This is a genomic window from Actinokineospora sp. NPDC004072 (assembly GCF_053604195.1).
In genome coordinates this window covers 87,821-199,734 of sequence record NZ_JBSGHB010000014.1, presented here as the reverse complement: position 1 = coordinate 199,734, position 111,914 = coordinate 87,821, and the positions used below count along the sequence as shown (strand labels likewise).

114 protein-coding genes, 4 tRNA genes and 2 pseudogenes are annotated in these 111,914 nt (G+C 71.2%); 51 read left to right on the top strand and 69 right to left on the bottom strand.

Annotated elements, in window-relative coordinates; translation table 11 throughout:
- Nucleotides 1-71 precede the first annotated feature (71 nt).
- From ACWEPX_RS22725 to ACWEPX_RS22645, 17 genes are all read right to left on the bottom strand, one after another.
- Nucleotides 72-413: a hypothetical protein gene (locus tag ACWEPX_RS22725; RefSeq protein ID WP_451899220.1), complete on the bottom strand. Its 342-nt coding sequence runs from the start codon at nt 411-413 to the stop codon at nt 72-74.
- Between the two features lie 284 nt (nt 414-697).
- A complete protein-coding gene (locus tag ACWEPX_RS22720) occupies nt 698-850 on the bottom strand; it encodes a hypothetical protein (protein ID WP_451899219.1) in 153 nt (50 codons plus the stop codon).
- A 68-nt stretch (nt 851-918) separates the two neighbouring features.
- A complete protein-coding gene (locus ACWEPX_RS22715) occupies nt 919-2,667 on the bottom strand; it encodes a hypothetical protein (protein ID WP_451899218.1) in 1,749 nt (582 codons plus the stop codon).
- A 57-nt stretch (nt 2,668-2,724) separates the two neighbouring features.
- Entirely contained in the window at nt 2,725-3,906 is a 1,182-nt protein-coding gene (locus ACWEPX_RS22710; RefSeq protein WP_451899217.1) for an AAA family ATPase, read from the bottom strand.
- Nucleotides 3,903-4,154 carry a hypothetical protein gene (locus ACWEPX_RS22705; protein ID WP_451899216.1) on the bottom strand — a complete coding sequence of 84 codons (252 nt, stop codon included), beginning with the start codon at nt 4,152-4,154 and terminating at the stop codon, nt 3,903-3,905. Before ACWEPX_RS22705 ends, ACWEPX_RS22710 begins: the two co-directional genes overlap by 4 nt.
- A gap of 29 nt (nt 4,155-4,183) precedes the next feature.
- Nucleotides 4,184-4,408, bottom strand: a complete 225-nt coding sequence (locus tag ACWEPX_RS22700) for a hypothetical protein (protein ID WP_451899215.1) — start codon at nt 4,406-4,408, stop codon at nt 4,184-4,186.
- 783 nt (nt 4,409-5,191) lie between these two features.
- Entirely contained in the window at nt 5,192-8,068 is a 2,877-nt protein-coding gene (locus ACWEPX_RS22695) for a BTAD domain-containing putative transcriptional regulator (protein ID WP_451899214.1), read from the bottom strand.
- A 155-nt stretch (nt 8,069-8,223) separates the two neighbouring features.
- Nucleotides 8,224-8,640, bottom strand: coding sequence for a hypothetical protein (locus ACWEPX_RS22690; RefSeq protein WP_451899213.1), 417 nt, complete (start codon nt 8,638-8,640; stop codon nt 8,224-8,226).
- A 44-nt stretch (nt 8,641-8,684) separates the two neighbouring features.
- Nucleotides 8,685-9,074, bottom strand: coding sequence for a pilus assembly protein TadG-related protein (locus tag ACWEPX_RS22685; RefSeq protein WP_451899212.1), 390 nt, complete (start codon nt 9,072-9,074; stop codon nt 8,685-8,687).
- 83 nt (nt 9,075-9,157) lie between these two features.
- Complete coding sequence (locus ACWEPX_RS22680) at nt 9,158-9,565, bottom strand: pilus assembly protein TadE (RefSeq protein ID WP_451899211.1); 408 nt, start codon at nt 9,563-9,565, stop codon at nt 9,158-9,160.
- Nucleotides 9,566-9,703: 138 nt separating this feature from the next.
- Complete coding sequence (locus tag ACWEPX_RS22675; RefSeq protein ID WP_451899244.1) at nt 9,704-10,087, bottom strand: TadE/TadG family type IV pilus assembly protein; 384 nt, start codon at nt 10,085-10,087, stop codon at nt 9,704-9,706.
- A 71-nt stretch (nt 10,088-10,158) separates the two neighbouring features.
- A complete protein-coding gene (locus ACWEPX_RS22670) occupies nt 10,159-10,347 on the bottom strand; it encodes a hypothetical protein (RefSeq protein WP_451899210.1) in 189 nt (62 codons plus the stop codon).
- A 41-nt stretch (nt 10,348-10,388) separates the two neighbouring features.
- Nucleotides 10,389-11,282 (bottom strand): type II secretion system F family protein, encoded by an 894-nt coding sequence (locus ACWEPX_RS22665; RefSeq protein ID WP_451899209.1) that lies wholly within the window; start codon nt 11,280-11,282, stop codon nt 10,389-10,391.
- On the bottom strand, nt 11,279-12,022 hold the full coding sequence (locus ACWEPX_RS22660) for a type II secretion system F family protein (RefSeq protein WP_451899208.1): 744 nt from the start codon (nt 12,020-12,022) through the stop codon (nt 11,279-11,281). Before ACWEPX_RS22660 ends, ACWEPX_RS22665 begins: the two co-directional genes overlap by 4 nt.
- A 176-nt stretch (nt 12,023-12,198) precedes the next feature.
- The gene (locus ACWEPX_RS22655) at nt 12,199-13,656 is read right to left on the bottom strand and encodes a CpaF family protein (protein ID WP_451899243.1); all 1,458 of its coding nucleotides are present in this window, start codon (nt 13,654-13,656) and stop codon (nt 12,199-12,201) included.
- Nucleotides 13,653-14,546 (bottom strand): chromosome partitioning protein, encoded by an 894-nt coding sequence (locus ACWEPX_RS22650; protein WP_451899207.1) that lies wholly within the window; start codon nt 14,544-14,546, stop codon nt 13,653-13,655. Before ACWEPX_RS22650 ends, ACWEPX_RS22655 begins: the two co-directional genes overlap by 4 nt.
- The gene (locus ACWEPX_RS22645) at nt 14,546-15,247 is read right to left on the bottom strand and encodes an SAF domain-containing protein (protein ID WP_451899206.1); all 702 of its coding nucleotides are present in this window, start codon (nt 15,245-15,247) and stop codon (nt 14,546-14,548) included. Before ACWEPX_RS22645 ends, ACWEPX_RS22650 begins: the two co-directional genes overlap by 1 nt.
- A gap of 314 nt (nt 15,248-15,561) precedes the next feature.
- On the opposite strand from ACWEPX_RS22645, the gene ACWEPX_RS22640 reads away from it, so the two are divergent.
- On the top strand, nt 15,562-15,726 hold the full coding sequence (locus ACWEPX_RS22640) for a hypothetical protein (RefSeq protein ID WP_451899205.1): 165 nt from the start codon (nt 15,562-15,564) through the stop codon (nt 15,724-15,726).
- 418 nt (nt 15,727-16,144) lie between these two features.
- On the opposite strand, the gene ACWEPX_RS22635 is transcribed toward ACWEPX_RS22640, so the two are convergent.
- Complete coding sequence (locus ACWEPX_RS22635; RefSeq protein ID WP_451899204.1) at nt 16,145-16,609, bottom strand: hypothetical protein; 465 nt, start codon at nt 16,607-16,609, stop codon at nt 16,145-16,147.
- A gap of 541 nt (nt 16,610-17,150) precedes the next feature.
- Between ACWEPX_RS22635 and ACWEPX_RS22630 the strand changes: the two genes are divergently transcribed.
- Both ACWEPX_RS22630 and ACWEPX_RS22625 read left to right on the top strand, forming a co-directional pair.
- Entirely contained in the window at nt 17,151-17,657 is a 507-nt protein-coding gene (locus ACWEPX_RS22630; RefSeq protein WP_451899203.1) for a prepilin peptidase, read from the top strand.
- 90 nt (nt 17,658-17,747) lie between these two features.
- The gene (locus ACWEPX_RS22625) at nt 17,748-20,063 is read left to right on the top strand and encodes an ATP-binding protein (protein ID WP_451899202.1); all 2,316 of its coding nucleotides are present in this window, start codon (nt 17,748-17,750) and stop codon (nt 20,061-20,063) included.
- On the opposite strand, the gene ACWEPX_RS22620 is transcribed toward ACWEPX_RS22625, so the two are convergent.
- Nucleotides 20,045-21,016, bottom strand: coding sequence for a nucleoside hydrolase (locus tag ACWEPX_RS22620; protein WP_451899201.1), 972 nt, complete (start codon nt 21,014-21,016; stop codon nt 20,045-20,047). The genes ACWEPX_RS22625 and ACWEPX_RS22620 overlap by 19 nt on opposite strands.
- 219 nt (nt 21,017-21,235) lie before the next feature.
- Between ACWEPX_RS22620 and ACWEPX_RS22615 the strand changes: the two genes are divergently transcribed.
- The gene (locus tag ACWEPX_RS22615; RefSeq protein ID WP_451899200.1) at nt 21,236-21,664 is read left to right on the top strand and encodes a winged helix-turn-helix transcriptional regulator; all 429 of its coding nucleotides are present in this window, start codon (nt 21,236-21,238) and stop codon (nt 21,662-21,664) included.
- A gap of 72 nt (nt 21,665-21,736) precedes the next feature.
- On the opposite strand, the gene ACWEPX_RS22610 is transcribed toward ACWEPX_RS22615, so the two are convergent.
- Both ACWEPX_RS22610 and ACWEPX_RS22605 read right to left on the bottom strand, forming a co-directional pair.
- On the bottom strand, nt 21,737-21,925 hold the full coding sequence (locus tag ACWEPX_RS22610; RefSeq protein WP_451899199.1) for a DUF397 domain-containing protein: 189 nt from the start codon (nt 21,923-21,925) through the stop codon (nt 21,737-21,739).
- 24 nt (nt 21,926-21,949) lie between these two features.
- A complete protein-coding gene (locus ACWEPX_RS22605; protein ID WP_451899198.1) occupies nt 21,950-22,804 on the bottom strand; it encodes a helix-turn-helix domain-containing protein in 855 nt (284 codons plus the stop codon).
- Nucleotides 22,805-23,445: 641 nt separating this feature from the next.
- On the opposite strand from ACWEPX_RS22605, the gene ACWEPX_RS22600 reads away from it, so the two are divergent.
- From ACWEPX_RS22600 to ACWEPX_RS22590, 3 genes are read left to right on the top strand one after another with little or no spacing between them, the layout of a single operon-like run.
- Nucleotides 23,446-23,742 (top strand): hypothetical protein, encoded by a 297-nt coding sequence (locus ACWEPX_RS22600; RefSeq protein ID WP_451899197.1) that lies wholly within the window; start codon nt 23,446-23,448, stop codon nt 23,740-23,742.
- Nucleotides 23,717-24,169 (top strand): hypothetical protein, encoded by a 453-nt coding sequence (locus tag ACWEPX_RS22595; RefSeq protein WP_451899196.1) that lies wholly within the window; start codon nt 23,717-23,719, stop codon nt 24,167-24,169. The genes ACWEPX_RS22600 and ACWEPX_RS22595 overlap by 26 nt, the downstream gene beginning before the upstream one ends.
- Nucleotides 24,166-24,507, top strand: coding sequence for a hypothetical protein (locus ACWEPX_RS22590; RefSeq protein ID WP_451899195.1), 342 nt, complete (start codon nt 24,166-24,168; stop codon nt 24,505-24,507). Before ACWEPX_RS22595 ends, ACWEPX_RS22590 begins: the two co-directional genes overlap by 4 nt.
- A gap of 236 nt (nt 24,508-24,743) precedes the next feature.
- On the opposite strand, the gene ACWEPX_RS22585 is transcribed toward ACWEPX_RS22590, so the two are convergent.
- Entirely contained in the window at nt 24,744-25,607 is an 864-nt protein-coding gene (locus tag ACWEPX_RS22585) for a helix-turn-helix domain-containing protein (protein WP_451899194.1), read from the bottom strand.
- A 157-nt stretch (nt 25,608-25,764) separates the two neighbouring features.
- Between ACWEPX_RS22585 and ACWEPX_RS22580 the strand changes: the two genes are divergently transcribed.
- Nucleotides 25,765-26,598 (top strand): helix-turn-helix domain-containing protein, encoded by an 834-nt coding sequence (locus ACWEPX_RS22580; RefSeq protein ID WP_451899193.1) that lies wholly within the window; start codon nt 25,765-25,767, stop codon nt 26,596-26,598.
- Nucleotides 26,599-26,734: 136 nt separating this feature from the next.
- Here ACWEPX_RS22580 and ACWEPX_RS22575 read toward each other — a convergent pair whose 3' ends face one another.
- Genes ACWEPX_RS22575 through ACWEPX_RS22565 form a run of 3 tightly spaced genes read right to left on the bottom strand, consistent with a single transcriptional unit; the run spans nt 26,735 to nt 29,791 of the window.
- A complete protein-coding gene (locus ACWEPX_RS22575; protein WP_451899192.1) occupies nt 26,735-27,193 on the bottom strand; it encodes a PPC domain-containing DNA-binding protein in 459 nt (152 codons plus the stop codon).
- A gap of 2 nt (nt 27,194-27,195) precedes the next feature.
- On the bottom strand, nt 27,196-28,257 hold the full coding sequence (locus tag ACWEPX_RS22570; RefSeq protein WP_451899191.1) for an asparaginase: 1,062 nt from the start codon (nt 28,255-28,257) through the stop codon (nt 27,196-27,198).
- A gap of 40 nt (nt 28,258-28,297) precedes the next feature.
- On the bottom strand, nt 28,298-29,791 hold the full coding sequence (locus ACWEPX_RS22565; protein ID WP_451899190.1) for a helix-turn-helix transcriptional regulator: 1,494 nt from the start codon (nt 29,789-29,791) through the stop codon (nt 28,298-28,300).
- Between the two features lie 140 nt (nt 29,792-29,931).
- Between ACWEPX_RS22565 and ACWEPX_RS22560 the strand changes: the two genes are divergently transcribed.
- The 5 genes from ACWEPX_RS22560 to ACWEPX_RS22540 all read left to right on the top strand — a co-directional run bounded on the left by ACWEPX_RS22560 (nt 29,932) and on the right by ACWEPX_RS22540 (nt 34,597).
- Complete coding sequence (locus ACWEPX_RS22560; protein WP_451899189.1) at nt 29,932-31,128, top strand: radical SAM protein; 1,197 nt, start codon at nt 29,932-29,934, stop codon at nt 31,126-31,128.
- The gene (locus ACWEPX_RS22555) at nt 31,125-31,757 is read left to right on the top strand and encodes a 3'-5' exonuclease (RefSeq protein ID WP_451899188.1); all 633 of its coding nucleotides are present in this window, start codon (nt 31,125-31,127) and stop codon (nt 31,755-31,757) included. Before ACWEPX_RS22560 ends, ACWEPX_RS22555 begins: the two co-directional genes overlap by 4 nt.
- Nucleotides 31,754-32,362 carry an AAA family ATPase gene (locus ACWEPX_RS22550; RefSeq protein ID WP_451899187.1) on the top strand — a complete coding sequence of 203 codons (609 nt, stop codon included), beginning with the start codon at nt 31,754-31,756 and terminating at the stop codon, nt 32,360-32,362. The genes ACWEPX_RS22555 and ACWEPX_RS22550 overlap by 4 nt, the downstream gene beginning before the upstream one ends.
- Before the next feature lie 982 nt (nt 32,363-33,344).
- Nucleotides 33,345-34,172: a RipA family octameric membrane protein gene (locus ACWEPX_RS22545; RefSeq protein WP_451899186.1), complete on the top strand. Its 828-nt coding sequence runs from the start codon at nt 33,345-33,347 to the stop codon at nt 34,170-34,172.
- Nucleotides 34,173-34,183: 11 nt separating this feature from the next.
- A complete protein-coding gene (locus ACWEPX_RS22540; RefSeq protein ID WP_451899185.1) occupies nt 34,184-34,597 on the top strand; it encodes a hypothetical protein in 414 nt (137 codons plus the stop codon).
- A gap of 137 nt (nt 34,598-34,734) precedes the next feature.
- On the opposite strand, the gene ACWEPX_RS22535 is transcribed toward ACWEPX_RS22540, so the two are convergent.
- The gene (locus ACWEPX_RS22535) at nt 34,735-34,989 is read right to left on the bottom strand and encodes a type I restriction enzyme subunit R domain-containing protein (protein ID WP_451899242.1); all 255 of its coding nucleotides are present in this window, start codon (nt 34,987-34,989) and stop codon (nt 34,735-34,737) included.
- A gap of 455 nt (nt 34,990-35,444) precedes the next feature.
- Between ACWEPX_RS22535 and ACWEPX_RS22530 the strand changes: the two genes are divergently transcribed.
- The 4 genes and pseudogenes from ACWEPX_RS22530 to ACWEPX_RS22515 all read left to right on the top strand — a co-directional run bounded on the left by ACWEPX_RS22530 (nt 35,445) and on the right by ACWEPX_RS22515 (nt 37,072).
- The gene (locus ACWEPX_RS22530; RefSeq protein ID WP_451899184.1) at nt 35,445-35,822 is read left to right on the top strand and encodes a hypothetical protein; all 378 of its coding nucleotides are present in this window, start codon (nt 35,445-35,447) and stop codon (nt 35,820-35,822) included.
- A 77-nt stretch (nt 35,823-35,899) separates the two neighbouring features.
- Nucleotides 35,900-36,124 (top strand): hypothetical protein, encoded by a 225-nt coding sequence (locus ACWEPX_RS22525; RefSeq protein ID WP_451899183.1) that lies wholly within the window; start codon nt 35,900-35,902, stop codon nt 36,122-36,124.
- A pseudogene (locus tag ACWEPX_RS22520) lies at nt 36,121-36,486 on the top strand (site-specific integrase); the annotation flags it as partial. The gene ACWEPX_RS22525 and the pseudogene ACWEPX_RS22520, both read left to right, overlap by 4 nt.
- A gap of 214 nt (nt 36,487-36,700) precedes the next feature.
- The gene (locus tag ACWEPX_RS22515) at nt 36,701-37,072 is read left to right on the top strand and encodes a tyrosine-type recombinase/integrase (protein ID WP_451899241.1); all 372 of its coding nucleotides are present in this window, start codon (nt 36,701-36,703) and stop codon (nt 37,070-37,072) included.
- Nucleotides 37,073-37,602: 530 nt separating this feature from the next.
- Here ACWEPX_RS22515 and ACWEPX_RS22510 read toward each other — a convergent pair.
- The 3 genes from ACWEPX_RS22510 to ACWEPX_RS22500 form a co-directional block, all read right to left on the bottom strand.
- The gene (locus tag ACWEPX_RS22510; RefSeq protein ID WP_451899182.1) at nt 37,603-37,899 is read right to left on the bottom strand and encodes a hypothetical protein; all 297 of its coding nucleotides are present in this window, start codon (nt 37,897-37,899) and stop codon (nt 37,603-37,605) included.
- Nucleotides 37,900-38,608: 709 nt separating this feature from the next.
- Nucleotides 38,609-39,427 carry a hypothetical protein gene (locus ACWEPX_RS22505; RefSeq protein WP_451899181.1) on the bottom strand — a complete coding sequence of 273 codons (819 nt, stop codon included), beginning with the start codon at nt 39,425-39,427 and terminating at the stop codon, nt 38,609-38,611.
- The gene (locus tag ACWEPX_RS22500) at nt 39,424-39,705 is read right to left on the bottom strand and encodes a hypothetical protein (RefSeq protein ID WP_451899180.1); all 282 of its coding nucleotides are present in this window, start codon (nt 39,703-39,705) and stop codon (nt 39,424-39,426) included. The genes ACWEPX_RS22505 and ACWEPX_RS22500 overlap by 4 nt, the downstream gene beginning before the upstream one ends.
- Nucleotides 39,706-40,632: 927 nt before the next feature.
- On the opposite strand from ACWEPX_RS22500, the gene ACWEPX_RS22495 reads away from it, so the two are divergent.
- A complete protein-coding gene (locus ACWEPX_RS22495) occupies nt 40,633-42,384 on the top strand; it encodes a hypothetical protein (protein ID WP_451899179.1) in 1,752 nt (583 codons plus the stop codon).
- A 39-nt stretch (nt 42,385-42,423) separates the two neighbouring features.
- Here ACWEPX_RS22495 and ACWEPX_RS22490 read toward each other — a convergent pair whose 3' ends face one another.
- From ACWEPX_RS22490 to ACWEPX_RS22480, 3 genes are all read right to left on the bottom strand, one after another.
- On the bottom strand, nt 42,424-42,945 hold the full coding sequence (locus ACWEPX_RS22490; protein ID WP_451899178.1) for a DUF4407 domain-containing protein: 522 nt from the start codon (nt 42,943-42,945) through the stop codon (nt 42,424-42,426).
- Nucleotides 42,946-43,501: 556 nt separating this feature from the next.
- Nucleotides 43,502-44,548 (bottom strand): tetratricopeptide repeat protein, encoded by a 1,047-nt coding sequence (locus ACWEPX_RS22485; protein WP_451899177.1) that lies wholly within the window; start codon nt 44,546-44,548, stop codon nt 43,502-43,504.
- Nucleotides 44,549-44,912: 364 nt separating this feature from the next.
- Complete coding sequence (locus tag ACWEPX_RS22480) at nt 44,913-45,233, bottom strand: hypothetical protein (RefSeq protein WP_451899176.1); 321 nt, start codon at nt 45,231-45,233, stop codon at nt 44,913-44,915.
- 421 nt (nt 45,234-45,654) lie between these two features.
- Between ACWEPX_RS22480 and ACWEPX_RS22475 the strand changes: the two genes are divergently transcribed.
- Entirely contained in the window at nt 45,655-46,725 is a 1,071-nt protein-coding gene (locus ACWEPX_RS22475) for a tyrosine-type recombinase/integrase (RefSeq protein WP_451899175.1), read from the top strand.
- A gap of 117 nt (nt 46,726-46,842) precedes the next feature.
- Here the strand turns inward: ACWEPX_RS22475 and ACWEPX_RS22470 are convergent.
- Nucleotides 46,843-46,914: transfer RNA gene (locus ACWEPX_RS22470), tRNA-Val, on the bottom strand.
- 53 nt (nt 46,915-46,967) lie between these two features.
- A complete protein-coding gene (locus tag ACWEPX_RS22465; RefSeq protein WP_451899174.1) occupies nt 46,968-47,474 on the bottom strand; it encodes a TIGR02611 family protein in 507 nt (168 codons plus the stop codon).
- 292 nt (nt 47,475-47,766) lie between these two features.
- Between ACWEPX_RS22465 and ACWEPX_RS22460 the strand changes: the two genes are divergently transcribed.
- The 4 genes from ACWEPX_RS22460 (at nt 47,767) to ACWEPX_RS22445 (ending at nt 48,568) form a co-directional block, all read left to right on the top strand.
- The gene (locus tag ACWEPX_RS22460) at nt 47,767-48,192 is read left to right on the top strand and encodes an SsgA family sporulation/cell division regulator (RefSeq protein WP_189213027.1); all 426 of its coding nucleotides are present in this window, start codon (nt 47,767-47,769) and stop codon (nt 48,190-48,192) included.
- 103 nt (nt 48,193-48,295) lie between these two features.
- Nucleotides 48,296-48,368, top strand: a tRNA-Gly gene (locus ACWEPX_RS22455).
- A 52-nt stretch (nt 48,369-48,420) separates the two neighbouring features.
- A tRNA-Cys gene (locus ACWEPX_RS22450) sits at nt 48,421-48,492 on the top strand.
- 1 nt (nt 48,493) lies between these two features.
- Nucleotides 48,494-48,568 (top strand) — tRNA-Val (locus tag ACWEPX_RS22445).
- Nucleotides 48,569-48,658: 90 nt separating this feature from the next.
- On the opposite strand, the gene ACWEPX_RS22440 is transcribed toward ACWEPX_RS22445, so the two are convergent.
- The 3 genes from ACWEPX_RS22440 to ACWEPX_RS22430 are packed head-to-tail and all read right to left on the bottom strand — an operon-like array spanning nt 48,659 to nt 50,308.
- A complete protein-coding gene (locus ACWEPX_RS22440; protein ID WP_451899173.1) occupies nt 48,659-49,504 on the bottom strand; it encodes an SDR family NAD(P)-dependent oxidoreductase in 846 nt (281 codons plus the stop codon).
- Between the two features lie 14 nt (nt 49,505-49,518).
- Complete coding sequence (locus ACWEPX_RS22435; protein ID WP_451899172.1) at nt 49,519-49,905, bottom strand: hypothetical protein; 387 nt, start codon at nt 49,903-49,905, stop codon at nt 49,519-49,521.
- Between the two features lie 31 nt (nt 49,906-49,936).
- Nucleotides 49,937-50,308 carry a helix-turn-helix domain-containing protein gene (locus ACWEPX_RS22430; protein ID WP_451899171.1) on the bottom strand — a complete coding sequence of 124 codons (372 nt, stop codon included), beginning with the start codon at nt 50,306-50,308 and terminating at the stop codon, nt 49,937-49,939.
- 322 nt (nt 50,309-50,630) lie between these two features.
- Here ACWEPX_RS22430 and ACWEPX_RS22425 point away from each other — a divergent pair, with 322 nt between their 5' ends.
- Together ACWEPX_RS22425 and ACWEPX_RS22420 are read left to right on the top strand one after the other, a co-directional pair.
- Entirely contained in the window at nt 50,631-50,909 is a 279-nt protein-coding gene (locus tag ACWEPX_RS22425) for a GlsB/YeaQ/YmgE family stress response membrane protein (RefSeq protein WP_451899170.1), read from the top strand.
- Between the two features lie 73 nt (nt 50,910-50,982).
- Nucleotides 50,983-52,092, top strand: a complete 1,110-nt coding sequence (locus ACWEPX_RS22420; protein ID WP_451899169.1) for a carboxylate-amine ligase — start codon at nt 50,983-50,985, stop codon at nt 52,090-52,092.
- A gap of 61 nt (nt 52,093-52,153) precedes the next feature.
- Here the strand turns inward: ACWEPX_RS22420 and ACWEPX_RS22415 are convergent, their stop codons facing one another.
- Complete coding sequence (locus ACWEPX_RS22415; RefSeq protein ID WP_451899168.1) at nt 52,154-52,720, bottom strand: hypothetical protein; 567 nt, start codon at nt 52,718-52,720, stop codon at nt 52,154-52,156.
- A gap of 425 nt (nt 52,721-53,145) precedes the next feature.
- Here ACWEPX_RS22415 and ACWEPX_RS22410 point away from each other — a divergent pair, with 425 nt between their 5' ends.
- From ACWEPX_RS22410 to ACWEPX_RS22400, 3 genes are all read left to right on the top strand, one after another.
- A complete protein-coding gene (locus ACWEPX_RS22410; RefSeq protein ID WP_451899167.1) occupies nt 53,146-54,480 on the top strand; it encodes a carbohydrate-binding protein in 1,335 nt (444 codons plus the stop codon).
- 379 nt (nt 54,481-54,859) lie between these two features.
- Complete coding sequence (locus tag ACWEPX_RS22405) at nt 54,860-55,567, top strand: S1 family peptidase (RefSeq protein WP_451899166.1); 708 nt, start codon at nt 54,860-54,862, stop codon at nt 55,565-55,567.
- 190 nt (nt 55,568-55,757) lie between these two features.
- Nucleotides 55,758-58,214 (top strand): collagenase, encoded by a 2,457-nt coding sequence (locus ACWEPX_RS22400; protein ID WP_451899165.1) that lies wholly within the window; start codon nt 55,758-55,760, stop codon nt 58,212-58,214.
- Nucleotides 58,215-58,259: 45 nt separating this feature from the next.
- Here ACWEPX_RS22400 and ACWEPX_RS22395 read toward each other — a convergent pair whose 3' ends face one another.
- Nucleotides 58,260-59,201, bottom strand: a complete 942-nt coding sequence (locus tag ACWEPX_RS22395; RefSeq protein WP_451899164.1) for a LysR family transcriptional regulator — start codon at nt 59,199-59,201, stop codon at nt 58,260-58,262.
- A 191-nt stretch (nt 59,202-59,392) separates the two neighbouring features.
- Here ACWEPX_RS22395 and ACWEPX_RS22390 point away from each other — a divergent pair, with 191 nt between their 5' ends.
- Nucleotides 59,393-60,796 carry an aminopeptidase P family protein gene (locus tag ACWEPX_RS22390; RefSeq protein ID WP_451899163.1) on the top strand — a complete coding sequence of 468 codons (1,404 nt, stop codon included), beginning with the start codon at nt 59,393-59,395 and terminating at the stop codon, nt 60,794-60,796.
- A gap of 6 nt (nt 60,797-60,802) precedes the next feature.
- Here ACWEPX_RS22390 and ACWEPX_RS22385 read toward each other — a convergent pair whose 3' ends face one another.
- The 3 genes from ACWEPX_RS22385 to ACWEPX_RS22375 all read right to left on the bottom strand — a co-directional run bounded on the left by ACWEPX_RS22385 (nt 60,803) and on the right by ACWEPX_RS22375 (nt 63,215).
- Nucleotides 60,803-61,639 (bottom strand): FG-GAP repeat domain-containing protein, encoded by an 837-nt coding sequence (locus ACWEPX_RS22385; RefSeq protein WP_451899162.1) that lies wholly within the window; start codon nt 61,637-61,639, stop codon nt 60,803-60,805.
- Between the two features lie 157 nt (nt 61,640-61,796).
- Nucleotides 61,797-62,471 carry a DNA alkylation repair protein gene (locus tag ACWEPX_RS22380; protein ID WP_451899161.1) on the bottom strand — a complete coding sequence of 225 codons (675 nt, stop codon included), beginning with the start codon at nt 62,469-62,471 and terminating at the stop codon, nt 61,797-61,799.
- 60 nt (nt 62,472-62,531) lie between these two features.
- A complete protein-coding gene (locus ACWEPX_RS22375; protein ID WP_451899160.1) occupies nt 62,532-63,215 on the bottom strand; it encodes a hypothetical protein in 684 nt (227 codons plus the stop codon).
- 314 nt (nt 63,216-63,529) lie between these two features.
- Between ACWEPX_RS22375 and ACWEPX_RS22370 the strand changes: the two genes are divergently transcribed.
- The 3 genes from ACWEPX_RS22370 (at nt 63,530) to ACWEPX_RS22360 (ending at nt 66,223) form a co-directional block, all read left to right on the top strand.
- The gene (locus ACWEPX_RS22370) at nt 63,530-63,739 is read left to right on the top strand and encodes a hypothetical protein (RefSeq protein WP_451899159.1); all 210 of its coding nucleotides are present in this window, start codon (nt 63,530-63,532) and stop codon (nt 63,737-63,739) included.
- Between the two features lie 313 nt (nt 63,740-64,052).
- A complete protein-coding gene (locus tag ACWEPX_RS22365; RefSeq protein WP_451899158.1) occupies nt 64,053-64,979 on the top strand; it encodes an alpha/beta hydrolase in 927 nt (308 codons plus the stop codon).
- On the top strand, nt 64,976-66,223 hold the full coding sequence (locus ACWEPX_RS22360) for an aminotransferase-like domain-containing protein (protein ID WP_451899157.1): 1,248 nt from the start codon (nt 64,976-64,978) through the stop codon (nt 66,221-66,223). Before ACWEPX_RS22365 ends, ACWEPX_RS22360 begins: the two co-directional genes overlap by 4 nt.
- On the opposite strand, the gene ACWEPX_RS22355 is transcribed toward ACWEPX_RS22360, so the two are convergent.
- Nucleotides 66,204-67,274: an alpha-hydroxy acid oxidase gene (locus ACWEPX_RS22355; RefSeq protein WP_451899156.1), complete on the bottom strand. Its 1,071-nt coding sequence runs from the start codon at nt 67,272-67,274 to the stop codon at nt 66,204-66,206. The genes ACWEPX_RS22360 and ACWEPX_RS22355 overlap by 20 nt on opposite strands.
- Before the next feature lie 276 nt (nt 67,275-67,550).
- Here ACWEPX_RS22355 and ACWEPX_RS22350 point away from each other — a divergent pair, with 276 nt between their 5' ends.
- From ACWEPX_RS22350 to ACWEPX_RS22305, 10 genes are read left to right on the top strand one after another with little or no spacing between them, the layout of a single operon-like run.
- Nucleotides 67,551-68,900 (top strand): class I adenylate-forming enzyme family protein, encoded by a 1,350-nt coding sequence (locus ACWEPX_RS22350; RefSeq protein WP_451899155.1) that lies wholly within the window; start codon nt 67,551-67,553, stop codon nt 68,898-68,900.
- Entirely contained in the window at nt 68,897-69,151 is a 255-nt protein-coding gene (locus ACWEPX_RS22345; protein ID WP_451899154.1) for a phosphopantetheine-binding protein, read from the top strand. The genes ACWEPX_RS22350 and ACWEPX_RS22345 overlap by 4 nt, the downstream gene beginning before the upstream one ends.
- Before the next feature lie 3 nt (nt 69,152-69,154).
- Nucleotides 69,155-69,391: a hypothetical protein gene (locus ACWEPX_RS22340; protein WP_451899153.1), complete on the top strand. Its 237-nt coding sequence runs from the start codon at nt 69,155-69,157 to the stop codon at nt 69,389-69,391.
- Nucleotides 69,384-70,418 (top strand): beta-ketoacyl synthase N-terminal-like domain-containing protein, encoded by a 1,035-nt coding sequence (locus tag ACWEPX_RS22335; protein WP_451899152.1) that lies wholly within the window; start codon nt 69,384-69,386, stop codon nt 70,416-70,418. The genes ACWEPX_RS22340 and ACWEPX_RS22335 overlap by 8 nt, the downstream gene beginning before the upstream one ends.
- Nucleotides 70,415-70,903, top strand: a complete 489-nt coding sequence (locus tag ACWEPX_RS22330) for a beta-ketoacyl synthase chain length factor (protein ID WP_451899151.1) — start codon at nt 70,415-70,417, stop codon at nt 70,901-70,903. The genes ACWEPX_RS22335 and ACWEPX_RS22330 overlap by 4 nt, the downstream gene beginning before the upstream one ends.
- Nucleotides 70,900-72,480, top strand: coding sequence for a class I adenylate-forming enzyme family protein (locus ACWEPX_RS22325; RefSeq protein WP_451899150.1), 1,581 nt, complete (start codon nt 70,900-70,902; stop codon nt 72,478-72,480). Before ACWEPX_RS22330 ends, ACWEPX_RS22325 begins: the two co-directional genes overlap by 4 nt.
- A complete protein-coding gene (locus ACWEPX_RS22320; protein ID WP_451899149.1) occupies nt 72,477-73,760 on the top strand; it encodes a beta-ketoacyl-[acyl-carrier-protein] synthase family protein in 1,284 nt (427 codons plus the stop codon). The genes ACWEPX_RS22325 and ACWEPX_RS22320 overlap by 4 nt, the downstream gene beginning before the upstream one ends.
- A gap of 2 nt (nt 73,761-73,762) precedes the next feature.
- On the top strand, nt 73,763-74,755 hold the full coding sequence (gene hppD, locus ACWEPX_RS22315) for a 4-hydroxyphenylpyruvate dioxygenase (protein WP_451899148.1): 993 nt from the start codon (nt 73,763-73,765) through the stop codon (nt 74,753-74,755).
- Between the two features lie 3 nt (nt 74,756-74,758).
- The gene (locus ACWEPX_RS22310) at nt 74,759-75,667 is read left to right on the top strand and encodes a phytanoyl-CoA dioxygenase family protein (RefSeq protein WP_451899147.1); all 909 of its coding nucleotides are present in this window, start codon (nt 74,759-74,761) and stop codon (nt 75,665-75,667) included.
- On the top strand, nt 75,668-76,414 hold the full coding sequence (locus tag ACWEPX_RS22305) for a class I SAM-dependent methyltransferase (RefSeq protein WP_451899146.1): 747 nt from the start codon (nt 75,668-75,670) through the stop codon (nt 76,412-76,414). It begins immediately after the preceding gene.
- A gap of 53 nt (nt 76,415-76,467) precedes the next feature.
- Here ACWEPX_RS22305 and ACWEPX_RS22300 read toward each other — a convergent pair whose 3' ends face one another.
- Genes ACWEPX_RS22300 through ACWEPX_RS22290 form a run of 3 tightly spaced genes read right to left on the bottom strand, consistent with a single transcriptional unit; the run spans nt 76,468 to nt 79,338 of the window.
- On the bottom strand, nt 76,468-77,232 hold the full coding sequence (locus ACWEPX_RS22300) for an ABC transporter permease (RefSeq protein WP_451899145.1): 765 nt from the start codon (nt 77,230-77,232) through the stop codon (nt 76,468-76,470).
- 10 nt (nt 77,233-77,242) lie between these two features.
- Entirely contained in the window at nt 77,243-78,199 is a 957-nt protein-coding gene (locus ACWEPX_RS22295; RefSeq protein ID WP_451899144.1) for an ATP-binding cassette domain-containing protein, read from the bottom strand.
- Nucleotides 78,196-79,338, bottom strand: a complete 1,143-nt coding sequence (locus tag ACWEPX_RS22290) for a glycosyltransferase (RefSeq protein ID WP_451899143.1) — start codon at nt 79,336-79,338, stop codon at nt 78,196-78,198. Before ACWEPX_RS22290 ends, ACWEPX_RS22295 begins: the two co-directional genes overlap by 4 nt.
- Before the next feature lie 170 nt (nt 79,339-79,508).
- On the opposite strand from ACWEPX_RS22290, the gene ACWEPX_RS22285 reads away from it, so the two are divergent.
- From ACWEPX_RS22285 to ACWEPX_RS22250, 8 genes are read left to right on the top strand one after another with little or no spacing between them, the layout of a single operon-like run.
- A complete protein-coding gene (locus tag ACWEPX_RS22285) occupies nt 79,509-80,864 on the top strand; it encodes a condensation domain-containing protein (protein WP_451899142.1) in 1,356 nt (451 codons plus the stop codon).
- Complete coding sequence (locus ACWEPX_RS22280) at nt 80,861-81,781, top strand: 3-oxoacyl-[acyl-carrier-protein] synthase III C-terminal domain-containing protein (RefSeq protein ID WP_451899141.1); 921 nt, start codon at nt 80,861-80,863, stop codon at nt 81,779-81,781. Before ACWEPX_RS22285 ends, ACWEPX_RS22280 begins: the two co-directional genes overlap by 4 nt.
- A 15-nt stretch (nt 81,782-81,796) precedes the next feature.
- Entirely contained in the window at nt 81,797-82,069 is a 273-nt protein-coding gene (locus ACWEPX_RS22275) for a phosphopantetheine-binding protein (RefSeq protein ID WP_451899140.1), read from the top strand.
- Complete coding sequence (locus ACWEPX_RS22270; protein WP_451899139.1) at nt 82,069-82,848, top strand: hypothetical protein; 780 nt, start codon at nt 82,069-82,071, stop codon at nt 82,846-82,848. The genes ACWEPX_RS22275 and ACWEPX_RS22270 overlap by 1 nt, the downstream gene beginning before the upstream one ends.
- A complete protein-coding gene (locus tag ACWEPX_RS22265) occupies nt 82,845-83,387 on the top strand; it encodes a 4'-phosphopantetheinyl transferase family protein (RefSeq protein ID WP_451899138.1) in 543 nt (180 codons plus the stop codon). The genes ACWEPX_RS22270 and ACWEPX_RS22265 overlap by 4 nt, the downstream gene beginning before the upstream one ends.
- A complete protein-coding gene (locus tag ACWEPX_RS22260) occupies nt 83,381-84,223 on the top strand; it encodes a hypothetical protein (RefSeq protein WP_451899137.1) in 843 nt (280 codons plus the stop codon). The genes ACWEPX_RS22265 and ACWEPX_RS22260 overlap by 7 nt, the downstream gene beginning before the upstream one ends.
- Nucleotides 84,220-85,212, top strand: a complete 993-nt coding sequence (locus tag ACWEPX_RS22255; protein WP_451899136.1) for a thiamine pyrophosphate-dependent dehydrogenase E1 component subunit alpha — start codon at nt 84,220-84,222, stop codon at nt 85,210-85,212. The genes ACWEPX_RS22260 and ACWEPX_RS22255 overlap by 4 nt, the downstream gene beginning before the upstream one ends.
- 13 nt (nt 85,213-85,225) lie before the next feature.
- A complete protein-coding gene (locus ACWEPX_RS22250) occupies nt 85,226-86,200 on the top strand; it encodes an alpha-ketoacid dehydrogenase subunit beta (RefSeq protein WP_451899135.1) in 975 nt (324 codons plus the stop codon).
- On the opposite strand, the gene ACWEPX_RS22245 is transcribed toward ACWEPX_RS22250, so the two are convergent.
- The gene (locus ACWEPX_RS22245; protein ID WP_451899134.1) at nt 86,201-87,154 is read right to left on the bottom strand and encodes a TIGR03557 family F420-dependent LLM class oxidoreductase; all 954 of its coding nucleotides are present in this window, start codon (nt 87,152-87,154) and stop codon (nt 86,201-86,203) included.
- A 60-nt stretch (nt 87,155-87,214) separates the two neighbouring features.
- Here ACWEPX_RS22245 and ACWEPX_RS22240 point away from each other — a divergent pair, with 60 nt between their 5' ends.
- Complete coding sequence (locus ACWEPX_RS22240; RefSeq protein ID WP_451899133.1) at nt 87,215-87,781, top strand: iron transporter; 567 nt, start codon at nt 87,215-87,217, stop codon at nt 87,779-87,781.
- Nucleotides 87,782-87,785: 4 nt separating this feature from the next.
- On the opposite strand, the gene ACWEPX_RS22235 is transcribed toward ACWEPX_RS22240, so the two are convergent.
- The 22 genes and pseudogenes from ACWEPX_RS22235 to ACWEPX_RS22130 form a co-directional block, all read right to left on the bottom strand.
- Nucleotides 87,786-90,260: an ATP-binding protein gene (locus ACWEPX_RS22235; protein ID WP_451899132.1), complete on the bottom strand. Its 2,475-nt coding sequence runs from the start codon at nt 90,258-90,260 to the stop codon at nt 87,786-87,788.
- Between the two features lie 4 nt (nt 90,261-90,264).
- A complete protein-coding gene (locus ACWEPX_RS22230) occupies nt 90,265-90,789 on the bottom strand; it encodes a potassium-transporting ATPase subunit C (protein WP_451899131.1) in 525 nt (174 codons plus the stop codon).
- Complete coding sequence (gene kdpB, locus ACWEPX_RS22225) at nt 90,786-92,747, bottom strand: potassium-transporting ATPase subunit KdpB (protein WP_451899130.1); 1,962 nt, start codon at nt 92,745-92,747, stop codon at nt 90,786-90,788. The genes ACWEPX_RS22230 and kdpB overlap by 4 nt, the downstream gene beginning before the upstream one ends.
- Entirely contained in the window at nt 92,744-94,354 is a 1,611-nt protein-coding gene (gene kdpA / locus ACWEPX_RS22220; RefSeq protein ID WP_451899129.1) for a potassium-transporting ATPase subunit KdpA, read from the bottom strand. The genes kdpB and kdpA overlap by 4 nt, the downstream gene beginning before the upstream one ends.
- A complete protein-coding gene (gene kdpF / locus ACWEPX_RS22215) occupies nt 94,354-94,443 on the bottom strand; it encodes a K(+)-transporting ATPase subunit F (protein WP_451899128.1) in 90 nt (29 codons plus the stop codon). Before kdpF ends, kdpA begins: the two co-directional genes overlap by 1 nt.
- Nucleotides 94,440-94,598, bottom strand: a complete 159-nt coding sequence (locus ACWEPX_RS22210) for a hypothetical protein (RefSeq protein WP_451899127.1) — start codon at nt 94,596-94,598, stop codon at nt 94,440-94,442. The genes kdpF and ACWEPX_RS22210 overlap by 4 nt, the downstream gene beginning before the upstream one ends.
- Before the next feature lie 56 nt (nt 94,599-94,654).
- Nucleotides 94,655-95,776: a phosphate ABC transporter substrate-binding protein PstS gene (pstS, locus tag ACWEPX_RS22205; RefSeq protein WP_451899126.1), complete on the bottom strand. Its 1,122-nt coding sequence runs from the start codon at nt 95,774-95,776 to the stop codon at nt 94,655-94,657.
- Between the two features lie 936 nt (nt 95,777-96,712).
- A complete protein-coding gene (locus tag ACWEPX_RS22200; protein WP_451899125.1) occupies nt 96,713-97,498 on the bottom strand; it encodes an alpha/beta fold hydrolase in 786 nt (261 codons plus the stop codon).
- Nucleotides 97,499-97,520: 22 nt separating this feature from the next.
- Complete coding sequence (locus tag ACWEPX_RS22195) at nt 97,521-97,928, bottom strand: PRC-barrel domain-containing protein (RefSeq protein WP_451899124.1); 408 nt, start codon at nt 97,926-97,928, stop codon at nt 97,521-97,523.
- Between the two features lie 54 nt (nt 97,929-97,982).
- Complete coding sequence (locus tag ACWEPX_RS22190; RefSeq protein ID WP_451899123.1) at nt 97,983-98,135, bottom strand: hypothetical protein; 153 nt, start codon at nt 98,133-98,135, stop codon at nt 97,983-97,985.
- A 58-nt stretch (nt 98,136-98,193) separates the two neighbouring features.
- On the bottom strand, nt 98,194-99,075 hold the full coding sequence (locus tag ACWEPX_RS22185) for a TolB family protein (RefSeq protein ID WP_451899122.1): 882 nt from the start codon (nt 99,073-99,075) through the stop codon (nt 98,194-98,196).
- Complete coding sequence (locus ACWEPX_RS22180; RefSeq protein WP_451899121.1) at nt 99,072-100,310, bottom strand: MFS transporter; 1,239 nt, start codon at nt 100,308-100,310, stop codon at nt 99,072-99,074. Before ACWEPX_RS22180 ends, ACWEPX_RS22185 begins: the two co-directional genes overlap by 4 nt.
- On the bottom strand, nt 100,310-102,556 hold the full coding sequence (locus ACWEPX_RS22175) for a cellulase family glycosylhydrolase (protein ID WP_451899120.1): 2,247 nt from the start codon (nt 102,554-102,556) through the stop codon (nt 100,310-100,312). Before ACWEPX_RS22175 ends, ACWEPX_RS22180 begins: the two co-directional genes overlap by 1 nt.
- Before the next feature lie 54 nt (nt 102,557-102,610).
- A complete protein-coding gene (locus tag ACWEPX_RS22170; protein ID WP_451899119.1) occupies nt 102,611-103,597 on the bottom strand; it encodes an N-acetylglucosamine kinase in 987 nt (328 codons plus the stop codon).
- On the bottom strand, nt 103,585-104,835 hold the full coding sequence (locus ACWEPX_RS22165; RefSeq protein WP_451899118.1) for a family 4 glycosyl hydrolase: 1,251 nt from the start codon (nt 104,833-104,835) through the stop codon (nt 103,585-103,587). Before ACWEPX_RS22165 ends, ACWEPX_RS22170 begins: the two co-directional genes overlap by 13 nt.
- Entirely contained in the window at nt 104,832-105,710 is an 879-nt protein-coding gene (locus tag ACWEPX_RS22160) for a carbohydrate ABC transporter permease (protein WP_451899117.1), read from the bottom strand. Before ACWEPX_RS22160 ends, ACWEPX_RS22165 begins: the two co-directional genes overlap by 4 nt.
- Nucleotides 105,707-106,633, bottom strand: coding sequence for a carbohydrate ABC transporter permease (locus ACWEPX_RS22155; protein ID WP_451899116.1), 927 nt, complete (start codon nt 106,631-106,633; stop codon nt 105,707-105,709). The genes ACWEPX_RS22160 and ACWEPX_RS22155 overlap by 4 nt, the downstream gene beginning before the upstream one ends.
- An 11-nt stretch (nt 106,634-106,644) precedes the next feature.
- The gene (locus tag ACWEPX_RS22150) at nt 106,645-107,961 is read right to left on the bottom strand and encodes an extracellular solute-binding protein (RefSeq protein WP_451899115.1); all 1,317 of its coding nucleotides are present in this window, start codon (nt 107,959-107,961) and stop codon (nt 106,645-106,647) included.
- A 69-nt stretch (nt 107,962-108,030) separates the two neighbouring features.
- Nucleotides 108,031-109,176: an ROK family transcriptional regulator gene (locus tag ACWEPX_RS22145; protein ID WP_451899114.1), complete on the bottom strand. Its 1,146-nt coding sequence runs from the start codon at nt 109,174-109,176 to the stop codon at nt 108,031-108,033.
- Nucleotides 109,177-109,256: 80 nt separating this feature from the next.
- Nucleotides 109,257-110,366 carry a lanthionine synthetase LanC family protein gene (locus ACWEPX_RS22140; RefSeq protein ID WP_451899113.1) on the bottom strand — a complete coding sequence of 370 codons (1,110 nt, stop codon included), beginning with the start codon at nt 110,364-110,366 and terminating at the stop codon, nt 109,257-109,259.
- Nucleotides 110,345-110,503, bottom strand: coding sequence for a hypothetical protein (locus ACWEPX_RS22135; RefSeq protein ID WP_451899112.1), 159 nt, complete (start codon nt 110,501-110,503; stop codon nt 110,345-110,347). Before ACWEPX_RS22135 ends, ACWEPX_RS22140 begins: the two co-directional genes overlap by 22 nt.
- Before the next feature lie 54 nt (nt 110,504-110,557).
- Nucleotides 110,558-111,914 (bottom strand): annotated as a pseudogene (locus ACWEPX_RS22130) (hypothetical protein); the annotation flags it as partial.

Here is a 111,914-nt window from a genome sequence, read left to right as displayed (position 1 = left end):
AGACCAAGCCAGCCTCCCCAGCTCGGAGAGGTCGGCCCGCCGCGAACCGACGATGCGGCGGGCCGAAGGATTCAAGCGTGCGCGTTCCAGGTTCGGTGTTCGGGGTTCCATACGCCTTCGGTGTAGAGGCGGTTGAGGTCGGGAAAGCCTGGTCCGTGCATCCAGCCGAGGCGTTCGCAGTCGGTGTGGCCGGGCCAGGTTCCGGTCCAGGTGTCGTGTCCGCAGTCGTGGTCGAGGTCGCACATCAGGCGTTGGTGTCCGGTGACGAGGCATCGCGCGATGTCGCAGCCGTTGTACTCGTCGGACAGGTGGGGTTCGCCCACTGCGACGTCGCAGTCTGGGCATTGTTCCCGGTAGTCCATCAGTCCGGACACCTCGGGAGGGGTCGTGGGGTCGTTGTCATCGCCCGTCATCGGTGGTTCTGACCTTTCTGGCGCGTGTCGTGGTCGGTGTCGGCTGGAGCGGTTGAAGGGTCCCCTCCGGGGCCGGGAGTGGCGGTTCAGGTAGCCAAAGGCTGAGTGAGGCCGGTGGAACCGGCTGGTGTCGGCTCCTCGTGGGGCTAGTGGAGGCAGCGGTCGCCGTAGGTCAGGCCGACCACCCGAGGGCGTCGGAGGCGATCGCGGGCAGGTGCCCGATCTGCTCACCGGTGCCGAGCCACACCACGGGCGGGTCGATTGGCCGGACGCACGACTGTGCGTCATCGGTGGTGCGTGCGCACTACCACCCTCGCGAGAAGGTGCTCCGTCGGGTCGGCGGCGGATTGGGCGGCGATGCGCAGCGGGGCGGCGGGGTCGTAGCCGGACAGGGCGGCGATCAGTTCGCCCACGGTCTTGGGTCGGGTGTTGGTCATGCGGGTCAGACCTCGTGGTCGTCGGGGTTGGTCCGGGGCGGCGGATTGCGCCCGGGGACCGGGCGGGTTCAGCGGGCGGCGCGCAGGGCGGTGGTGGCGGCGCGTCCGATGGCGTGGGCGGTTGCGGTGGGGCTGCTGAGCATGTGCACGGTCACGCCGTCGAAGGGGTTGTCGTCGTCGTCGGTAATCAGCCACAGCACGGCGCACCCGCAGGCGCGCAGCCGATCGACTTGTGCGCGGGCGGCGGCGCGTTCGGTGTGACCGTAGTGCCCGTCGGAAACGATGACGAGCAGCCGTGCCGCGCCGGGGTGGGAGAGCCCGAGCGCGCCGTCGAGGGCGGCGGCGGCGGTGGCGAGGTCGTGGGCGGCGTCGTTGGTCGCGAACTCGGTCACGTGGTCGGGCACGGTGTGGGGGTGGGTGATCGCCCGGACGTGTGCGCCGTAGATGACGGTGGCGGTGGTGACTTCGACGGTGGCGCGCGCCCCGGCGTGGGCGAGAATCCATGCGGTCGAGGCGACGGGTCGGCGTAGGTAGCCCATGGACGAGGACACGTCGCAGGCGATTCCCAGCCGCAGCGGCGGGGTGGGGGTGTGGAGTCGGGCGGTGCGGGTGAACGGTTCAGCGGTGACAGTCGCCCCGGCGGCACGTTGGGCGTCGGCGGCGAGCACACCGCGCATGCGCAGCCGCCCCGGGGGAATGGGCGAGGTGGCGGTGACGGCTGCCCGTTCGCGGACTCCGGCGGTGGACAACGCGCGGGCGAGGACGCGGGCGGCGGTGCGTTCGTCGGCGGTGGGCGGGCGGGTGCCGGCCGTGGCGGTGCTGCCCATACCGTGGGGGTTGTAGTGCGCGGCGGAGAACACCGTGCGCGCGATCTCCTCGTTGGCTTCGTCGTCAGCGTCGTGGGCGGCTCGGCGCGCGGCCGCGAGGGCGGCCGGATCCTGGGGCAGCGTTTCCTTCCCGACCGCCCGTGCGACGTTCGCCAGTGCTTGCGCGATGGCGGGAAGCAGCGGCGAAGGCGGGTCGGACAGATCGGGGTCACCCTGTGCGCCGTTGTTCGGGTTGGGGTCGTCAGGGTCGACGCCGAGGGCTTCACACCACCGCCTCCCGAGGTCGATCATCCCCTCGGCGTTGTCGTCGGCGGTGTTGAGCGCTTCGCGCCACAGTTCGCGTAGCTGCGCGAGCAGGTCCGCGCCGAGAATGGTCTCGATCACGGTGGCGGCCGGGGCGATCTCGGCGGCGGTGAGGATGCCGCCGTCCACCCGTGCCAGCAGCAGCGCGGCGGCGCGGGCGGCGTCCAGAGTCGTCATGGCGGGCGTGCCGCCGGTGGTGGTTGCGGCGTTGTAGTCGGCGAGGATGAGGTTGGCGGCGGAGGTGCGCAGCCAGTGCCGGTCGTCGGGTCGGCGGCGGATCTGCGCGGCTTCCATGCGCGGCTCTTCCAGCAGCATGGCGGCGTCGACCACGGCGGGCGGGGCGTTGTCGGGGGGTGTCCAGGCGGTGTGTTTGGCGTGCCCGCATTCGTGGGTGAGCAGCCCCCATGTGGTGGCGTAGCGGGTGCGGTCGGCGAGGTTGGAGGGGTCGACGGTGGTGGGGTCGACTCCGAGGTGGGCTCCGTCGACCTCGATCAGCGCGCGGGCAGGGTAGAAACAGGCGGGCGCGCCGCTGCCTGCGCCGGGAGCGATGGTGACGATCAGGTCCTCGCGGTCGGCGATGATTTCGACCTCGTCCACCAGCGCGGCGGAGAGGGTCAGCCATTCCGGACGTGTGGGGAATACGGCGGTGCCGGTGGCGTCGGGGTCGGCTACCAGGTGGGTGCTCATAGTGTCTGTCCTTTCACGACGAATTGGCGGGGTTGTCGGTGGGGACGGCGGATCGGCTCAGATGCGGGGACCCAATGCCAGGGGTGTCACTGTGACACCGAAGACGGCTTTGACGGTGGCGGCGACGACGTCGCGGTCCTCCTCGGGGGCGATGCCCACGAGGTTCCCAGCGGCGGCTTCCGCGCCGACCACGCCCGCGATCCTTTGGAAGGCGATCAGCTCCCGAAGTTGCGGTGCCCATCCGATTTCGCCTTTGGCTTGTCGGGTTGCGAGGTTGCGGGCGATCTTGACCGCGCGCTTGTCGATCTTGAGTTGTGCGGCGAGGTCGTAGTCGGTGATCACGTGGATGTGCGCGGAGAACCTCGACGCCAGGGCATCGGTGAGGATCGCTCCATGCACGCCGGGATTGTGCCCAGCGACCACATAGAACCCCGGGGCGGCGTCCACGACCTCGCCACCGTTGGCTTTGACCACGATCTGGCGTCGTCCGTCCATCGCTGGGTAGACCACCGCCAGTACCGTCGGGGCGATCAGGGTCGCGTCGTCGATGAACAGCGGCACCCCCTCGCGCATCGCGCGCACTAGCGGACCGTGCACGAACACGAACCGACCGTCGGCGGTTTGGGTGTACTCGCCCACGAAGTCGGCGACCGTGGTGTCCCCATCGCCCTGAACCGTCACCAGGTCCGGAAACGCCGCCTCCACCACCGAGGTCTTGCCCGTGCCCGGCGGACCGTAGAGCAGGGCAGCCACCCCCGCGTCCCGGAACCGTTGCAGCGCGGTCACATCCGGCATACCGGCGAGCATTCGTGGGTGGTAGGTCAGCCCGTTCGGGCGTTGCACCGGACCGGTGACCGCCCGCGCCGACCCGGCGGTGGTGGTGCCGCCGGTCGCGGGCGCGGCGACTGCTGGTGCCGGGGCGCACGGCTTCGCGCGCGGCGGGCGGGGCGGTCGTGTTGGGGCGGGGGTAATGGCGGGCGCGGCGGCGGATGCTGTGGTGCTGGTCGCCCGGTAGGTCAGCGGGGTGGTCGAGACGACCTCCGCCTCGCCCCTTCCAGCCAGTGCCTTGCAGGCGTTGCCGACCGCACCGGAGGACCGGGTCAGTGTCTGCGCGATCGTGCGCGGGCTCAGGGCGGTTCCGGGGTTGTCGGCGAGGACTTTCGCGACCATCGCGCGCAATTCGCCGTTGCGCAGTCGTGACGGGGTGAGCGCTGGGGCGGTGTTCGTGGTCGTGGTCATGATGGTTCTCCCCTGCGGGCTAGCGAGGCGTTGAGGGCGGCGGTGATGGTCGCGGTGATCGCTGCACCGGGCGCGCGGGTGAGCCGGGCGAACCACGCACCGGCGGGCGCGTGGATCGCGATGTCCACGGCGTCGGTGCCTGCAGCGTGGGGATTGTGGACCACGACCCGGGCACCGGTAGTGCGATGGCGGTGCACACGGTTGCCCGGCGAACTCGTGAACCCCTGTTCGCCCAGGTAGGCGAACACCGCGCTCACCGTCATCGATTGCGTCGACCTCATTGCCACTCCTCGTCCTCGGTGTCGGCGTTCCGCGCGGTGGCGTCGTCGACATCCCGCTGATGGATCATGGCTACGGTGAACGCAACCTCGGCGTCGGCGAGCAATTCCGACGACCACCCGCCCGAACACACCGCGAACGCCCCGCCGTCGACGAGAACCTCAACATCGACCTCATGGTCCGCGTCGTCGATATCACACATCATGCCAACCTCCTCGGACATGGCTCACGCCAAGCGTGGTGTTCGATGATTTAACCCCCCGGGCGTAGTTCCATTATTACTCGACACGGCGCGCGCCGCAATGTGGCTGCGCAGCTCATTTCAAGACTCTTTATTCACGGCGCCGCCCGCCATTCCGAAACAACGACGACCGACCACATGAGCAGCACATTCGATGCGTCCATGCGAAATAGAAACCGCAAGCAAGCGTCGGAATGAAGAGGTTCGACAGGCCATCGGCGAACTGACGGCCAATGGTTCCGACGGGTGTTGTCGACGGGTGTGCCAGGCGAGGAGCGGCTGGTGGTCTGCCCAGCCCTCAATCAGGGGCCTTGCGCCGAGGGAGCTGGCCCAACCAGGCCCCCGATGTCTTCACCGGCTTGAGGCCAAGCGAGTCTGGGACACCAGCGGATCCCTCCACGACCACCCCAAGCAGCGCCTTCACCGATCGGCGGGGATGGCGCTCTAACCGGATCCCCAATCTGATCCCCCATGTGACCCCCCGTATGAGCCCCCAACGGAAGGGGGCCGTACGCGCAGTCGATCTCCTCATCTGCTCCCCCGAAAGATCGTGCAAGGCCGTCGAACCGCCCGAGCGAAAGCCGCGGGCTCCGGTCAGCGGCACGCACCCGCCCCCTGAGGCTCCCGCACAGAGTCTTCTACGGCAAATCTCGCACTCCATTGACAAGAACTGGCTGAACAATCGCATCGACCTGCACAGTAGCATTGACCACAGGAATGCCTCCGTCGACATCGCGGCACCTGGTCTTTTCGGGTTGTTGTGCTTCATGCCGATTCTTCGCTGGTGGCATGTCGATGGCGTAGGCGCTCGGCCAGGTCGATGGCCTGACGGGAGGGGTGGTCGTCGACTTCGGCCAGTCGGGCGGTCAGCAGGGCGAGAGTGCGGGGGATGGCGTCGAGCTGGCCGAGGCGTTCCTGGAGTCGCATGATGTCGCGGTACACGGCCTCGTTGTGCGGGTCGAACGCGCGGGCGATCTCCAGCAGATCCAGCGTCTGCTGTGGATCATGGTCCACCAGGGCGCGGGCGAGCGCAGCCACGGCGTCGAGGGCGTCGCGGCGGACGGACTCGCGGGCGGTCTCGATCCACTCGGTGCTCAATCCGTCGGCCAAGGGGCCGGTGTAGCTGTCGACGACCCGCCGATACGCGGAGATCCGTTCGGCGTCGGTGGCTGCGAACCGGCGGTCGGTCATTGCCGCGGCGAAGCGGTGGAAGTCGACCTCCACCAGCTCGGGGTCCAGTCGGTAGCGGCCCTCGCCAATCACCACGAGGTCCGCCGCAGCGCCGTCTGTTGCCGCGGCAAGTGCGCGGCGCAGGCGGCTGAGGGTGGTGTTCAGTGCGTTGGTGATGCGTTCTGGTGGTCTGGTGGGCCAGAGCGCGGCGGTGAGCGCCTCGCGGCTGGCACCGTCGGGGTGCAACGCCAGGAACACCACCAGTTCGCGTAGGCGAGGCTGGAGCATCGCGGTCACCTCGCGGTCGACGCCTTCGTTGAGCCCGCTCGACTCCAGACACCACCACATCCGCGGCGGTCCCAGCACCCGGATCCGCAACCGTCCTGGCCCGGAGGGGTCGCGAGGTTCGTTGTCGGGGGTAGCAGCTGAGCTTGCGCGGGGTCGGGTTCGGGTTCGCCCCGTGCGGGGTTCGCTGTGCGTGCGGACGGCTCGTTCGGCAGGCAACCGCAGGTCGCGCGACGTTCCGGTTGCTGGGGTGCACTCAGTGTTCGCCAGGTCGCAGCTGCTTCGCCGATCGCCATCGCGGGCGGCGGCCAGCAGCTCCAGATCAACGAAGCCGGACGATTCCCTGGCTGGTGGTTCGGGGGCGGCGTGTTCGCCGCGTTCCGGCTCGATCTCGTCGCTCGGGAGGTGGCGCAGCATCGCAGAGGTGCGGGAACACGGTGCGGCCGTGGCATTCGGGTCAGCGCGGTGCAGCAACATCAGCAGATCGGCGAGGTGGTCCTCGCCCACGCTGAACACCCGCGTGCCGCGCAGTTGCTCGCCATGGCCCGGGCTGGTGGCAGAGATGGTGCCGTCACCGCGTACGTAGGCAGTTACGCCCGCGGCCCACTGGCCCAACAACAGTCCGACCACGCCGACCGGCGCCCCGTTGTCCAACATCGCCTGTAGGCGCCGCGACCGCCAAGCGGGCGTGGGAGCAACCAGCACCAGCGGCCCGCGCGAGTTGTCGGCAAGCGGGAGTTCGCCGAGGCGAACCAGGGTCTCGGCCTCCACGGCATCCAGGGCTGCGTCGAGATCGGCCGCAACCTGCAGGCCAGCCGGAAGCGGCCGTTCTGGACGCCGGCCCAGCAGCACGGCGAGGGCCTCCGCCACCACGATCACCTTGCCCGCGCCCTCCCCCATCGTCAGCGCGGTCACGAGCAGCGCCCGCACCGCACCGGCGGCCCCCGCGCCGAGCACACCCAGCCCCCTCGTCCCGGCCACGTCCAAGGCCATCTCGCGGCCGTCGCGCACCCCGATCGGCAGGATCGAGGCACGACTTCGGGGGGTGCCGTCGTGACCGAGCACCACCGACGTGGTCGGTACCCGCCGCAGTCGCTCGTCCGGCTGACCGAGCTCCACCCGCTCCTCGCCATCGACGTCTGGTTCCCTGTCGTCAGGGTCGGTGCGCAGGTGCGCCAGCCGCAGCTGATAGACCACAGGGGCGACCGGTAGATCGTCCCGCTCCCCGCTGCCCGGCCGGTAGCGGCGCCTGTCCCGGCGACGCACCACGGTCAAGGCAGCGCTGACCGCCGCGGCCAGGCCGAGACCGACGAACAGCTCCCCACCCCAGCTGAACGCGACCTCGGGAGTGGCCGCGCTCGGTGCCGGGTCGTCCGGCGGGTGGATGGGATGGGGATCCTGCGCGGGCGCGGGCACCTGGGACGGGGTAGTCGGCGCCATCGTCGGGCCACCAGGTGGCGGCGCGGCGATGGACGGGGGCGGTGTCACAGGCTCGGCCGGCAGCCGAGCAGGAGGCGTCCCACGCACGACCGCATCCTCGGGAAGGGCCATCACCTCACCGGGAAACACCAGGTCGGGATTGGTGAATGCACCGCCACCCGGTCGCGACTTGCCCTGATTGAGTCGATAGATCTCCGACCACCGACGACCATCGCCCAGAGTGCGCTCAGCCATCCGCCACAACGAGTCGTACACCCCTGTCCGCGAGTCAAACGGACGCACCACTGCCGACTTCGCGGGGGCAGCCCGCTCGACCAGGACAACGGGTACAGACCGGCGGACCTCGGTACCCGCCTGCTCGGTTTGGCTCCCCGTGGACGTGGCCGCCGCGAAGTTGCCCGGTCCGACCGCAGGTAGAGGCGGATGAGCCAGGCCGGCGCGCTGCCCCGAAACGGAGATCAGGACCGCGCCGACGAGCACCGCCGCAACCCGACGCACAGGCCCAGCCACCGACAGATCGGGCAGTCGAGCGTCATGAGCGACCTCCACCGCGCAGCGAGCGACATCGAGAGCGAAGAAGGCCCAGACGAGCCAGGTCAGGCAGGCGAGAAAGTCCATCAGGAAGGTCGTGGTCAGCGGACCGAGCACGACCGCCTCGACTTCGGTCCAGGAGGGCACGTGGTCCGGTAGAGGCCAGCCGACGACATGCGCCAACGCCCACGGCAGCCCGCCCAGCAGCGCGACCAAGAGAGCGGAAGCCAGCGACCCACGCACCAACCTCCCGAGCAATCCGAGCACCCGAGCGGCGCTCTGCCCCGAGCGGACTCGCTTTCGCGGCGACCAACGCGGCGAGTCAGAGCCGTTGCGGACCGCACCGCGGGTAGCACCCGAGGTGGGCATGGTCAGCTCGCATGGGCGACGGGCGGCACGGACTTGTCCCTCCGGACGGTTGTCGAACCCTCACCGGAGATGGGACGCTCGGACAGCGATGACGTCGGTCCGGAGTGGAAGCGGGCTCCACCCGACGCACCGGTCGCGGTCTTCTTGCGCTTGCCACGGCCGGGCTGGCGCCCCGCGGTCCACTCGGTGAGGTCGGATGATTTGAGGTCGGTGAAGGCGGCCAACTCCTCGACGCCGATGACGTCCTGGGCGTCGGCCACCACGTCGGCGAGCTCGCGGTCGACCTCCGCAAGTTGGGCGACGATCGCGGCTCGACGCCTAGCGAGCTCGCCGACCCGCTGGGCAGCCGCGGCCCTGCGAGCGCTGCGGACGCTGTCGGCCTCCTCGACCCGTTGGCGGATCTCCTCTGGCGTTGCCATGCTGCTGCCTCCTTCTCCATGTCACGGTCACGGCGGGGATGCGGTCATGGGTCGATCGCGATCACCCCGCGCTGCGGGTGCGCAGTGCCCTGCCCATGCACCTGGAACGAGCCGATGCCGACCAGCCCGAGCAGCTGGGTGGTGTGCGTGGCGGTCACGGTGACCGTGACGGTGTCGCCAGAGACGGTCACCGTGCCGAAGGCGCCTTCGGCGGCCAGGTGCGCCTGGGCATTGGCGACCGCCTGGGCAGGTACAAGCTGCAGGGTGCCGTTGCCGCGGTAGATGGTGAGGTCGAGGGCTTGGGCGCCGGCGCGGGCTGCGGCCTCGGCCTGGCCGTTGGCCCGCACCTTGGCGGCCAGTGCGAGGCCACCGTCGAGGGCCAGGCCGGCCACAGCCAGGATGGCGACGGTCAGCACCAGGACGAACGCGGTCACCCGCCCCTCGTCCGCACTCCACCAGCATCGATGTGTGCGCCACCAGGTCGACCACCAGTTGCGCCGCGGGTGGCGGTCTCCGGTCATGGCTGGCCCCCGGTGCTCGAGGTCGAGCGCCAGAGGTCTACGGGTTCCACTGAGGTGGCCGACAGGTCCTTGACGCCGGGCACGCCGAGGATGAGCGCGTCGCCGAAGTCGACGGCACAGGACACGGTAACGCTGACGGTAGCGCCGGGACGCAGGCCGCCGGTCGACGTGCTCACCGACAACGACGCGCACACCACTCCCGCCGAGGACAACGCGCTCGCGGCGGTCGCCTCGGCCGCTGCGACCGCGGCCGTCGGGGTGCGTTCCATGCTGGCGGCGCGAGCCGCTTGGTGGGCGGCGTCGTCGATGCGGATCCGCGCGTCCACCCCTCGGTGGATTACCACGCCGACGAACACCAACAGCATGATCAGGAACGGCGCGGCGACGGTGACCTCCGCGGCCACCGAACCGTCATCGGCACGCCACCAGGCCGACCACCCCCGCCGACCGGGGCGCACGCGGCCGTGACGCCGTTCGGGGGACGTAACGGACGCGAGGGATGGCGTCGTCCGCGAAGGCATCGTCTGCGGTGCCATCGCGAATCACCCGCTCACCAGGTCGGGAACGAAGCGTTCGACGGGCCCACCGGCCTCGGCGTGCACAGGCAGGCGCAAGAACGGCACAACCGAGGTCGCGGTCCCGCTGACCCGAACCCAAGCCGATGCCGCTGTCCGCCCGGAGGTGACGGCGGAGGCGGTGAGCGGGCCGCTGGCGAGCTGGTCGAGCAGTTGCTGCGCGGTGGATGTGCCATCGGCGGCGGTCCCGGTCTGGGACCGCGCGGCCGCGAGGCCCTGTGAAGCGGCGGCTTGGGCGATGTGGGTGGCGTGCGACCAGAGCGCGAACTGCACGATGGCCAGCAGCATCAGCAGCAGCAGCGGGGTCGCGATGACCAGCTCCGCGCTGACCGCGCCACGATCACCACTCAGCGCTCGGCGAACTCGACTCCATCGGGCGCGGGTTCTTGGTGACCACTTGCTGCGCCTCTGGCCCATCGGGACTACATGGTGATGCCGTTGGCCTTCTCGGTGACTTTCGCGACGATGATCGCGATCACCGCGAGAGCGGCTACCACGAGCAGCGCGGTCACCAGGACGGTTTCGGTCGAGTACCCGGCCTCCGGCTGGCGCCGCAGTTCCTCCCACCGTGCTCGTACCACTGTCCACAACGCCTCCACCTGTGTGCGCATGATTCCTCTTTCGTTGTCACGTTCAGTTGTCCGCGCGGTCGTCATAGTCCGATGAGGACTTGGGTGAGCGCGGGGTAGGCGATGAAGGCGAGGAACCCGAGAAACAACGCCATCACCGGCATGCTCATGCGCTCGGTGGCGGCCTGGGCGTCGCCTTCTGCTTCCGTGATGTGGTGAGTCCGCAGCGCTGCGGCCTTGGCGGCAAGGGAGATGCGGACCTTGGCGCCCTCGGTGCCCGCCAGGCTGATCGAGGCGGACAACTCGGCGAGCTCGGTCACGTCCAGTTCCTCGCCGAGCCGGCGCAGCGTGGCCCATGGGGTGGTGCGGGTGAGGCGGGCGGTGTCCAGGGCGCGGCGGATCTGCTCGAACGCCCACCCTCGCCCGATGGTGGCCGAGTCGCCCAGGGCGCTGTCGATCCCGGCTCCCCCGGCCAGGGTGATCCACACCAGGTCCAGGTAGGCCGAGAGCGCGTGGCGGAACCCGGCGCGCAGCTTCGCGGCCTCTGAGCGTACCTGCAGATCCGGCACCACGAATCCCACGGCCGACAGGACGATGCCAGCGATGATCGGGAACTCGAAGCCCGGGCCGAGTCCGGCCACGGTGAGGACCACGGTCAGCAGGGCGGGCAGCAACAGCCCGGCGACGGCGAGCGCGGCCTTCTCCGCCAAGTGGATCGAGATCGAGCGACCGATGACCGCCAGGTCCTTGGCCATGCGTGGGCCGGGGAGTCCGAGCGCGCTCAAGGGGGTGACGGCGGGGCGGCCGAGGCGTGCGGCCCAGCCGGTGTCGTCGGTGACGAGGATGGGCGCTGAATCGGGTGGGGCGCTGGCGTGGGCCAAGACCTTGCCGAGTGCCGGTCGTGGCGGGAACAGGTAGACCGCCAGGGCCCACAGGCCGATCCCGGATCCGATGCCCAGGGCGATGTAGGCGATCATGCTGTTTGCTCCTGCCTCGCGGTGACGAGGTCCGCTGCCGGCCTGGTCACCTGGTCCTGGTAGGCGGTGGAGAGGAAGCGGTTGGGCTGGGCGATGCGGGCGGTGCGGTGGAGCCAGGCGAACCCGCCGGCGAAGAGGGCTCCGATGCCCAGAAGCACGATCTGACCGGCGGCGCTGTCGTAGGCATCCATGTAGTCGCGGTTGAGCAGCACAACAGCGACGGCGAAGGTCAGGGTGGTGCCGACGATGACGCGCACCGAGGTACGGGTGCGGGCCCGTCCGGCCTCCACCCGCATCCGCATCGAGGCTTGCCCGCGCGCGGCATCGGCCAGCGACCCAAGCAGGTCGGCGAGCTGGCGGGTCTGCTGTTCGGCAGCCAGCAGCAGAGCGGCGATCACCAGGTCGCCCACCGGGTCGTCCAGGCGCTCACCCAGGCGACGCAGGGCGGGTGCGAGCCGGTCGCCGTTCGCGATCCCGGCAGCGAGCTCACCGACCTCGCCGCGGATGGCCGTCGGCGCCAGCGGCGCCGTGGCGAGGACAGCCTGCTCGAGCCCCGCCGCGGCTGAGAGGGTGTCGCGGAGCATCTCGGTCCAGGTGGCGACGGCCTCGATCCGCGCGACTCGACGGGCGTGCTCGGGGTCGCGGCCCAGCACCCGCGGAAGCGCCCAGACGGCGAGCCCGGCCAGCACGGCGCCGACGACCCAGCCGGTGAGCAGACCGGTCGCCACCCCGGCGGTCACGGCGAGGGCGATCCGCAGGCCGCGGTGCTGGTCGACGGTCCGGGCTGCGCGGGTCCGGGTGCGGTGCGGACGCCGGGGGCCCGTTCCGCGCCAGCCGAGGACCACCAGCAGCAGGCCGAGCCCCGTGCCGACACCGAGCAGCGCTGCGACGGCCGTGGTGGGGCTGAGGGTGACGTTCACGGACCCCACCAGCCCTCGGGGTTCTCCAGCACGCCGGGGTCGAAGCCGGCGTCGGCCAGGTCGTCGAGGGTGTCGCTGCGAAGCGCGCCGGCCACGGGGCGGGCTCGGCGGTCGGGACCGGGGCGGTAAACCTCGTTGGAGATCACCTGCGGGCCGTCGGCGCCGACGACCTCGCGGATGGAGGACACGACACGGGTGCGTCGGTCCTCGGCGCGGGCCAGGTGCACCACGAAGTGCACAGCGGAGGCGACGAGCAGGTTGGTGGCCTCCAACGGCAGCCGTTCGGCCCCCTGGGCGGCGTAGGAGGCCAGCCGGGTGAACGCGATCCGGGAGCTTGAGGCGTGCAGGGTGGCCATCGAGCCGTCGTTGCCCTGGGACATGGCATTGCACATCGGGATGACCTCGGGACCGCGGATCTCACCGACGATCACCCGATCCGGCGACATGCGCAGTCCCCATCGGACGAGTTCGGCCTGGCTGATCGCGCCTTCGCCTTCGACGTTGGCTTCGCGGGCCTGAAAGGCGGTCACGTCGGCGTGGACGTCCGGGTCGTGGTCCAAGCCGAGTTCGAAGGCGTCCTCGATAGTGACGATGCGCTCCAGCGGGTCCATCTCACTCGCTAGCGCCCGCAGCAGGGTGGTCTTTCCCGCGCCGGTGCCGCCGGTGATCAGGATGTTCTTGCGGGCGTTGACCAGCGCCCGCAGGAACGCCTCCAAGCCGGGGTCCAGGGTGCCTCGGCGGCGCAGCTCCGGGAGGGTGACGGTGAGGTAGCCGTGACGGCGGATCGACAGTGCCGTCACCCCGCCCGCGGTCAACCCCATCACGGCGAACAACCGCTCCCCGCCGGGGAGTTGGAGGTTGACCGCCGGGGCCCCCTGGTCGAACCGCCGCTCCTGGCTGCTCGCGCGGGCGGCGAGCAACCGGACCAGGTCGGTCAGCTCCTCGTTCGAGCTCGCGATCGGGGAGGCCGGGGCGCGGCGGCCGTCGTTGTACTGGACGAAGACCTGGTCGTAGCGATTGACGTTGATCGTTTCCACGGTCGGGTCGTCCAGTAGCGGCTGGAGCCCGGCCATGCCAAACAGCTCGTTGACGACCTCCCCGACGACCAGCTGCTCAACCTCCTGGGGCAGCAGTTGCCGACCCGCGGCCAGCTCATTCTCGGTGTGCTCGCGCAGCGCCTCGTCAAGGACGCCGCGCGCCAGCTCGCGGCGAGCCTCGCGGGTGGCGGTCATCCCGGTGCGGTCCCGCTGATCGGCAACCCGCTGCGGAAGCTCCGCGTTCACCCGTTCCCGCAGGTACTGGCGCAGCTCGGACTTGGCTACCACTACATGCGGGTGGTACCCGCGGGTACCCCCCACATGTAGTGGGTTGGAAGGCACCCTTGATGTTCTTGCTCTTTGCGGCTCGATCGAGTGGGTCATCGGTTCCACATCGCGGTTGCTCAGGTGAGTCATGACGCCTGCCCTTCGTGCCGGTCGCGGAGATCGGTCGCAGGGGTTGGTGCGACGCGCACGCTGTTTGACGAGACCGTGCAAGCCAGCGCACCTGGAACCGGGCCCGGGACCTGCGTCAACGGCTCAGCGGGCCACTGAGTTCGGCTGACTGATGTGCGCTCGCGGGTGGCGAGTTCGATGGCGACCCGATGGGCGAAGCGGCCGAGCGCCGAACGCGCGGGGTCGCTGCGCCCCCAGCGCAGCTTGTTGGGCCGCCCGCACAGCACAGCCGCGCCGCTCGGATCGTCGGGCACTCGTCCCAGCGGCGGCACACCCAGTTCGCGGGCGACCTCGGCGGTGGAGTAGCCCTCCCCCACCAGCAGCAGCACCGGGTTCGGACTCCAGCGGCCGACGGTGGGCAGCTGGCGGGGAAGGTGCGCGAGGTCGTCGGCGTGCGCTCGCGAGAGCAGCACGACCGCGTCGGAGGCGCGCACGATCGGCAGCGCGGGCGAGCCGGGATCCACGCGCCCGCAGTCGACGATGACCACCGTGCCCGGCTGGTTGGCCGTCGCGCGCAGCACACCGATCCCGCTGGTCGGAACCGGCGCAAAGGCGGACAGCGCCGCGCGGGCCTGGTCTGCATCAGGCGGGGCAGCGATCACCGGCAGGCCGCCGGGAAGCTGCTGGGAGTGCCGCCACACCAGGTCGTATTCACCGCCGCGGCGCGCCGCAGCGGCCAGGCTCACCAAACCAGGCGTCGAGGGAAGGGAGAAGCGCACGGCCAGGTCACCCCCAGACGGGTCGGCCTCCGCGACCAGGGCACGGGCAGGAGCGAGCCAGCGGGCGGCCAAAGCCACAGCGAACGTCGTCACGCCCGGCGAACCCTTCAATGACAGAACCGAGACCAACATCAGCGGCCCCCTGCGGAAAGCATCACGATCGACAGCTGCCCGGTGGGCACCGCAGCGACCTGGCGAGCGGCGACCTCGGTCAACTGCACCGAGACCACCATCGCCTGCTCATTGGGCGAAGCGGTCACGCTGGTCACCACAGCGGGCCAGACGGGGGCGACGTCGGCGGTCGGACCGGTCGCCGCGCCCGTCTGCCCCGGCACCAACACCACCGACACCCGCGCACCTGCAGCCACCTCGGTCGGAAACTGGCCCGGCTTGAGCGCGAGCGCGGCCAAGGCTTGGCCGTCCGGAACGGCGGCGGCGCCGACCGAGTCCGGCGTGAGCAGCGCGCCAGCTGACAGACTGCTGGACATCGGCCTGCCCAGTATCCTGCCCGCTTGATAGGCACTGACCAGGGCCACACCGGAGTCGGCCGCGATGTTGACCTGTCGCAGATCCTGCATGGCGAGGACGTGGCCGACCGACACGTCGCGGGCCAGCGCGAGAACTGTCTGTCGATCGCTGGAGTTGCGTGAGATCAGAACGAACGCACCCACGCAGGCGAGTACCAGAAGGACGCCGAGCAGCAGGTAGGGCAGGCTGCGCCGTCGGGTGTGGATGCGAAGGCGGGAGGTCGTCGGCCTCTTGCCATCGCCCAGCCAGGATCCGTCTGCCGGCCTGGCTGGACGATCAGGCCGAGTCGTCGTGTTGGTGGTCATGCGGTACCTCCAGAAGGCATGGGGGTAGTGCGCCGCGTGTCGACGAAGGTGAACGCGCGGGAAGGCTTCCGATGAGTCCTTGTTAGCCGCGGGTGGTGTTCAACCCGTGTGACTCGGCGACACGGAGCCGGACGGTGCTCGTCGTCGCCATTTCCGGGAAGGTCCCGGCTGCGCCTGCGCCAGCCCAGGCCACCGTCCAGTGCACGGTGGCGGTCACCTTGAAGGCCGTCCCCGGCTGGCTTGCTGAGGACCGGCGGTAGACATGCCCGCAGTCAGGCGAGGCAGCTTCAGGTTCAGTGGTCTCGGTGTAGGGCGTGCCCGCCCCGGTGCATGTGACGTTCGTGCCGTCGCCCATCGACCAGGTGACCGAAGTCGGCGTAGCGGTGGCGGTCACCGACACTCCCGGAACGGAGGCGGTAGCCGTGACCGTTCGCCAGCCGCCCTCCAACCACATCCACGTCGGCAAGTTGACCAACTGATCCCGGAGCGGACTCGTGGAGATGGCCGGGAACGGCAACGCCAAACGACGTCGTGCTGCGGCCGCGACCTCAGCTGGTGAGAACACGATGCCCGGGGCGTTGAGGGACCCTGTCGCGACGTTCGTGCCGCCGCAGATGAAGTCCCGCCATGCTTGTTGATCTGCAGGATCAGCCAGCCCCTGGGGAATCACCGGTTCGCACGCTTCTGGCTGACCCGCGGACTGGCCTTGGGGTTTCTCCCCCGGCACTTGGACCGGACGGTTCGGCTGGTTCCCCGTCGCCCCGGTTCCCACTTCCAGGTCACAGGCAGGTTGGCCGCTTTGTCCACAAGTGACCTCCCCAAACCAATCGTCCGCACGCGCGGGCAACGGGGCCGCGATGAGCAGGGCGGCGAACACACCGATAGTCCTCGACTTTCCTACGGGCATGATCCGATCTCCTGGACGATGAAGCGGCTAACCTTCCACTCGCCGCCAGCTGACAAGATCACCTCGGCGGTGATGGATCGACGGCCGCCTGGGGTTTCGTCGGCCAGCTGGCCGTTGTCGGCGCGGAACTTGAGCCATCCCGTGCTGTCCGCACAGTCGACGACGACCGCGGTAGTTTCCGTGGCGGCCTGGTCGGGGGACAGTTTGGCTGTGTGGGTTGGTTGCCCCTTGGCCACAAGTCCCTTGTCGTGGTCGTTGCGAAGCGCGTCGGTGATGGCCGCGAGCGCAGTGCCGCTCGCGTGGTCGTCGAGCTGAGGTCCGCGCCAGTCCGAGGTGGCGGACGCCGCAGCGACATCGCGCCACATCGCCAGGTACGCCTCGACCGCAGGGTGCGCCGCCGCGGCTGGCGGCGGCGCTGCAGTAGACGAAGAACCGGGCTCCGTCTCCTGGCTCACGTCACAGCTCGTCACTCCGAGCATAGTTACCGCAATAACCAGCGGCAGGCCCGGTCGACTGCTCCCAAAATGCTGTCATCCTCGCCTCATCTCGCTCGCTGTCATTCGAGTAGATGCTCCTCTGGGCAGGAAGCACTTCGCGAGGAACACCGAGCGGCAGTACCCGAATGCGCTACAACGATGCGGTCGAGCACGTCCTACCGTGCAGGCGAAGGCTCGGGGATGCGCGGGCTTGTTCTCCATCTGCCCTGTTTACAGCTGCCGTGCCGACTAACCGCAACACGCGGAAGTTCCTACTTTGAGGTTCGATTGGTTCTCACGCCGCAGCATCCACCCGTTCGCATCCGCCCGTTGGGGCGGTTTGCACCAGCGGAGCCAGACTCGTTCCTGGCCACAACCTGATCCGGGGAGGAGCAGTCGCATGAACACGGCACCAGGTTTCGTTGCTTTGTGGGCACTTCTCGGCGTCGTTCTAGGCGTCGGCTTCGGGACCCACGTGGTCAGGCGGTCCTCGACGTCACCCATCTGCAGGTGGGAAGGTGTGGCGCTGGCAGCGTCGACCGCGCTGGGCTTCGCGGGCATGGCTTGGAGGTTTGATCTCGGCGTCGACCTGATCGTCTACAGCTACCTGGCGGCGGTTGCGGTGCCACTGGCTGCCATCGATCTGGCTGAGCAGAGGCTTCCGAACACCCTGGTGGCACCCAGTTATGCCGTGACCGGGGGGCTGATGGTGCTATCGGGTCATGGCGGCTGGCACCTCCTTCGGGCCGCCGCTGGTATGGCCGTGGTCGGGTTGTTCCTACTCGTCCTCGCGCTCTTGTCGGGCGGGCTCGGAGCCGGTGATGTGAAGCTCGGCGGGCTACTCGGGATGGCCACGGGATGGATCGGCTGGACAACGCTGCTCGCCGGGGTCCTGCTTGGCTGGTTCCTGGCATTGCTCGTCCTGCTGCCCCCTTGCCGGTGCCCCCTGGCGCGGGCTGCGCCAATCCCGCTAGGACCGCCACTCCTACTGGGGGCTTTCCTGGCTCTCGCCGCTCCGACGGGTTGACCGTCGAACTAGAGGTTCTCCTCACTCTTTCGGGGGAAAGGCTCCCGAATTGTCCCGACTTCCACACCCACCTCCTGCGATGCTGCCTCCGTGCGGGAAGCAGGGGGCAGGGTTGATGCGGCAGGCGAATCCAGGAGCGGGATCCTCCCCGTTCGGCGGGAGTTGAGACGACGCCGTGAGGAGCGCGGTCTGTCCTTGAGCGGGCTCGCGTCCCTTCTGCACTACTCCCGCGGCTACATCGGCAAGATCGAAACCGGGGACAAGCCGCCGACCACCGCGTTCGCCCGGCGTTGTGATGAGGCGTTGGCGGCAGACGGAGAACTGCTGAGCCTCGTCGGTGACGGCGGCATCCCCCGATGCGCTCAGTTGCCCGCGGCCGCCGCGACCTTCGTCGGGAGACGGGAGCAACTCAGCCAACTGAGTCAGGCGCTGGCCGAACCCCAGCAATCCGGAGCGCCGCGAGTCGTAGCGATCGATGGTCCTCCTGGCATGGGGAAGACAGCGCTCGCCCTTCGACTTGCGCATCACGTGAAGGACCGCTTCCCAGACGGCCAGCTTTACGTGAACCTGCGTGGTTACTCCCAGGAGGGGATACCCGCTCGTCCCGCAATCGTGCTCGAGGACTTCTTGGTGTCCCTGGGAGTGCAAGCAGGACGCATCCCGACGAATGTCGACCAGCGTGCAGCGTTCTACCGTTCTCTCCTTGATGGACGGCAGGTGCTCGTCGTCCTCGACAACGCGCGCGATCTCCAGCAGATCAACCCGCTCCTTCCCGCCGCGGACAGCTGCGGCGTGATCATCACCAGCCGCACCCGGATCACCGGCCTGGAGATCGCCGAGGCTCAACGCTCGACACTCGGCCCCATGTCCGACGACGAGTCGATCTCCCTGCTGCGCGGCATCATCGGCACCCGGGACGGCGATCGACCCGGCGTGATCGGGACTCTGGCAGAGCGGTGTGGACATATGCCGCTGGCACTTCGAATCGCTGCCGAGCTCGTGGCCATGCACCCCCACCACGCCGTTCACGACCTCGTCAGCGAACTTGGCGACGAACAGGACCGCCTCGAGGCGCTGGCCACCGGTGACACCCACCAGATCCGCACCGTCTTCTCGTGGTCCTATCGGGACCTTGACGACGCGACTCGCCGCTTGTTCCGCCTACTTGGTATGCACCAAGGGCCCGACATCAGCATCGACGGAGCCGCAGCGTTGACTGGGCTTCGCCCTTCGGTTGCCCGGCGGCTCCTCGACCGACTGGTGTCGATGCACTTGGTGGAAGGTGTCGCTGGTGTCCGCTACCAGATGCACGACCTGCTGCGCGTCTACGCGACCGAACGAGCCGTCGCCGAGGAACCACCCGAGGACCTCAGAGTCGCGGTGCAGCGGCTGGTCGACTTCTACCTGCACGCCTCCTACCACGCGAACGGCATCCTCGCTCCGCAGCGTCCGAACCCCGAACTGCCCGCACCGCGCTTCGATCTCGCGCTTCCCCAGTTCACCGAGTACGACGAGGCGCTGACCTGGTGCGAGCAGGAGCTCGCGAATCTGGTCGGCGCCACCCGCCTGGCCCTCGATATCGGCGAGTACGAGGCGGCGTGGAAGCTGCCAGTCGGCTTGTGGAACTTCCTGTATCTGCGCAAGCGGTGGAGTTCTTGGATTGCTTGCCACCAGATGGGCCTGGAAGCGGCCCGCGAGTGCGAGGACCGCTTCGGCGAGGCGTGGGTCCTCAACAACCTTGCGATGGCGTTCCGAGAGCTACGGCGCTTCGACGAGGCGCGCAACGCCCTTGACCGTGCGCTTGAGGTCAGGCGCGGGGTCGGCGACCGTATCGGAGAAGCGTGGACGCTGACCTCGCTCGGCTTCCTCGAAAGCGACGAAGGGCACTACGAGGAGGCGGCACACCGCTTCCAGCAGGCGTTGGGACTGCGTTCCAGTCTCACGGAGACCGATCGGGACAGGGTTAGCGAGGTCGGCAATCTCCACGGGCAGAGCATCGCGCTGGCGTACCTCGGGGTCGTGCTCAGCGAGTTGCGTCGGTACGACGAAGCACACGACTGCCTCCAGCAGGCCCTCGCGATCGCCCGCCACATCGACGATCGCCACGGAGAGAGCTACACCCTGATCAAGGTCAGCGATACCTATCGCAAGCAACGAAGTATTCCCGCGGCGCTGAACGCCTCAGTCGAAGCACTTAGGATTCGCCGCGAGATCGGAGACCGCTGGGGTGAGGCCGAGGTCCTGCACCACCAGGGCCACATTTTGCTTGACGACGGCCAGACAGTCCGGACGGCCCGAGCGTGGGTCAAAGCCGAGGCCATCTTCGATGAACTTGGCGACCCGCGCGCCAACGATGTCCGGTCGGACCTCGCCCAGCTCGCCCGCGCTCAGGGCGTAACCGGGTAGACAGGCTTGGTCAGCGCGACGAAGAGCCTGTCGAGGAACGCCTGGGCGTCGACGGTCATGGCGACGGACACCGGAGGTCGGCCCCCTGCGAGGCTGCTGGCGATATGGACGTCACTGGACAAACGCCGCAGATCGGTCAGGGTCTGACCCCGGGTGTGCACGCCGGCGAGTTCGACACCGACCACCATCTGCTCATAGGTCCCCAAGCTGGGATCCACGGTCATGGCGGCGGCGAGCGGGTCGTGCAAGGTGGCGACCCGGATGCCGAACATGTTCGTGTAGAAGGCGGCGTAGTGGGCCAGCACCGCGGTCGAGAACTGGGCGCGAGGCTCGTCGGAGGCGCTGAGCGCGTCAAGCCATGCACCGTCGGCACGTGCGGCCTCGGTGACGTTGAGCCCGATCAACGTCATCGCGAACCCGGCGCCGAGGACCAGGTCGGCGGCTTCCGGGTCGTGGTAGAAGTTCGCGTCCGCGTGTGCGGTGAGGTTGCCGGGCACCCCGATCGCCCCGCCCAGGACCACGACGGCCCGCAGAAGGCGGGGCAGGTCTGGCTCCAGCAGCAGGGCCAGTGCGACGTTGGTGAGCGGGCCCAGTGCGAGCAACGTCAACTCGCCTGGGTTCGCCCTGGCCAAGCGGACCAGCTGCTCGGCGGCGGACTCGCCCTGGGCGCCTGGGCTGATCGGCGCGCCGTGCCCGCCCAGCGCGTCCGGGCCGTGAACGAACTCGGCGGTCTCCAGCGGCTGCGCCAGCGGCCGCCAGGCGCCCACGGCCACCGGCACGTCGGGCAGCCCTGCGAGGGCGAGGACGTGCTTGGCGTTCGCCGCGGTCTGGGCTGCAGGACCATTGCCGTGGATGCTGCCCACCGCAACGATCTCCAACTCCGGCTGCGCCGCGAGGTAGAGCAGGGCGAGCGCGTCATCAATCCCCGGATCGGCGTCAACGATCAACCGCACACGAGCCTCCTGGCCAAGGTCGAACAGCCGCGGACAGCGACGGTGTCTCCTTCAAGAGGCGACAAGGCGCACCATCCACCGCCGCCCGTCACGATCCATGATGAGTCACATGCAGAAGGTAGCGGACTCCAACGGAGTCCTCTGCCCGACGACCGGCGATGCCCGGTCGCCACCTGTCAAGGTCGAACACGACCCTCATCAGCTCGAAGGGGGAGCACGATGAACCAACTGAACACCTCACCCGTGAACCAGCCGCCCACGGGCGCCGTTCGCCCGAGCGGCCACTACTGGCGGGGACTCCACGAGTTGACCCACATCCTCGACGGTGAATGGGTGCCCGCCATCCTCGCCACCCTGGCCCGCGGCCCGCGGCACTTCACCGAGATCCTGACCGCGATCCAAACCACCGGCATCGGCCAACCAGACCCCAAGCGATGGCTGCACGACAGCATCCTCGGTCGAACTCTCCGACGCATGGAAGACAACGGCTTGGTCAACCGACACGAGGTCGCCGCGACCTTCCCGAAGTCCACGACCTACGAACTCACGCCCTGGACCATCGACCTGCTGTCGGCGCTCATGCCCGCGGTCTACTGGACCATCAGGCGTGCTGGAACACCCCTGCCCCGCTCGCTCGCCGCTGTATGACCGTGCGGTGGGCAAGCACTCCGCGATGCCATCAGGCGCGGTTCTGGGAACCGCGCCTGATGGCATGCTTACTCAGCGTTCGCCGATCCGGCCGGTCTTGGCAGCGTTAACCAGGTCCCTCAGATCGGTGATGACCAGCATGCCGCCCCTGGGGTTCTTGCTGTCCCGGACGGCACCGATGGCCGCGACCTCCACGCAGTCACCACCGTTACCGCCGCTGAAGCTGCTCTTCCGCCAGCTGATGTGGGATAGGTCCGGCATCTCCGGCGCCTCCCTTTCTCGTGCTCACAGTTCCCGCCTCACAGTATGGATCAGGGCCGCCGACGCCTTCGGCGACAGCGCCGCCGCGACGAGGTGCTCCCACACGTGGACGTACTGCTGTCGGTTCGGGTCGTCGGCCTTGTCCAGGTAGCTCGCGCTCGTCAGGTCCTCCTGGTAGACGACGTCGACACCGACGGAGTCCGCGAAGCGCAGCAGGACGAAGCCGAACCCGGTCGCGGCGTGCGCGCCAGCGGAGAACGGGGTGACCTGGACTGTGATGTTCGGCCGCTCCGCGAGATCGAGGATGTGGCCGAGCTGCGCCTGGAGAACATCTCGACCACCCACCTGGGTGCGGAGGACACCCTCCGACATGATCGTCCAGAAGTGCGGCGCGTCGTCGTCCTGCAGCCGCCCCTGTCGCGCCACCCGTGCACGCACAAGTTGGTCCACCTCCGCGATCCCGTGGAGCGGGCTGGCCAGGGTCACAGCGCGTGCGTAATCCTCAGTCTGCAGCAGCCCGGGGACCAACTCGTTGTCGTACCTCCTGATCTCGGTCGCCACCTGCTCCAAGTCCCGGTATCGGCGGAACCAATCGGGGACCGACTTCCCGTAGGTGGTGCGTGGACGGCGCTTCCGGGTGTCGCGGGCCATCTGCTCCAGTTCGGCAGCCTGCTTGGCGTCGACCTTGAACATGGCGATCAGTTCCCTGATCTCCAGGGCTTGCACGCCGACCAAGCCGTTCTCGATCCTGCCGACTTTCGAGACCGAGCAGCCCAGCCGGTCGGCGACCTCATCCCGGGTGACTTTCGCATCCTCGCGCAGCTGCTGGAGCGCCCTGCCGAGCTGCCGCTTCGGCACGGTCGCGTTGCTCTCCGCCATCCCAACTCCTCAACGCACGCTGTCGCGCGATTGCACCATCAGGGTGAACTCTAACAGGACCGGCCCGTCCGCTAGCTAACTTGCATGTGCAGCTCTACATTACATCTGCCGGTTAGGTTACGCCGGTGGCCCGTCCCGCGGCCCTTCACAGTTCCCAGCCGCGGGACGGGTCGAGAAACGCAAGGTTCGGAAGGGTGAGGGCAGATGCTCCTAGCGCTCAGACCGGCGTCGTGTCGACTGCCGCTCGCCGTGCTGGCCAACGTCCTCCACGCACCCGAACTCGACACCGCAGGCCCCGCATGCGCGGCCGCAGAGCGGTTGCGCACCCGCCATGCGCCCATGCGGCCGGGTGTCTTCCTGGCCGGTCCGTGCGCCGGTGCCCCCGCTGTCCCAGCCCTACCCGGGACAGGCTGCGCACGGACCGGCCTTTCAATGACTGCCCGGCGGCCGGAGACGGCACCCCAGCCATCCGCCCGTCGGGCCCGCCAACCGGACACCGAGTCGTTCGTACGGTCGCCCATCACTTCCTCCCGCACCGTGGTGCGCCTGGGCGACTCGGTGTCCGCCTCCAATGGGTTCGTGCCATCCCATCGCATCTCTTCGCTGGCGCGACGCCCGCTGCAGAACGAAGGGATAGGACCGTGAGGCGACGAAGGACGCGGATCTCCATCCTCCTCATGCGGTGGGGCTGGACCCGCAACCCGGATTCGTGGCGTATTCAGTGCCGAAACGAGCTGGGCAAGCGCACGTATGTCCTGGTCGAACTGGGCGACGACGGAGTCGTGCTGCGCCCAGCGCAGCCCGGCCCACTCAACATCGGCCTCCTGAATGTCGGTCGCCTGCGCATCGCTCTGCGCGAAGCCGTCACCACCTACTCGAAAGTCCGCGGTCTGGACGCTCCCGAGGAGGTGGATGACCTCGGCCAGCACGCAGCATGAGAACCGGCCGACGATCACCGAGTTCCACGACTACCGATCACTGGGATGGACCCCTGCGGAGTTCGACGGCCAACTCGTCGCCCCGGCCGGGACGTGGTTCGACATGGTGGCGATGCCAGCGGTGATCGCCGACTCGGTCCTCGTGGAACTGGCGATCGCCATGATGCCCGCCGCCGCGATTCACGACTACGACCAAAGGCGGACTGGGGTGTTGACGGCTCCCTGCCTGCGAAGGCCACTGGCGGTGCCCAACGACCTCAGGGCGGCGAAGATCGAGCCCGTTCCGTCGAATGCGCCGGTCCCGCTGCCCGACCCGAGGTCACGTCGGTACCGCTGGCTCCGTTCCCCCGATCAGATCCGGCAGCCGCCGCTCTGGACCACGGTCGTCGCCATCACGCGGCGAGTCCTCCACGCCGCGCAGCCATGACGATCGACGGAATCAGCCGCACCCTTGTGTGGACCCTCACCCTACGCCGCACCGCCCGTGGCGGACTGACGCTGCACAGCGGCAACTACGTCAGCGACTACGGCTTCCCCGTTCCCAGCTGCATAGCCAGCGGAGCGCTTGAGCTGCTCGACGCCGACTTGATTCGCCCCGGGGCTGACACCCACGGCTGGCATCAGCGTCGCCTGCACCTGACACCTTCCGGCCAGGATGCCCTGATGGCGCTGATCCAGTTGCATCCGCGGGTCAAGCTCGATCCTCCGCAAGCTGTGGCTGAACGCATCATCACCGGCCTGCGAAACCTCCCGAGGTCACTATGACAGACTCCCTCCTCGGACTGGGCTGGGCCGTCAGCGGCTACTACCGACACCGAGCACATCTCGTCCATAGAGGACAGAGCTTCGCACTTTGCGGCATGGCCGTCCATTGGCACCTGGCCACCAGACCCCACGGCCCCCTCATCTGCCCGGAGTGCGCGATCTTCCTCACCGGCTCGCTGTTTCCCGTTGACGAGCGCGCTCACTGAGCCGACTCTCGACAGGAAGGAAAGACCTCCTCATCTAGGAAGATCCCGCCTGCAGGTTCCGATCATCTTCATGGACCGCGTCGGAGAAAGGGCCGCTGCGACGACTTGCTCCCACACCCGAACGTAGTGCTGACGATTCGGATCACCAGGCTTGTCGAGGTAGCTGGCGCTGGTCAGATTCTCCACGTAGACCACATCCACCCCGACAGCATCGGCGAAGTTCAGCAACACGAAGTTGAACCCCGTAGCCGCGTGCGCACCCGCAGCGAACGGCATCACCTGGATCGTGACGTTCGGGAGTTCGACCATAGCGAGCAGGTGGTCGAGTTGGCCCCGCAGCACGTCACAGCCACCGACGCGCGTCCGCAAGGCCGCCTCCCCGATGATCGCCCACAGTCTGATCGGATCCTCAGCCACGAGTCGCCGCTGCCGCGCCAACCGAGCTTGCACCAGGCTCTCCACCCCGGTGGCCCCGTCCCGCGAACCTGCGACGACGAGCGCGCGGACGTAGTCCTCGGTCTGCAGCAGCCCTGGAACCAAGTCCGCCGCATAGCAGCGCCGTTCCGATGCCGTCTCTTCCAAGTCCCGATAGCGGCGAAACCACCCCGGCAGCGCCTTGCTGTAGGTCGTGCGGCGACGCCGCTTCCGCGCGTCCCGCGCAAGCCGTTCCAACTCGACCTGCCGCTTCGGTTCCACGCCGAAGGCCTCGACCAGAACCCTCAACTGCGCCGCCGGTACGCCGACCAGGCCGTTCTCCATTCGACTGACCTTCGAAACAGAGCACGCGAGCAGTGCGGAGACGTCCTCACGCGACATGCCAGCAGCCTTGCGCAACTCGTGGAGGGCGCGGCCGAGATGCCGCTTGGGAACGATCGAGTTCCTCGCCTCAGCCATCGCACTTCCCGTCCCCACGTCATCGGATAGCCCGCATGTCGATTTGCATCTTACTCAACCTTGTCATCAGCTAGCTAACTAGCGTGTGCAGGTTTAGGCTGCACGTGTTCGACGATCGCGGTCGCAAGACCTCTGGCTCGTAGCTGATGGGTAACGGATGAAGAACATGGATCGCAGGGCCTCATACGCGCGGAACCGGATGTTGGGTGCTCAGCTGAGGGCTGTCCGGCTCGGACACACGCGGCTGACATTGGAGCAGGCGGCGGAGCTGGCCCGGATGTCGTTGTCGTCGTTGAGTCGAACAGAGAACGGCAGGCGGCGAATCACCAGCGAGGAGGTCGCTGGACTGCTGGCGTTGTACGGCGTGTCGGCGCAACTTCGCGAAGCGATCCTCACCCTGGCGCGGATCGATGAGCGGGCGGGGTGGTGGCAACCGAAGCTCGAGGGCGACCTTGCGGCCGCGGATGCCTTGGCCAGCTATGAGCGCGACGCCCACGTCATCACCGAGTGGGTGATCACCGTCGCCCCGAAACTCCTGCAAACCGAGGCCTACGCCCTCGCCCGGATGCGCGCCGAGGGCATCAGTGGGGATGATGCGGCTGCTCACTGGGAGGGCCTGCGGCAGAAGCAGCAGCTTCTCCAAAGGGTGGACTACACGGTGTTCATCCACGAGTTCGCCCTCCGCACCCCGTTCGGCGGCGCGGCCGGTTTCAAGGAGCAGCTTCTACGTCTGATCGACGCCTCGCACCGGGGGGTGGGGGTGCGGTTGGTTCGCACTGGCGCGCCGTTGCGCGCCCTGGCCCACTCGTGGCTGATGCTCGAGTTCCCGAGGGATCCCGCGCTCGTCTACTTGGAGCTGCAGGGCAGCAGTGTCTTCCTGCACGAGCCCGCGTCGGTGGTGTACGCGGATGTGCGTGAGGAGCTTCGCCGGAACGCCTGTTCGGTTGCCGCTACCCGCACCGCGTTGACAAGGTTCGTCAACCGATTCTGAGCGCACCACGTACCCAACTGGACAACAACCTCTGGCTGCAAGTGCGGCGTTGTCCACGACCCTCCGGCCAAGGTGGGCACCTCAAGGTGGTGTCGACCAGCGGACGGCTACGACAGTGGCTAGGGCACGCCGATGCTCATCGGAAGCGTAGGAGCGGTACGTCGTGGAGGTCGGGTTGGCGTTCGCGGCGCATGGCCGGGTGGGTGACCTCGATGACGAGCATCTCGGTGAGGAAGAGGACCTCGGCGCGCAGGAGGTGACTGGTGTAGCCGGTGGCGGCCCGTTCCTTGAGGCCGACAGCGACGTGGATGTGCGGGTGCACCTGGCCGGTGTCGGCGTCGTAGGCCAGGGTGCCGCCGCCGAAGGCCTCGACGTTGGTCAGGTGGACCTTCGTCCAGACGGGGGCGGCGGGATCGTCGAGCTTGTCGCAAGTGCCGACGATGTCGACCTCGGCGAATCCCGCGATGAACGAGGGGATGTAGCCGTGGCGGACGTCGTTGACGCGGCAGAACTCCGAGAGCGCGGTGAAGAAGTCCTCGCCGTGGTCGAAGGTGACGCCGAAGGTGCGTCCGAGGGTGAGGTCGTGGCTGCGCACGGTCAGGGCTCCTGGTTGTCTGCCTCGGCGGTCCAAGGCCACGTGTTCGAGTGGGCGTGCCCACCTGCGGCGTCGAAGGCGGTCGTGATGGTGGCGCGGTCGGCTCCGACGGTGAGCAGGGTGTGGAGCAGGATCCGGGACTTCAGCGGGTCGAGGAACCCGGCGCCGATGAGGCCGTGGGCGATCAGGTCGCTCTCACTGCCGGTGAAGGCGTAGGTCGATCGCAGGGTGGACCCGGCACCGGTGCGGGAGGCGAGGACCACCGGTATCCGTTCGGCGATCTTCGCGAGCAGGGGCACGAGGTCGGTGGGGACGTGGCCGACGCCGAACGCGGCCACGACAAGCCCGTCGAGACGGTTGGCGGCGGCGTCGATGAGGGTCCCGTCGTCTCCGAGGGCGATGGTGGCCAGACCGACCCGCATGCCGGGCAGCCGCGGTTCGGTGGGGATGACGGTGCGGTGGCTGAGCCGGTTGTGCAGGCGGGGTCGGCCCTCGAGGACCACGCCGAGTGGGCCGCCGTTGAGTGACTGGAAGGTCGCGCCGCTGGTGGAGTGGGTCTTACGGACTCGGCGTGCGGCGTGGATCTCGTCGGCGAGCACGACCACACAGCCCTGTCCGCGCAGCTCCGGGCTGGCGGCGGTCCGGACCGCGGCGAGGATGTTCGCCGGTCCGTCGGCTCCGGCGAGGGTGGGGTTGCGCATCGCGCCGGTCACCACCAACGGCTGAGGGCGGTGGTGGAGCAGGTCGAGCAGGTAGGCGGTCTCCTCGATGGTGTCGGTGCCTTGGGTGATCACCACGCCGTCCACGTCCCCGCGATCGAGCCGGGCGGCGATCGTGTCGGTGAGGTCTGCCAGGTCGTGGAAACTCAGGGAGGCACCGGGCTTGCGGCGGAAGTCGACGACGTCGACGGTGACGCTGGCGGCGGCGAGACCGGGGACGGCGGCGACAAGTTGTTCGGCCGACAACGCGGGGACGACTCCCCCGGTGTCGTCGCTGGTCATGGCGATGGTGCCGCCCAGACCGAACACGACGACCCGACGGCTGGCTGGCTGGGCGTCAGGCACCCTGGTCCTCCCGGGCCACGCGCGGACAGTGATCGGCAGCCTACTGCCCGCCGTGCTGGCCGCTGAGGGCACCGACGAAGCGGCAAGCCTTGTCCAGCCCCGCGGTGGACAGCAGCCTGCTTCGCGGCTGGGTCAGGCCAGCGGTGCCGTAGTCGCCGATGTCGGCGCAGCGGCGAGTGAGCCATGCCCAGTCCACGTCGAGGTAGTCGGCCAGCGCCCGCAGTCGGGCGGGCGGAGTCGCCCCGGCGATCACCGAGTGGGCGTTGGAGTAGCCGTGGGCGTCGGCGAACTCGCGGAGGACGGGCCGGGCGTCGGTGACGTCGACCTGCCAGATGCTGTCGTGGCCGACCCAGTTGGCCACGATCGCGCGGCGCCGCTGATCGAGGGCGAACCCGGCGACCGAGCTGTACTCCGGTTCAGCACACACCTGCACCTCGATGCCGAAGGACTCCATGAGCGCGACCGCGAGCAGCAGCAGGATCCGTTCCCGGTGCGGAGAGTCGGCGACGGTCCGCGGCGGGATGCAGAAGGTGCGGGTGGGGTTCGTGTCCGTGCCGGCGAAGTGGGCAGCGGTGCTGGCCAGGTAGCTGTACTTGTGGGCGAACAGCAGCCAGGTGCTGGCTTCCTCTCCGCGTTGCTCGCGCGTCCAGAAGGCGGGTGCGTCCCACAGGGCATGGGCATGCTGCAGGATGTGGCGGGCGCAGAAGTCCGATCCCAGCCACATCCGCGACACCGCGCCCAGGCCAGCGTCCAGATCATGCCCGCCGGTCGAGCGGGTCGTGCCGTCGAGACCGCGCAGGCGCGCCTCGACGGCGGCCAGGGCGCTGTCGTCGTCCAGCAGGGCTTCGTCAAGGTTTGCCACGGCCCATAGCACGCCCAGGGTCAGGTCATCGAGTTCGTAGGCGCCGGGGATAAGCAAGGGCGCACCTTCGACGGCCTTCGCCAAGCGGAGGCGGGCAGTGCGATTGTCGACCGCGAACAGCCGCGGACCTGCGGCGTCGTCGACCGAGCCGACGACCAGGGTTCGGCCTGGGCGGCTTAGCACCGCGGTGTCGGTGCGCCTGGTGGGGACGCGCACGACGATGCGTCCGTCGTCGACCGCCGGGTAGCTGGCGGCGGTGATGGTCGACCCCGCGAAGAACCGACCCGCAGGGGCGGCGATGCCGAACCGGTTGCCCTCTTCCCACCCCGTTGTCGGGGAGGCAAGGGGGTCGGCGGAGGCAAATCCCGACAGTCGGGCTGGAGCTGACGCGGCGGGTACAGCCTGCCGCAACGCCCGCTGCATGGCTCGCGCCTGCTCACGCAGGACGAGCAGTCCTCCGCCCGCCCCGAGGCGGGCGTCGAGCGCGCGGACCAGCTCCAGCGACGGCAGGTTGGCACCGACGCGCTCGGCCAGGGACACGTACTGGCGGGTGTAGCCCACCTGGGCGGCGAGCTGGTTCTGGCTCAGACCTGCGGCCTTGCGCAGCCGCCGGATCTCGGCGGCCAGCGCGGCGGTGAATCCGCCGGAGTCGGCCGGGTTGTCCTCGGTCACGGTGGCTCCCGCTCACCTCGTGCCAGTGAACACGGCAGGGCGGCAAACACCTGCTGTAGCCGACTTGCCTCGTTCCGCGATCGTAGCGGGTCCTGGTCCTCTGGTCGGGTACCACCGACCGCTCATGATCGGGAGGATCCGTGACCACGACGGCTGACGAAGCGCCCGCGACGCTCTCCTCGCTCAAGACGCCCCGCCGGTCTCTGCCGCTGCTCGGCGTGGATCAGCGGGGCAAGGTCCGGCCGGAGCTGCTGGACGTGATCGAGTATCGCAAGTCCGGGTTGAGTGTGAACTGGATCATCGGTTGCCCGCTGGACTGCGGCTACTGCGTGCGGCACCTGTTCGACAACTTCGACATGAAGATCCCGCGCAGGCTCCTGAGCGAGGCGCAAGCGGCGGAGATGTTGGTCGGGCACCAGTACTTCGTCCCGCACATGACCCCGATCCAGCTGCTGAACCGGGCCACCGACCCGATGCTGCCCGCGGTCAAGCCCCACACCCTCGCGATGTTGCGCGAGCTCGACGAGCGAGGTCTGACCAACCACGTTCTGGTGATCACCCGTTGGCGTATCGAGCCCGAGGACTGCGCGGTCTTGAATACGTTCACCAACATCAAGCTCACGATCCTGGTCACGCACTCCGGCATCGACGACGCTCGCGTCGAACCCGTCAACTCGACCATCGCCGCAGCCTCGCTGCGCACCGCCTACGAGCACGCCGAGAACTACCGGGTGGTGCTGTACTGGCGGCCCATCGTGCCCGGGCTCAACGACACCGACACCCACATCGCCCGAGCGATCGAACTGAGCCACCACGCCCACGCCACGGTGTTCACCGGCCTGTTCTTCAAGGACCAGATCCGCGACTACTACCAGGCCCACGGCCTGCCCGAACCCTACGCGGACGGCGCCCGCCGCAAGTTCTTCCCCCACGACCTGGAGCAGCGGATCCTCGCCCACACCGCGCGCCACCCAGCGGGGTCACCGCTGTTCCGCAAGACCTCCTGCGGGGTCACCTACGCCCACCGGGTGGCCGACTACAACGGCCACTACGGCATCCGCGAACTGTGCGACATCTGCCCGTCCCGGCAGGTGCAACGCTGCGCGAAGGCGTGGAACCGGCCCGACGAACGGCGGGTCGCCACCACGGCAGAACGGCTCGGCGGCAGGCTGGTCGAGGTCAACGACCGTGCCGTCGTGGTCGCTGGCCTCGACGAGCAGCCCCGCTACCTCATGCAGCACGCCTTGGGCTACCAGGTCCACGACGTCACCAAGCCCCACCACCGCAACCAACACGGCCGCGCCGCCACCCCGACCGCCACGGAGGACCCACGATGACCGCCCCAACCCCCGAGCTGCCCGCGGCCCTGCGCGGGCGGCGCTTGGTCGTGGTCGACGTCGAAGGAAACGGCCGACAGCCACCGGAGATCATCGAACTCGCCGCTCTGCCCGTCGACGACACCCACCGCGGCCTCGAAGCCGACATGCGGACATGGCTCATCCGCCCCCGCACCCCGATCAACCCCCTGGTCACCCGCAAAATCCACGGCATCAGCAACACCGACGTCGCCGACAGCCCCGCCTGGGCCGACGTCTCCGACGAGATCGCCGCACTGCTGCACGACCGGGTCCTGGTGGCGCACAACGCCAGCGTCGAGTTCACGGTGATCACGGCGCACCTGCCGCACTGGCGGCCGCCGATGGTGCTCGACACCCTCAAACTCGCCAAACACCTCTGGCCCGATCTCCGCGGATACGGCCTGGACAAGCTCGCCGCCCACACCGGGATCGACCCGGCCGGGTTCGCCGCGTCCGGCCACCACCGCGCCGCCTACGACACCTGGTGCGCCTGGCGCCTGCTCCTGCACCTAATCGACGACGGCCAACTGGACTGGACCGGGCTGCTCAAGACCGCCGCACTCCCCGCCTTCGCCCCACCACCGGAACCCGAGGGCGGGCTGTGGTGACCACCCCCGAGGTCGAGAAGCCGGTCACCATCGCCGTGCTCGGCGCCCACTCCACCGGCAAATCCACCTTCCTCGCCCGCCTCGCCCACGACCTACGCCGCCACCACATCACCGTCGCCACCGTCGCCGACCTCGGCCAAGCAGCACAACGCATCGGCCTGCCCATCCTGACCAACCACACCTGGGCCTCCACACTCTGGATCATCACCCGCGGCATCAGCGAAGAACTGCAAGCCTGGCCGCACTCCGACGTCGTACTCATCGACCGCCCCGCCCCCGACGCCCTCGGCTACTACCGCGCCGCCCTCGACTACCGCCAAGATCAACCCGACCCCACACAGACCGCCAAACTCGAAACCCTCGTCCACAACCACAGCGACCACTACGACCTGCTCTTCCGCACCACCCTCGACCCCACAATCCCACTCGGCGACAACAAGACCCGCGACAACGACACCAAATTCCGCCTCCTCGCCGACAAACACCTCGGACACGTCCTCCACGACCTGCACCTACCACACGAACTGCTACCCGCCGACGGCCACGACACGGCGCTGGACAAGGCCATCAACCTCGTCACCACCCAGCTCACCACCGGCAACTGATCACGAACCGGACCGACGCCACGCCGACACTCGGCCCCGCTCCGCCCCGCTCCGCTCCGCTGCCCAGCGTCGGGAACCTGGACCACCACGATCCCGACCCGGGCAACCCCACGTCCGACTGACGGACCGTCAGGCCCTTTCGCCTGGCCAGACAGGGGCTGCCTCCTCCGTATGGTCGACGGGCCGCGGGTGGGGCTCTGCGACTAGCAGCGCCGCGGGCACACTTAACGCCAAGCCCCCCATGGGCCAACTTCCGCGCTCCCTCAGGCTCCTCCGAGGCGCCGATCGTGCGGGTCAACGGCGCGAACAGCGGCTTCGAGCAGGCTGATGGACTCGGTGATGAGGACCTCCAGCGACGGGCGGGCGGCCAGGTCCATGCGCGCAGGGCCGCAGGTCGAGGACGCCGGACACGGGTAAGACGGGAACACAACATCGTGATGGAGACCGACCGACCACTGGCCTTAGGCGATCCCATGGAGCTGGTCGGCAAAGCGGCGCGGCGGAAGGTCTCCGATCCGCGCGACATTGCTGGGGTGGCGTGGCGCGGTGTTTCCCGACATGCGGCTGTTCGGCAGCGTGGTTGCGGTCGTGGCCGTGCTCGACGACGAGGTGCATGCTCAGCGCTGCGCGAGCGGTTGGGGCCTGTAGTCGATCGGACAGAGATCGCCATGTGGTCGTGGCCGGAGAACCGGTCGTCGGCGCCGTCACCCGCAGTTCACATCGCGGGTGTGCTGGTCCATGGGGACCGGTGGCGACAGGCGATCAGGACAGCGGCGGGGTTCGGGGGCTTCGGTTCGACCGGCGTCATAGTCGACAGCGCGCGGCAGTCGACCGGTTATGATCGGCTCCCAGGCTCCGACATCGAGAGTGCCCGCAGGCGCTGCCGGACGGTGCACGAGATCATCTACCATGCCTAACGTCAGCAGCCGTTGGTGAAGAGCAGAAACATCGTGTAGATGGATCCGCCGCGCAGGGAGTTCACATGCCATTTGGCCCCCGCAAGAGACCCTCACCTGGATCACGCAGACCTTTTGTACAGTTTTTCACAGCCATTGCCGCGATCATAGCGACCGCATATGCATTCATACGGTGGCGCGCCGATAACACTCACGGGGGTAAGTCGAGCTTACATGCGCCTGTAGGCAACAAGCCCTCTGTAGATGATCAAAGATTCTACGCTTTCGATGAGTATAAGATGTACTACGAAACCACAGAAAAGGTAACTGAGCATCGTCAGACAACCAACCGTTGGAACTATTCAGTAGCCATTGCACTACTAGTAGCGATCGCTTTAATGTTCAAGTGGGCTGCCGACAAGCCCGGAAATTTGATCGTTGGCCTCATCGGGGTCGTATCTCTATGCACATTGGCAGTGATTTTCTGCTTTCTCTGGCTCAATGAGATCGAATCCTTCAAGTCTTTGAATGGCGCGAAGTTTGAAGTGCTCAACGACATGGCACCTAACGTACGATTTGAAGACGTCGAAGCTACATCCTACGAGCCGTTCCGCAGGGAGTGGGAAAGGTTGACGAAATCGAAAGGCGCGAAGTCGATTAAACTTTTCGGCGGACGAGTAGCATTGAAATCGTCTGGACCTGAATTGTTCTTTCCTCGCGCCTTCGCAGTCCTCTTCATGGCGATCGGCGCCGTGATGGTGACTGCGGTAACACTCGGGTGGGGGCAGGGCTCTCGGCCGTTCTCCCCATTCGCGACCACTCCTCCATCATCCTCCGTGACGGTCAATCCTACCCCTGGCCCGCCGTCCACCTCTATCGTGCCCAGTAGTTCACCGGTCAGCCCAACGCCGTGAGGTTTACCAAAATGGAACGTAGCGTATATTTGATAGCCCCTGTCGGATCTGATCCGACATATCGGAACAAACGGGCTATTGTGGAAAGGCTGGCAGATAAGCAGGGGGTATCCGTCCACTTCCCGATGGATGGAGTACCCGCAACTTCCGACAGTCAGTCAACGTTGCCAACAGCTGAAATGGTTGAACTATTCAGGAAGGCGGGTCGAATTATCGCCGATCTATCCTTTGAACGTCCCAGTTGTTACTATGAGTTGGGTGTTGCCCAGACTGTGCGCCGCGATGTAGTGCTGGTCGCTGAAGTCGGCACCAATCTGCATCAAGCTGAAGGCAGATCAGAAGCCTTCTTCTATCACGACTTGAAGCAATATGCCGACTTCCTGGACCAAGTGATCCGGCAAGTTAACAGTTACGGTCATGGTTGAGCCGAGCGGGTCACCTTAGTGCGGCATTCGACGGCGTACCACCACCGGCAAACGTCTTGATCTGTCTCGCGGCCACCTCATAACAGAGCCGGTTCACCCTGGAACCGTTCGCGCCGAGTGCGGACTGATGATCGCGCCTACACATTTCCAAATCGGATGATCCGGAGCAGGCCACGATTGCGCATCGGCTTGTCCAGGTACATCGCGTAGAGCACCGGGGCGTCGTAGCCTGTCAGGAGCTTGTCGGTGACGATGAGGATCTTGGGCTCTTGGTCCGCCTTCTTGAACAGCTTGCGGACCCCTCCTCGCGCGTCTCGGCGATCTGGAGCTTGGCCACGGCCGGGCGGTCGACGATGTCGTTGACGTTCTTGGAGTAGATGACCTTCGGCCACTCGGGCGGCAGGTCGACCCCTATGGCCTGTGGAAACACTGTTGACCACAAATATTATCGAACGTCCGTTCCATGTCCGCTCGACACGCTCGTCGAGTATCGGACCGTTCAGCAGTGCCGATGTGGACGCCGTCTTGGCCGACGTCAAGGAAGAGGAGATCGAACGCTGATCCCCACGGGCCAAGCTCCGAGTCCGGTTGGGTGCCGGTCGGATGATGTCCTGAAGCCCGGTATTGGGAGTGTGAGTTCTGCAGTTCTGAAGTGAGTTGATGTTCGGTAGTGGGTTGGTCTAGGACGTAGCAAGAGATCTGGTCTGCCACGTGGCTGGGGGTTGCCGCTGCGGAACGAGTTGGTTGGGTTGCGCGATGATCTACGGGTGACGAGTTCCCAGGTTCCGCAGCCCGAGCGGCCGCCCGCCCGATGAAGCCGCCCTCCAAACGGGCGGTCACTGCCGCGGTGGGCGGGGTCGTGGTGGTGGTCGGCGGGCTGCTGACCCTGCTGTGGCTGCTGACCCTGCTGTGGCTGCTGGTCGACGGCGGCTCCCCGCAGGCGCCCACCCAGCTGGAGCTGGTGCGCGTCGGGCTGACCATCCTGCTGGGCACCGGCGGCCTATACGGCCTCTACCTGGCATCACGACGGCAACGCTCCACCGAGATCGCCCTAGCCCAGAAACAGCAGGACCAAGCCGACGTCGCCCGCGCCTACGAGCTGCAGCGCGAGACCGCCGAGGCCACCCAGGGCGATGCCGAGGCCCGCCGGATCACCGACCTCTACACCAAAGCTGCCGACCAACTCGGCTCTGACAAAGCTCCCGTCCGCCTCGCCCGTCCATGAGCGATCACACCCACGGAGACCAGTCCCCATCCCATCGGTCGGCCGGAGCCAAGCTCGTCCGCTCCGCCAGGGAGGCGATGGAGAACCTCGAGCAGGCCGGGTCGGCGGAGGCCGCGGCGAGCGAGGTGGCCCGGGCGACGACCAACCTGCTCCAAGCGCTCTACTTCAAGCTGCGGCACGGACACGACCAGGCCGCGAAGCTCGCGCAGGCCGCGGCCGCGCGGACGCTGAAGCAGACCAAGGCGCTGCAGGACCTGGCCGATGTGCTGGACCGGGTGGCCCGGCATCTGGGCGACCGGTGAGCACCGAGACGGTGGCGCTGGCGCCGCTGGCCTCGGCGGCGCTGGTCGCGGTGGCCGGGTCGGCGGCGGTGGCGCACGAGCTGGTCGAGCGCGCGGCGGGGGAGTTCCCCGCGGTCCTGGAGCTGGGGGAGCGGGAGCGGCTGCTGGTCGCGGCCTGGCTGTCGAGCCTGCGCTCGCCGCGCACCCGCCGCTCGTACCTGCAGGACGTGCGGGCGTGGCTGGCCTGGTGCGAGGAACGCTGCGTCGACGTGCTGACGGCAGGCCGGGTGCACGTGGACCTGTGGGTCGGGGGCCTGGCCGATGCGGGGGCGGAGGCCTCGACGACCTGCCGCCGCCTGTCCGGGGTCAGCTCGTTCTACCGCTACCTGGCCAAGCACAACCTCGGCCCCGGCAACCCCACCATCGGCGTCGAGCGGCCGACCGTGGACCCGGACCACACCTCCACCGTCGGCCTGGACCGCGAGGAGGCCCGCGCCCTGGTCGCGGCGGCCGACGCCGACACCGGGCCGCAGCGGCTGCGCACCCGCGTGGTGATCCGGCTGCTCGTCTACAACGGGTTGCGCGTCGACGAGCTCGCTGGCGCCCAGCGTCTGCGCGGCGCTCGAGGACTACCTCACCGACCGCGCCACCCACGCCGGGATGCCCGTCGACGAGCTCGCGGGGCCGTTGGTGGCCACCCGCAACGGCGGCCGCATGACCCAGGGCCAGCTGTGGGAACTCGTGCGACGCCTGGCCAAGGCCGCGGGCATCCCATCCTGGGAGCAACTGTCCCCACACAGCCTGCGCCACACCGCCATCACCGCCGCCCTCGACGCCGGCGTCCCGCTGCGCGACACCCAGGACTACGCCCGCCACCGCGACCCCCGCACCACCCGCCGCTACGACCACAGCAGGCACAGCCTGGACCGCTCCGCGGCCTACACCGTCGCCGCCTACCTGGCCGAATAGGTGTAGACGGCTGCAGTCATCACCTTGCTAGGGGCGCGCGATCCAGGCCGATGGGCCCAAGATGCAGGGCGTCGATGCCGAGCGTCAGGACGATGCCGACCAGGAGGGCAAGAAGCACGACGACGACGGCCAACAGTCGAGTAATACTCGACCAGTCGCGGGTGAGCCGGTGGAACAGGCCGGGCCAGGTGGCCGGGTCGGGCTCTGGACTGGGGTGACCTGTGCTTGGGGGCCGCGCGGGCTCGCGCGAGGTCCTATCGTTCACGGAGGCGGACATCCCTTGTCTGGTGGCTGCCGGTTTGGTTGTTCGTTCTCTCGGTGGTCTCCGTTGCCGCGGGTGATCACCGACTTGGTTGCGACGAGCGGACTCGTCTCCGCGCCGCATAGCGCATACCTATCTTGACCTGCGGGTTTGGCTGCCATTGATCGACGAGACGACTGTCGACTTCGCCGTGATCTTGCGTTGGCCACGCCAGTTAACGGCGTGGCTTCAGCGGGCGGCCAAGTGGAATCGCTAGCCTTCCGGAGAGCTACAGAGGGGGATTGCGATGCCTCGCCCGTTCACCAAGCCGCAGAACGTCCTCGACGAACGTCAACCGCTCGTCGACATCCTCTGGCGCTTCTACATCGCGGCCGGTCGCCCCTCCATGGCCCGCATCGCTGAAGCCATCGAAGAACTCGATGACAGCGTCCGGACGGGGACCGCGAATCACGAGACGGTACGACGCACCCTGCGCGGTACCGCTCTCGGAGCCTGGCAGACCGTCGAGGTGATCTTCCTGGCGTTGTGCGAACTCGCCGACGTCGACCCGGACGACAAAGAACACAACCGATGGAGCTCGCCGATGTCGCACCGAGCGCGGCTACGGGCCGCCTGGAACGAAGCACGCGACGGGGAAGAAATTCCTGACCTTCCCCTCACTCGAACTGAACGGGCCCGCATCAAGGCCACTCAGCCTCAGGGGCCCCCGACGACCCGTGGGGACCGGCACCCGCACGGAGCGGCGGCTTCAACGACGAGCCACCGTTCTAGCGGCGCTGGCTTCATGCTGTGCCAGCAGCACCTCGTCGTCCGACCCGGCCTCCAGGTGACTGATCACGGCAAGTTCAGCGAAGTCAGGCGACTGACCGGCGCAGCCGCTCGCTTCGTCACCAGTGCCATCCACTGCCCTGGCAGGTCTCACACAGTTCGCCGGTTCGTTCGTCACGGCCTTCGTCGCAGTCCTGCGCGCAGACTCTGGCGTCGGGTGGAAGCTCCATCTCGTTCATGCCGACGACGATGGGGGGCCAGTGTTACCCGACCTTGGCGGCGCGGCGGGCGGTGGCCTGCGCACGGTAAGGGTCGGTGGGTGAGTGGACGCCGAGTCGTCGTTTGCGGTGGTAGCGGCTGCCGCGCCACAGCCTGGACCGATCAGCGGCCTACACCGTGGCCAGCTACGTGGGGTTGACCTGGGGAAACAGAACTGGAGAAAGTTCGTGGAAATCATGACGGGAGGCCCGCCCCCACTGGGGCGGGCCTCCCGTCATGTACCTCGGCTACGCCGTGCGCTGGGGCAGGCGGTGAACGTTGGCGGGGCCGGTCTGCTTGGCCGTCGCGGGGTGGGGCGCGGTCCACTCGTCGACCAGCCCGCTGAACCACCTCGGCCGGACCGCGAGGGCGAAGGTGCCTGCGTTGAAGAGCCAAGCCAGCGTCAGTCTGTCGCCCTTGGCAGCCAGCACCGCACTCGCCAGCAGGGTCACGCCGGTCAGTAGCACGGCCTTGTCGCCGGTCGAGAGCGGTCGAGCGGATGTGCTCCGCGCGGGGGTGGTGGGCTTCCCGCTGCGTAGGTCGCGCCAGGACTTGACCCACATGGCGGCCTCGTTGCCCGCCTCACAAGCTCGGACGAAGGCCCGGATCTGCTCATGGCGGCTGCAGAGCTTGTCGCTGCTGACCATGCGGCTGATCGTGGACTTCGACAGCTCGTTGCCGTGGGCCTTGTCGTGGCGCAGCACGTCGCCCTGCGTCTTGCCCGCGGAGATCATCAGCATGCGCAGCGCCTCGTTGAACGCCTTGGGGGTGCGGGCCTTCCTCGCCGCCGCCAGGGCGCGGGAGACGGACACGGTCTCACCGCTGTCGGAGTCGACCAGGGCCAGCGCGGGTTCCCCTCGAAGCAGCGCCTGTTCGGCGAGCACCAGCGCGATAATCTCCTCGGGCACCCGGTACTCGTGCAGCACCGCCTCCAGCTTGGCCGGGGCCAGCAAGACCACCGAGACCACGCGCACGTACTGGCGCAGGCTCAGCATGTGCAGCAGGCTCCGCAGGTCCTGCGGATGGCTCGGCTCGGCGGCCACGGCACCGGTGATGACGTCGTTCACCCCGTCACCGCCCCAGCGGTGGCGGCTCCAGCCAGACCGGTCAGGACCTTGAATGCGGCGCCCAGCTTGCCGGAGGCGGTCACCGCTACGCGGCCCATGACCAGCATCGCCAGCCCGCACACGACCGCGAGCACCAGCAGCGACTGCTCCACCGGCGGGCCGATGAGCAGCAGCACCACCTCGAGGGTGGCGATGGCGAGGAGGGTGGCCAGCCGCGCCCACGCCGGCGGGCAGCCAGGGGTGAGCAGCATGGCGTTCCAAGGGGACAGCAGGTTCATGCTCTTGATCGACTCTCGTCTCGTTGGGAGTCCGGATGTGAGGCGGACCTGGTGTGGCTGCCTGTCAGGCCTGCGGGACGAGGGGCTGCAACCCCTGCCCCGGCTGCCGTGCGCGCCGTTGCTGACCATGATGCCCCGCGGAGACGCGCATGGGGGCCTGGCTTCGCCCCCCGGGTGTCCCAATCTCCAAGCGACCGTCCCGATCGGCCGCGGCCCCTCCATGGAGAACCCCCCGGTAGAAGCCGTGCTGAGCGACTGTTCCTGCAGGCCATGGGTGTCCCAGACTGCTTCCAACCCCTGGCCACAGGGGGTGTGACAGCTCTACATAGCTAGACTTGGCTTGACGCGCCGAGCTAACTCGGAGCGTCTCTCCGAGGGAGTCCCTTGTGAGGCGGACCATCGGAACTTCACCGGGGGCCTGAGCTGCAACTCAGGCCCCCGGCCCCACTCCCCCTTGGGCGCGAACTCGCCGTAATGCCCTCCACCCCACCGGGCGCGACGCGAGGAGCTGCGGTTTCCGGGCCCGGCGGGTCGGTCGCCCGGCCGCGGAGTCGACGGCGGCCTGCTGGGCACAAGCGCCCAGGGCCAGCCCGCTCTCGGCGGCCACCGCGTTGATCAACGCCCACTCCTCGTCGGTGTAGCGCAGGGCCCCCGACGCTGCCGCGTGTCCCCACATGCGGCCGATAGCTGCGGCCGTCCGGCGTGGCATGGCTGGTCATCGCACCCCCTGACGTCGTAGAGGCAGCGTCCGGTGTTGTTCTGGATACGGGCCCCGCAACGGACCGCCCCGCGGAACGAGCTGGCGAAACACGCCGACCAACGAAACGCGCGCGAGCGTCGAAGTGTTCCGATGGTCGATCCGCAACCGGAGCACCTTCCTGAGGTGCCGGTGGGCGCCGGAAGTCGTTGGTGATCCACAGTTGGGGGGTGAGTGACTCGCAGACGCCGCCGGTCCTGGACAGCCTCAGCCCACTGGAGGAAGCGGTCATCGACGCCGCCCGCCGAGGGACCTGGATATTGCCCGACAGCCAGTTGACGCCCGAACAATTGACCGACACCGAAGACCCTCAACTGCGAGTGCGGGCGGAGTTGATCCGGGAACTGATGATGGGCCGCCGCGGCGAACTCGACCCACGCGGCGTGCTCATCGAGGGTGTGCGGGTGTTCGGAGAGCTGGACTTGAACCACGTCAGCGCGGTCACCGACCTCGCACTCGTCGCCTGCGCGCTGCCGGAGGGCATCACGTGCATGCATGCTCGACTCCACCAGGTGAACCTGCGCCACAGCGCGCTCACCACCTTCCACGGCGACGGCGTCCGCATCGACGGCAACCTGTTCCTGCGCGACGCGCACCTCGCCAGCACCGACGAAAGCGGCGCGTTGCGGCTGGTCGGCGCCCACATCGGCGGCCAACTCGACCTCGACCGCACCACCATCACCAACACCACCGGCCCCGCCCTATACGCCGACCGCATCCGCACCGACGGCCGTCTTGGTCTGGAAGACGCGCACCTCACCGGCACCAGCGAAAGCGGCGCGTTGCGGCTGCTCGGTGCCCACATCGGCGGCCAACTCGACCTCGACCGCACCACCATCACCAACACCACGGGCCCTGCCCTATACGCCGACACCCTCCGCACCGACAGCGCCCTGTTCCTGAGCGACGCGAGCATCAGCGGCACCGGCGAAAACGGGGCTTTGCGGCTGCTCGGTGCCCACATCGGCGGCCAACTCGACCTCGACCGCACCACCATCACCAACACCTCCGGTCCCGCCCTGGACGCCGACGCCATCCGCATCGACAGCGCCCTGTTCCTGTGCGACGCGAGCATCACCGGTGCTGGCGAAAACGGGGCGTTGCGGCTGATCGGCGCCCACATCGGCGGCCAAGCGCACCTGACCGGAACGCACTTGGTCAATGGGTCCGGCCTGCTGCTGACGTTGACAGAGGCCCAGGTAGGCGCGGCGTTGTTCCTGCCGGTCACTCTGATTTGCCCACAGGCTGGCCTGACATCAGGCACTCGCCCCTGTCCGGACAGCGCCCGCGGAATGGACGTGAGCGGGCTGGTGTTCCCGCAGCTCCGGGACGTCTTGTGGCGGCAGTGGCTGCACCTGCTCGTGCATCACACCCCCGGCTACCTGCCCCAGCCTTACCAGCAGTTGGCCGCGGTCGAGCGCGCTGCCGGGCACGACAACAACGCCCGCCACGTCCTCATCGCCCAGCAGGACGACTTACGCCGCCGCACCCCCGAGGCTTTGGGCGGGTGGCTGGCCCGGCGGCGGCATTGGCTGTGGGGGTGGCTGGGCCGCTACGGCTACCGCGCCCACCGCCTCGTCACCGCCCTGCTCACCGTCCTGCTCCTGGCTGGAGCCACCGGCTTCGCCGCCGGGCAGGTCACCACCCGAGCAGGGCACCACGCCGCCGAACGCGTCCCCCCACCCGCCACCCCCGCCACCGCAGCGGGCATCCCCTGCTCCACCGCCGAACTCATCGGCCTCGGTATCGACCGCGGCCTGCCGGTGGGCGCCACCGGCCTGCGGGCTCGCTGCGACCTCGACACCACCACCCGCTGGGGCCAGGCGTTCACCTACCTGCTCTGGGTGCTCCAAGCCCTCGTCTGGGCCTTGGCCACCCTCACCATCGCCGCCTACACCGGCCTCATCCGCAAAACCGCCTGACTACCAGACACACCCAAGGGCGCTTCGGGATCAGTGACGTCACCTCCCGCGCACCACAGACATCCAACTGGCGTTCAACAAGATGATCTGCTTCTGGTCCTTCTCGATCTGCTCCTCGGCCTGGGCGATGACCGGCGTCCACGGCGAGGATGCCTGCACCTCGCGCGTGATCCGACCGACCTCGGTGTTGTTCGACTGCGCAACCATCGCCGCGAGGTCATTCCGGTAGATGAACAGGATGGTGGAGTGGGACACGATGACGCCCACGCCGATCGAGAGCAGACCGCGGATGGCGATGACCTTGAACCGCCCCCAGGCGGACTCGCTCTTCAGCGGAACCACGGTGATGATCACATCGATCGCGAAGACGATCGCGGCCAGGAGCAACGCCCCAATGACGGAGACGACCCAGGGGCCCTGGAAGTTGCTGCGAAAGGCCAGCAGCGATGCGAGGAACGCCCACAGCGCGATGGCGATCATCAGCACCCCGACCGCGACGTGCCTGCCCTTGTGGTGGGGGTCCAGTGCGTCGTCGGGATCAGCGCCCCCGACAACCGCCACGGATCGAAGTAGTCCCATCGCCCGCCCACCCCTTGTTGCCAAACCCGACTGTGTGCACCGTCTACGGATTCGTCCGCGCCCACCTTTGTGTCGCGAAAGCGCACACTTCTTAACACTAATGTGATGCAGATCGCCACCACGTGGATCTTCACCATGCTGCATTCCCAGTTCGACCAAGAATGACGATTACGTCCACATAGGACATCCAACCATCGTGAGCCTCACTCGGTTCTCGACTGGATCGTCGAGCAGGCGGCCCGTCGTCGGGAGTGCCACCGACCCTCGCCAGCTCGGCCGGGGAAGAGCCGCGGTGGAACAGTCAAGCCCGGTTCTGCACTCGTCGACAGCAGGCGCGTTCATCCTGGCAACCCGGCAGACTGGTCCGACGGCGGTTGATGTACGTGTCGACGAGGGACAGCATCACGTCATGGGGCGCCGCCGATTGAGCCCTTTCAGTAGTGTTCGGTTCGACGCGGCGGAGCGTCGGAGTTCGATGGCTGCTCGGCGGCCACTACGTGTATCCGCGCGCTTTCGGCTCTGACCGGCTCGGCGGCAGTCAGCTATGAGACCTGTCCGTTGCCTGCTGCTCGCCCAGCAGGCGGGACAGCTTGTCGCGCACCGATTTCGCGTCCGGATGCGCGAGGTCCTCGAGGAGCCCGAGGGCTGTTCTCCAGGTGCTCTCGGCGTTGGCGAGATCGTCGAGGGCCAGGTAGGTGTCGCCCATGCGCGACCAGGTGGTGGCTTCGGTATACCGGTCGCCGAGTTGTTGGGTGATAGCGATGGATTGCTCGTAGAGGTCAAGAGCCTGGGAATGACAGCCGAGGTGGTGGTGTATGTACCCGAGGCTGTCGAGGGTGTCCCCGAGTCCGGGGCGATGGTCGAGGTCTGTGAACAGGACCAGCGCCTGCTGGCAGTTGTGGAGGGCTTCAGGGAGGTCGCCGAGCAGTGCCTGCTCCCAGCCGAGTTGGTCGAGAGCACGTGCCTGTCCGGCGCGGTGGCCCGCGGTGCGGAAGAGGTCCAGGGCCTGGGCTGCGTGGTCCACCGCTTCGGCGTAGCGTTCCTGGAGTTCGCGCACCCAGCTGAACACGATATGGGTGCGCGCCTGGTCGAGGCGCTTGTCCATCTCGCGGTAGATGTCCAGCGCGTGTCGCAGGTGCGTCGCGGCCTCCTCGTGGCGGCCCAACCGGATGGCGGCACGGCTGAACAACCGGTGCGCGCGCGCTTTCGCGGCTCGGTCGGCCAGCCGCGTGGTGGCCGTGATGGCCGCCTGTTGAGTGGTGATCCAGTCGTACCAGTGGCCGTGACGCTCGAAGTAGGTGGCGAGGGTCCATGCGAGCTGCCAGGCATGGGCATCGAACCGGTGCTGGAGGGCGTGGTCGATGGCGGCCATCAGGGTCTGGTGTTCGTTGACGAACCACTCCAACGCCTGCTGGTCGCCGCTGATCTCGCCCGGGCGCACCTCCGATGTCGCCGATTCGAGGCCGACGCGGCCCCGCTGCGGGGCGATGAGCCGGTCCGCGGTGGCGCTGGTGTGCAGGTAGAAGTCCAGGACGCGGCCGACGGCGGCGCGGCGCTGCGCCTCCGGCTCCACCTCCGCGGCCAACCCGGCCGCGTAGCTGCGGAGCAGGTCGTGGAACTGGTATCGCCCTGGCGAGGGCTCTTCGAGCAGGTGGGCCCGGATCTTCAGGCCCCGGGGCAGGGCGGCGGGGGCTTGCCCCGGGGCCTCTCGGATGTCCCGCGGTCCTCGGACCCGCAACGGCCTCGAATCCGCGCCCGACAGGGACGCTCCTGCGGCCGATCCCGCGTGGTCGACGCCGACAAACACCGCGCGGTCCTGGCCCGCCCGGCCGAAGGTCAGTTTCGTGAGGCGACAACCGGCTCACCTGGGTTCCCTCCCCGAAGCCCGACGACCAAGGGCGTTCACCGGCAGGGTGGCACACCCGCTCCGACAGCCATACCCCTGTCGATCAGTGTCGGCCAGGATCGGAAACAACGGCGGCCTGGCCGGGCCGGCTCAACCCCCAGTGCATCGACGCCTGGGCGAGCTTGGCAGGTGCCGTGCTGGTCACGAGCTGCTGGTACCACCATTGGGCGGTCAGACCGGGCGGAAGCCTGCGGGCGGCGGCAATCTCGGCCCACGACGCGCCGCGCTCCAACGCCACCTCGATCAGCTGACGCTCGCCGAAGTCGAGCCATGCCCGTTTCTCGGCGACGTCGGGCTTGCTGAGAAAGTCGGCGGCGTGGTGTCCCCGATGGCTCTGATTTCCGGAGTTCAGGGATGCCTGCACGTCTCTCGAGGTGGCGTGCTACCCGCAGTGAGGAGAGCTGCTCGTGCCCGTACCTGGCCCCTGCCTCGGCGCTTGCCTCAGACTTGACTGGCCGGTCGTCCAAGTCGATGGTTGGAGGCTCCACAGCCCGTCTCTCGTCATCGTCAGTTCCGCTGCTGACGAGCAGCGCGGCGGCCTTGGCGGCGAAGGGCGGGCCGGTGACGCGAAACCGCTGAACAGGTGGCGTGCGGGGCGGCCAACGATCGAACCACGGCCGTTCGTGGGTGAACACAATTGTTGCATTCTCCTGCGATCGGAGCGTGGATATCGCTGTGCCTGACGCGCGGCACAGCCGCCCAATTCGGAAGGATGTTGAACATTGGCCTGGGTGGAGGAACGCAAAGACGGTTTCCGTGTCCGGTACCGGCTCGAGGATGGGACGGTGTTCTCCGAGAACGGGTTCACCACCCGTCAAGCGGCGCTGGCCCGCGCGGCGGACGTGGAGTCCGATCAACGGCGTCAGCGGTTTGTCGATCCCCGCCTGGCCAAGACGACGATCGACGAGTGGATCCGAGCGTGGACGGCCGCGCGCGCTGTCAGCGCGGTGACCGCGGCCACCTACGACTCCCACATCCGCAACCACATCCTGCCCCGCTGGTCCGGGACCGCGCTCGGCGCCATCACCCGGATCGCGGTCAAGGGATGGGTGAACAAGACCCTCAAGGCCGCCCTGGCGGACAAATCGGCCAAGGACGTCCTCGTCCTGTTCTCCATGATCCTCGGCGAGGCCGTCGACGAGGAGCTGATCGCCGCCAATCCCTGCCGCAGGCTTCGGATCACCTTCGCCGACCGCCCCGAACGACCTCACGCCAGCACCGACGAGGTCGACGCCCTGGCCGGGCGCATGCCCCCCGACAGCGGGCTGATGACCGTCACCGCCGCCTACACCGGCCTGCGCTGGGGCGAACTGGCCGGCCTGCAATGGACCAACACCCACCTCGACACCGACCCGCGCATCCAGGTCGACCCCGCCACCGGAGCCCTCCACGAGATCAACGGCCGCCTCGAACTCGGCCCACCCAAGACACCCGCCAGCATCCGCACCGTGCACCTACCACCGTTCCTCGCACGACACCTACGCGAACACCACGAACGCAACCCCGACACCCGCTTCGTCTTCACCGGCGCCCACGGCGGCCTCTGGCGACGCTCCAACTTCCGCCACCGCGTCTGGCTCCCCGCCCTCGCCGGAAACCCCGAAGCAGGCTGGGCCCCGCTACACCCGGGCATGCACTTCCACGACCTGCGCCACACCCACCAAACCTGGCTCATCGAAGACGGCGTCCCCCGCATCCTGCGCCTGTCCCGACTCGGCCACCGACGCAAAGACATCGACGACGTCTACTCCCACGTCACCGACACCATGATCGAGAAAATGCTCAACGCCCTGCAGACCCGATGGGAGAACGACGGCGGCTGGACCTGGACCACCAACCCCGCGGCCGCCGCCTGACCACTTCAGGTTCCGCGAAGGTGTTCAGATCACCCTGCTCCCCAACCGCTCCCCAAAACGATCAGCGCCCCGCCAACAAGATCCGTTGACAGGGCGCTGACCAGCACATATAACCCGTGGGCGATACTGGGATCGAACCAGTGACCCCTTCGGTGTGAACGAAGTGCTCTCCCGCTGAGCTAATCGCCCGGGTCTGGCGCCCCCGCGGGGGCGACGGGGAGAACACTACATCAAGTCGGCCGCTAGCCGAAAACCGGGGACCTCAACCACGGCCACTCCGCTCCCACCCAGCCGCCGACCAGCGCAAACACGCCCAGCAGCCACAGCGTCGCGAGGACGACCAGGCAGGTGAAGGACAGGACCAGGACGCGGATGGTCCAGTGCTGGCGCTTGAGCCAGGCGAGCCAGGCGTCGTAGCGGGCGCGGGCGAAGTCGAGGAGGCGGCGGGCCCAGGGGAACTCGACGGCGAGGATGGCCAGGCCCGCGAAGACGACCAGCCAACCCGGACCGGGGTACGGGATCATCAGGGCGCCCGCGGCTAGCACAGCGGCACCGATCACCGCCACACCCACGCGCCACACCAGTCGGGTGGTCTTGCTGCGATCGGCCCAGTCCGGACGGACGCTCTTGTGCTCGGGCGCATCACCCGCCACAGGCGCACCTCCGTCCAGTTCAGCCAGGGGGACATTGTGCCGCCACGCCTTCCCCCGGGCATCCGGAGTGCTCTTGACCTGCAGGAACGTGGTCATTGCCACATCAATCGGCGACTCGCAGGTCAGCGCGGATTTTGCGATCGGACAACAGCCACCCGGGTCGGGATTCGCACTTCAGGCGCTACCAACCAACCGGAAAACCGGCCAGTATGGGGAGGCTGCCCGGAGCCCTGTGGTGACTCTGCGCAGTGCGGCGAGCGCCCAGCGCGGCGAGCGGTGGCCCGTCCGGGTGACATCAACCGGAATCGCGACCGATTCGTTGCGCAGAGGCGTCACATGTAAGGGGCTCAGTCGTTTTGACTGGGAAGGGAGCAGAAGGGTAGCGACGATGCGAAACGATCACGTGACGCTGCGGTCGACCGCGGTGTTCGACCTCCTGGCGCCGAGGACCCCAGCGGTGCCGGTGAAGGTGGAGCTGCGCTACGACACGCGCGACCCGTACGCGGTCGTCGCCGCCTTCCGCACCGGGCGCACCGGATGGGTCGAGTGGGTCTTCGCGCGCGACCTGCTGGCCGACGGCCTCATCGCCGAGGCGGGCGACGGCGACGTCCGCATCCGCCCGGCAGGCGACGACCCCGAGGTCGTGGTCATCGAGCTGAGCAGCCCGTCGGGCCACGCGGTCTTCGAGGCCGCCGCCCAGGAGCTCGCCGACTTCCTCGACCGCACCTACGACGTCGTGGTGCCCGGCAACGAGCACCTCTGGGTCGACGTGGACGAGGCGCTCACCCAGCTGATCTCCACCGACCTGACCTGAGGAGATCGGCGAAGGGGACCCCGATTTGGACCCCTTGGGGGGCCTCGGATAGAGTTCACTCGCACCACGCCGGAGGGACCACCACGGACCACCCGGAAGGCGTGCGGACGTAGCGCAGTTGGTAGCGCATCACCTTGCCAAGGTGAGGGTCGCGGGTTCGAATCCCGTCGTCCGCTCGGAAGCGGTTCGGCCTCTGCGCCGGCCCCCCGGAGGTCCCCTTCGGGATACGGCGGAGTGGCCGAGTGGCTTAGGCAAGGGCCTGCAAAGCCCTGTACGCGGGTTCGATTCCCGCCTCCGCCTCGGGCGATTAGCTCAGTGGGAGAGCACTACCTTGACACGGTAGGGGTCACTGGTTCAATCCCAGTATCGCCCACCATGCGTTCAACGCTGGTGAGAAGCCCTGTCCCTTCACGAAGGGACAGGGCTTCTGTCGTCTCAACGGAGAACCGTCTGGGTGTGTCCCTCGTCATGGCGGATCGATGAGGCGACGGGGGCGTGCAGGGTCGGCGGATTCGGTCACACCGCAGGCGCGTCGGGCGGGACCGAGCAGGAGGGCCGCCGTCCGCGACGAATCCCGAGCCTGTGATGAACGAGGCGTCGGGTGCGGTGAGGTCGAGGACCAGCGGGGTGATGTCGGCCGGGGTGCCGATCCGGGGATGGCGTACGGCTCGGGCGAGTAGAAGTCGGCGATGGGCGGCTGGCCTGCGATCGGTTGGTTGATCAACGGGGTGGAGACGACGCCGGGGTGGACGGAGTTGACCCGGATGCCGTCTCGACCCAGCTCCAGCGCGGCGGTCCTGGTGAGCCCGCGCAACGCCCACTTGCTGGCGACGTACGGCGCGTAGAGCGACGTGCCGACGTGGGCCGCCGTGGAAGCGATGTTGACGATCACTCCCCCGCCGTTGCGGCGCAGTGACGGGGTCGCGGTCTTGATGCCGAGAAACGCGCCGATGAGGTTGACGTCGAGGATGCGGCGCCAGACCGCTGCTCGGTGGCCTCGATCGGTGCCGCGGGGTTCTGGACGGCCGCGGTTGTTGACCAGAACCGCGATCGGGCCGAACCGGTGGTCGGCCTCGACGGCCGCCGCCGCCCAGGCGTCTTCGTCGATGACGTCCAGGCGGACGAACAGGACCCGATCGCCGAGTTCGGCGGCGAGTTCCAGAAGCGGGCAGCGACCATCGAGGCTGCCACCCGGCTGTTTCTCGACGCCGGGTACGCTGGCACGCCAATGGCCGAGGTGGCCGGGGAAGCCAGATACGGCGTGGCGAGCAACACCGACTGAAGCGGTAGGCCGCCGTGTGGCCAGGGTCAATGACAGCGGGATGGTCAGGCGCGCTTGGCCAGGGCTGCTTCGATCATGCGGACGGTGTGGTCGGGGTTGTCGACTTCGATGATGAGGCGTTTGTATTCGGGGTTGTCCAGGGAGATCACGATGCTCTTGGTGGGGTCGGCGACGTCCCAGAAGACTCGGTCGCCGTCTTGGGTGAAGGTGCCGCCCAGGTAGTGGCCGTAGGCGTCGGTGCCGATGCGCTTCACGCCGGGCCATTCGCGGAGCTTCCTGAGGCCCGGCCAGCCCGTCGACAGCTCGGGGTCGACGGTGGCGCCGCGCACGTCGCCGAGGGGGATGGTCAGCTCGCTCTTCATCGCGCCGAGCTTGCGGATCCCCTTGACCGTGACGACGAGGTCGTCCCCGACGATGGTCACTTCTGCCATGTCCTGATCCTTCCGTTGCCGATCGGCGTGCTCAGGCCATGCCTGCGCGAGCTGTGAGCCGTCGGTAGATGTGCTCGGCGGGTGGGGTGCCGGTCGCGTCGAGGGTGGTGATGACGGCGCGGGCGGTGTTGACCACATCGGGGTCGACCGCGGCCCGTTCGCGCAGGGCCACGGTCAGCAGGTCGACGACGAGGTCGCGGTCCTCGGACTGCTGCACGGCGGCCGCGAAGGCCAGCCGGAAGAGGCCCGCCTTGCTGCCGAACGCGCCGTAGAGGCTCCCGCGCAGCAAGCCCGTGGCCTCGACCAGCCGGCTCACCGACGCGCCCTCGTAGCCGCGCGCAGCGAACTCCCGGGCCGCGTTCAGCAGGACCTCAGCGCGGTCGAACTTCGGGACACCCACCATGCCCCGAGACTAAGCATGTATGAACGGTTAGTCAAGAATCGGCTGGCGTCTGCGTCCGCCGGTCACCCGACGTCGGGTCGAGGGGCCAGGCGCGGCGTGGCGGGCAGCTCGGCGGGTGGGGCGAGGGCGCCCAGGAGCAGGGGCTCGGTCGGCGCGGCCGGGAGTTGCTTGCCCAGCGGCCAGGGGCGTCTTGGGGGTCGAGGTTTGTGGTCTGTCTCGTGAGGACGGTCACGGGATGTCTGCCCGGGGCGGCAGCGTCGGTGTTTGGGGGTCACCCGGTGGTGGTACTGATCGCAGCGTCGTCGCGAGGTTGGAGGTTTGTGTGACTGTCACCGGCATCATCACTGCGATCGTCATCGGTCTCATCGTGGGTGTGTTGGCTAGGTTGCTGCTGCCCGGGAGGCAGAGCATCCCGCTGTGGCTGACGATCGTGGTCGGCATCGTGGCCGCGCTGATCGGAACGGCGCTGGCCAGGGCCTTGGGCATCCCCACCGCGACATCGGGGATCGACTGGCTCGAACTGGTCGTGCAGGTCATCGTCGCCATGGTGGGTGTGTCGCTGGTCTCGGGGTTCTACGGCAGAAGGCACGTCCGGTCCTGACCACGCGGAATGGATGCCTCGGCCCGATCGGGTCGGGGCATCCTGCTTGCTTGCAGAGAGAGGAGCGCGGGCGATGGACAGGCCCACGTTGGGGGTTGAGGAGGAGTTCGTCCTGGTCGACGGGGACGGGCGCCTCGTGCAGGAGGGGCCGGAGACGCTGGCCGAGACCGCGGAGCCCGAGGCCGACCTCAAGGCCGAGCTGCTGCGCTGCCAGGTCGAGTCCGCCACCGGGGTGCACTCGGAGGTCGACGCCCTGCGCGCGGACATCGCGCGGTCGCGGGCGGCGCTGATCGAGGCCGCGGCGGGCCGGGGTTTGCGGCTGCTGGCGTCCGGCACGCCCGTGCTGGCCGAGGAGTTCGACGCCCTTCTCGGGCCGGACACCCGCTACCGGCGCATCCACTCCCGCTTCGGGTCGATGGTGTTCAGCGGGCTCACCTGCGGGTCGCACGTGCACGTGGAGGTCGCCGACCGCGAGGTCGCCGTCCAGGTCGTCAACCACCTGCGGCCGTGGCTGCCGGTGCTGCTGGCCATCTCGGCGAACTCGCCCTTCAACGACGGCCGCGACACCGACTACGCCAGCTCCCGGCACCTGCTGTGGACGCGCTGGCCCACCGCCGTCCCCCCGCCGTACCTCGACGACGCCGCCGACTACGACACCCGCGTCCAGGAGCTGGTCGACACCACGGCCGCGATGGACCTGAAGATGGTCTACTGGGACGTCCGGATCTCCGACCACCTGCCCACCATCGAGGTCCGCGTCGCCGACGTGCTGCCCACCGCGGACGAGGCCGCGCTGTTCGGCATCCTCGTGCGGGCGCTGGTGACCGAGTTCATCGGCCTAGTCGGCCGGGCGTTGCGCGCCCAGCCCATCCCGCAGGACGTGCTGCGCGGCAGGCTGTGGCGGGCCGCCCGCGACGGCCTGACCGGCCAGTGCGCCGACCCGATCACCGGCCACCTCCGCCCGGCCCTCGACATCGTGGACGACCTCATCGCCCGCCTCCACGACCCCGCCGAGCGCGCGCTGGCCGCCGAGGTCCGCGACCGCTGGCACGCCACCGGCGGCGGCGCCGACCGCCAACGCCACGCCTACGCCCGCGCGAACTCCCTCACCGACGTGATCGACCACATCGTCACCGAGACCGCTCGCGGCACCGGCGTCGAGGGAGCCCGCCGCGAGTCCTGACGGCGGGAGAACCGATTTCAGCGGTGGCCCCGCGCGGGGATCAGGCGCACGGACGCCGGCCTCAGCTGGTCGTGGGTTTGAGGTTGGCGGTGCCGTCGCGCCAGGCCAGGGCGATGGGGACGAGGAGGGCGACGTAGACGGCAGCGGGGATGATCGTCCAGGCGTGGAGGTGGTGGGCGGCCTTGGTGAGCATCAGGGCGATGAAGGCGAGGTAGATCAGGCCGACGCCGCCGTAGGCGATGATGAGGGCGGCGCGCTGGGCCGGGCGGGCGGTGTGGATGTTGGTGGCGTGCTCGCTCGCGGTGACGCCGATGCGGGTGGGGTCGAGGTCGGGGCCGGTGTTGGGGGCGGTCGCCAGCAGGAGGGCCTGTTCGAGGGCCAGGATGCTGGTCGCGCGCACGGCGGCGAGGTTGATCAGGACCGCGTGGAAGGCCGCGATGCAGATCATGGGGAACGGGAGCAGGGCGATCACCCAGCCCAGGGTGTCGAGCTTGTCGTAGAAGGCGATGGTGCCGACCAGGTAGGTGACCGCGGCGCCCATCGTGGCGAGGCTGACGGTGAAGGCGGTCGAGCGGTCGGCGCGGTCGGATTGGTAGATCGCGGTGAGGGCCTGCTGGCGGTTGGACAAGGCTCCCCCGGGGGCAGCGGCGTCGGTTACGCCCTCAGGGTCGGTTGATCAAATCCGGGTGTTACGGCGAGCGAGGGTCAGCGGGTGGGCGCGTTCCCGATCACACCTGTTCGGCCCTGCGGGCTTCCTCGGATGCCGCTCCCCCGGCGCGGGCAGCAAGATTTCAACCGAATCCGGGGCCGGGAAATCGATCCTCCAATATTCGGCCGACCGCGTGGGATTTATCCGCGGGGGACGATCACGCCTGGTAGGCGGCCTGGCACCACCGGCGCAGTTAATCTCTCGACCATCGAACGGAAATCGTTCCCAGGGCGGCGATCCGGGGGCGACTATGGACACCGACCGGATGGCGTCACGATAATTGCGGAATGTGGAACATTTCTTTGCCATCGAGGAAATCCAGGTCCCAGAGTTTGGTGATCGCGATGGTTACCAGCGTCGCCGTGACGGTCGCGGCGGCGCTCGTGGTGGCGGGCAACGGGGCGGCGTCGGCCGCCCAGTCCGCCGCCCTCGTACCCTGCGCCGCCCCCGCCTGGGCTGAAGGCAAGACCTATACCGCAGGCACCGACGTGACGTACTCGGGCAGGCTCTACGACGCCAAGGTCACCCACACCGCGTGGCCCGGGACCGGGTGGAACCCGGCCTCGACGCCGACGCTGTGGGCCGACCTCGGCGCGTGCGACAACGTGCCGCCCACGACGACCACCACCGTCACGACCGTGCCGACCACGGACCCGACGACGAGCGAGCCGACGACCACCGAGCCCACGACCACCGAGCCGACGACCCAGCCCCCCGGCGACGAGACCTGCCCGGTCAAGTCGAAGCCGAGCGGCAAGGTCCTCGTCGGGTACTGGGAGAACTGGGACGGCGCGTCCAACGGGGTGCACCCGCCGTTCGGCTGGACGCCGATCGACAACCCGGTGATCCGCCAGCACGGCTACAACGTGCTCAACGCCGCCTTCCCGGTCATCCGCGGCGACGGGACCGTGCTGTGGGAGGACGGCATGGACGCCACCGTCAAGGTCTCCACCCCCGCCGAGATGTGCCGGGCCAAGGCCGCGGGCCAGACGATCCTGATGTCGATCGGCGGCGCGGCCGCGGGCATCGACCTCAGCTCCCGCGCGGTGGCCGACCGGTTCATCCAGACCATCGTGCCGATCCTCAAGCGGTACAACTTCGACGGTCTCGACGTCGACATCGAGACCGGCCTCACCGGCAGCGGCAACATCAACCAGCTGTCGCCGTCGCAGGCCAACCTGATCCACATCATCGACGGCGTGCTGGCCCAGATGCCGTCGAACTTCGGGCTCACCATGGCCCCCGAGACCGCGTACGTGACCGGCGGCAGCGTCGTCTACGGCTCGATCTGGGGCGCCTACCTGCCGATCATCAAGAAGTACGCCGACAACGGCAGGCTGTGGTGGCTGAACATGCAGTACTACAACGGCAGCATGTACGGCTGCTCGGGTGACTCCTACTCGGCGGGCACCGTGCAGGGCTTCGTGAAGCAGACCGAGTGCCTGAACCAGGGCCTGGTCATCCAGGGCACGACGATCCGCGTGCCCTACGACAAGCAGGTCCCGGGCCTGCCCGCCCAGCCGGGCGCGGGCGGCGGCCACATGTCGCCCGCCCTGGTCTCGCAGGCGTGGAACAGCTTCAACGGCAACCTGAAGGGCCTGATGACCTGGTCGCTGAACTGGGACGGCTCGCGGAGCTGGACCTTCGGCAACAACGTCAAGGCGCTGCAGGGCCGCTGACCCCGTGAAGCCCGTTCGGCCGCCTTGAGGGGGCGGCCGAACGGGCTTCTTCATGCGGGCACGGGTTCGGCGGCGCGAGGCGCGGTGGGGTCGGAGCTGCTGCGCCCAGGTGCTCGATCTCTTGCCGCAGCGGGCGTCCCGGGCGGTGGGTGTGAGCGGGCGGCGGGGTTCTGCGGTAATCGGTAAGGGTGGTGAAGGTGGGGGTTGGGTGGCCTCGGGGGTTGGGGGCAATACCGTTAAAGTGCGGGTGGATACGCGGGATTGCTTGGGTGGGTACGGATTGCTTGCGTTCTCCGGGTGGTCGCAGACTCCGTGGTGTCCTCGCCCCTTGGGGTGGTGGGAATTCGCGGAAACCCTGCTGATCGCGGAGGAATGCGTTATGAGACTGGTCAAGGTGTTGGTGGCGGCTGCGTTGGCGGCGGTGTCGGTGGTGGGGGTGGCGCAGGGGGCTGCGGCCGCGCCGCCGGATGCTGGGGTGCAGATCATTGATGGGGGGTACTACAACCAGGCGGCGCCGTGGGCGGCGAGGTTGTTCCTCAACGGGACCGAGAACTGCAGTGCGACGATCATCGCGCCGCGGTATGTGCTCACCGCGCGGCACTGCGTTGGGGGGTCGTTGTCGTTCCGGATCGGGAGTCTGGACCAGTACTCCGGGGGGACGGTCGCCTACGGGGCGAGGACGACGGTGCATCCCAGCGCGGATCTGGCGGTCGTGCAGTTGGATCGGGCGGTGAGCACGACCTACTCGCCGTTGGGGACCTCCTCCGATGTGTGGGTCGGGCAGACGACCACGATCCTGGGGTGGGGGGCGACCGGGCGGTGCAGTCCTGAGTTGCAGTGCCAGTCGCGGTACCTGAAGTACGCCAACGTGCGGGTGTCGACCGTCAACGGGCGGGACTACCACGGCGGTGTGGGCATCGGGGCGTACTACGGCAACGGCATCGCCGCGGGTGGGGACTCCGGGGGGCCCATGTTCGGCAACGGCAGGCAGGTCGGCGTCGCGTCGACCAGCAACCGGTCGGACTACACCACCTACACCAACATCACCCGCTACCGCTCCTGGATCCAGTCCATCGCGGGCGTCTGACCCGCCTCGGGGGGTGGTGGGCGCCCGCCCGCCACCCCACCGGCGATTTATGGCAACGGCTATTCCCGGCGGTACCCCTTTCGGCGTTACGGTCAGAAACACCGGTTGCGCAACACGGCATCCCCGGAGATCCCGCGGCTCTCCGCCCTGCTCGAAGCCCGTCCCGGCTTCCCCGAAAGGTGCCACGCGAATGGCAATCCGAACATCCGTCCCCGTTCTGCTCCTCACCGCTGCAATGGCCTTCTCCGCCGCCTCCGCCGTCGCCGCGGAGGCCCCCGTCGCCCCCGCAGGTCCCCCGCCGCTCGGCTTGGCCAGCAGCGGCCTCGACGACGGGCACGTCGGCGAGGGGCGGCTCCCGGTCGCCGAGCGGCCGCCGCTGCCCGCCACCGACGACGCCCTGCGCGCCGACTACGACCTCCCCGAACCGCAGGCCCCACGCGCGCTGGCGGCGTGCGCCATCGTCGGGCTGACCGGCCCCGCGCTGGCCGACCGGGTGGCGACCTCCGACCCGGCCTGCGTGAACGCGCTGTTCTCGCTGACCGGCGACGACGCCCGCCGCACGTTCAGCGAGGCGCAGATGGTCACCGTCGCCGACCGGATGCGGTCGGTCTCCAGCGCCTACCCGGGCAATGACTCCACCGGCGCGGGCAGGCTGGCGCTGTTCCTGCGCGCAGGCTTCTACGTGCAGTGGTACAACCCGGAAGTCGGCGACTACGGACCCGCCCTGACCGCCGCCGTCCGGTCCGCTTTGGACACCCACTTCGCCGCCCCGCGCGCCTTCGAGGTCACCGCGGCCAACGGCGAGGTGCTCTCGGAGGCCGTCGTCCTCATCGACAGCGCCAACCTGGGCGACCGGTACCTCGGCGTCGTCAGCCGCCTGCTCAACGCCTACAACTCCGCGTACGACCAGTTCCCCAGCATGCTGAACGCGGTCAACTCCGTCTACACCGTGCTCTTCCGCGGCCACTACCGGCCGGAGTTCGTCACCGCGGTGGGCAACGACCGCGCGGTGCTGACGACGCTGCGGGACTTCGCGCGGCGGCACGTCGGCCTGCTCGGCGGCAGGCAGTCCTACCTCGCCTCGAACGCGGGCCGGGAGCTGGCGCGGTTCCTGCAGCACGAACCGCTGCGCGCGACCGTGCGGCCGTACGTGCGCGAGTTGCTGGGCATCTCCAGCATCCGCGGCGCCACCGCGCCCTTGTGGGTGGGCATGGCGGAGATGACCGACGCCTACGACAAGCCCAACTGCGCCTACTACAACACCTGCGACCTGCCTGCCCGGCTGGCCGCCGAGGTGCTGCCCATCACCCACACCTGCGCGTCGACGCTGCGCATCCGCGCCCAGCAGCTGACCGCGGCGCAGCTGTCGCAGACCTGCTCCAGCCTGCTGGCCCAGGATGCGTTCTTCCACGGCATCGCCCGCGACTCCGGCCCGGTCGCCGGGGACCGCAACACCTCCCTGGAGGTCGTGGTCTACGACTCCAGCACGGACTACCAGACCTACGCCGGGGCCATGTGGGGCATCGACACCAACAACGGCGGGATCTACCTGGAGGGCAACCCGTCCGCGACGGGCAACCAGGCCCGGTTCATCGCCTACGAGGCCGAGTGGCTGCTGCCGACCTTCGCCATCTGGAACCTCAACCACGAGTACACCCACTACCTCGACGGCCGCTTCAACATGCACGGCGACTTCGGCTCGAACGTCTCCACGCCCACCATCTGGTGGATCGAGGGCTTCGCCGAGTACGTCTCCTACACCTACCGCGACCTCCCCTACACGGAGGCGATCGCGGAAGCAGGCAGGCGCACCTATGCGCTGAGCACGCTGTTCAGCACGACCTACAGCCACGACACCACCCGCATCTACCGGTGGGGCTACTTGGCGGTGCGGTACATGCTCCAGTCGCACCGCGCTGATGTCGACACGGTGCTCGGCAACTACCGCCGAGGCGACTGGGCGGGCGCGCGATCGTTCCTCACCGGCATCGGCAGCCGCTACGACGCCGATTGGGACGCCTGGCTGTCCCGCTGCGCCGCGGGGTCCTGCGGGGGCGGGGCCAACAACCAGCCGCCCGCGGCCGACTTCAGCAGCGCGGTCTCCGGCCGCACGGTGGCCTTCACCGACCGCTCCACCGACCCGGACGGATCGGTCGTCGAGCGCCGGTGGGACTTCGGCGACGGCAGCACCGCCACCGCGGCGGCGCCCAGCCACACCTACGCCGCCGACGGCGTCTACACCGTCACGCTGCGGGTGACCGACAACGGCGGGCTGACCGGGACGGTCACGAAGACGGTGTCGGTGGGCAGCTCGGGGGCGGAGTGCACCGGCAGCGACACGCGCATGCTGGGCAACGGCTGCGTGCGGTCCAACCGCTCGGTGAGCGGTTCCGGGTACGACTACCTGTACGTGCTGCTGCCCGCAGGGACGGCGCAGCTGCGGCTCACCGCCTCCGGCGGCACGGGCAACTGCGACCTGTACTACAGCGGGAGCACGTGGGCCACGGCGGCGACGGCGACCCACCGCTCCACCGCGGCGGGCAACGCGGAGTCCATCACCGTGGCCGCGCCGCCGTCCGGCTACGTGTTCGTCAGCCTCGGCGGCAACCCGGCCTGCTCCGGCGTGGCGGTCAGCGCGCGGTACTGAGCCGTTGTTCGGCGAGCCCGGCGGGGGCACCCCCCGCCGGGCTCGTCAGCGCGCGGCGCGCAGCAGGTCGAAGTGGGCGGAGTGCTCGCGGACGAACGCCCAGTACGCCTCGCGGGCGTGGTCGACCAGCGCGGGCAGCCGCTTGGCCAGCGGGCCGCCGCGCGGGCAGAGCATGACGTGCCGCTGGGACACCGGGTTGCCCGCGATCGGCCGCACGACCACGCGGTCGTCGGCGAAGTACACCGGCTGGCACGGGGCCACGGCCCGGCCCGCGGCGACCAGCGCGCGGATCGAGTCGGCGTTGGTCGTGGTGAAGCGGACGTCCGGGGTGAACCCGTGGTGCGCGCAGGCCAGCTGGAAGCAGTCCGGCCAGCCCGCGCCGTCCGGCGGGGTGATGGCCCAGCTGTGGTCGGCCAGCTCGCCCAAGGCGATCTCGTCCTGCCCGGCCAGCGGGTCGGTGCTGGGCAGCACGACGAACACCGGCTCTTCCTCGATGACCTCGCAGTGCAGGGATTCGTGGGCTGGGGTCTCGAAACCGGGGTAGTCCACGGTCGTCACCAGGTCCAGCCTGCCCGCGAGGACCAGGTCGCGCAGCAGCAGCGGCGAGTACTCCATGGTGATGCGCACGTCGGCGGCGGGCAGGCTCGCGCTCATCCGCTCGGCCAGCCCCAGCAGCACCGAGCCCGCCGAGCCGCCGACGGTGACCACCGGCTTGGCCCGCTCGGCGAAGCGGGCCGCGCCCCGGCGCAGCTCGGCCACCGCGGCGAGGATCGCGCGGGCCCGCAGCAGCACGTACTCCCCGACCGCGGTCGGCTCGACGCCCGCCGGGCTGCGGGTGAACAGCGGCGCGCCGATCTCCTCCTCCATGCGCTTGAGCCGGACCGAAAGCGCGGGCTGGGACAGGCCGAGGACCATCGACGCCTTGGTCAGGCTGCCCGTCTCGGCGATCACCGCGACCGTGCGCAGGTGCCGCACCTCCAGTTCCATCAGCGAAGTGTAGGTCGGCCGCCGAGCGTCCACCAAGAATTCGGCGATCGGGAAAGGGGCCATAGATTTCTCCATCAATCCCGTTGATGCCCCATCACCGCGATCAATCGCAGAATGCATTACCCGATCCCGTTCGCAGGCGGCGACACTCGCCGGTGATCGCCGATCGCGCACGGGGAGGGCCCAGGGGGATGGACACGCAGCGGAGCATGCCGAGGCTGGCCGACGCGGACGGCTTCCGCGCCTGGATGCGTGAGGGCTGGGAACCGCGCGAGGACCCGGCCCCGTGCGGACCGGAGGCGGCCGGGGCCGCGGCAGCGCACCGCGAGCGGTTGTCCGAAGCGTTGCCCGGCAAGCGCATCGCCGTGGCCGCGGGCAGGCCGTCGGTCCGCTCGAACGACACCTTCCACGGCTTCCGCGCCGACTCCGACTTCGTCTGGCTGACCGGGTGCCAGGCGCCGGGGGCGGTGCTGGTCATGACGCCGTTCCCAGGCGGCCACGACGCCGTGCTCTTCCTGCCCGAGCCAGCGGGGGCCGACGAGGTGGACTTCTTCGCCGATGTGGACCGCAGCCGGTTCTGGGTGGGGCGGGAGGCGGGCCTGCCTGCGTGGGAGCGGGCGCTGGGCCTGCCCTGCCGCCCGCTCGACGAGCTGCCCGCCGGGCTGCGCGGGCGCCACCCCGGGGTGCTGGCCGCGCGCGGGGTCGACCCGTGGCTGGACGCGCTGGTGCCCGCGCACAGCGCGGAGTTGCGCACCACGCTCGCCGAGCTGCGCCGGATCAAGGACGACTGGGAGATCGGGCAGCTGCGCGGCGCGGTCGCGGCCACCGTCGCCGGTTTCGCCGACGTGGCCGCCGCGCTGGACGACGCCGTGCGCGGCGGCGGGGAGCGCTGGCTGCAGGGCACCTTCGACCGCCGCGCCCGCGCCGCGGGCAACGGCCCTGGCTACGCCTCGATCGTCGCCGCGGGCCCCAACTCCCCCGTGCTGCACTGGTCGCGCTGCGACAGCCCGGTCGCCGAGGACGCGCTGCTCCTGCTGGACGCGGGGGTGGAGGCGCATTCGCTCTACACCGCCGACATCACCCGCACCTTCCCGGTTTCCGGCGCCTTCACCGACGCCGAGGCCCGCGTCTACGACCTGGTCCACCAAGCCCACGCCGCCGCGCTGGCCGAGGTCCGCCCGGGCCGGGTGTTCCTGGACTTCCACGACGCGGCGATGGCCGTGCTGGCCCGGGGGCTGCACGACTGGGGCCTGCTGCCGGTATCGGTGGACGAGGCCCTGTCGGCGGCGGGCCAGCACCACCGCCGCTACATCGTCTGCGGGATCGGCCACCACCTCGGCCTCGACCTGCACGACTGCGCGGCCGCCCGGCCCAGCGCCTACCACGGGGCGGCGCTGGAGCCGGGCATGGTGCTCGCCGTCGAGCCGGGCCTCTACTTCCACCCCGACGACCGGACGGTCCCACCGGAGCTGCGCGGCGTCGGCATCCGCATCGAGGACGACGTGGTGGTCACCGCGGACGGGGCCGACGTGCTGACCACCGCGCTGCCCACCACCGCCGACGGGATCGCCGCGTGGCTCGAACGCCACCGCTGACCGGGGTCAGACCTCGGTGAAGGAGCCGCCGCCGTCGTTGCGGAAGTGGCGGACGGAGAGCACGCCCTCGCTCGTGCGCGCGATCAGGCCGACGTCGGGGATGCCGTCGTTGAGGAGGTCGGTGACGAAGACCTCGTGGGTCGTGCTGTCGGGGAAGCGGGCGAACTGCACGGGCGGGCGGCCGCTGCCGAAGTGCAGCTCGACGAAGTTCGCGCCGCGGGGGCAGCGGCGGGACAGGAGCATGTCCTGCCCGCCGTCGCCGTCGAAGTCGGCGAAGGCGTGCTGCGGGATGGGCCTGCCGCTGCACAGGTTGATCGGCCCGGGCACGAGCGTGCCCGAGGGGGTGTTGAGGTAGGAGACGAGCTGCTCGCTCTGGTCGGTGGACTGCCAGATGTCCACCAGGCCGTCGCCGTTGAAGTCGACCTTGCGCAGGGTGCTGGGGAAGTTGAGCCCGGGGAGCGGGGCGATCGGGATGAAGTCGCGCAGCACGATCAGCTGCGTGCTCGCCGAAGAATGCTGGAAGGCCGTCAGGACGAGTTCGGGGACGCCGTCGCCGCCGAGGTCGACCACCTCGCCCATGTCCGGGCAGTACGGGCGGGTCCGGTAGTGCGAGGTGTAGGTGTGCGTGATCGGCGGGGCGAAGGTGCCGTCGGCGTTGCGGTGCTCGACCTGCAGCGAGCACGTCGGGGTGACCGCGTTGTCCGGCCCCAGGACGACGCGGTCGGCTCGGCCGTCGCCGTTGAGGTCCCCCAGCAGCGGTTGCCGGAAGTTGCCCGCCGAGGCGGTTCCGGGCGCCAGCAGCGCGAGCAGCGCGGCGACCGCGGCCACTGCCGTTCTTCGCATGGTCTCTCCTCCTCCTGCGGGTGATCTGCCGATGGGATGATCGTTTCAGCGGCCCGGTTGGCTACCGATCGGCGGCAGGAGGTGACCTTGTTCCCGATTCCCGAGTACCTGTCAGGTTGTTCTGCTGAGCCAGGGCGTCCACAGAGGACGTTTGCGCTCAGCTCCCGGCCGACTGGCGGCGGACCATCTCGGCGATCCAGGTCGGGGCGTACGGGGAGGTGCAGTTGGGTGGCGTGGGGTAGTCCTTGAGGACGCCCAGGCGCTCGCCGATGGTGATGGCGCGGGCGCGGTGCTCGGGGTGGGCGATGCCGATCTGGGCCAGGCAGGTGTTCATCGCCCACTGGAGGCGCTCAGGCGCGGCTTTCATCTCGGCCTCGATCGTGTCCAGCAGGGCGGGCAGGTCGAGGGCGCCCGCGTCCTTGGCCGCGCGGTCGGCGGTCAGGCTCCAGCCCGCGCTGGCGACGGCGGGGTCGGGGTCGGCGAGCCAGGCCAGGCGCAGGGGCTCGGCGTGCGGGCTCTTCTTGACCACGTTGCCGAGGAGCCAGTCGTGGACCTTCGGGGTGCGGGCCTGGCGCAGCATGGCGTCGAGGTCGTCGCGGGTGAAGGTCTTGGGGCGGCAGATCAGGGTGGACAGGAGCCGGGCCGCGCTGTCGCCGGTCGCCCACAGCTCGCAGGACAGCTCGTGCCGGGTCTTCAAGCGCTTGGCCAGCGCGCGGAGCTTGCCGAGGTTGACCCCGTGGTCGTCGCCGTGGCGCTGGTTGACCGCGCGGGCGCGCGGGTCGTCCAGCGCGGCCAGCTCCGCCATGACCCCGGCCACCGTCGTCTCGCCCACCTCGGCCTCCCATCCCGCCGGGGCCAGCCTACGAGCCGATCCCGGCGGTGTCGCACGGGCTCAGAACAGGACCGGGGCGCTGGGCGGGGTCGTCGGGGTGATGGCGGCGTTGCGGGCGTCGGCCAGCTTGCGGGCCGTCGCGCCGCCGATGAGCGAGGGCAGGTAGCGGTCCGGGGGCCAGACCTGGATGGGGGTCGCGCCCAGCACGTCGGGGATGAGCAGTTCGATGGGCTGGGCGGAGCGGGCCTGCGGGATGGCGTGCCCGGCCGCCTGCTCGGTGCGCAGGGCGGTCCAGCGCGGGCCGTGGAAGGTCCACGGCGTGTCCTGCTCCCAGCGCGGGGGCTGGAAGACGTGGCGGCGGGCGCCGCGCACGGTGACCGCCGTCGCGCTGGTCGACCACTGGCCGGAGCGGCCGCGGCGCGGGGGCGGGGCGCCGCGGTGGTAGAAGACGGTCTTGCGCAGCCGGTGGTGGAAGGCCACCTCGTGGAAGCGCTGGCCGTGCGGGGTGTGGTGGACGAACCGCAGCGCGGTGCCGCGGCGGTACAGGGCCGCCTGGGCGGCCGCGGCGGCCTCGGGGAACGCCTGGGTCAGGGGTCGGCCCTGGTGGTCGCCGAACTCGCTGAGCACCACCACCGGGATGTCGTGGGAATCAGACTCGTACGCGCGGGCGTGCACCACGGTGTCCTGGCCGGTCTTGCCGTACGGGATCACCGCGTCGTGCACAAGTCGCCAACTGCTGTCCATGCTCCTCCTTCCCGTCGCTCTCGACCATACGTTCGACCACCGACAATCCCCGGCGCGCCGACCAGCGTCAAGATCGGAGTGGGCGGATCATGGGTCCATTCGAGTGATCACGTGGCGCGACGGTCCGGGTTCGGAACGTGACGACAGCGCGGGCGGGTGGGCGGACCGGCAGGGGCAGGCGCCGAAAGTGCCTGCGAACCGCCGGGCGCCACCGCCCCACCGGCCCAATTGGACTGGACCATTGCGGCCGATCGGCGGCTTCCCCGGCCACGCGCGATCGCAGATCCTGTGGCCAGACAACGCAAGGAGACCCGATGCGCATCATCAGCGCCGCCGTCGCCACCACCATCGCCGTCGCCATCGCGGGAACGCCCGCCCAGGCGTCCACCTGGATCCCGGTTGGCCCCTACCCGACCGAGCAGTCCTGCTTGGCCGACAAGCAGCGCTACCACAACCTCAACCCCACCTGGGGCTGCTACCTGCAGGGCGGCGGGTGGTACTTCCAGTACAACCGCGGCTACTGACGTCCACACCGGACGGACCGATTGTGCCGGTGCAGTGCCGGGTGATGGCCCGAGCGGCGTAGCCGCAGGCACTTCGGCACAGCTGTCCACTGAGGATCAGATACGACGTATGGGCCGTTCGTTCCTTCGGCGGATCGACGCCCAATCCGGGCCGTGCCTATGCTCGCGCCACCGATCCGCACTGTGCGGGCAGGAGGTGATCGATCATGGGCGGCGTCGTGGAGCGCAGCGTGCGCGACCTCTGATCCATCCCGGGGGCGTGGCCGCGCGACCCGCGGCCACGTCCCCTCCACCGCCCCCATGGAGCCACCGAATGCCCCTGGACCCGCAGGTCAGCCTGATGCGCGACCGACGAGCGCGCGCCGCAGCCGTGCCGCTGTACGAGATGACCCTCGCCGAGGCGCGGGCCGCCGACCTGCGGTCCATCCAGGACGACGCGGGGACGCCCGAGCCGGTCGCCGACGTGGCCGAGCACGAGATCCCCGGCCCGGAGTCGCCGCTGCGGGTGCGGATCTTCCGCCCCAGCACCGAACCCGGGCTGCCGGTGCTGGTCTACTTCTTCGGCGGCGGCTGGACGCTGGGCACGATCGACACCGCCGACCCGGTCGCCCGGCGGCTGGCGGTCGCGGCGGGCTGCGCGACCGCGCTGGTGGGCTACCGGCTGGCCCCCGAGCACAAGTTCCCCGCCGCCGTGCACGACTGCCACGCAGGCGTGCGGTGGATCGCCGAGCACGCAGGCGAGCTCGGCCTCGACGGCGGCCGCATCGCCGTCGGCGGGGACAGCGCGGGCGGCAACCTGGCCGCCGCGGTGACCCTGCTGGCCCGCGAGCGCGGCCCGGCCATCGTCCACCAGCTGCTGGTGTACCCGAACACCGACCACGCCGCCGACACCCCGTCGATGCGGGAGAACACCGACCGGTACCTGTTCAACCGGACCTCGGTGGAGTGGTACTGGGGCAACTACCTGGCCCGTCCGGAGGACGGGGCGGACCCGCTGGCCTCTCCGCTGCGCGCCGACCTGACGGGATTGCCGCCCGCCACCGTGCTGACCGCCGAGTTCGACCCGCTGCGCGACGAGGGCGAGCGGTACGCCGAGCGGCTGGCCGCGGCGGGCGTGCCGACCGAGCTCATCCGCTACCCCGGGATGGCGCACGGGTTCTTCGCCATGTTCGGCACCGTCGACACCGCGGCGGCGGCGGTCGCCGACGCCGCGGCCCGGCTGCGCGCGGCGTTCGGATGATCGACGGCCTGCACCAGAGCCTCGCCGACCCGGTGCTCTCGGCGATGATGTTCCTCAACGAGGTCACCGCCCGCTTCCCCGAGGCGATCTCCTTCGCCCCCGGGCGGCCGCACGACGGGCACTTCGACCCGGACCTGATCCCCGAGTACCTGCGCGCCTACCGCGAGCACCTGCGCCAGGAGGGCGTGGACGACCGCGCGGCGCTGTTCCAGTACGGCCGCACGAACGGCCAGATCCACGACCTCATCGCCCGCGCGGTCGCCAACGACGAGGGCATCCACGTCCCGCCCGAGGCGGTGGTGGTGACCGTCGGCGCGCAGGAGGGCCTGCTCATCGTGCTGCGCGCCCTCTTCGGCCACCCCGACGACGTGCTCATGGTCTGCTCCCCCGGCTACGTCGGGATCACCGGCGCGGCGCGGCTGCTCGACATCGAGGTGGTCGCGGTCCCCGAGGGGCCGGACGGGCTGGCCGCGGCCGAGGTCGCCGCGGCCGCGGCCGCCGCCCGGCGGCGGGGCAAGCGACCGCGCGCGCTGTACGTCGTGCCGGACTTCGCCAACCCCTCGGGCGCGAGCATGGCCGTCGAGGAGCGCGAGCGGCTGCTGGCGGTGTGCGCGGCCGAGGGCGTCCTCGTCATCGAGGACAACCCGTACGGCTTCTTCACCGCCGAGGACGTGCCTGCGCCCACCCTCAAGTCGCTCGACACCCGCCGCGGGGTCGTCTACGTCGGCTCCTTCGCCAAGACCTGCTTCCCCGGCGCCCGCCTCGGCTACGTCCTGGCCGACCAGCGCGTGCGCGGCGGGCTGCTGGCCGACGAGCTGGCCAAGGTCAAGAGCATGACGACGGTGAACACCCCGTCGCTGAGCCAGGCGGTGATCGGCGGGCTGCTGGTGCGGGCCGGGTGCAAGCTGCGCGCGGCCAACGCGGGCGCGATCGCCTTCTACCGGGCCAATCTGCGGCTGATGCTCGACGAGCTCGCCCGGCGCTTCCCGCCCGGGTCCGGGGTCACCTGGAACACCCCCGCAGGCGGCTTCTTCGTGGTGGTGGCGGTGCCGTTCCGCGCGGACAACGCCGCGCTGGAGCGGTCCGCCCGCGACCACGGGGTGCTGTGGACGCCGATGAGCGCCTTCCACCTCGACGGCGGCGGGCAGCACCAGCTGCGGCTGTCGTGCAGCTACGTCGAACCCGACCGGCTGGTGGCGGGGGTGGCGCGGCTGGCCGCGTTCGTCACCGCGGAGAGGGCCTGATCATCGACCCGTCCACCGCCCCCAGGGCCGGCCTGCCGCACAGCGCCAGGCACTCGGCCAGCTCCGCGCGCAGCAGGCCGAGCACCGCGGCAGCTCCATCCGCCCCGCTGTGGGCCAGCCCCCACAGCACCGGTCGCCCGACCAGCACGGTGGCCGCGCCGAGCGCGATCGCCTTGGCGACGTCCGCGCCGCTGCGCACGCCGCCGTCGAGCAGGACCGGGATGCGGCCCGCGACCCGCTCGGCGATCTCGGGCAGGACGTCGAGGGTGGCGGGGGCGGCGTCGAGCTGCCTGCCGCCGTGGTTGGACACGACGATGGCGTCGACGCCGTTGGCGACGGCCAGCTCGGCGTCCTCGGCGGTGAGGATCCCCTTGAGCACCAGCGGCAGCCGGGTGCGCGAGCGCAGCCACGCCAGGTCCGCCCAGGTGATCGTCGGGTCGAACTGCTCGCGGGAGTGGCGTTCGATGGCGGAGGTGCCCGCCTCGGCGCGGTGGCTGGCGGCCATCACCGCGGCGTCGAGGTTCACCGCGCGGATCCCCTCGGGGACGGTGAAGCCGTTGCGCACGTCGCGCGGGCGGCGGGCGACGCGCGGGGCGTCGACGGTCAGGACCAGGGCGCCGTAGCCCGCGTCCTCCACCCGGGCCACCAGGTCGAGCAAGGCGGCGCGCTGGCGCAGCCAGTACAGCTGCATCCAGAGTGGACCGGTCGCCGCCTTGGCGATCTCGGCGACATCGGCGCTGGCGAAGATGCTGACGACGAACAGCAGCCCGTCCGCGGCCGCCGCGGTGGCCAGCTCGCCCTCCGGGGTGAGCAGGCGGTGGTAGGCCATCGGGGCGATGCCGATGGGGGCGGGCAGCTCGGCCCCCAGCAGGCTGGTCCCGGTGTCGCACGCCGAGGCGTCGACCAGCACCCGCGGCCGCAGGGTCAGGCGCTGGAATGCCGCCTCGTTGGCCCGCAGCGCCCATTCACAGCCCGCTCCGCCGCTGATGTAGTCCCACACGTGTTGATTAAGCGCGCTTTGCGCGCTGGCGGCGAAGTCTGCCAATTCCATGCGATAGTCCGTTCGGTGGCACGAGCGGACCCGATCGGGCCCGATCGACGATTTCCCTGAATTGATCTCCCCGGGGCGGCCAAGCCCTGCTCCAAGCGCGTCCGCACCAGCGCCGCTAGTCCTTTCGGCTGACATTGACTCCGCTGCCCACCTGTGTAAGTGTTCCCTCCTACCAGCGTAGATGCCCGCTGCGGCAGCTCCGCGGCAATCGATCGAGCCAAGGTCGAGGTCTGCATGAAAAATGCCGGTTCATTACATCCACTTATCGGAGAATGGGTGGACGACGTCCTTCTGGGCGGCCCCGGCCAACAGGCGTGCCTGCGCCTTGGAGAATCAATCGACCGCGCCCGCCTGCGCGCGCTGGTGACCGAGCAGGAATTGTTCCTCAAAAATGCCGGTCTGCGTCCAGGGGGCACAGTCGCATTGCGCTTGCCGCCCTCGGTCGGGTTCATCGCGGCGCTGCTGGCCGCCTGGCGGATCGGCGCGCAGGTGAGCCTGCTCGACCACCGGCTCACCCAGCGGGAGGTCGACCGCGCGCTGGACCGGGTCGGCGCGCAGTTCGTCGTCTCGGCGACGGCGGTGCGCGGGCACCGGCTGTGCGGCTACGCCGACGTGGACTTGGCGATCACCGCCCGCGACGGCGCTCCCGCCGCGACCCCGCATGCCCTGGTGCAGTTCAGCTCCGGCTCGACCGGACCGTCCAAGGTGATCGCCCGGACCGCCGCCGACCTGGTGGCCGAGCTGGGCCGCTACGACCGGCTCCCGGAGTTCCCGCGCGGCGGCGAGCGGGTGGTCCTGCTGGCGTCGATGGTGCACGTGCTCGGGCTAGTCGGCGGCCTGCTCAACGCGCTGCACACCGGCGCGGAACTCGTGCTGCCGCGCAGGCTCACCGCCGACGGCATCCTCGCCGCGGTCGCCGAGGGCGCTGCCCCGGCCACCGTGCTGGGCGTGCCGTTCCACGCCGAGCTGCTGTGCTCAGGCACGCCGGTCCCCGGCCTGCGGCGGATGGTCGTGGCGGGCGAGCTGGTCCGGCCGGAGGTGCCGCCGCGGTTCCGCGACCGCTTCGGCGTGCCGCTGGGCACGATGTACGGGATGACCGAGGTCGGCGTGATCGCGACCGACCTCACCGGCGCGCTGTGGCCCGCGGTCGAGCTGACCGACGGGATGCGCGCCCGGGTGGCGGGCGGCGAGCTGTGGATCGCCCGGCCGGAGTCGCCCTACCTCAGCCTGGCCGACCCGACCCGGTTCGCCGACGGCTGGCTGGCCACCCGCGACGCCGCGCGCGTGTCGGGCTCGCTGGTGACCGTGCTGGGCAGGTTGGACTCCCAGGTCTCCATCGGCGGGCTGAAGGTGGACCTGACCGAGGTGGAGCAGGTGCTGGCCGGGCTGCCCGGCGTCCGCGAGGCCGTGGTCCTGCACGACGGCGGCATCCGCGGCTACGTCGCCCTGGCCGACGGCTCCACAGTGGATTCCGTGGCCGCGGCGCTGGCCGCCGAGCTGGCCGCGTTCAAGCTGCCCCGCGAGCTGGTCGCGCTGCCGCAGCTGCCGCGGACGGCCACGGGGAAGATCGTCCGCGACGCGGCGGTGCTGCGGGCGCGGGAGGACCGGATGGAAGGTGTGCGATGAACGAGCGGCTCCGCGAGTTCGTGGTGAACGCTTTGGCCGAGATGAACTACGACGTCAGCGAGGTCACCGGGGAGACCGAGCTCGGCCCGGCCGGGCTGGACCTGGAGTCGCTGGCGCTGGCCGACCTCGCCGTGCAGATCGAGGACGAGTACCAGATCAAGTTCGGCGACGACGACATGGAGACGCTGGCCATGATGACGCTGGACGAGTTCACCGCGGCGCTGGCCGCGCGGCTCGCCCCGGCGGGCTGAGCCGTGGAGCTGCCCGGGCGCGCCGACGTGGTGGCGATGCTGGCCGCCTACGGCGACCGCGGCCCGCTGCAGGTCGGCGAGCAGCTCGACTCGCTGGAGCTGACCTGGCTGGTGGCCCAGGTGGAGCGGCGCTACGGCGTGGAGCTGGACCTGACCGACGAGGTGTTCGGCGCGATGTCCACCGTCAGCGGGGCCGTGTCCGCCCTGCGCGCGGCCATCGCGGAGGCCGCGGGTGGTTGAGGTGGTGGTGACCGGCGCCGCCCTGCGCACCGGCTTCGGCCGCGGGGCCGCGGCCCTGCTCGCCGACGGCTTCGCCGGGACCACGGCGTTCGGCCCGGTCACCCGGTTCGACACCGCGGGCCGCCGCACCGACCAGGCGGCCGCGCTGCCCGGCGCACCGTCCCTTGTGGACGAATTGGTGGGCGCGATCCGCGACGCCGGGCCGCCGCGGGGCACGCCGCTGCTGCTGGCCGCGCACGCCACCGCAGGGACCGCCGAGCTGGCCGGGGAGGTCGCCGCGCGAGTCGGGGCCGCGGGGGTGGCCCGGACCTACACCGGGGCCTGCGTCGCCGCGGGCAGCGCGGTGGCCGACGCGGCGACGATGATCGCCACCGGCCGCGCCGAGCGGGTGGTCGTGGCCGCGGGCTACCTGGTCGACGCGGAGATGTTCGGGGTGTTCGACGCCGGGCGGGCGCTGGCCAGGGACGGCCGGGTCCGCCCGTTCAGCGCGGGCCGCCAGGGCATGGTGCTCGGCGACGGGGTGGCCGCGGTCGTGCTGGCGGCCGCGGGGGCGCCCCGGCCCGCGCTGGCCCGGCTGCTGGGCTGGAGCAGGCAGGGCGACGCCTACCACGTGGTGCGGCCGCGCCCGGACGGCTCCGGCCTGGCCCGCACGATCACCGCGGCGCTGGCCCGGGCGGGGCTGGCCCCGGAGCGGATCGGCTACGTCAACGCCAACGGGACCGGCACCGACCACAACGACGCCGCCGAGGCCGCCGCCTTGGAGGCGGTGTTCGGCCCCGGGGGTGTGCCGGTCAGCTCCACCAAGTCGGTGCACGGGCACGCGCTGGAGGCGTCCGGGCTGGTCGAGCTGGTCGTCACCGTGCTGGCCCTGCGCCACGGCAGGCTGCCGGTCAACTCCGGCTACCTGGGCCCGGATTCCGCGCTGGACGTCATCACCGCGCCGCGGACCACGAGCGCGCAGTACGCGCTCAGCGTGAACACCGCGTTCGGCGGGGCCAACACCGCGCTGCTGGTGGGTGCGCCGTGACCGGCACGCTCGACCGGGTCGCCGTGCTCGCCGAGGCCCGCTGGAGCGGACCGGACGCCCCCGCCATCGCCGGGTTCGTGGTGTCCAACTTCAACCCGATGGTCGCCGAGGTGGCCCGCCGCTGCTTCGCCCAGCGGCCGCCGCGGCCCCGGACCGGGGTCGTGCTGGCCAGCGTGCGCGGCGACACCGCGACCGCGGCGGCCATCGCGGCCGCCGTCGCGGCGGGCAGGCGGGTGCCGCCGCTGCTGTTCTTCCAGTCCAACCCCAACGCCGTGCTCGGGCACATCGCCGCCCGGTGGGGGCTCATCGGTCCGCTGGTGTGCGCCAGCCCGACCGGCGAGCCGCTGGCCGACGCGCTGGCCTGCGCGGAGCTGCTGGCCGACGAGGCCGACGAGGTCCTGGTCATCACCGCCGACCTGGCCCGCACCCCCGACGACACCGACCAGGCGCACGCGCTGCTGGTCACCCCCGTGGAGGCGGCATGAACATCAGGGCCCACCTGGCCAAGGACCCCGGCATCGGCGCGGGGAACGTGCTGACCACGCTGGTCGAGCTGGGCGTCGACGGCCCGGCGCTCACCTTCGACACCGCCGTCGACGGCATCCCGGCGTGGACGGCGCTGACCGTGGGCGACCTCGACGCGCGGGTCCGCGCCCGCGCCGCCGCGCTGCACGCCCTGGGCATCCGCCGCCGCGACCCGGTGGCGGTGACGGCGGCGGCCGCCGCGGACAACATCACCACCTTCCTGGCCCTGGCCCGGCTCGGCGCGATCCCCGCGCTGGTCAACGCCCGGGTGCCCGCGGAGATCGCGGCCCTCTACATCGGACGCCTGAACGCCGTGGGGGTCGTCGCCGACGCCGAGCGGGCCGCCGCGCTGGCCGAGCACGGGGTGGGCGCGCTCGCCCGGATCGACGAGCTGGGCGCGGCCGACCCCGACGACGCCCCCGCGCCCTACCGCTTCCACCCGGACGACCCCGTCGCCATCACGCACTCCTCCGGCACCACGGGCATCCCCAAGGCGGTCCTGCACTCGCACAGCAGCCTGTACGCGGCCAACCGGCACCGGCTGCGGATGCCGAAGGCGCAGGGCACCGACCGCATCCTCTCGGCGCTGCCCGCCCCGCACGCCGCCACGCTGATCGCCCTGAACCTGGCGCTGTCCATCCAAAGCGAGCTGCTGGCGCTGTCGGAGCAGGCCGGGGCCGCCGTCGTCGACGCCATCGAGCGTTGGCGTCCGTCTGCGGTGCTCGGGTTCGCCGCCACCTGGTCGGACCTGGCCCGCCTGGACCTGCGCGGCCGCGACCTGGATTCGGTGGCGCTGTGGTGGAACACCGGCGACTGCGCGCACGAGGCGCACATCCGGCGGCTGATCTCGCTGGGCTACCGGGAGGTCGCCACCCGGCAGGGCCGCCTGCGCAAGCCGGGCTCGGCGTTCATCGACGGCCTGGGCTCCAGCGAGATGGGGCACTCGCACTTCTTCATCACCCACACCGCCGAGACCAACCGGTACGGCCGGTGCATCGGCAGGCCGCACGCCTTCGCCGAGCCCGTCGTCCTCGGCCCCGACGGCGAGGAGCTGCCGCCGGGCGAGGTGGGCGAGCTGGGCACGAAGTCGCCCACGCTGTCGCTGGGCTACTGGAACGACTCGGCCACCACCTACCGCACCCGCGTGCGCGGCTACTTCCTCACCGGGGACCTGGTCTACCGCGACGAGGAGGGCTACTTCTACCACGTCGACCGGCTGGTGGACACAGTGGACCTCGGCGGGGGCAAGCGCTTGCACACGGCCATGTCCGAGGAGCGCGTGCTGATGGCGTGCCCGGACGTGGCCGACTGCACGGTCGTCGCGGTGCGCGAGGGCGACGCGGTGGCGACCGAGGTCCTGCTCCAGCTCGACGCCGCCGCCGACCCCGGCGCCGACCGCTCGGCCGCGGTGCTGGCCGCGCTGGGCCCGGAGGTCGCCGCGACCGTGCGCCGCATCGCCGTCGTCGGCGACGGGCACCTGCCGCTGGGGCCGACGGGCAAGGTCCGCAAGGTCGCGCTGCGGCAGGCCCGGTCATGAGGCCCGCGGCGGCGATCACCGGCATCGGCCTGGTCACCCCGGTCGGCCGCAAGCCTGCTGAGGTGTTCGACGCGCTGTGCGCAGGCCGCTCCGGCCTGGTCGCCCCGCCGCAGGGGCACCCGCTGCACGGGCTGCTCGACGCGGCCGGGATCGCCCCCGACGTGGCCGCGGCCGAGGTGCTGCCCGCCAAGGAGGCCCGGGCGGTCGACCGGTTCGTGCTGCTGGCGCTGGCCGCCGCGGACGACGCGCTGGCCGACGCCCGGATCACCGCCGGGGTGGACGTCGACCCGGAGCGGGTGGCCGTGGTCGTCTCGACCGGCGGCGCGGGCCTGGAGAGCTACGAGCACTACGCCGCGGCGCGGCAGGCGGGCGGCAGGCAGAAGGTCAGCCCGTACCTGCTGCCCGGGATGCTGGCCAACATGGCGGCCGCGCGCATCGCCATCAAGCACGGCTTCCGCGGCTACAGCTCGTGCATCGCCACCGCGTGCGCCGCGGGCGCGCAGTCCATCGCCGAGGCGCTGCGGCTCATCCGGGCGGGCGAGGCCGATGTGGTGGTGTGCGGCGGCGCGGACACCGCGCTGCACCCGACCGTGGCCGCCGCCTTCGCCAACGCCTGGGCGCTGGCCCGCGGCGGCGGCGACCCGGCGGCGGCGAGCAGGCCGTTCGACCGCGGGCGGACCGGGTTCGTGCTCGGCGAGGGCGCGGGCGTGCTGGTCGTGGAGCGGGCCGAGCACGCCGCGGCCAGGGGCGCGCCCGCCTACGCCGGGCTGCTCGGCTGGGGCGTCACCACCGACGCCCACCACCCGACGACGCCCCGGCCCGACGGCTCGGGCGCGGCCGCGGTGATGGCCAGGGCGCTGGCCGACGCCGAGCTGCAGCCGTCCGATGTGGCCTACGTCAACGCCCACGGCACCGGGACGAAGCTGGGCGACATCGCCGAGGCGAAGGCCATCCGCGCGGTCTTCGGCGACGACGGGCCGCCCGTCAGCTCGATCAAGGCGCTGACCGGGCACATGCTCGGCGGCTCCGGGGCGGTGGAGGCCGCCGCGACCGCGCTCGCCGTCGCGGCGGGCGCGCTGCCGCCGACGCACAACCTGGACGACCCGGACCCCGAGTGCGCCCTCGACCACGTGCGCGGCGCGGCCCGGCGCGGGCCGGTGCCCGCCGCGCTGAGCAACACCTTCGCCTTCGGCGGCCACAACGTCAGCCTGCTGATCGGCCCGCCGCCCACCCGACCGACCCGCGCCGCCCCACCCCCCACCCCGCCCAGCAGAGGTTGAAGATGCACGTACAAGACATCGATCACGTCGAGTTCCACGTCGGAGACGCCGACGGTGTCGCCGCCGCGCTGTGCGCCGAGTACGGCTTCCGCCGCATCGGCGCCCGGCCGCACGCCGTGCTGCTCGGCCAGGGCCGCATCCGCATCCTGCTGACCGGCGGCCCCGAGGCGGCGGCCTACGTCGCCAAGCACGGCGACGGCCTGGCCGCGATCGCGCTGGCCACCGACGACCCGGACGCCGCGCTGGCCGCCGCCGTGCACCGCGGCGCCGTCGAGCTGGGCGGCGGGCGCATCCGCGGGTTCGGGGACGTGGCGCACGTGTTCGTCCGCCCCGGCGCGGCGCCCGCGGGCATCGAGCCGGTCGACGACGGGCCGGGGTCCGACCCGCTCGACCTGCTGGCGGCCATCGACCACGTGGCCGCGTGCGTGCGGGCGGGCGAGCTGGACACGACGGTGGCGTACTACGAGGAGGTCCTCGGCTTCAAGGAGATCTTCGAGGAGCGGATCGTCGTCGGCGGGCAGGCGATGAACTCCAAGGTGGTGCAGAGCGTCTCCGGCGAGGTGACGGTGACCCTGCTGGAGCCCGACCACACCGCCGAGCCCGGCCAGATCGACACCTTCCTGGCCGCGCACTCCGGCCCCGGCGTGCAGCACCTGGCCTTCCGCACCGCCGACATCGCAGGCGCCGTGCGCACGCTGTCCGCCCGCGGGGTGCGGTTCCTCGACACGCCCGCGGCGTACTACGACGACCTCGATCAGCGGATAGGCAGCGTCGGCGTGCCGGTCGAGCAGCTGCGGGAGCTGAGCATCCTGGTCGACCGCGACAGCGAGGGCGAGCTGTTCCAGATCTTCACCCAGACCACCCACCCGCGGCGGACGCTGTTCTTCGAGATCATCGAGCGGATGGGCGCGCTGACCTTCGGCAGCGCCAACATCAAGGCGCTGTACCAGGCTGTCGAGCGCGAGCAGGGCCGCACCGCGGCGAAGGCGGGCTGAGCAATGACCACCGAGCTGACCGGGTTCGCCCTGACCGACGCCGAGCGCGCGCTGCTGCCCACCGACGACGAGGTGGCCGAGTACGCCCGCCGCGGCTGGTACCTCAGCCGCAAGCTGTTCACCGACGACGAGCTCGACGCGCTGACCGAGGCCACCGAGCGGTACTACGCGGGACACACCGACCGCAGGCTGCCGCTGGCCCCGCCCAACCTGGCCTACTGGACGCCCGAGCGCGGGGACGTCCAGCGGCACAACGACTACGTCCACTACGAGAGCGATGAGATCGCCGCGATCCTGCGCAAGCCGCTGGTGGGCGCGGTGGCCGCGCGGCTGGCCGAGGCCGAGGAGATCCGGATCTGGCAGTGCACGCTGATCTACAAGCCGCCGCGCCCGGACGAGCCGACCAACCACGTGCCCTGGCACATGGACCGCCACTACTGGCAGAACTGCACCTCCGAGCGGATGCTGACCGCGTTCATCCCGTTCCACGACTGCGACGAGCGCATGGGCACCATCACCATGGTCGACGGCAGCCACCGCTGGGCCGAGGTGCCCGGGGACGACTCCACCCGCCACTTCGCCCAGCGCGACCGGGCGGAGCTGGAGGAGCTGCTGGCGGCCAACGCCGCGCACAACGGCGCCGAGGTGCGCAAGGTGCCCATGATCATCCCCAAGGGGCACATGAGCTTCCACCACTGCATGACCTACCACGGCAGCGGCCCCAACCTCGCCGACGTGCCGCGGCGGGCGGTCTCGATGCACCTGCAGGACGGGGCGAACCGGCACCGGCCCTTCACCAAGCCCGACGGCACGCCGGTCAACTACAACCACGACGCGCTGGTCCGCCGCGACGCCCGCGGCCTGCCCGACTACACCGACCCGGACTACTGCCCGGTCATCTGGAGGTCCTGAGTGGACTGGGACTGGGGCGACCCGGCCGGGCTCGCCCGCCGGATGGACGCCTTCACCGAGACCCTGGCGCGCTGCGACAAGCTCGACGACCTCGGCGCGCTGCCGCCCAGCCGGGCGGGCCTTGCGGACCTGGGCGTCACCGGGGTGGAGTTCGCCGCGTTCCGCACCGCGCACCCGACCGGGCTCGGCAGCGACCTGGTGGGGCTGAGCTGCCCCACCGGGGCCACCGAGCCCGGCCGGGTGTACCGGGTCGACGGCGCGGCGCTGTTCACCCAGCTCGACATCTGCGCGCCGCTGCCGATCGAGGACGGCGCGCTGGACTGGGTGTACGCCGAGCACCTGATCGAGCACGTGCCGCTGGCCGAGGGGATCGGGTGGCTGCGGGAGGTGCGCCGGGTGCTGGCCCCGGGCGGGCTGCTGCGGCTGACCACCCCGGACCTGGCCGCCTACATCGCCGGCTACAGCGGGGGCGGGTTCTACGCCAAGCACCGCCGCCGGGTGCGCCTGGCGCTGGGCGAGGTGGCCCCGCCGATGCCCACCCGCCGGGCGTTCATGGTGAACCAGATCTTCTACCTCTACGGCCACCGGTGGATCTACGACTACGACGAGCTGGCCCACGCGCTCACCCAGGCGGGGTTCACCGACTTCACCATGCGCGCTTACCGCGAAGGCGCGCGCAGCGATGTCGCCGCGCTCGACCAGACAATTCGCAATGACGAGACCATCTACGTGGAGGCGACCGCCTAGCGCATAAACCGAAATTGCCCGGCCGGTGCTCCGGCCGGGCAATTCGGGGTATTTCAGCGCACCCGCCTGGCGAATAGCCGCGACGACCAGAAAACGGCGGCGACGGCCAGCACGACGATGATCAGCGAGCCCTGCCAGACCACTGCGTCGCCGGGCGAGCCGGTGAAGAGGGCGCGGGTGCCGTTGGTCGTCCAGTAGATCGGGTTCCACTCGGCGATGGACACCAGCCACTGCGGGGCCAGGGTCAGCGGCAGCAGCACCCCGGAGAGCAGGGCCAGCGGCTGGGACACCCCGTTGATCATCGGGCCGAGCGCGGCCGGGTTGGGGATCAGCAGGGCCAGGCCGTAGGAGACGGCGCAGGCCATCAGGGCCATCACCGCCAGGATGGCGTAGGCCACGAGCAGCCAGCCCGGGTGCACGGACAGGCCGAGCGGCAGGGCCACGACGGTGATCACCACCGCCTGGCCCATCAGCGTGGTGACCTCCGACAGCGCGCGGCCGAGGATGAGCGCGAAGCGGCTCATCGGGGTGACCCGGGAGCGCTCGATCACCCCCGACTTCAGCTCCCCGAGCAGGCCGAACCCGGCGAAGAAGCCGCTGAGCAGGACCAGGATGACCAGCAGGCCGGGCACGTAGACCCGGTAGGCGTCGGCGAGCGTGGTCGCCCCGACCGGGGCCAGCGCCGACTTGAGCAGCGGGGCGAACAGCAGCAGGTAGGCGATCGGCTGGACGAAGCCGATGACCAGGCGCGACGGGGTGCGCGCGACCAGGAGCAGCTGCCGCTGGTAGATCAGCCAGGTGTCGCGGGCGAGCTTCATCGCGGTCCTCCTACTTCTCGCGCAGCGAGCGGCCGGTCTTGGTCAGGAACACGTCGTCGAGGCTGGGCCGGTGCAGTTCGAGGCCGTCGAAGGCGATGTCCTCGCCGTCGAGGACGCGCAGGATCTGCGGCATCGCCGTCACCCCGTCGTCGACGTACACGCGCAGCACGCCGCCCTCGCCGACCTCCAGCTTGCGCACGTAGGGGCGCCCGTCGAGCAGCTCGGCGGCCCGCGGGCCCGAGCCGTTGAGGCCGACGGTGACCACGTCGCCCGCGACCTGGTGCTTCAGCTCCGCCGACGTCCCGCCCGCGACGACCTCGCCGTGGTCGACGATGGCGATGCGGTCGCAGAGGGCGTCGGCCTCGTCGAGGTAGTGGGTGGTCAGGAAGACGGTCATGCCCTCGTCGCGCAGCCTGCGCACCTCGTCCCACAGGTGGGCGCGGGACTGCGGGTCCAGGCCGGTGGTGGGCTCGTCCAGGAACATGACCTTGGGCGAGTGGATGATCCCCATGGCGATGTCGACGCGCCTGCGCTGGCCGCCGGAGAGCGTGCGGCACGGGCGGTCGGCGAAGTCGGCCAGCTCGAACGCCGCGAGCGCCTGCTCGGTGCGGGCGATGGCCTCGGCCTTGCCGATGCCGTACATGCGGGCCTGGAGCACCAGCTCCTCGCGCGGGCTCACCTCGTCGGTGGTGGTGCCGCCCTGGGCGACGTAGCCCACCCTGGTCCGCACGGTGGCGGGCTCGCGGCGCAGGTCGGCCCCGGCGATGACCGCCCGGCCGCCGTCGGGTTCCAGCAGCGTGCACAGCATGCGCAGGGTGGTGGTCTTGCCCGCGCCGTTGGGCCCGAGGAAGCCGAAGATCTCCCCCTCGGCGACGTCGAGATCGATGCTGCGCACGGCCTCGACCGTGCGCTGCTTGGCGCCCTTGCCCACGGTGAACGCCTTGCGCAGGCCGGATGTCTCGATCATCGGGTGCTCTCCATCAGTCGGACCAGGTGGGCGGCCGCCGCCCGCGCGCCGCCCGCGGCGGCGAAGTCGTCGGCCACCCGGGCGGCCGCGCTGCGGTAGGCGGGGTCGCCGAGGACGGTGGTGATGGCCTTGCGCAGGTCGTCGGGGGTGCTGGCGGCGAAGTCGACCACCACGCCCGCCCCGGCCGCGGCCACCGCGGCGGCGTTGATCGGCTGGTCGTGGCGGATCGGGGCGACCACGAGCGGGACGGCGTGCGCCAGGGACTCGCAGACGGTGTTGAGGCCGCCGTGGGTGACCACGGCCGACAGGTGCGGGAGCAGGCGCAGCAGGGGGACGCGCGGGGTGACGAGCACGTGCGGCGGCGGGTCGGGCAGGGTGCCGTCGGGCGCCACGATGATCCCGGTGAGGTGCTCCAGCGGGGCCAGGGCGGCCAGGGCGGTGTGCAGGAAGCCCGCGGCCACGTCGTCGGCCAGGGTGCCGACGGAGACCAGGACGGCCTTTCCGGTGAGCCGCTCGACCGGGAAGTCCGGCTGGTTGGGCCGCTCGGCCAGCAGCGGGCCGACCAGCGCGAAGTGCTCCGGCAGCGGCCCGGTGAGCGCGCCGCTGGTGGCGGCGACGACCAGGTGCGGGGAGAACCGCAGGTCGCGGTACTCCGCGGCGGGCAGCCCGGCGTGTGCCCACAGGCCGGTCAGGTGCTCGGCGAACCAGGGCTCCAGCTCGGGCACCGGGTGGCCCAGCTCCATCGAGGTGGCCGCCAGCGTCGCCCAGGGCAGGCCGTGCCGGTGGGCGGCGATGGCCCCGGCCGGGCACTGCTGGTCCACCACCAGCACGTCCGGGCGGTAGTCGCGCACGGCCCGCTCCACCGCGGGCAGGCTGAACCGGGCGAACGGCACGATGAAGCGCTCCCACACCGTCCGGATCGCCGCCTCGCCGTGCCCGGCCTGCGGGCGGAACAGCCGCGACCCGGTCGGGTGCACGACCGCGTCCGGGCCGAGCAGGGGCCGCAGGTGCAGCTCCGGGCCGCACCAGGCGACGTCGTGGCCCGCGGCGGCCAGCGCCTGGGCGGCGCCGAGCGCCGGGTTGACGTGGCCTGCCAGCGGCGGCACGACGAACAGGAACCGGCCCGGGGAATGGGTCATCACGAGCCCTCTCCTAAAGTGACTCGTGCGCAACGTACCGCGCCCGCGCTGCGGCCGTCACGACCCATTCCGGAATTGGTCGGACCGGCACTTTCCAAAGCGCCGTTGACACACCATCCCCCGCCTGCTGACATTGCGTCGAGCACGCATTTGCCCGGCGGGGAGAGCGCATGGTGGAGAAGATCCTCGTCGATTTCCGGGGGCCGGGCGCCGGGGTCGGGCCGCTCACCTGGGGCCAGCGCACGGTGTGGCGGGTGGTGCCGGTGACCGGCAGGCTGCCCACTCTCGGCGGGGTCATCCCGCTCGCGCCGGGCACCACCGTCGAGCAGGCCGCCGCCGTGCTGCGCTACGTCATGTCCCGCCACCCGTCGCTGCGCACGCGGCTGGTGTTCGACGACCCGGAGGCCGAGCCGCGCCAGCAGGTGCACGGGTCCGGGGAGGTCGAGCTGGCGCTGGTGCCCGCCGACGGCGACCCCGCCGCGACCGCCGAGCGGATCAGGGCCGAGTTCGAGGACGTCCCGTTCGACCCCGCCGACGAGTGGCCGGTGCGGATGGCGCTGGTCATGGCCGACGGCGCGCCCACGCACTCGGTCGCCGTCTACAACCACATCGCCCTCGACGCCCACGGCCTCGACGCGCTGATCGCCGATCTGTCCAACATGGACCCCGAGACCGGCGCGGCCCGCACGCCGCCGCCGGGCGTGCCGCCGCTGGAGCTGGCCGCCTGGCAGCGCACCCCGGCCGCCGAGCGGCAGACCGCGGCCGTGCTGCGCTACTGGGAGCGCGTGCTGCGCACGGTGTCGCCGCGGCGGCTGGACGGGGCGGGCGACGAGACCAGGTCGCCGCGCTGGCGGACGCTGGAGTACACCTCCCCCGCCGCGCTGCGCTCGATGCGGGTCATCGCCGCGCGCGTGGGCATCGAGACCTCGCCGGTGCTGATGGCCGGGTACGCCGCCGCGCTGGCCCGCACCATCGGCAACAACCCCGTCGCGCTCCAGATGGCGGTGAGCAATCGGTTCCGCCAGGCGCTGACGACCTCGGTGTGCGCGATGGCCCAGACCTGCCCGCTCCTGGTCGACATCGGGGGCATCCCGTTCGACGAGGCCGTCCGCCGGGCCAAGCGGGCCACGATGGTCACCTACAAGCACGCCTACTACGACCCGAACCGCCGCGCGGCGATGGTCAAGGCGGTCAAGGCGGACCTGGGCAACGACGTCGAGCTGGACTGCTACTTCAACGACCGCCGCCCACCCAACCGCACCGAGGTCTTCCCGGACCCGCCGCGCCCCGCGGACATCATCGCCGCGCGCCCGGCCGCGTCCTGCACGTGGACGGGGGCCACCGACGTGGACAGCCCGATGCTCTACCTCGACGTGGACGAGGAGCCCGACGCCCTGCGGTTCACCCTCTCCGGCGACACCCACCGCGCCTCGCCGGAGGAGCTGGTCGGCCTGGCCGCCGAGATCGAGGCCGTGCTGGTGGAAGCCGCGCTCGACCCGGCCGCGCCGACCGGGGTGCCCGCATGACGGCGCTGGCCGCGGTCGGCGCGCACGTGCCCAAGCGCGCGGTGCCCATCGACGAGCTGCCGCTGGGGCTGACCGAGCGGCAGCTCAAGCTGTTCCGCCGCTTCCACGGCCTGGACGAGGTGCGGCTGTCCGACGGCTCCCCGCTGGACCTGCTCCTCGACGCCGCCCGCAGCGTGGCGGGGTTGCGCGGCAGCGAGCACCGGGTGCGGTACGTCGTGCACGCCCGCAGCATGCCGGTGGCCGTGCCCTACCCCGACAACCCGCTGCACGACCTGTGCCGGGCGATCGGGCTGGAGCACGCCGTGGCCTTCACCATCACCCACCAGGCGTGCGCGACCGGCCTGCTGGCGATCGACGCCGCGGGCAGGCTGCTGGCCGACGACGAGCCGGACGCGCTGGCCCTGGTGCTCGCCGGGGAGAAGACGTTCACCCCGGACGCCCGGCTGGTCCCGGAGACCGCGGTGTTCGGCGAGGCGGCGGGCGCGGCGCTGGTGAGCGCGGCGGGCAGCACCGACCGGCTGCTGTCCTACGCAGTGGACGTGCGCGGCGACTTCGACGGGCGCATCGCGGTCGACCGCGAGCTGGCCGTGCGGTTCCAGAAGGAGTACCCCGAGCTGCTGGCGAACGTCCTGCTGACCGCGGTCGAGCGCGCGGGCCTGGCGCTGGGCGACATCGAGGTGCTGCTGCCGCACAACGTCAACGCGGTGTCGTGGCGGCGGGTCTGCGGGCGGATCGGGTTCCCCGTCGAGCGGGTGGTGCTGGACAACGTGCCGGTCACCGGGCACAGCTTCGCCGCCGACCCGTTCGTCAACCACCGCACCGCGGTCGAGCGCGGCCTGCTGCGCCCGGGCGCCCCCTACCTCGTCGGCGCCGCGGGCGTCGGCGCGACGTTCTCGGCGATGGTCTTCCGGCACTGAAGGGACGCATGAGCCATGCACTCCACCGAATCCGACCTCCGCGAGCGGGTCATGGCGGGGATCGGCGAGCTGCTGCCGCGGGTGCTCAAGCGCGACATCGCGCCCCCGGACGGGTCCACCCGGCTCTTCGCCGACCTCGGCCTCAGCTCGGCGAGCACGCTGGAGCTGCTGCTGGAGCTGGAGGACAGCCTCGACATCCAGATCGACGTCGAGGAGATCGACCAGTCCGACCTGGACTCCGTCGGCACCCTCGCCGACTACATCGCCACCCACACGGTGGCCGGCTAGTGCTGGCCACGGCGGGCGCGGCCGAGCAGCGGCCCATGCGGCTGACCGGGGCGGTCGGCCGCGTCTTCGCCGAGACCTCGCCCACCGCGCTGGACCCCGCGCTGCGCCCGTACCTGGCCGACCTCGTGGCCCCGCACGGCAACGCGCTGCGGGAGGACCTGCTGGACGCGGGCGCCGGGCACTCCTTCGGCGAGATGGCCGAGGCGCTGCTGCCCGCCGCCGTCGCCCCGGACGAGCCGGTGGACCTGCTGGTCCTCGCCTACGCCCTGCACGACCTGCGGCTGGGCCGGGCGACGGCGTGCTACCTCAGCTCCCGCTGCCCGGGCGCGCCGATGGCCTTCGCCGTCTGCGACCAGGGCCGCGCCGCGCCGTTCACCGCGCTGCGGCTGATCCAGGCGTACTCGGGGGTGTGCGCGCGGGCGCTGCTGGTCGTGGTCGAGCAGTCGGCCCTGCACTACGTGCCGCGCGGGGACGCGCCGGTGCCGGACCAGCACACGGCGGTCGTGCTGCGGTTCGAGGCGGGTGAGGGCCCGGGGGTGCGGACGCGGGTGTCGCGCTCCGCCGAGCTGGCGTTGTCCGGCGACGCGGTGATCGTCGGCGCAACGCTGGCCGAGCGGGCGCCCGGCCACGCCGTCGTCGCTGAGGCGGGCCGCCCGTTCACCGGCCCGTGGTGGGAACTGTCCCAGCGCGAGCGCAGCGGCCGGGTGGTGGTCGCCGACCACGAGCCCGCCCTCGGCTACACCTGTGAGGCGGCAATCGAATGCGGGGTGCCCGCGTGACCATTGTGGACGTTTGGCTGCTCACCACCGCGGGCGCGGACCCGCGGGCCACCACCCGTGCCGCTGCCCGGGCGATCGCGGCTCGGGCCGCAGGTATCGCGCCGGAGGACGTGCGGTGGCGGATCGGGCCGCACGGGAAGCCGGACGCGGAGCACGTGCGGGTGAGCTGGTCGCGGTCGGGGCGCTACGCCCTGGTCGCCTGCACCGACGCCCGGGCCGTCGGGGTGGATCTGCAGGTGGTGGACGTCGCCGCGCCCGTGCGGACCGCCCGGCGGTTCTTCGCCGCGGTGGAGGCGCGGCGGGTCGCGGCGCGGCCCGGGGACTACACGCGGCTGCTCGTCCGGAAGGAGGCGTGGGTGAAGGCCGAAGGCGGTCGCCTGTTCCCGCGCCTGCGCACCCCGGTGCTCGACCCGGTGGTCGGCGGGTGCCGCCTGCACGACCTGCCCGCCCCACCCGGCTACGCCGCCGCCGTCGCGCTGGCCGGGACCGCCGACTTCCAGGTGCGCGCGCACCGCTGGCCCGAGGAGGACCCGTGCTGAGACCCGACTACTTACCCATCCCGACCGAGGCGCCGGGGGTGGTGCTGGCCCCGCCCGAGTTCGAGCGCGTCGTCGGCCTGCTGCGGTCGGGCGTGGCCGCGCTCGCCGACGACGAGGGCTTCCACCGCCTGGCCGTGCCGCCGGTCATCGCCCGGGCGACGATCGAACGCGCGGGCTACCACCAGAGCTTCCCGCAGCTGCTCGGCACCGTGCACGGCTTCCGCGGCACGCCGGCCGACTGGGCGCGGCTGAGCGCCGACGGGCCGTGGCACGCCGAGCAGCGCATCGGCGACCTCGTGCTGCTGCCCGCCGCGTGCTACCCGGTGTACGCCACGCTGACCGGCACCGACTTGACCACCCCGGCCCGGGTCGCGGTGGAGGCGCCCTGCTTCCGCCAGGAGGCCACCAGCGAGCCGGGGCGGCTGCGGTCGTTCCGCATGCTGGAGCTGGTCACCGCGGGCGATGACGAGCACTGCCTGAAGTGGCGGGCGCGCTGGCTGGACCGGGTGGCCGCCTGGTTCGACGCGCTCGGCCTGCGGGCGCGCGTCGAGGTGGCCGACGACCCGTTCTTCGGTCCGGCCAAGAAGTTCTACCAGGCCGCCCAGCGCAAGCAGGAGCTGAAGCTGGAGCTGCGCGTCGAGGTGGCAGGCGGGACGGTGCAGGCAGTGGCCTCGGCCAACTACCACAAGGACCACTTCGGGACCGCGTTCGGCTTCACCGCGGGCGGCGCGCCGGGGCACACCGCGTGCATGGCCTTCGGCCTGGAGCGGCTGGCGATGGCGCTGCTGCACGCGCACGGCCCGGCCGCCGCCGACGTGCTGGCCCAGCAGGGGTGAGCGCGGTGGGGGCGGGCACGGCGGCGAGCACAGTGGACAGTGCGGCGCTGTACCGGATGATCCGGTACATCCGGCGGTTCGAGGAGCGGGCGGTCGAGCTGGTGAAGGCCGGTGAGATCGTCAGCGGCATCCACCCGTGCATCGGGCAGGAGGCGGTGTCGGCGGGGGCCTGCGCGTGCCTGGGGCCCGACGACGTGGTGTTCTCCAGCCACCGCGGCCACGGGCACCTGCTGGCCAAGGGCTGCGACCCGGCCCGGGTGATGGCCGAGATGGCGGGCCGGGTGACCGGGATCGCCAAGGCGCGCGGCGGCTCCTTCCACCCGTCGGACTTCAGCGCGAACGTCTACAACGCCACCGGGACCGTCGGGCACGGCGTCGCCATCGCGGCGGGCACGGCGTGGGCGCTGCGCGGCACCGGGCGGGTGGTGATGAGCTTCTTCGGCGACGGCGCGGTCAGCCAGGGCGCGCTGCTGGAGGGCTTCAACCTGGCCGGGCTGTGGCGGCTTCCGGTGGTCTACATCTGCGAGAACAACCGCTACGCCACCACCCTCCCGGTCGACACCGCGGTGGCGGGCACCATCACCGGGCGCGGCGCGGCGTTCGGCCTGCCGTCGTCCTCAGTGGACGGCCAGGACGCGGAGGTAGTGCAGGCGGCCGTGGCCGAGGCGGTGGCGCGGGCGCGGGCGGGCGGCGGCCCCTCGCTGCTGGAGATGCGCACGTACCGCTACCACGGGCATCACACGTTCGAGCTGAAGACCCGGCTCAAGTACCGCGACCCGGCCGAGGTCGCAGCCTGGCAGGAGCGCGACCCGCTGGACATCCAGGCCGCGCGCGTGCCCGCCGCCGAGCGCGGGCGCATCGACGCCGAGGTCGAGGCCGAGCTCGACGCCGTGGTCCGCTTCGCGGTGGACAGCCCCAAGCCCAGCCCGCTCGACGCGCTGGACCACATGTACGCCAGCGGTATGCGCCCGCGCGCGGGCGTGGTGTGAGGAGGCCCCCGCGATGCCCAAGCTGTCCTACCTCAAGGCCCTGAACCGGGCGCTGGCCGACGAGATGGCCCGCGACGAGTCGGTGTTCGTGCTCGGCGAGGACATGAACTTCGCGCTGACCAACGTCACCGCGGGCTTCCTCGACCGGTTCGGGCCCGAGCGGGTGCTGGAGATGCCGCTGTCGGAGCAGGGCTTCACCAACTTCGCCACCGGCGCCGCGCTGGCGGGCAGGCGGCCGGTGGTCGAGTTCCAGATCCCGTTCCTGCTGCTGCTGGTGTTCGAGCAGATCACCAACCAGGCGAACAAGTTCCTGCTGATGAGCGGCGGTCAGCGCAGCGTGCCGGTGACCTATCTGATGCCCGCGGCGGGCTGGCGGGCGGGCTGGGGCGCCCAGCACTCCGACCAGCCGTACAGCCTCTTCGCCCACATGGGGGTCAAGACGGTCCTGCCCGCGACCCCGACCGACGCCTACGGCCTGCTCACCACCGCGATCCGCGACGACGACCCGGTGGTGTTCTTCGGCCCGCTGGCGTCCCTGGGCGTGCGCGAGGACGTCGAGTACGCCGACCTGGCACCCATCCCGCTGGGCGTCGGGCGGGTCCACCGACCGGGCACGGACGTCACCGTCGTGGCGGTGGGGCATCTGGTGCACGACGCCATCGCGGTCGCCGACGAGCTGGCCGGGGAGGTGTCGGTGGAGGTGTTCGACCCGCGCTCGGTGTACCCGTTCGACTGGGCGGGGCTGGCCGAGTCGGTGGCGCGCACGGGCAGGCTCGTGGTCGCCGACGACGCCAACCGGTTCAGCGGCCTGGGCGCGGAGATCCTGGCCACCGCGGCCGAGGAGTTCACCCTGGTCGCGCCGCCGAGGCGGGTGACGCGGCCGGACGGGGCGATCGTCGGCGCGGCACCGGAGCTGGACCTCGCCCTGCAGCCGACCCGCGAGCAGATCACCGCCGCCGTCCGGGCGGTGCTCAAGGACCGCGGCTGATCAGCGCAGCGCGGGCAGAACCTCCTTGGCCCAGAACTGGAAGAACTGCTCCTGGTCCGGGCCGATCTGCTGGACGTGCAGCTCGTCGAACCCGGCGTCGATGAAGGCGCGGGCGGCGTCGATGTGGCGCTGCGGGTCGGGACCGCAGGCGAACTGCTTGCCCACCCCGTCCTTGCCGACCAGGCCGACCGCGTCGGCGAAGTCGCGCGGGCGCGGCAGGGTCTGGCCGAGCTGGCCCGGCAGCAGCTCGCTGGCCCACAGCCGGTGCGCGGTGTCGATGGCCGCCTCCTCGGTCTCGGCCCAGCAGACCTTCATCCCGCCCTGCACCGGCTTGTCGCCGCCACCGGACTCGCGGAAGACGCGCACGAGGTCGGCGTCGGGCATGGCGGTGCAGAAGCCGTCGCCGATGCGCCCGGCCAGCTGGGTGGCCTGCGGGCCGAAGCCGGAGACGTAGATCGGGACCGGGTGCTCGGGCAGGGTGTGGACGCGGGCGTCCTGGACCTCGTAGAACTCGCCGTGGAAGCTGACCTGCTCGCCGCCGTGCAGCAGCCGGATCACCTCGACGGCCTCCTCCAGCATCGCCATGCGCACCCCGGCCGAGGGCCACGGGTCGCCGAGGATGTGCTCGTTGAGCGCCTCCCCGGTGCCCACGCCGAGCACGAAGCGGCCACCGTGCTGCACCGCCGCGGTCGCCGCGGCCTGGGCGATGATCGCCGGGTGGATGCGCGTCGTCGGGCAGGTCACGGCGGTGGCGACCGGCAGCGACACCGCCTCCGACAGCGCGCCGATCACCGACCACACGAACGGGCTGCTGCCCTGCTCGTCGGTCCACGGGTGGTAGTGGTCGGAGATCCACAGCCGCTCGAAGCCCGCGTCCTCGGCCATCCTGGCCTGGCGGACCAGCTCCCGGGGCCCGAACTCCTCGCACGACAGGAAGTACCCCACGCTCGTCATGGCCCCCGGTTACCCGACCCCGGCGGCGGGTAACCCGCCGCGGTGAGCAGGACACCCCCGATGGAACCCAGCAACGAGGCGCAGCCGGAGCAGCTCGAAGTCGCCAAGGCCGAGGGCGCTGCCTACCACCGCGCCCTGGCGGCGATGCGCGAGGAGTCCGGCGCGGTCCTCCAGCGCGCGGGCGACTACCTCGTCGCCCTGGTGCAGGAGGACGCCGAAGGCATGTACGCCCTGCGCGACGGCCGCCTGGAGTGGGACGAGGCCCCGACCGACGCCAACGGCCACCTGGAGATCGCCGTAGCCGACGCCGCCGACGGCCGCTTCATCCCCGGCCTGGACGTCGAGGTCCGGGTGACCCGCGGCGCGGAAGTCGTCCTCGACACCCACCTCCCGTTCCTCTGGCACCCCTACCTCTACCACTACGGCACCAACTTCACGATGCCGTCCGAAGGCCCCTACGACATCCACGTCCACATCGCTCCCCCAACCTTCATGCGCCACGACCCGATCAACGGCAAGCGCTACGAACACCCGGTAGACCTCGACTTCCAGGCGATCCCGTTCACACCGGGCCGCAAACCCAGCCCCGAAGCCAGCCCCCGGGCGGCGGGCACGCCAGCGGAGTGAGCTTTCACCGCGCTGGCAAGGAGATCACGATGGTGAGGCCGCCGCCGGGGGTGTCCTCGGCGGTGATGGTCCCGCCCATCGCGTCGATGAAGCCCTTGGCGACGCTGAGGCCGAGGCCGATTCCGGTGGTGGGGTCGCGGTCGCCGTAGCGTTGGAAGGGGGTGAAGACGGTGGTGGCGGCTTGTTTGGGGAGGCCGGGGCCGTGGTCGACGATGCGGAGTTCAACGTGGTCGCCGTGGGTGCTGGCGCGCAGGGAGATGGGGGTGGCGGCGTGGCGCAGCGCGTTGTCCACGACGTTGGCGATGACGCGCTCCAGCAGGCCCGGGTCGGCCAGGACCTGGGGTAGGCGCTCGTCCACGTCGACGGCGATCCGGCCGTGGTCGTCGATGGCGGACAGGGCTTGGGCGACCACCTCCTCGTAGCCGACGGGGCGGAGTTGGGGGGTGACCGCGCCCGCGGCCAGGCGGGAGGAGTCCAGGAGGTTGGCGACCAGGGCGGCCAGGCGGTCGGTGGACTCCTCGACGGTGGCCATCAGCTCGGCGCGGTCGGCCGCGGAGAGCTCGATGTCGGGGGCGCGCAGGCTGCCGATGGCGGCCTTGATCGACGTCAGCGGGGTGCGCAGGTCGTGGCCGACGGCGGAGAGCAGGGCCGTGCGCAGCTCGGTCGTGGCCGCGCGGCGCTGGGCGGCGGCGGTCTCGGCGGCCATGCGCTGCTGCCGCAGCGCCAGCAGCGCCTGCCCCGCGGCCGCCTCCAGCACCCGCTGGTCCCCCGCGGGCAGCGACCGCCCGCCCAGCACCAGGTGCACGTCCTCGGTGACGGGCACCCGCACCTCCGCCGCGCCCCGCGCGGGCTCGCCCGCCCAGGCCACCCGCTCCCAGCGCCCGCCCCTGCGCTCCACCAGGGCGACCGCGTCCAGCGCGAAGTGCTCGCGGACCTTGGTCAGCAGCCGGTCCAGCGGGTTCGGGCTCAGCACCGCGCGGGCGTAGGAGGCCAGCAGCGCGGCCTCGGTGCGGGCGCGGGCGGCCTGCTGGGCCAGCCGGGCCGCGCGGTCGACCACCAGGGCCACCAGCACGGCGACGAGCACCATCACGACCAGGGACACCACGCCCCGCGGCGCGGCGACGGACAGGCTGCGGAAGGGCTCGATGAAGTAGTAGTTCTGCAAGCCCGCGCCCAGGATCGCCGCCACCAGGCCCGGCCCCAGCCCGCCGACCAGCGCGACCGCCACCGTGGCCAGCACGAACCCGAGCTGCTCGGTCGACGGCTCGATCCGGTCGCCGAGCAGCAGCCCGCCCGCCGCGCACAGCGTGGGCAGCAGCACCGCCAGCAGCCACCCCACGACCAGCCGCGACCGCGGGAAGGAGGCGGGCCGCGGCCCGCGCGGCCCGCGGCCCGCCTCGTCGTGGGTGACCATGTGCACGTCGATCGGCCCCGACTCCTGGATCACCGCCGCGCCGATGCCCTCGTCGAACACCCGGGCCAGGCGCGGGCGGCGGGAGGTGCCCAGGACCAGCTGGGTGGCGTTGGCGCCGCGGGCGAAGTCCAGCAGGGCGGTGGGCACATCGTCGCCGACGACGGTGTGGAAGGTCGCGCCGAGGTCCTCGGCGGTCCGGCGGCAGCGCGCGGCGTGCTCGGGGGACACCCCGGCCAGGCCGTCGCCGCGCAGGACGTGGACGACCAGCAGGTCGGCGCCCGCCCGCACGGCGATGCGCCGCGCCCTGCGGATCAGCGTCTCGCTCTCCGGTCCGCCGGTGACCGCCGCGACGACCCGCTCCCGCGCCTCCCACGTGTCGGTGATCTCCTGCTCGGACCGGTAGCGCTGCAGGGCGACGTCGACCTGGTCGGCCACCCACAGCAGGGCCAGCTCCCGCAGCGCGGTGAGGTTGCCGACGCGGAAGTAGTTGCCCAGCGCGGCATCGATCTTGTCCGCGGCGTAGACGTTGCCGTGGGCCAGCCGCCGCCGCAGCGCCTGCGGGGTGATGTCGACCAGCTCGACCTGCTCGGCGCGGCGCACCACCTCGTCCGGCACGGTCTCGCGCTGCTGGATGCCGGTGATGCGCTCCACCACGTCGTTGAGCGACTCCAGGTGCTGGACGTTCACCGTCGACAGCACGTCGATGCCCGCCTCCAGCAGCTCGTCGACGTCCTGCCAGCGCTTGGCGTTGCGCGAGCCGGGCGCGTTGGTGTGGGCCAGCTCGTCCACGACGGCCACCTCGGGGGCGCGGGCCAGCACCGCGTCCACGTCCATCTCGGGCAGGTCTACACCCCGGTGCCCGCGCCAGGCCCGCGGCAGCACCTCCAAGCCGTCGAGCAGCTCGGCGGTCCTGGCCCGGCCGTGCGTCTCGACGTAGCCGACGACGATGTCGGTGCCGCGCTCCCGGCGCCGGTGCGCCTCGCCCAGCATGGCGAAGGTCTTGCCGACGCCGGGCGCGGCCCCGAGGTAGATGCGCAGCTCACCGCGCCTGCGTGTGCCGTCCACGCCCTCAGTCTCCCCCGGCCAGCGCCCGGTTGACCGCGGTCGTGTTCACCCCCGCGGGACCGAGGAACCCGCCCTCGGTGTGCTCGGCGACCAGCTCGCGCACCCGCTGCTCGGGCAGCCCGTTGGCCTCGGCCACCCGCGGCACCTGCAGCTCGGCGTAGGCGGGGCTGATGTGCGGGTCCAGCCCGGAGGCCGACGCGGTGACCGCGTCCTGGGGCACCCGCCCCGGGTCGACGCCCTCCCGCCGGGCGACCTCGGCCCGCCGCTGGGCCACCACCGCGTCGTACTCGGCGTTGCGCTCGCCCTTGTTGGACCCGCCGGAGGCGGGCGGGGTCGCCGCCGACGGCCGGGGGTGGAACCACCGGTCGCCGTCGCGGGGCACGGCGACCAGGGTGGTGTCCACCGCCTCGGCGCGGGCGTGCAGGCCGGGCAGGCGGCTGACCGCCCACACCGCGCCTGGGTACAGCAGCCCGGTGATCACCGTGAGCACGAGCAGGGCCCGCAGCCCCGCCATCGCCTGCCTGGTCATGCCGCCATCCCCGGGACGAGCCGAACCACCTGGTCGATGAGCCAGATCCCGGCGAACGGCGTGAGCACGCCGCCGACGCCGTAGACCAGCAGGTTGCGCCGCAGCAGCGCCGACGCGCTCGCGGGCCGGTAGCGCACGCCGCGCAGGGCCAGCGGGATCAGCGCCACGATGATGAGCGCGTTGAACACCACCGCGGACAGGATCGCCGACTGCGGCGACCCCAGCCGCATGATGTCGAGCGCGCCCAGCTGCGGGTAGATGGCGGCGAACATCGCGGGCAGGATCGCGAAGTACTTCGCCAGGTCGTTGGCCACCGAGAAGGTGGTCAGCGCGCCCCGGGTGATCAGCAGCTGCTTGCCGATCCCCACGATCTCGATGAGCTTGGTCGGGTCGGAGTCGAGGTCGACCATGTTGCCCGCCTCCTTGGCCGCCGACGTGCCGGTGTTCATGGCGACGCCGACGTCGGAGCGGGCCAGCGCGGGCGCGTCGTTGGCCCCGTCGCCCGCCATCGCGACCAGCCTGCCGCCCTCCTGCTCGGCCCGGATCACCGCCAGCTTGTCCTCCGGGGTGGCCTCGGCGAGGAAGTCGTCCACCCCGGCCTCTGCGGCGATGGCCTGCGCGGTGCGCGGGTTGTCCCCGGTGACCATGACCGTGCGGATGCCCATCGCGCGCAGCTCCGCGAAGCGCTCGCGGATGCCGGGTTTGACCACGTCGGTGAGCCGGATGACGCCGAGCACCACCTCGTCGACGGCCACGGCCAGCGGCGTGCCGCCCGCCTCGGCGATCTCGGCGACGACCCGGGCCGCCTGCGCCGAGAGCGCGAAGCCGCTCGCCGCGCCCTTGCGCACGCGCCTGCCGTCGAGGTCGACCCCGCTCATCCGGGTCTGGGCGGAGAACGGCACGAACCGCGCCGCCTTCTCGTGGGCGTCGGCGGCCTCGGGCAGGCCGTGGCGCTCGGCGCAGAGCTGGAGGACGCTGCGGCCCTCGGGGGTGCCGTCGGCCAGGCTGGCGAGCCGGGCGGCCGCGGCGAGCGCGGCCTCGTCGGCGCCGTCGACCGGGATCAGCTCGGTGGCGCGGCGGTTGCCCCAGGTGATGGTGCCGGTCTTGTCCAGCAGCAGCGTGTCGACGTCGCCCGCGGCCTCGACGGCCCGTCCGGACTTGGCCAGCACGTTGCGCCGCACGAGCCGGTCCATGCCTGCGATGCCGATGGCGGGCAGCAGCGCGCCGATCGTCGTCGGGATCAGGCAGACCAGCAGCGCGGTCAGCACGATCACCGACTGCTCGCCGCCGGAGTAGACGGCGAACGGCTGCAGGGCGACCACGGCGAGCAGGAAGACGATCGTCAGGGCGGCCAGCAGGGTGGTCAGCGCGATCTCGTTGGGCGTCTTCTGCCGCCGCGCGCCCTCGACCAGCGCGATCATCCGGTCGACGAAGGTCTCCCCCGGCCTGCTGGTGATCCGCACGACGATCCGGTCGGACAGCACCGTGGTGCCGCCGGTGACCGCGCACCGGTCGCCGCCGGACTCGCGCACGACCGGGGCGGACTCGCCGGTGATCGCCGACTCGTCCACCGTGGCGATGCCCTCGACCACGTCGCCGTCGCCGGGGATCACCTCGCCCGCCTCGACCACGACCCGGTCCCCGAGGCGCAGGTCGGTGCCCGCCACCCGCTCCTCCCCGCCGTCGGCGCGCAGCCTGCGGGCCACGGCGTCGCGCCTGGTCCTGCGCAGCGCGTCGGCCTGGGCCTTGCCGCGGCCCTCGGCGACGGTCTCGGCGACGGCGGCGAACAGGACGGTGAACCACAGCCACGCCGCCACGGCGACGGCGAACGGGCTCGGGTCGGCCACCGCGAACGCGGTGACCAGCAGCGACCCGACCCACACGACGAACAGGACGGGGTTGCGCACCTGGTGGCGGGGGTGGAGCTTGCGCAGCGCCCCCGGGATGGACTTGATCACTGGAGGGCCTCCGCGATGGGCCCGAGGGCCAGGGCTGGGACGAAGGTGAGCGCCGCGACCAGCACGATCGTGCCGCCGAGCAGCGTGGCGAACAGCGGGCCGGTCGTGCGCAGCGTGCCCGCGGTGACCGGGACCTTCCGCTGGGCGGCGAGGGCGCCCGCGAGCGCGAGCACCGCGATGATCGGCACGAACCGGCCGATGAGCATGCACACGCCCAGCGACGACTGGAACCAGTCGCTGGTGGCCGTCAGGCCCGCGAAGGCGCTGCCGTTGTTGTTCGACGCCGAGGCGTAGGCGTACAGGACCTCGGTGAGGCCGTGCGCGCCCGGGTCGTTCACCGCGCCCGCGGTGCTGGGCAGCGCCGCGGTGGCGCCCGCACCGACCAGCGTGGCCGCGGGCATGGCGAGGATGGCCAGCGCGGCGGCGGTCACCTCGCGGCGCCCGAGCTTCTTGCCCAGGTACTCCGGGGTGCGCCCAACCATCAGCCCGGCGAGGAACAGGGCGATGACGGCCATCACCAGGATGCTGTAGACGCCGGTCCCGACGCCGCCGGGGGTCAGCTCGCCGAACAGCATGTTGAGCAGGGCCGCGCCGCCGCCCAGGCCGGTGAAGCTGTCGTGCATGGCGTTGACCGCGCCGGTCGAGGTGCCCGTGGTGGCGTTGGCCCACAGCACCGACAGCGGGACGCCGAAGCGGACCTCCTTGCCCTCCATCGGGCGCAGGCCGCCCGCCTCGGCCCACCACATGACCGCGAGCATCGCCGTCCAGATGACGCCCATGACGGCGAGCAGGACGCGGCCCTGCGCCCGGTCGCCGACGAGCGTGCCGAACGTGCGGGTCAGCGAGACCGGGATGACCAGGATCAGGAACAGCTCGACCAGGTTCGACCAGGCGTTGGGGTTCTCGAACGGGTGCGCGGAGTTGGCGTTGAACACCCCGCCGCCGTTGGTGCCCAGCTCCTTGATCGCCTCCTGGCTGGCCGTGGGGGCCTGGGCGAAGCCCTGCCCGTCGACCATCACGCCCGCCTTGAAGCTCATCGTGACCCCGGTGACGACCAGCACGATGGCGAAGGCGAAGGCGATCGGCAGCAGCACGCGGACGGTGCCGCGCACGAGGTCGACCCAGAAGTTGCCGATGCGGTCGGTCCGGGCGCGCACGAACCCGCGCACCAGCGCCATCGCCACGGACAGGCCGACGGCGGCGGAGACGAAGTTCTGCACCGTCAGTCCCGCCAGCTGCACGGTGTGGCCGAGGACGGTCTCGGGCACGTAGGACTGCCAGTTGGTGTTGGTCACGAAGCTGGCGGCGGTGTTGAAGGCCATCCCGGGCGGCACCGCGCCGCGGTCGAAGTGCAGGGGCAGCAGGGGTTGCAGCCGCTGCATGAGGTAGAGCAGGGCGACGCCCGCGAAGGAGAACCCGAGCACGCCGAAGGCGTAGGAGCCCCACCGCTGCTCGGCCGCCGGGTCGACCCGGACGAGCCGGTAGATGGCGCGTTCCGCCTTGAGGTGGTGCGTGCTGGTGTAGACGCGGGCCAGGTAGTCGCCGAACGGGCGGTGCACCGCGGCCAAGGCGATGCCGAGCAGGGCGAGCTGGACTAAGCCGGACATCAGAACTTCTCCGGCTTCACCAGCGCGACGACCAGGTAGATGAGCAGCAGCAGCGCGACGGCGCCGCCGATGGCGTTGGCGGCGCTCACGACCGCTCCAGTCCGCGCACGATGAGCGCCAGCACCGCGAACACCCCGACCACCAGCACCGCATAGGCCAGATCGGCCATCACAGCGTCCCTTTCCCCCCGCCGCACGGTGCGGCAGGACCACCCGATCGTGTGGGTGACGGGACGGTCGGCCAAGGGCTCCTGACGGCCTCTTGACGCTGGCGGCCGCGGCCTTTACCCGGCCTTGAGGCTCACCCGATCGCGGCGATGGCCGCCAGCAGGCGGGTCTGGAAGCGCTGCGGGAGCGGGACGTACCCGGCGTCGGTCATGCCCGCCTGGCCCGCGGTCGCGGCGGTGTTGAGGAACGCCTTGACGGCCTTGGCGGTCTCGGGGTCGTAGCCCTGGGAGCAGACGAGCTCGTAGGTGACCAGGACCAGCGGGTAGGCGCCGGGGGCATCGCCCGCGTAGAGCGCGTCGAGGTCGATGACCAGGTCGTGCCCCTCCCCCTTGACCTGCGCGGCGTCGATGGCCCGCCCGGCGGACTCCACGCTCAGCTCCACCGGCCCCGACCCGCTGTCGATCTTGGCCATGCGCAGCCCCTTGTCCTGCGCGAACGACCACTCCACGTACCCGATGGCCCCCCGGCTGGCCGCCACCGCCTCCGCAACCCCGGGCGACCCCTGCCCACCCTGTCCGACCCCGCCGACGAACGTCTTCCCCGCGCCCTTGGTCCACGCGCCGTCGGAGGCGGCGGTGAGGTACCGCTGGAAGTTGTCGGTCGTGCCGGACTCGTCAGCGCGGTAGACGACGGTGATCGGAATGTCGGGCAGGTCGGTGCCCTGGTTGAGGGCGGCGATGGCCGGGTCGTCCCAGCGGGTGATCGCCCCGCTGAAGATCCGCGCGAGCACCTCGCCGTTGAGGGTGAGGTCGGTCAGCCCATCCACCTGGAAGACCACCGCGACCGGCCCGAACACCAGCGGGAGGTTCCACGCGGCATTCCCCCGGCACCGCCGCTGCGCGTCCTCGACCTCCCCCTTCCCGGCGTTGAGGGCCGAGTCACTCCCCCCGATGTCGACGATCCCGGAGACGAACTGCTTGACCCCCGCGCCGGACCCGGAGGCGGTGTAGGACATCTGCTGCCCGGGGCACGCCTGGGTGTAGGCCGCGATGAAGACGTCCATCGCCCCCTTCTGGGCGGTCGACCCCTCCCCGGTCAGCGCCTGCGTCCCCCCGCACTCCACCGGCACGGTCGCCGTGGGCGCAGGCACCCCACCCCCACCCCCGATCGACCACCGAACGGTGTTGACATCGCTGCCGCAACCCCCCACTAGGGCCACCGCAGCGATCCCAGCAACCACCCGCTTGATCCTCACAACCCCACCCTCCATCACCACCTGCAAATCGCACGATAGATGAACAACAGCCCTCTCACCGGACCCGGGGTCGCCCCTGTGGCTGGCCGCTTCGCCCCATGTGGGAGGGGTGGGCGGTGGTGGAGGGGGCGGGGGGTTAGGGGCGGATCGGGGTCGGGCGGGGAGGGGCGGGCTGCTCGACCGAGTGGCGGCGGAGAGGCACGGAGGCGGCGGGGAGGAGCACGGGCGGTAGTGGAAGGGGGCGAGGGAGGTGGGGAGGTGGATGGCGGGTCTGCGGAGACGTGGAGAGGTTGGACATGGAAGGAGGAGGGCGGGGCGGAGCGAAGGGCGACCGAGCGAGCGAGGCGGCGGGATGGAAGGGGCGGGGGGCGACGGGGGGCCGGAGTCAGATCGCGGTGCGAGGGGTGTGGAAGGAGGTTCGTAGCGGACGGGTGCGGAGAGGGCGGCCGGAGGAATAACGGGCGAGTCGTGAGTGACCGGTGCACTGATGGGGACACGGCCCGGGAGGGATGCGACGGAAGCCCGGGACAACACACAAGAGCAGTTGTGTGTGTCGCAGCGGGACCACCCACTCAACGCAACGCGCCCCGAGTCGTCTGTCCGATGGGGTGAACTCGCCTTCGTGGGGAGCGAAGCACCGCTACCCTCGCCGGGCGTGGACGGGCCTGCCCGCTCCGCCCTTCTCCACGCCCAGCGGTGCTTCGCTTAGGGGCCCCACGAAGGCGAATTCACCCCATCGGATCCACAACGCACATCGCGCAACCACACTCCGCACGACTCACCCGTCAGCAACCACCGCCCACCCGCTCCCCAACCCAGTCACCCGCTCCCCAACCCAGTCACCCGCTCCACACGCCAGTCACCCGCCCCACACGCCAGTCACTCGCTCTGCAACCGGTCGCTCGGCAGGCCACTCGCTTCAGCGGCTCGTCCAGGTCAGCGAAGGATTGACGCCAGGGTTTCTGCCATGACCTCAGGCGTCGGGCCGTGGTCTTGGCCGGGCAGGGTGATTCGGGTTGCGTGGGGGAGGGCGGCGGCTACGGCGTCGGCGGCTTCTGGCATTCCGGGGAAGGTTCGGTCGCCGGAGAGGACCGTCGTGGGGACGGTGACGCCGGACCAGCGACTGCGCCAGTCCGGGTCCAGGTAGACATCGCGGAGGGCGGTGAAGTCGTAGAGGAGGGTCGGGGCGACGGTGACCATTGTGGGCCAGAACGGCTCTCGGGACATTCCGGTGACCACCGGTTCCGGCACACCGATCACCTCCGTCAGCCCAAACCGCAGCGCCCCGTCGAGATCGCCGGCGGTGACCAGCTCACGAATGCGCGTGATCTTGTCCGTCGTGTCGCGCCCCGCGAACATCGGCGGTTCGTACAGCACCAGGGCCGTCACCCCGATCCCCGCCGCAGCGGCAGGCAGGGCGACCGTGGAGCCCGACGAGCTGGCGTAGAGCGCCGCGCTGCCGCCCACCGCGTCAATCAGGGCGGCGACGTCCTCCACCTCGCGCTCCACCGCCCACTCCGGGTGGTCCCCCGACCGACCGCGGCCGCGCCGGTCGTAGTCGACGGTCGTGAAGCCGCGGTCGGCCAGGAGGCGGGCGCCCGTCGTGGTGCGCTCATCGATGGCGCGGAACTGGGTCGCGCCGCCGATGAGGATCACGGCGGGGCCGGTGCCGTAGGTGTCGTAGTCGATTGTGGTGCCGTCGGCGGAGGTGACTGTGCTCATGGGAATGGCATAGCACGTGTCCTCAGCGCCGGAACGGGAAGGCCGGGTACATGTAGCCCGCTCCCCAGAACGGGACGTAGCCGTAGTAGCCGTACAGGTCGTCGGCGTAGCGCTGGTCCACCGTGAGGTCCGGGTCGTACACCGGCGCGCCCGCGACGCGCTCGCGGTCCTGGTCGATGCGGATTTCCGACTCGCCGACGGCGGTCACCGCGTCGACGGGGACGAGGACCTTCTGCTTGCCGATGCCCAGGAAGCCACCCGAGGCGACCTCCAGGAAGCGGACGCGGCGCTCGTCGTGGTCGATGACCAGGCCGTCGACGTCGCCCAGCTCGTCGCCGTTGCGGTCGACGACCGTGCGGCCGCGGACGTCGTCATCCGGGTTGGCCGGGGTCAGCTCGGTGTCCCCCATGCGCACCAGGGTTGCGGTCATGGCGCTCCTCTCACTCGACCATGACCTTCCCCGCCCCGGCGCAAGTGAAACCCGCTACTCCGGTTCGACGTCGGTGTCGTCGGGCATCGGCTCCTGCTCCCGGCCCTCCTCGGCCCTGGTCGGGCGGTTGGCGCGCAGCATGCCCTCCATCTGGTGCTTGAGCTCGTCGTCCTGGCGCGGTCCGTGCTTGTCGCTCTCGCGGTGCATGTGGACCCTCCTTTCCGCCCGGTCCGGGTAACCTCCCGCGGCCGGGCGGAAACCCCCGTCATGGCGACGGGGACGACGCGCCGGGCGCGATCAGCTCGGGCGCGCCCGTCCCGTCGGCGGGGATGGACCAGACGTCCGGGCCGGGCAGGGCGTAGGCGACGGTGCGGTCGTCCAGCCAGGCCGCCTGGTCGTCCACGCTCCTGGTCTCGGCCAGCGGCGTCTCCCGCATCGTGGCCAGGTCCAGCACGTGCAGCCGCCACGGGCCGGGCTCGACGCGCTTCTTGAACGCGATGCGCGTGCCGTCCGGCGACAGCGACGGGCACTCGACGTTGGTGCGCAGCGTGCGCGCCGTCCACGCGGCCAGGTCGCCTTCGACCAGGTAGGTCTGCCCGCGCGTGGCGACGGTGGCGTAGAAGCGGTTGTCGTCGGCGGTGAAGGTCACGCCCCAGAAGTTCACGTCGGGGGCGTGGTAGCGCTTCCCGTCGAGGTAGAGCTGGATGGACTCCATGTTCTTGATGAGGTACCCGGTGCGCGTGTCGAGGATCCCGGTGCGCGTGGAGAAGTCCGATCCGGCGTAGGAGTCGCCGCTGACGAACACCGTCCACGACACCATCCGCCCCGACGGCGACACGCGGGCGCGGCTGGGCGTGCCGCCGAACTGGACCTCGTGGCGCTGCGCCAGGTCCCGCCCGACGACGGTCGCGGTCGTCATCGGCGGGATGCCGGGCTTGGCGGTCAGGCAGACGGCGGCGTCGCCCGCGGCGTAGAAGCGGTGGCAGGACAGCCCGGTGCCGGTGATGACGCCGTCGGCGCCGCGCACGTGCAGGCCGGGCGCGATCGCGGCCTGCGCGGGCGTCGGGCGGTCGGCGGCGGTGACGGTGTACCCGACGGCGACCGCCGCCAGGACGACCCCCGCCGCGGTGGCGGCCAAGACCTTCATCGCACCTCCTTGAGGACGACCGCCGCGGCGACGAGCCCGGCGGCCAGCGCGGTCGCGGCGGCGGTGATCGCGGGGACCAGCCCCCAGACCGTCCACGCCGCGCCGAAGAGGACGGACGCCAGCAGCCGCCCGGTCGCCTGCCCGGTTTGGAGCAGGGCGAGCCCGCCCGCGCGCTGGGCGGCGGGCACGAGCGGCCCGCCGAGCGCCATCAGCACGCCGTCGGTGGCCGCGTAGTAGATCCCGTGCAGGAGCAGGACCAGCACCGGCCCGCCGACCGGGACGAGCAGGGCGGCGTACGCGCCGAGCAGGGCCAGGTGCCCGAGCAGGAACGGCAGCCTGCGGCCCGTCCGGTCGGCGATGCGGCCGACCGGGACGGCGAGCAGCAGGTAGACCGCGGCGCTGCCCAGCGGCAGCAGCGGGAAGTAGGCCGCGTCGAGCGACAGCCGCTCTTGCAGCAGCAGGTAGAGGAACCCGTCGGTGACGCTGACCAGCCCCAGCACGCTCGCGGCCACCAGCACCCGGCGGAACCCCGGCACCCGCACCAGCCGCAGCGTCGCCCGCAGCGACGCCCGCTCGCCCGCCGCGGCTCCCCCGGCCTGGGCGCTGCCCGCTGGACCCCCGGGGACGAAGGCCACCAGGATGACCACGCCCAGGGCGCCGAAGCAGAAGCTGACGACGAACACCGCGTCGTACGCCCCCGCGGTCGCCGCCAGCAGCGCGAAGGCCGCCAGCGGGCCCAGCAGCGCGCCCGTGGTGTCCATCGCGCGGTGCACGCCGAAGGCGCGCCCGAGGAAGGGCGCCTCGGTGTTCAGCGTGATCAGCGCGTCGCGCGGGGCGGTGCGGATGCCCTTGCCGATGCGGTCGGCCCCGATGGCGGCGGACAGGGCCGCAGGCGTGCCGACCAGCAGGCCGAGGCGGGAGACCGCGGACAGGGCGTAGCCTGCGCCCGCGACCAGCTTGTGCCGCCGCCAGCGGTCGGCCGCGTGGCCGCCCGCCAGCCGGACCAGGGCTGTCGCGCCGTTGTAGAGGCCGTCGAGCAGGCCGAACTGCAGGGGGCTCAGGCCCAGGCCGATGACGAGGTACAGGGGGAGGACGGCGGTGACCATCTCCGCGGAGAGGTCGGTGACGAGGCTGACCGATCCCAGGGCGACCACGGCCCCCGCGACCCGGCGACCACCCGTGGTGGGCGCCGGGTCGCAGGCGTCCTGCCGGGCCCTGCTCGCGGCGAGGTACATCAGTGGCAGGAGTAGGTCGGGCTGGTGTCGCGGACGACGCCGTCCACGTCGACGAACGCGACCTGGAACGCGGTGTCGGTGAAGTCGAGCTTGACCACCCCGTAGCGGTCCCAGATCTGCTTGGCGCTGTTGTCCTGGATCGTGTCGCCCCGGCCGTAGAGGTCCTTGCCGCCGGTGCCGCCGACGATCTCCACGATCCCGTTCGGATCGGCGGTGCCGTCGGGGTTCTGCGGGTGGAAGCGCTCGTAGTGGTGGTCGTGGCCGCTGAGCACCAGCTCGACGTCGGCGTCGCGCAGCAGCTGCCACACCGGCCTGCCGACCGGGTCGTTGCCGTGGTCGCCGGAGCTGAACAGCGGGTGGTGGAAGTAGGCGGCCACGCACTGCTTGGTGTTCGCCGCGAGGTCGGCGCGCAGCCAGTCGAGCTGCTCGCGCTCGTCGAAGCGGTTGGAGTTCAACGCGATGAAGTGCCAGTTCCCGCGGTCGAAGCTGTACCACATCTTGCCCTGGGGCGTGGCCCGCGAGCCGAAGTACTCCCGGTAGGCGCGCTCGTCCTGGTTGTCCCAGTCGTCGTACGCCTCGTGGTTGCCCGGCACCGGGTAGGTGTTGTCCTTGAACCGGCCCCACGACTTGTCGTAGTAGTTGCGGAAGTCCTCGATGTGGGCGTCGTCGTACTGGTTGTCGCCCATCGTTATGTAGAACGCGGGGTTGATGGCCTGCGCGCGGGCCGCGGTCTTGAAGTGCATGCAGGTCGACTGGCTGGCGGTGCACTGGTCGGCGATGTCGGCCGCGCCGACGACGGTGAACGCCCCGCCGCTGGCCCCGCTGGTGCCGTAGACCTCCAGCTCCCACAGCGAGTAGCCCCACTGCGTGCCCCGCGCCGTCCCGTAGACTCGCAGGTAGCGGCCCTGCCCGGTGAGCCCGGTCCAGTCGTCGACCCCGCCGTCGCCCGCGCTCTCGGTGGCCAGCCGGGTCCAGGTCGAGCCGTCGGCGGAGATCTCCACCCGGTAGGCCCGGGCGTAGGCGGCCTCCCAGTTCAGGCGCACCCTGGTCACCGTCGCGCCCGCGCCGAGGTCGACCCTGATCCACTGCGGGTCGACGCCCTCGGCGCTGGCCCACCGGCTGGTGGTGCTGCCGTCCACGGCCTTGTCCGCCGTCAGCTCGGAGGTCTCGACCGACGAGGCGGTCGCGGGCTTGCCGCGGGAGATCAGCGCCGCGTCACCGGGCCCGGGGGTGCCGCCCTCGCGCACCCGGTCGCGGATCCACTTGCCCGCCTCCTTGAGCCGCGTGGTGCCCGCGTACGGCCCGCTCGGGCAGGTGCCCTCGGTGAATACCGCGCCGGAGCGGTGGTCGTCGGAGTAGTTCCAGTTCGTCCAGCTGATCTGCTTGCGCGCCATGAGGTCGAGGTAGCGCTGGGTCATGGCGAAGTCGTTCGCGCCCTCACCGGCGTAGTTCTGGGTGCCGAACTCGGTGACGAACATCGGGATGCGGTCGGCTGCCCGCGACAGCGCGTTGAGGTACTCGTCGCGGTGGGAGGCGGCGTAGAAGTGGAAGGTGTACATGATGTTCGAGGCGTTGACCGGGTTGTTGACCACCTCGGCCTCGGTCGCGCCCTCGGAGACGCCCAGCGACGACCACGCCCGGGTGCCGACCAGGATCGGCGTCTCCGGGTCGGCGGCCCGGATGACCGGGATCAGCTGCTCGGCGTAGCTCTTGATCCGCGACCAGCTCACCCCGCTCGGCTCGTTGGCGATCTCGTAGAGCAGGTTCTTGTTCCCGTTGTGCCGCCGGGCGATCTCGGTGAAGAAGGTCTTGGCGCGGCTGAGGTTGTAGTGCGGGTCGCCGGGGGTGAGCATGTGCCAGTCCACGATGGCGTACATGCCGCGCGCGGTCACCTCGTCGATGATCGAGCTGACCCGGTTGGTGAACCCCGCGGGATCGGTCTCGTAGCCGCCTTCCTGCACGTACATCGAGATGCGCAGGACGTCGGCGCCCCAGTCGCCAGCGAGGGCGTCGAGGGAGGCGTCGTTGACGCAGTCGTTGAACCACTGGATTCCGTGCGTGCTCATGCCGCGCAGCTGCACGGGCTGGTTCCGCTCGTTGCACAGCTTGACGCCGCACACGCGCAGCTGCCCGTTGGCCGCCAGCGGCGTCTCGGCGGTGGGCGCCGCCTGCGCGCTGGTGACGAACGGGATCGACAGGGCCATCAGGGGGAGGGCGAGCAGGGCAGACAATCGTCGTCGAGACACGGCGATCTCCTCATGTCGAGCGGCCGTAACGAACGAAATTGTTAGGCAACTTTCCTATACATTCCGCAGGGCTGTCAAGGACCCGACCGCGGCCCGCAGCGCGGCCCCCGCGGCGGGCGGGGCGCCGAGGGCGTCGAGGCCGAGCAGGGCCGCGCCGAGGACGGGAGGGGCGGTCACCACGCGGATGCGCGCCTGCGGGGCCACTTCGGCCAGTCCGTCGCGGATCACCTCGTGCAGCAGGGGATGCCGGGCGCGCAGCACTCCCCCGCCGAGCACGACGTCAGCGGTGAGCGCGGTCAGGCCGAGCCTGCGCAGGGCCGCGCCCGCGAAGGCCACGACCTCCTCGCCCTGGCGCACGACGATGCCGCGGGCCAGGGCGTCCCCGTCGGCGGCCGCGCGGAAGACGACCGGGGCCAGCTCGTTCAGCCGCGCCGCGACAGCCCGGTCCAGATGAGCGGCCATCGCCACGTCCGTGGCCGTCGACAATCCGAAGTGGACGGCCACGGCGGTGCGCAGCGCGGTGTCCGGACCGCGGCCGTCCTCGGCCCGGACGGCGTGCCACAGCGCGAGCCTGCCGATGTCGCCGCCCCCGCCCCAGTCGCCGCTGACCGGTCCGAGCGCAGGGAAGCGCACGTGGCGGCCGTCGGCGGCGCGGCCGACGCAGTTGATGCCCGCCCCGCACACCACCGCAACGGCGTCTCGGGAATCGGTGCCCGCACGCAGCAACGCGGCGGTGTCGTTGTCCACTATGGACTTGGTAGCCCAGCCAGCGGCCGCCACGGCATCGGTCAGCGTGGCGACCTCGACGGGTAAGTCCGCGCCCGCGAGGCAGCAGACCACGGCATCCGGGGTTTCATCGGGCAGGTCCGCGCGCGCCCGGCGGATCAGCGCGTCGAGCCGGGCCATCGCCGCGGCGACGCCGCCCGCGGTCTGGTGGTTGGTCCCCGGGCCGCGGGCGGCCCCGAGCACGGCCCCGGCGGTGTCGCAGACCAGCATCTCGGTCTTGGAGTTGCCGCCGTCGACGGCGATCAGCGTGCCCACGGCAGGTGCTCCGCGTTGGCGGCGATCAGCCGGTCGGCGAGCCCGCGGGCCCGGTCGGCCTGCCCGATGAGCGGGTGGGCCAGCAGCGCCCGGAACACCCGCTGCCGCCCGCCGTCGCGGGCGGCGGCCAGGGCCAGCTCCTCGTAGGCCGAGACGTGGGCGACCAGGCCTGCCAGGTCCGGTGGCAGCGCCGTGGGCAGCGGCGCGGCCCCGGCCCGGTCGACCCGGCAGGACACCTCGACGACCGCGTCGTCCGGCAGGTTCGGCAGCGTGCCCCGGTTGCGCACGTTCACCGCGTGCACCCCGCCCGCGTCCGCCCCGGCCAGCGAGTCGAGCAGCCCGACCGCGGCTTCGGAGTAGAACGCCCCGCCGCGCTCGGCCAGCAGGTCCGGCTTGCGGTCCAAGTTCGGGTCCCGGTACAGCGCCAGCAGCTCCCGCTCGATCTCGGCGACCCGCTGGCCGCGGGACGGGGCCGTGCGCTGCTCGGCCACCACCTCGTCGTGGCAGTAGAAGTAGCGCAGGTAGTACGACGGGAGCGTCCCGGTCGCCCGCAGGACGTCCACGGGGACGCCGACCAGCTCGGCCAGCTCCTCGCCGTGGGTCCGCAGCAGGTCGGGCAGCCGGTCGACGCCGCCGACGGTCGCCGCGCGCTCCCAGGTCAGGTGGTTGAGGCCCACGTGGTCGAGCACCACCTCCCCTGCCGGGACGTCGAGCAGGGCGGCGAGCCTGCGCTGGAGCCCGATGGCGACGTTGCACAGGCCCACCGCGCGGTGGCCGTCGTCCAGCAGCGCCCGGGTCACGATGCCCACCGGGTTGGTGAACGCCACGATCCACGGGTCGGCCGCCCGCTCGCGCGCCCGCCGCGCGATGTCGAGCACGACGGGCACGGTCCGCAGGGCCTTGGCCAGCCCGCCCGCGCCGGTGGTCTCCTGGCCGACGCAGCCGCAGTCGAGCGGGAAGGTCTCGTCGCTGATGCGCGCCGCCTGCCCGCCCACCCGCAGCTGGATGAGCACCGCGGTCGCGCCGTCGAGCCCGGCGTCGAGGTCGTCGGTCCAGCTCAGGGTTCCCGGGTGGCCGTGGCGGCGGAAGATCCGCCGCCCCAGCGCGCCCACGACGGCCAGCCGCTCGACGGCGGGGTCCACCAGGACCACCTCGTCCACCGCGGCACCCAGCCGGGCGAACCCGTCGACCAACTCCGGTGTGTAGGTCGAGCCACCGCCGACCACCGCCACCTTCACCCCGTCACCCCCGTCAGCGTCACGCCCTGGATGAATGCCTTCTGGGCGAAGAAGAACATGATGATCACCGGGGCCATGACCAGCAGCGACGCGGCCATGACCAGGTTCCACTCCACGTGGTGCAGGTGCTTGAACTGCGACAGCGCGATCGACAGCGTCCAGCTCGCGGAGTTCTCGCTGGTGTAGAGCAGCGGGCCGTAGTAGTCGTTCCAGGCGTAGAAGAACTGGAAGACGGCCACCGCGGCGATAGCCGGGCGGGCCAGCGGCAGGATCACCCGCAGCAGCACCTGCCACTCCGAGCAGCCGTCGATGCGGGCGGCGTCGCGGTAGTCGTCGGGGATGGTCAGCAGGAACTGCCGCAGCAGGAAGATGCTGAACGCATCGCCGAAGAGCATCGGGATGATCAGCGGCCACAGCGTCCCGGTCAGCCCCGCGTTGGCCCACATGAGGTACAGCGGCACGGTGACGACCTGCGGCGGCAGCATCATCATGCAGACGACCACGACGAACACCGCCCGGCTGCCGCGCCAGCGCAGCTTCGCCAGCGCGTAGGCCGCGGGGATGCTCGACAGGAGCATGAACCCGGTCGCCAGCAGCGCGTAGGTCATCGAGTTGAGCAGGTAGTCCAGCATCGGCAGCTTGGTGAAGATGTCGACGAAGTTCTCCGGGTGCCAGCTCTGCGGCCACAGCCTGCTCGTCAGCGCCTGCTCGCTGGTCATGAACGAGGTCAGCACCACGAACGCGAACGGCGCGATGAAGATGATCGCCACCGCGATCGGGATGCTGTGGCGGGCCACCCACAGCAGCCACGGCTCCCGCTTCCGGCTCCGCCCCTCCGCCCGCTGCGGGGCCGGCCTGGTGAGGGTCGCGGTCATCGCTGGCCCCCGGTGAACTCGCGGAACCGCCGCAGCAGCACCAGGGTGACCGCGAAGGCGACGACGAACAGCACGACGGCCAGGGCGTTGGCGTAGCCCATGTCGAAGTACCGGAAGCCGGAGACGTACAGGTGCAGGGGGTAGGTCAGGGTGGACTCCTCGGGGTAGCCGAACGTCGACGAGATGCCGCCGCCGGTCGTGGCCTGGCCGCTGGCCACGCTCGCGGCGACGGCGGCCTGGGTGAAGTACTGCAGGGTCTGGATGACCCCGGTGACCGCGGCGAACAGCAGCACCGGGGCCATCGCGGGCAGGGTCACGTGCCGGAACCGCTGCCACGGCCCCGCACCGTCGATCTCGGCGGCCTCGTACAGGTGGCGGGGCACGGCCAGCAGCGCGGCCAGGAAGATCACCATGAGGTCGCCGACCGCCCAGGTGCCCAGCAGCACCAGCGACGGCTTGGCCCACCCCGGCGAGTCGAACCACAGCGGACCCTCGATGCCCAGCCAGCCGAGGAACCCGTTGACCGGGCCGGTCGCGGGGTTGAACAGGAAGACGAAGGCGATCGTCGCGGCGACCGGCGGGGCGAGCGCGGGCAGGTAGAACACCGTCCGGAAGAACGCGCCGCCCCGGCGCACCCAGGTCAGCAGCAGGGCGGTGCCGAGCGCGGCGAGCATGCGCACGGGCACCAGCACCGCGACCAGCCACAGCGTGTTCAGCGCGGCCTTCACCGCGAGCGGGTCGTGCGCGAACAGGTAGGCGTAGTTGCGCCACCCCACCCATTCCGGGGCGGTGAGCAGGTCGAAGCGGGTGAAGGAGAAGTACACCGCCGACACCAGCGGGTACAGGAAGAAGACCCCGATGCCGATGAAGGCGGGCGCCATGAAGCCCAGCACGGTGAGCCTGCGCCGCCAGCGGCCGTCCACGGTGGCCACCGCTACCGGCCGAGGTCGAGCGCTTGGTCGATGCGCTTGTCGAGCTCGGGCAGCCCCGCCGCCGGGTCGCCGCCCGGCCCGGCCAAGTAGGCGTTGACGTACTCCTGGGCCAGCTCGATGTACTTCGGCCCGGCCGAGTTGGGCGGGGTGGTCGCGGTCTTCGGGTGGGCGAAGATGTCCAGGAAGGTCTGGAACTGCGGGTCGGCCTCCAGCGCGGGCGAGGCCAGCGCGTCCCGGGTGGTCGGCACGTTCTTGATCGCGTTGGACAGCGCGACGATCGCGCCGGTGTCGGTGGTCAGGTACCGGATCAGCGCCCAGGACGCCTCGGGGTTGTCCGAGTTCGCCGCCACGCCTGCGATGTTGCCGGTGACGTAGCCCGCGCCGTAGCGGTCGGGCGCGGAGTCCGGGGCCGGGACCGGGGCGGTGCCGAAGTCGACCTCGGGCGCCTGGTCGCGCAGGAAGGCCACCCGGTACTCCCCGTCCACGGTGATGGCGACCTTGCCCTGCTGGAAGGCGTTGTCCGTGCTCCACTCGTCGCCCAGGCCGGCGGTGAACTCCTGCAGGTTCGCGTAGCCGTACCAGTCGACGAGGTCCTTGTGCCACCGCAGCATCGCGGCCCAGTCGGCGTCGCCGCCGATGGCCGAGCGCTCGTCGGGGGTCAGCCACTGCAGGTCCCAGGACGGGCCGACGTGCGAGGGGGTGTGCTCGTAGAAGTTCAGCAGCGGGACGAACCCGGCGACCTCGATCGTGCCGTCCGGCTTGCGCTTGGTGAGCTTCTTGGCCATCGCGGCCAGCTCGGTCATGGTCTTGGGCGGCTCGGTGTACCCGGCCTCGGCGAGCAGGTCCTTGTTGTAGTACAGGCCGTAGACGTCGGCCAGGAACGGCATCGCGCACCGCTTGCCCTGGTAGGCCGTGTACGAGCGGACGGTCTCCGGGTACTGCCCCAGGTCGACCCCGTCGCGCTCCAGGTAGGGCGTCAGGTCGCGCCAGGCGTTGCCGGAGCAGAACTTGCCCACGATGTCGGTGGAGTAGGACAGGGCGACGTCCGGGCCGTTGCCGCTGGAGATCGCCTGCAGCACCTTGGCGTCGTCCTGGCCTGCGGTGACGCGCACGTCGACGCCGGGGTGGGCACGCTCGAACTCGGCGACGGCGGCCTCGATGGCGGCGGCCTCCCGGGCGGTGAAGAAGTGCCAGAAGTCGACGGTGCCGCTGACCTGCTGGCCTGCGGGGGCGATGCCCGCGGTGTCGGTGCTGCCCGGGGTGCAGGCGCCGATCAGCAGGAGCGCGGCGGCGGCGAGCAGGGCGGGTCGGGGTGCCACTGGGACCTCCGGAGGGTAGGGGGAACCGCCCGCGGGGGCGACCGCGGTGGGAGGTGGCGGGTTGTGGGGTCAGCCGCGGTCGAGCAGGGCCGCCCGGACCGCGGTGAGGGTGGTGTCGATGGCGCCGAGCAGCACGGCGTCCTCGGTGAGGCCGGTGGAGGCGACGGCGGTCTCCAGCACCGACAGCTCACGCAACGCCGCGCCGACCGCCTTGTGCAGCTGCGGGCCGCCCGCCTGGCCGACCTCGCCCGCGAGCACGACCAGCGGCGGGTCGAGCACGGCGATGACCGCAGCCAGCCCGACGGCGATGCGCAGCGCCAGCTCGTCGATGAACTCCCGGGCGTCCACGCCCTCGGCGACCGCGGCGTACCCGGTGTCGGCGCGGATGCCGTGGCGGGCGGCCAGCTCCCGGATCGCCTGCCCGCCCACGAGGTCGTGGAAGTCGTGCACGGTGCCCGCCGCGGGCAGGCCGACCGGCATGTAGCCGATCTCGCCCGCCCCGCCGCGCGCGCCGCGCAGCAGGGCGCCGCCGAGGTCGATGGCCAGGCCCAGGCCCTCCTCGCCCAGCCACAGCAGCGCGAAGCCCTCGGCGTCGGCGGCGATGCCGTGCGCGCGCTCGGCGACGGCGGCGAGGTTGACGTCGTTGTCCACGCCCAGCCCGGTGCGCAGCCGGTCGCGGATCTCGACCACCAGCCCGGGCCGGTCGAAGCCGGGGACGTCGACGTAGCGGATGACGCCCGCGTGCTCGTGGTAGGAGCCCGGCACGCCCAGCTGCACGTGGACGAGCCTGCGGGCGGCGACCCTGGCCTGCTTGCACACCGCGGCCACGGCCTCGGCGATGGCGTCGACGGGGTCGGTCGCGGCGAAGTCGACCGGGGTCTCGATCCGGGCGCGGACCTCGCCGCCCAGGTCGCACAAGGCGGTGACGAGCGTGGAGTCCCGGGCGCGCAGGGAGACCGCCGCGCCGTAGGCGGCGTTGGGGTTGATGCCGTAGATGTCGGCGTTGGGGCCGCGGCCGCCGCTGGTGCGGCCGACCACCTTGACCAGCCCGGCCTCCTGCAGCCGCCGCACGGCCTCGGAGATGGTCGGCTTGGCCAGGCCGGTCAGCGCGCACAGCTCGCCGCGGGTCAGCGGGCCGCCGTCGAGCAGGTGGCCCAGCGCCGCCGCCTCGTTGATCTCCCGCAGCATCCGGGCCGACCCGGCCTGGTGGCTCATCCCGCGGCCCCTTCAATTAGTCAGAATGTCTAACTAAAAGGAGCGTATGGCCGGCTGCGCCCGGCGGTCAAGGCCTCCGATCAGGCCAGTCCGACGCAGGGCAGCCAGCCGCGGTCGCCGCCGTCGGCGGTGAGCAGGGCGGCGAGCACGCCCGCGGCCCCGGTGACCAGCCCCGGCCCGCCCGCCCGCAGCACGTCCTCGATCCGGGCGCGCAGGTGCGCGGCGAGCCGGTCGCGCAGGTCGGCGGCGGGCGCGGACCCGGCGTGCCGGGCGAAGGCGTCGGCCACGAGCAGCACCCCCGCCGCGCCGTGGCAGAGGGTGCGGCCCTCGGCGGAGTCCTCGGGCTCGTAGGTCGCGCCCAGCCCGCTGACGGCCGCGAGCGCCATCTCCCGCAGGCCCGCGTCGTCGAGCGCCTGGCCCGCGACCCACAGCGCCCAGCCGACGCCGGGGGCGCCGTAGCACCAGCCCGGCCTGCCCGGCGCGCCCCGGCCGCGGGCGGCCCAGGTCAGGGCGCCGCGGCGGTCGGTCGTGGCCCGCGCGGCCAGCCACGAGGCCAGGTTCGCCACCGCCTCCGGCCGCTCGCCCGCCAGGGCCAGCGCGACCAGCGGCCCGGCGACGCCGTGGGCCAGGCCGGTGACGACCTCGCCCTGGCTCCAGCCGAGCGCGGGGTGGTCGCGGTGGGCGCCGATGCGCAGCCCGGCCAGCTCGGCGTCGGCGAGCCCGGCCAGGTGGTCGATGATCGGCCGCAGCCGGGCGACCGGCACCGGCGGCGGACCGGCCAGGTGCGCCAGCAGGATGCCCGCCGGGCCGCTGACCAGGTCGTAGTCGGCGAACCCGACGCCCGAGGTCCGCCATCCCTTCGCGGTCACCGCCCGGACGAGCGCGGTGGAGGCGCGGTCGGCCGGACCGGCCGCGCCCGGGATCAGCCGCAGCCCGGCGACGACGCCCGCGAGCCCGCCGAACAGGCCCGCCCCCGCCGCCGCGCCGACCGCCCCGCGCAGCCACGCGCGCCCCGCGGCCGGGTCGCCGAGGAGCGCGGCGAGCGCGACGGGCCCCGGGTCAGGGCCCGCCGCGCCTGGTGATGACGCCCAGGAGGCGAGCAGTTCCGCCGCCGCTGCCGCGGTGTCGCGCCCGGCCGCGGTCGGCGCCGCCTCCCGGGGAGTGCCCGTCAGCACCAGTGGGAGCAGCACTCGTCGTCACCGCAGTTGAAGCTGCACAGCAGCAGCGACAGCGCCGCCGAGTCGTCGGTCAGCGCGACCTGGCTGATCTGGGTGTCGAGCTGGTCGACCAGTTCGTCGAGTTCGGACAGTTCGAGCGCGGGTTGCATGGTTCCCTCTTTCCCTCGTCCCACCGGCGGTTCCGGCGGGGGGCTCCGGGGTGGTCAGGACGCGACCACCAGCGGTTCGGCCCGGCGCAGCGCCCGCGCGGCCCGCTCGGCCAGCCGGGCGGGGTCGGCCTGGACGGGCAGGCGCAGCACCAGCTGGGCGGCCAGGCCCGCGCCGCGGTCGTCGCGCACCACGACGTGGTCGGGGTCGGGCAGCATCTCCTCCAGCACCAGCTCGCCTGCCCCGCTGCGGGCCAGCAGGCGGTCCAGGACGCGCAGCGCGCCGACGCTGTCCAGGTCGACCGGCAGCGGGCGGCGGCCCCCGGCCGCCCGCGCGAAGTTCCACCGCGGCGCGCCCGCCCAGCCGCGCAGCCGGGCCAGCGCCCGCACCCGCGCAGGCAGCGGCGCGCCCGGGTCGGGCAGCCGGTCGCGGGGGACCAGCGCGCTGCGGCCAGCGAGGATGAGGCCACCGCCGACGCTGATCCGGGGGAGCCGGGTGCGGCCGGGGAAGGCGGCGGCCGGGTCGCCGACGGCGAAGGGCGCCACCAGCTCCGCGACCGGGTTGGCCGCGGTGAGCAGCGCCAGCACGACGTCCCACGGCGGCGGGGCGACCCGGGTGGCGTGGTAGAGCGGCCACAGCACGCGCCCGGCCGGGTCCTCGGCGACCACCCGACCGCCGCAGGCGCGGACGGTGATGTCGCGCAGCGGCAGGTACCGGCTCATCGGCTCGGCCAGGTAGGCGCTCGGGTCGGCGTCGCCGGTCCAGGTGCCGGGGTAGCGCGGGCGGCGCACGGTGTTGGCGGCCCGCTCCCCCTGCGGCGGGATCAGGATCTCCACCGGCTCGGCCCCGCAGCGCGCGGCCGCGTGGTCGAGGAACGCGCGGTAGCCCTCCACCTGCGGCACGCGCCCGTGCAGGCGGGCCAGCGCCTCGGCGAAGCGGGCGTCGACCACCCCGGCGGGGATGACCGCCTCCAGCACGGCCCGGCCGTCGGCCATCGGGCGCACCAGGCAGTCCACCGGCCAGGCGGGCTCGGCGGCCGGGGGCGCGCCGACGCGGTCGAGGGTGGCGGCGTCGATGTCGACCTCGTCGCCGGGCTGGGCGCGCAGCCAGTCGCACAATGCCGCGTACGGCGTGCCGGGCTGGGGGATCGGCCAGGCGTTCGCCCGGCGCACCGGCCGCTGCGGCGGCTCGCGGTCGAGGAACTCCGCGACGATCTGGGTGACCGGGCGCGGCCTGCTGTCCACCAAGGCCAGCACGGGGTGGCGGGCCGCGCTGCTCGGCAGCACCGCGCGCAGCCTGCGGGCCTGCGCCACCAGCTCGCCCAGCCGCGCGGCGTCCGCGACCGGGAAGTGGCCGCTGACGCGCCGGTAGACGTCGGTGAACCCGGGCCCGCCATCCGGCCGGGGTCCCTGC

Coding starts and splice junctions, on each gene's coding strand:
- ACWEPX_RS22725 (WP_451899220.1), bottom strand. CDS start 413: ATGACGGGCGATGACAACGACCCCACGACCCCTCCCGAGGTGTCCGGA.
- ACWEPX_RS22720 (WP_451899219.1), bottom strand. CDS start 850: ATGACCAACACCCGACCCAAGACCGTGGGCGAACTGATCGCCGCCCTG.
- ACWEPX_RS22715 (WP_451899218.1), bottom strand. CDS start 2,667: ATGAGCACCCACCTGGTAGCCGACCCCGACGCCACCGGCACCGCCGTA.
- ACWEPX_RS22710 (WP_451899217.1), bottom strand. CDS start 3,906: ATGACCACGACCACGAACACCGCCCCAGCGCTCACCCCGTCACGACTG.
- ACWEPX_RS22700 (WP_451899215.1), bottom strand. CDS start 4,408: ATGTCCGAGGAGGTTGGCATGATGTGTGATATCGACGACGCGGACCAT.
- ACWEPX_RS22690 (WP_451899213.1), bottom strand. CDS start 8,640: ATGGCAACGCCAGAGGAGATCCGCCAACGGGTCGAGGAGGCCGACAGC.
- ACWEPX_RS22670 (WP_451899210.1), bottom strand. CDS start 10,347: ATGCGCACACAGGTGGAGGCGTTGTGGACAGTGGTACGAGCACGGTGG.
- ACWEPX_RS22665 (WP_451899209.1), bottom strand. CDS start 11,282: ATGATCGCCTACATCGCCCTGGGCATCGGATCCGGGATCGGCCTGTGG.
- ACWEPX_RS22655 (WP_451899243.1), bottom strand. CDS start 13,656: ATGACTCACCTGAGCAACCGCGATGTGGAACCGATGACCCACTCGATC.
- ACWEPX_RS22650 (WP_451899207.1), bottom strand. CDS start 14,546: ATGTTGGTCTCGGTTCTGTCATTGAAGGGTTCGCCGGGCGTGACGACG.
- ACWEPX_RS22645 (WP_451899206.1), bottom strand. CDS start 15,247: ATGACCACCAACACGACGACTCGGCCTGATCGTCCAGCCAGGCCGGCA.
- ACWEPX_RS22615 (WP_451899200.1), top strand. CDS start 21,236: ATGAACCAACTGAACACCTCACCCGTGAACCAGCCGCCCACGGGCGCC.
- ACWEPX_RS22610 (WP_451899199.1), bottom strand. CDS start 21,925: ATGCCGGACCTATCCCACATCAGCTGGCGGAAGAGCAGCTTCAGCGGC.
- ACWEPX_RS22605 (WP_451899198.1), bottom strand. CDS start 22,804: ATGGCGGAGAGCAACGCGACCGTGCCGAAGCGGCAGCTCGGCAGGGCG.
- ACWEPX_RS22595 (WP_451899196.1), top strand. CDS start 23,717: ATGACCTCGGCCAGCACGCAGCATGAGAACCGGCCGACGATCACCGAG.
- ACWEPX_RS22590 (WP_451899195.1), top strand. CDS start 24,166: ATGACGATCGACGGAATCAGCCGCACCCTTGTGTGGACCCTCACCCTA.
- ACWEPX_RS22585 (WP_451899194.1), bottom strand. CDS start 25,607: ATGGCTGAGGCGAGGAACTCGATCGTTCCCAAGCGGCATCTCGGCCGC.
- ACWEPX_RS22580 (WP_451899193.1), top strand. CDS start 25,765: ATGAAGAACATGGATCGCAGGGCCTCATACGCGCGGAACCGGATGTTG.
- ACWEPX_RS22555 (WP_451899188.1), top strand. CDS start 31,125: ATGACCGCCCCAACCCCCGAGCTGCCCGCGGCCCTGCGCGGGCGGCGC.
- ACWEPX_RS22545 (WP_451899186.1), top strand. CDS start 33,345: ATGCCATTTGGCCCCCGCAAGAGACCCTCACCTGGATCACGCAGACCT.
- ACWEPX_RS22540 (WP_451899185.1), top strand. CDS start 34,184: ATGGAACGTAGCGTATATTTGATAGCCCCTGTCGGATCTGATCCGACA.
- ACWEPX_RS22525 (WP_451899183.1), top strand. CDS start 35,900: ATGGAGAACCTCGAGCAGGCCGGGTCGGCGGAGGCCGCGGCGAGCGAG.
- ACWEPX_RS22500 (WP_451899180.1), bottom strand. CDS start 39,705: ATGAACCTGCTGTCCCCTTGGAACGCCATGCTGCTCACCCCTGGCTGC.
- ACWEPX_RS22465 (WP_451899174.1), bottom strand. CDS start 47,474: ATGACCACGTTCCTGCAGGTCAAGAGCACTCCGGATGCCCGGGGGAAG.
- ACWEPX_RS22460 (WP_189213027.1), top strand. CDS start 47,767: ATGCGAAACGATCACGTGACGCTGCGGTCGACCGCGGTGTTCGACCTC.
- ACWEPX_RS22435 (WP_451899172.1), bottom strand. CDS start 49,905: ATGGCAGAAGTGACCATCGTCGGGGACGACCTCGTCGTCACGGTCAAG.
- ACWEPX_RS22430 (WP_451899171.1), bottom strand. CDS start 50,308: ATGGTGGGTGTCCCGAAGTTCGACCGCGCTGAGGTCCTGCTGAACGCG.
- ACWEPX_RS22420 (WP_451899169.1), top strand. CDS start 50,983: ATGGACAGGCCCACGTTGGGGGTTGAGGAGGAGTTCGTCCTGGTCGAC.
- ACWEPX_RS22410 (WP_451899167.1), top strand. CDS start 53,146: ATGGTTACCAGCGTCGCCGTGACGGTCGCGGCGGCGCTCGTGGTGGCG.
- ACWEPX_RS22405 (WP_451899166.1), top strand. CDS start 54,860: ATGAGACTGGTCAAGGTGTTGGTGGCGGCTGCGTTGGCGGCGGTGTCG.
- ACWEPX_RS22400 (WP_451899165.1), top strand. CDS start 55,758: ATGGCAATCCGAACATCCGTCCCCGTTCTGCTCCTCACCGCTGCAATG.
- ACWEPX_RS22395 (WP_451899164.1), bottom strand. CDS start 59,201: ATGGAACTGGAGGTGCGGCACCTGCGCACGGTCGCGGTGATCGCCGAG.
- ACWEPX_RS22390 (WP_451899163.1), top strand. CDS start 59,393: ATGGACACGCAGCGGAGCATGCCGAGGCTGGCCGACGCGGACGGCTTC.
- ACWEPX_RS22385 (WP_451899162.1), bottom strand. CDS start 61,639: ATGCGAAGAACGGCAGTGGCCGCGGTCGCCGCGCTGCTCGCGCTGCTG.
- ACWEPX_RS22375 (WP_451899160.1), bottom strand. CDS start 63,215: ATGGACAGCAGTTGGCGACTTGTGCACGACGCGGTGATCCCGTACGGC.
- ACWEPX_RS22370 (WP_451899159.1), top strand. CDS start 63,530: ATGCGCATCATCAGCGCCGCCGTCGCCACCACCATCGCCGTCGCCATC.
- ACWEPX_RS22365 (WP_451899158.1), top strand. CDS start 64,053: ATGCCCCTGGACCCGCAGGTCAGCCTGATGCGCGACCGACGAGCGCGC.
- ACWEPX_RS22360 (WP_451899157.1), top strand. CDS start 64,976: ATGATCGACGGCCTGCACCAGAGCCTCGCCGACCCGGTGCTCTCGGCG.
- ACWEPX_RS22355 (WP_451899156.1), bottom strand. CDS start 67,274: ATGGAATTGGCAGACTTCGCCGCCAGCGCGCAAAGCGCGCTTAATCAA.
- ACWEPX_RS22345 (WP_451899154.1), top strand. CDS start 68,897: ATGAACGAGCGGCTCCGCGAGTTCGTGGTGAACGCTTTGGCCGAGATG.
- ACWEPX_RS22325 (WP_451899150.1), top strand. CDS start 70,900: ATGAACATCAGGGCCCACCTGGCCAAGGACCCCGGCATCGGCGCGGGG.
- ACWEPX_RS22320 (WP_451899149.1), top strand. CDS start 72,477: ATGAGGCCCGCGGCGGCGATCACCGGCATCGGCCTGGTCACCCCGGTC.
- hppD (WP_451899148.1), top strand. CDS start 73,763: ATGCACGTACAAGACATCGATCACGTCGAGTTCCACGTCGGAGACGCC.
- ACWEPX_RS22310 (WP_451899147.1), top strand. CDS start 74,759: ATGACCACCGAGCTGACCGGGTTCGCCCTGACCGACGCCGAGCGCGCG.
- ACWEPX_RS22300 (WP_451899145.1), bottom strand. CDS start 77,232: ATGAAGCTCGCCCGCGACACCTGGCTGATCTACCAGCGGCAGCTGCTC.
- ACWEPX_RS22295 (WP_451899144.1), bottom strand. CDS start 78,199: ATGATCGAGACATCCGGCCTGCGCAAGGCGTTCACCGTGGGCAAGGGC.
- ACWEPX_RS22290 (WP_451899143.1), bottom strand. CDS start 79,338: ATGACCCATTCCCCGGGCCGGTTCCTGTTCGTCGTGCCGCCGCTGGCA.
- ACWEPX_RS22285 (WP_451899142.1), top strand. CDS start 79,509: ATGGTGGAGAAGATCCTCGTCGATTTCCGGGGGCCGGGCGCCGGGGTC.
- ACWEPX_RS22280 (WP_451899141.1), top strand. CDS start 80,861: ATGACGGCGCTGGCCGCGGTCGGCGCGCACGTGCCCAAGCGCGCGGTG.
- ACWEPX_RS22275 (WP_451899140.1), top strand. CDS start 81,797: ATGCACTCCACCGAATCCGACCTCCGCGAGCGGGTCATGGCGGGGATC.
- ACWEPX_RS22250 (WP_451899135.1), top strand. CDS start 85,226: ATGCCCAAGCTGTCCTACCTCAAGGCCCTGAACCGGGCGCTGGCCGAC.
- ACWEPX_RS22245 (WP_451899134.1), bottom strand. CDS start 87,154: ATGACGAGCGTGGGGTACTTCCTGTCGTGCGAGGAGTTCGGGCCCCGG.
- ACWEPX_RS22240 (WP_451899133.1), top strand. CDS start 87,215: ATGGAACCCAGCAACGAGGCGCAGCCGGAGCAGCTCGAAGTCGCCAAG.
- ACWEPX_RS22230 (WP_451899131.1), bottom strand. CDS start 90,789: ATGACCAGGCAGGCGATGGCGGGGCTGCGGGCCCTGCTCGTGCTCACG.
- kdpA (WP_451899129.1), bottom strand. CDS start 94,354: ATGTCCGGCTTAGTCCAGCTCGCCCTGCTCGGCATCGCCTTGGCCGCG.
- ACWEPX_RS22200 (WP_451899125.1), bottom strand. CDS start 97,498: ATGAGCACAGTCACCTCCGCCGACGGCACCACAATCGACTACGACACC.
- ACWEPX_RS22195 (WP_451899124.1), bottom strand. CDS start 97,928: ATGACCGCAACCCTGGTGCGCATGGGGGACACCGAGCTGACCCCGGCC.
- ACWEPX_RS22190 (WP_451899123.1), bottom strand. CDS start 98,135: ATGCACCGCGAGAGCGACAAGCACGGACCGCGCCAGGACGACGAGCTC.
- ACWEPX_RS22185 (WP_451899122.1), bottom strand. CDS start 99,075: ATGAAGGTCTTGGCCGCCACCGCGGCGGGGGTCGTCCTGGCGGCGGTC.
- ACWEPX_RS22180 (WP_451899121.1), bottom strand. CDS start 100,310: ATGTACCTCGCCGCGAGCAGGGCCCGGCAGGACGCCTGCGACCCGGCG.
- ACWEPX_RS22160 (WP_451899117.1), bottom strand. CDS start 105,710: ATGACCGCGACCCTCACCAGGCCGGCCCCGCAGCGGGCGGAGGGGCGG.
- ACWEPX_RS22145 (WP_451899114.1), bottom strand. CDS start 109,176: ATGAGCCACCAGGCCGGGTCGGCCCGGATGCTGCGGGAGATCAACGAG.
- ACWEPX_RS22135 (WP_451899112.1), bottom strand. CDS start 110,503: ATGCAACCCGCGCTCGAACTGTCCGAACTCGACGAACTGGTCGACCAG.